79 protein-coding genes and 1 tRNA gene (1 of these 80 cut by a window edge) are annotated in these 84,398 nt (G+C 69.9%); 37 read left to right on the top strand and 43 right to left on the bottom strand.

Annotated elements, in window-relative coordinates; translation table 11 throughout:
• Positions 1 to 1,142, top strand: the 3' portion of a protein-coding gene (locus G406_RS0111730; protein ID WP_028933984.1) for a GuaB1 family IMP dehydrogenase-related protein. It extends 298 nt beyond the left edge of the window; the window shows 1,142 of its 1,440 coding nt (coding positions 299–1,440); its start codon lies beyond the left edge, outside the window; the stop codon is at positions 1,140 to 1,142.
• Between the two features lie 144 nt (positions 1,143 to 1,286).
• On the opposite strand, the gene phoH2 is transcribed toward G406_RS0111730, so the two are convergent.
• Positions 1,287 to 2,657 (bottom strand): RNA 5'-3' helicase PhoH2, encoded by a 1,371-nt coding sequence (phoH2, locus tag G406_RS0111735; protein WP_211241123.1) that lies wholly within the window; start codon positions 2,655 to 2,657, stop codon positions 1,287 to 1,289.
• A 423-nt stretch (positions 2,658 to 3,080) separates the two neighbouring features.
• The gene (locus G406_RS46300) at positions 3,081 to 4,340 is read right to left on the bottom strand and encodes a hypothetical protein (protein WP_051341965.1); all 1,260 of its coding nucleotides are present in this window, start codon (positions 4,338 to 4,340) and stop codon (positions 3,081 to 3,083) included.
• A gap of 349 nt (positions 4,341 to 4,689) precedes the next feature.
• Between G406_RS46300 and G406_RS0111745 the strand changes: the two genes are divergently transcribed.
• From G406_RS0111745 to G406_RS0111755, 3 genes are all read left to right on the top strand, one after another.
• Positions 4,690 to 5,007, top strand: a complete 318-nt coding sequence (locus G406_RS0111745; protein WP_028933986.1) for a hypothetical protein — start codon at positions 4,690 to 4,692, stop codon at positions 5,005 to 5,007.
• A gap of 325 nt (positions 5,008 to 5,332) precedes the next feature.
• A complete protein-coding gene (locus G406_RS46305) occupies positions 5,333 to 5,596 on the top strand; it encodes a hypothetical protein (RefSeq protein ID WP_084215986.1) in 264 nt (87 codons plus the stop codon).
• A 365-nt stretch (positions 5,597 to 5,961) separates the two neighbouring features.
• The gene (locus G406_RS0111755; protein WP_028933987.1) at positions 5,962 to 6,219 is read left to right on the top strand and encodes a hypothetical protein; all 258 of its coding nucleotides are present in this window, start codon (positions 5,962 to 5,964) and stop codon (positions 6,217 to 6,219) included.
• 134 nt (positions 6,220 to 6,353) lie between these two features.
• Here the strand turns inward: G406_RS0111755 and G406_RS0111760 are convergent, their stop codons facing one another.
• The gene (locus G406_RS0111760; protein WP_028933988.1) at positions 6,354 to 7,115 is read right to left on the bottom strand and encodes an isoprenyl transferase; all 762 of its coding nucleotides are present in this window, start codon (positions 7,113 to 7,115) and stop codon (positions 6,354 to 6,356) included.
• Between the two features lie 517 nt (positions 7,116 to 7,632).
• On the opposite strand from G406_RS0111760, the gene trhA reads away from it, so the two are divergent.
• Positions 7,633 to 8,325, top strand: a complete 693-nt coding sequence (gene trhA, locus G406_RS0111765; protein ID WP_245607089.1) for a PAQR family membrane homeostasis protein TrhA — start codon at positions 7,633 to 7,635, stop codon at positions 8,323 to 8,325.
• Between the two features lies 1 nt (position 8,326).
• Here the strand turns inward: trhA and G406_RS0111770 are convergent, their stop codons facing one another.
• The gene (locus G406_RS0111770; protein ID WP_028933990.1) at positions 8,327 to 8,926 is read right to left on the bottom strand and encodes a hypothetical protein; all 600 of its coding nucleotides are present in this window, start codon (positions 8,924 to 8,926) and stop codon (positions 8,327 to 8,329) included.
• Positions 8,927 to 9,105: 179 nt separating this feature from the next.
• Between G406_RS0111770 and G406_RS0111775 the strand changes: the two genes are divergently transcribed.
• Positions 9,106 to 10,509: a cystathionine beta-synthase gene (locus G406_RS0111775; RefSeq protein WP_028933991.1), complete on the top strand. Its 1,404-nt coding sequence runs from the start codon at positions 9,106 to 9,108 to the stop codon at positions 10,507 to 10,509.
• Between the two features lie 103 nt (positions 10,510 to 10,612).
• Complete coding sequence (locus G406_RS0111780) at positions 10,613 to 11,770, top strand: cystathionine gamma-synthase (RefSeq protein ID WP_028933992.1); 1,158 nt, start codon at positions 10,613 to 10,615, stop codon at positions 11,768 to 11,770.
• A 356-nt stretch (positions 11,771 to 12,126) separates the two neighbouring features.
• Here G406_RS0111780 and G406_RS0111785 read toward each other — a convergent pair whose 3' ends face one another.
• Both G406_RS0111785 and greA read right to left on the bottom strand, forming a co-directional pair.
• Positions 12,127 to 12,387, bottom strand: coding sequence for a hypothetical protein (locus tag G406_RS0111785; RefSeq protein WP_064742906.1), 261 nt, complete (start codon positions 12,385 to 12,387; stop codon positions 12,127 to 12,129).
• Positions 12,388 to 12,594: 207 nt separating this feature from the next.
• On the bottom strand, positions 12,595 to 13,089 hold the full coding sequence (gene greA / locus G406_RS0111790; protein WP_028933994.1) for a transcription elongation factor GreA: 495 nt from the start codon (positions 13,087 to 13,089) through the stop codon (positions 12,595 to 12,597).
• Between the two features lie 430 nt (positions 13,090 to 13,519).
• Between greA and mca the strand changes: the two genes are divergently transcribed.
• The 3 genes from mca to G406_RS0111805 are packed head-to-tail and all read left to right on the top strand — an operon-like array spanning position 13,520 to position 16,665.
• Positions 13,520 to 14,401 (top strand): mycothiol conjugate amidase Mca, encoded by an 882-nt coding sequence (mca, locus tag G406_RS0111795; RefSeq protein ID WP_028933995.1) that lies wholly within the window; start codon positions 13,520 to 13,522, stop codon positions 14,399 to 14,401.
• Positions 14,398 to 14,634, top strand: a complete 237-nt coding sequence (locus G406_RS0111800) for a hypothetical protein (protein ID WP_028933996.1) — start codon at positions 14,398 to 14,400, stop codon at positions 14,632 to 14,634. Before mca ends, G406_RS0111800 begins: the two co-directional genes overlap by 4 nt.
• A gap of 18 nt (positions 14,635 to 14,652) precedes the next feature.
• On the top strand, positions 14,653 to 16,665 hold the full coding sequence (locus tag G406_RS0111805; protein ID WP_028933997.1) for a thioredoxin domain-containing protein: 2,013 nt from the start codon (positions 14,653 to 14,655) through the stop codon (positions 16,663 to 16,665).
• A 313-nt stretch (positions 16,666 to 16,978) separates the two neighbouring features.
• Here G406_RS0111805 and G406_RS46310 read toward each other — a convergent pair whose 3' ends face one another.
• A complete protein-coding gene (locus G406_RS46310; protein ID WP_342666213.1) occupies positions 16,979 to 17,695 on the bottom strand; it encodes a formylglycine-generating enzyme family protein in 717 nt (238 codons plus the stop codon).
• Positions 17,696 to 17,841: 146 nt separating this feature from the next.
• On the opposite strand from G406_RS46310, the gene G406_RS0111815 reads away from it, so the two are divergent.
• The gene (locus tag G406_RS0111815) at positions 17,842 to 19,062 is read left to right on the top strand and encodes an acetyl-CoA C-acetyltransferase (protein WP_028933998.1); all 1,221 of its coding nucleotides are present in this window, start codon (positions 17,842 to 17,844) and stop codon (positions 19,060 to 19,062) included.
• Positions 19,063 to 19,296: 234 nt separating this feature from the next.
• Here the strand turns inward: G406_RS0111815 and G406_RS0111820 are convergent, their stop codons facing one another.
• The 3 genes from G406_RS0111820 to G406_RS0111830 form a co-directional block, all read right to left on the bottom strand.
• Positions 19,297 to 19,731 (bottom strand): hypothetical protein, encoded by a 435-nt coding sequence (locus tag G406_RS0111820; RefSeq protein WP_156934798.1) that lies wholly within the window; start codon positions 19,729 to 19,731, stop codon positions 19,297 to 19,299.
• A 291-nt stretch (positions 19,732 to 20,022) separates the two neighbouring features.
• Complete coding sequence (locus G406_RS0111825) at positions 20,023 to 20,862, bottom strand: Bax inhibitor-1/YccA family protein (protein WP_028934000.1); 840 nt, start codon at positions 20,860 to 20,862, stop codon at positions 20,023 to 20,025.
• A gap of 123 nt (positions 20,863 to 20,985) precedes the next feature.
• Positions 20,986 to 21,990 (bottom strand): threonine ammonia-lyase, encoded by a 1,005-nt coding sequence (locus tag G406_RS0111830; RefSeq protein WP_245607090.1) that lies wholly within the window; start codon positions 21,988 to 21,990, stop codon positions 20,986 to 20,988.
• A 75-nt stretch (positions 21,991 to 22,065) separates the two neighbouring features.
• On the opposite strand from G406_RS0111830, the gene G406_RS0111835 reads away from it, so the two are divergent.
• Positions 22,066 to 22,935 carry a LysR family transcriptional regulator gene (locus tag G406_RS0111835; protein WP_028934002.1) on the top strand — a complete coding sequence of 290 codons (870 nt, stop codon included), beginning with the start codon at positions 22,066 to 22,068 and terminating at the stop codon, positions 22,933 to 22,935.
• A gap of 80 nt (positions 22,936 to 23,015) precedes the next feature.
• On the opposite strand, the gene G406_RS0111840 is transcribed toward G406_RS0111835, so the two are convergent.
• Complete coding sequence (locus G406_RS0111840; protein WP_028934003.1) at positions 23,016 to 24,128, bottom strand: NAD(P)/FAD-dependent oxidoreductase; 1,113 nt, start codon at positions 24,126 to 24,128, stop codon at positions 23,016 to 23,018.
• 135 nt (positions 24,129 to 24,263) lie between these two features.
• Here G406_RS0111840 and G406_RS0111845 point away from each other — a divergent pair, with 135 nt between their 5' ends.
• From G406_RS0111845 to G406_RS0111855, 3 genes are all read left to right on the top strand, one after another.
• Positions 24,264 to 24,548 (top strand): hypothetical protein, encoded by a 285-nt coding sequence (locus tag G406_RS0111845; RefSeq protein ID WP_028934004.1) that lies wholly within the window; start codon positions 24,264 to 24,266, stop codon positions 24,546 to 24,548.
• A 108-nt stretch (positions 24,549 to 24,656) separates the two neighbouring features.
• Positions 24,657 to 25,007, top strand: a complete 351-nt coding sequence (locus G406_RS0111850; RefSeq protein WP_028934005.1) for a YciI family protein — start codon at positions 24,657 to 24,659, stop codon at positions 25,005 to 25,007.
• Positions 25,004 to 26,224: an RNA polymerase sigma factor gene (locus tag G406_RS0111855; RefSeq protein ID WP_028934006.1), complete on the top strand. Its 1,221-nt coding sequence runs from the start codon at positions 25,004 to 25,006 to the stop codon at positions 26,222 to 26,224. The genes G406_RS0111850 and G406_RS0111855 overlap by 4 nt, the downstream gene beginning before the upstream one ends.
• Here G406_RS0111855 and G406_RS0111860 read toward each other — a convergent pair.
• Together G406_RS0111860 and G406_RS0111865 are read right to left on the bottom strand one after the other, a co-directional pair.
• Positions 26,221 to 26,859, bottom strand: a complete 639-nt coding sequence (locus G406_RS0111860) for a DedA family protein (RefSeq protein ID WP_028934007.1) — start codon at positions 26,857 to 26,859, stop codon at positions 26,221 to 26,223. The two genes, G406_RS0111855 and G406_RS0111860, sit on opposite strands and share 4 nt — an antisense overlap.
• Before the next feature lie 446 nt (positions 26,860 to 27,305).
• Positions 27,306 to 28,637: a M20/M25/M40 family metallo-hydrolase gene (locus G406_RS0111865; protein WP_156934799.1), complete on the bottom strand. Its 1,332-nt coding sequence runs from the start codon at positions 28,635 to 28,637 to the stop codon at positions 27,306 to 27,308.
• 217 nt (positions 28,638 to 28,854) lie between these two features.
• Here G406_RS0111865 and G406_RS53880 point away from each other — a divergent pair, with 217 nt between their 5' ends.
• Together G406_RS53880 and G406_RS0111880 are read left to right on the top strand one after the other, a co-directional pair.
• Entirely contained in the window at positions 28,855 to 29,775 is a 921-nt protein-coding gene (locus G406_RS53880) for an Abi-alpha family protein (RefSeq protein WP_051341966.1), read from the top strand.
• A gap of 56 nt (positions 29,776 to 29,831) precedes the next feature.
• Positions 29,832 to 31,016 (top strand): DUF445 domain-containing protein, encoded by a 1,185-nt coding sequence (locus G406_RS0111880; protein ID WP_156934808.1) that lies wholly within the window; start codon positions 29,832 to 29,834, stop codon positions 31,014 to 31,016.
• 3 nt (positions 31,017 to 31,019) lie between these two features.
• On the opposite strand, the gene G406_RS46320 is transcribed toward G406_RS0111880, so the two are convergent.
• Positions 31,020 to 32,366 carry an NAD(P)/FAD-dependent oxidoreductase gene (locus G406_RS46320; protein ID WP_051341967.1) on the bottom strand — a complete coding sequence of 449 codons (1,347 nt, stop codon included), beginning with the start codon at positions 32,364 to 32,366 and terminating at the stop codon, positions 31,020 to 31,022.
• A gap of 82 nt (positions 32,367 to 32,448) precedes the next feature.
• Between G406_RS46320 and G406_RS0111890 the strand changes: the two genes are divergently transcribed.
• Both G406_RS0111890 and G406_RS0111895 read left to right on the top strand, forming a co-directional pair.
• Positions 32,449 to 32,718, top strand: a complete 270-nt coding sequence (locus tag G406_RS0111890; protein ID WP_028934010.1) for an AbrB/MazE/SpoVT family DNA-binding domain-containing protein — start codon at positions 32,449 to 32,451, stop codon at positions 32,716 to 32,718.
• On the top strand, positions 32,706 to 33,110 hold the full coding sequence (locus G406_RS0111895) for a type II toxin-antitoxin system VapC family toxin (RefSeq protein ID WP_028934011.1): 405 nt from the start codon (positions 32,706 to 32,708) through the stop codon (positions 33,108 to 33,110). The genes G406_RS0111890 and G406_RS0111895 overlap by 13 nt, the downstream gene beginning before the upstream one ends.
• Here the strand turns inward: G406_RS0111895 and G406_RS0111900 are convergent.
• Positions 33,094 to 33,819, bottom strand: coding sequence for a uracil-DNA glycosylase (locus tag G406_RS0111900; RefSeq protein WP_028934012.1), 726 nt, complete (start codon positions 33,817 to 33,819; stop codon positions 33,094 to 33,096). The two genes, G406_RS0111895 and G406_RS0111900, sit on opposite strands and share 17 nt — an antisense overlap.
• A 50-nt stretch (positions 33,820 to 33,869) precedes the next feature.
• Between G406_RS0111900 and G406_RS0111905 the strand changes: the two genes are divergently transcribed.
• On the top strand, positions 33,870 to 35,309 hold the full coding sequence (locus G406_RS0111905; RefSeq protein WP_037076139.1) for a S10 family peptidase: 1,440 nt from the start codon (positions 33,870 to 33,872) through the stop codon (positions 35,307 to 35,309).
• A 137-nt stretch (positions 35,310 to 35,446) separates the two neighbouring features.
• Here the strand turns inward: G406_RS0111905 and G406_RS0111910 are convergent, their stop codons facing one another.
• Genes G406_RS0111910 through G406_RS53885 form a run of 3 tightly spaced genes read right to left on the bottom strand, consistent with a single transcriptional unit; the run spans position 35,447 to position 38,053 of the window.
• Positions 35,447 to 36,400, bottom strand: coding sequence for a Ppx/GppA phosphatase family protein (locus G406_RS0111910; RefSeq protein ID WP_028934014.1), 954 nt, complete (start codon positions 36,398 to 36,400; stop codon positions 35,447 to 35,449).
• Positions 36,401 to 36,458: 58 nt separating this feature from the next.
• A complete protein-coding gene (locus tag G406_RS0111915) occupies positions 36,459 to 36,803 on the bottom strand; it encodes a hypothetical protein (protein WP_156934800.1) in 345 nt (114 codons plus the stop codon).
• 8 nt (positions 36,804 to 36,811) lie between these two features.
• Positions 36,812 to 38,053, bottom strand: coding sequence for a lytic transglycosylase domain-containing protein (locus G406_RS53885; protein ID WP_156934801.1), 1,242 nt, complete (start codon positions 38,051 to 38,053; stop codon positions 36,812 to 36,814).
• A 60-nt stretch (positions 38,054 to 38,113) separates the two neighbouring features.
• On the opposite strand from G406_RS53885, the gene G406_RS46330 reads away from it, so the two are divergent.
• Complete coding sequence (locus G406_RS46330) at positions 38,114 to 39,799, top strand: acyl-CoA dehydrogenase family protein (RefSeq protein ID WP_084215989.1); 1,686 nt, start codon at positions 38,114 to 38,116, stop codon at positions 39,797 to 39,799.
• Positions 39,800 to 40,229: 430 nt separating this feature from the next.
• On the opposite strand, the gene G406_RS0111930 is transcribed toward G406_RS46330, so the two are convergent.
• Genes G406_RS0111930 through eno form a run of 3 tightly spaced genes read right to left on the bottom strand, consistent with a single transcriptional unit; the run spans position 40,230 to position 42,629 of the window.
• Positions 40,230 to 40,763, bottom strand: coding sequence for a DUF501 domain-containing protein (locus G406_RS0111930; RefSeq protein WP_028934016.1), 534 nt, complete (start codon positions 40,761 to 40,763; stop codon positions 40,230 to 40,232).
• Positions 40,760 to 41,335: an FtsB family cell division protein gene (locus tag G406_RS58815; RefSeq protein WP_084215990.1), complete on the bottom strand. Its 576-nt coding sequence runs from the start codon at positions 41,333 to 41,335 to the stop codon at positions 40,760 to 40,762. The genes G406_RS0111930 and G406_RS58815 overlap by 4 nt, the downstream gene beginning before the upstream one ends.
• A gap of 7 nt (positions 41,336 to 41,342) precedes the next feature.
• Complete coding sequence (gene eno, locus G406_RS0111940) at positions 41,343 to 42,629, bottom strand: phosphopyruvate hydratase (RefSeq protein ID WP_028934018.1); 1,287 nt, start codon at positions 42,627 to 42,629, stop codon at positions 41,343 to 41,345.
• A gap of 109 nt (positions 42,630 to 42,738) precedes the next feature.
• On the opposite strand from eno, the gene G406_RS46335 reads away from it, so the two are divergent.
• From G406_RS46335 to ggt, 5 genes are all read left to right on the top strand, one after another.
• Positions 42,739 to 43,176, top strand: a complete 438-nt coding sequence (locus tag G406_RS46335) for a tetratricopeptide repeat protein (protein ID WP_051341984.1) — start codon at positions 42,739 to 42,741, stop codon at positions 43,174 to 43,176.
• 139 nt (positions 43,177 to 43,315) lie between these two features.
• Positions 43,316 to 44,146, top strand: a complete 831-nt coding sequence (gene efeU, locus G406_RS0111950; RefSeq protein WP_028934019.1) for an iron uptake transporter permease EfeU — start codon at positions 43,316 to 43,318, stop codon at positions 44,144 to 44,146.
• A gap of 37 nt (positions 44,147 to 44,183) precedes the next feature.
• Positions 44,184 to 45,314: an iron uptake system protein EfeO gene (gene efeO, locus G406_RS0111955; protein WP_028934020.1), complete on the top strand. Its 1,131-nt coding sequence runs from the start codon at positions 44,184 to 44,186 to the stop codon at positions 45,312 to 45,314.
• Positions 45,311 to 46,582, top strand: coding sequence for an iron uptake transporter deferrochelatase/peroxidase subunit (efeB, locus tag G406_RS0111960; RefSeq protein WP_051341969.1), 1,272 nt, complete (start codon positions 45,311 to 45,313; stop codon positions 46,580 to 46,582). Before efeO (G406_RS0111955) ends, efeB (G406_RS0111960) begins: the two co-directional genes overlap by 4 nt.
• Positions 46,583 to 46,677: 95 nt before the next feature.
• Positions 46,678 to 48,501: a gamma-glutamyltransferase gene (gene ggt, locus G406_RS0111965; RefSeq protein ID WP_028934022.1), complete on the top strand. Its 1,824-nt coding sequence runs from the start codon at positions 46,678 to 46,680 to the stop codon at positions 48,499 to 48,501.
• 41 nt (positions 48,502 to 48,542) lie between these two features.
• Here the strand turns inward: ggt and efeB (G406_RS0111970) are convergent, their stop codons facing one another.
• The 4 genes from efeB (G406_RS0111970) to G406_RS0111985 form a co-directional block, all read right to left on the bottom strand.
• Positions 48,543 to 49,790, bottom strand: coding sequence for an iron uptake transporter deferrochelatase/peroxidase subunit (efeB, locus tag G406_RS0111970; protein ID WP_028934023.1), 1,248 nt, complete (start codon positions 49,788 to 49,790; stop codon positions 48,543 to 48,545).
• Between the two features lies 1 nt (position 49,791).
• Positions 49,792 to 50,934 (bottom strand): iron uptake system protein EfeO, encoded by a 1,143-nt coding sequence (gene efeO, locus G406_RS0111975; protein WP_028934024.1) that lies wholly within the window; start codon positions 50,932 to 50,934, stop codon positions 49,792 to 49,794.
• Positions 50,931 to 51,794 (bottom strand): iron uptake transporter permease EfeU, encoded by an 864-nt coding sequence (gene efeU / locus G406_RS46340; protein WP_037076142.1) that lies wholly within the window; start codon positions 51,792 to 51,794, stop codon positions 50,931 to 50,933. Before efeU (G406_RS46340) ends, efeO (G406_RS0111975) begins: the two co-directional genes overlap by 4 nt.
• A 326-nt stretch (positions 51,795 to 52,120) precedes the next feature.
• Positions 52,121 to 52,729, bottom strand: coding sequence for a LysE/ArgO family amino acid transporter (locus G406_RS0111985; protein WP_028934025.1), 609 nt, complete (start codon positions 52,727 to 52,729; stop codon positions 52,121 to 52,123).
• A 69-nt stretch (positions 52,730 to 52,798) separates the two neighbouring features.
• On the opposite strand from G406_RS0111985, the gene G406_RS0111990 reads away from it, so the two are divergent.
• A complete protein-coding gene (locus G406_RS0111990) occupies positions 52,799 to 53,701 on the top strand; it encodes a LysR family transcriptional regulator ArgP (protein WP_037076144.1) in 903 nt (300 codons plus the stop codon).
• A gap of 50 nt (positions 53,702 to 53,751) precedes the next feature.
• Here G406_RS0111990 and G406_RS0111995 read toward each other — a convergent pair whose 3' ends face one another.
• The 3 genes from G406_RS0111995 to mfd form a co-directional block, all read right to left on the bottom strand.
• Positions 53,752 to 54,825, bottom strand: a complete 1,074-nt coding sequence (locus G406_RS0111995) for a nucleoside triphosphate pyrophosphohydrolase (protein ID WP_051341970.1) — start codon at positions 54,823 to 54,825, stop codon at positions 53,752 to 53,754.
• The gene (locus G406_RS0112000) at positions 54,825 to 55,718 is read right to left on the bottom strand and encodes a SurA N-terminal domain-containing protein (protein ID WP_028934028.1); all 894 of its coding nucleotides are present in this window, start codon (positions 55,716 to 55,718) and stop codon (positions 54,825 to 54,827) included. Before G406_RS0112000 ends, G406_RS0111995 begins: the two co-directional genes overlap by 1 nt.
• Positions 55,719 to 55,782: 64 nt before the next feature.
• Positions 55,783 to 59,337 carry a transcription-repair coupling factor gene (gene mfd / locus G406_RS0112005; RefSeq protein ID WP_037076228.1) on the bottom strand — a complete coding sequence of 1,185 codons (3,555 nt, stop codon included), beginning with the start codon at positions 59,335 to 59,337 and terminating at the stop codon, positions 55,783 to 55,785.
• A gap of 254 nt (positions 59,338 to 59,591) precedes the next feature.
• Here mfd and G406_RS0112010 point away from each other — a divergent pair, with 254 nt between their 5' ends.
• Positions 59,592 to 60,440 (top strand): AraC family transcriptional regulator, encoded by an 849-nt coding sequence (locus G406_RS0112010; protein WP_028934030.1) that lies wholly within the window; start codon positions 59,592 to 59,594, stop codon positions 60,438 to 60,440.
• A 4-nt stretch (positions 60,441 to 60,444) separates the two neighbouring features.
• Entirely contained in the window at positions 60,445 to 60,834 is a 390-nt protein-coding gene (locus G406_RS0112015) for a VOC family protein (RefSeq protein ID WP_028934031.1), read from the top strand.
• A gap of 133 nt (positions 60,835 to 60,967) precedes the next feature.
• Here G406_RS0112015 and G406_RS0112020 read toward each other — a convergent pair whose 3' ends face one another.
• The 4 genes from G406_RS0112020 to G406_RS0112040 form a co-directional block, all read right to left on the bottom strand.
• Positions 60,968 to 64,255, bottom strand: coding sequence for a S41 family peptidase (locus G406_RS0112020; protein ID WP_028934032.1), 3,288 nt, complete (start codon positions 64,253 to 64,255; stop codon positions 60,968 to 60,970).
• A 50-nt stretch (positions 64,256 to 64,305) separates the two neighbouring features.
• Positions 64,306 to 64,842, bottom strand: coding sequence for a hypothetical protein (locus G406_RS56750; protein ID WP_156934802.1), 537 nt, complete (start codon positions 64,840 to 64,842; stop codon positions 64,306 to 64,308).
• Between the two features lie 263 nt (positions 64,843 to 65,105).
• Entirely contained in the window at positions 65,106 to 65,519 is a 414-nt protein-coding gene (locus G406_RS0112030; RefSeq protein WP_037076145.1) for a hypothetical protein, read from the bottom strand.
• A gap of 159 nt (positions 65,520 to 65,678) precedes the next feature.
• Positions 65,679 to 66,593 carry a hypothetical protein gene (locus G406_RS0112040; protein WP_156934803.1) on the bottom strand — a complete coding sequence of 305 codons (915 nt, stop codon included), beginning with the start codon at positions 66,591 to 66,593 and terminating at the stop codon, positions 65,679 to 65,681.
• 386 nt (positions 66,594 to 66,979) lie between these two features.
• Between G406_RS0112040 and G406_RS0112045 the strand changes: the two genes are divergently transcribed.
• Both G406_RS0112045 and G406_RS0112050 read left to right on the top strand, forming a co-directional pair.
• Positions 66,980 to 67,510, top strand: coding sequence for a hypothetical protein (locus G406_RS0112045; protein ID WP_156934804.1), 531 nt, complete (start codon positions 66,980 to 66,982; stop codon positions 67,508 to 67,510).
• Positions 67,511 to 67,621: 111 nt separating this feature from the next.
• Positions 67,622 to 68,221 (top strand): hypothetical protein, encoded by a 600-nt coding sequence (locus G406_RS0112050; protein WP_028934036.1) that lies wholly within the window; start codon positions 67,622 to 67,624, stop codon positions 68,219 to 68,221.
• Between the two features lie 105 nt (positions 68,222 to 68,326).
• Here G406_RS0112050 and G406_RS0112055 read toward each other — a convergent pair whose 3' ends face one another.
• The gene (locus G406_RS0112055; RefSeq protein WP_028934037.1) at positions 68,327 to 69,001 is read right to left on the bottom strand and encodes a PIG-L deacetylase family protein; all 675 of its coding nucleotides are present in this window, start codon (positions 68,999 to 69,001) and stop codon (positions 68,327 to 68,329) included.
• A gap of 158 nt (positions 69,002 to 69,159) precedes the next feature.
• On the bottom strand, positions 69,160 to 70,098 hold the full coding sequence (locus G406_RS0112060) for an acyl-CoA desaturase (protein WP_028934038.1): 939 nt from the start codon (positions 70,096 to 70,098) through the stop codon (positions 69,160 to 69,162).
• Positions 70,099 to 70,294: 196 nt separating this feature from the next.
• On the opposite strand from G406_RS0112060, the gene G406_RS0112065 reads away from it, so the two are divergent.
• Positions 70,295 to 70,365: transfer RNA gene (locus G406_RS0112065), tRNA-Gln, on the top strand.
• Positions 70,366 to 71,046: 681 nt separating this feature from the next.
• Here G406_RS0112065 and G406_RS46345 read toward each other — a convergent pair.
• The 8 genes from G406_RS46345 to G406_RS0112105 all read right to left on the bottom strand — a co-directional run bounded on the left by G406_RS46345 (position 71,047) and on the right by G406_RS0112105 (position 78,445).
• Positions 71,047 to 71,484: an ATP-binding protein gene (locus tag G406_RS46345; protein WP_169736679.1), complete on the bottom strand. Its 438-nt coding sequence runs from the start codon at positions 71,482 to 71,484 to the stop codon at positions 71,047 to 71,049.
• A gap of 55 nt (positions 71,485 to 71,539) precedes the next feature.
• The gene (locus G406_RS0112075; protein WP_028934039.1) at positions 71,540 to 71,911 is read right to left on the bottom strand and encodes an anti-sigma factor antagonist; all 372 of its coding nucleotides are present in this window, start codon (positions 71,909 to 71,911) and stop codon (positions 71,540 to 71,542) included.
• Positions 71,912 to 71,962: 51 nt separating this feature from the next.
• Positions 71,963 to 72,625 carry a hypothetical protein gene (locus G406_RS53890; RefSeq protein ID WP_156934805.1) on the bottom strand — a complete coding sequence of 221 codons (663 nt, stop codon included), beginning with the start codon at positions 72,623 to 72,625 and terminating at the stop codon, positions 71,963 to 71,965.
• A 202-nt stretch (positions 72,626 to 72,827) separates the two neighbouring features.
• Entirely contained in the window at positions 72,828 to 73,868 is a 1,041-nt protein-coding gene (locus tag G406_RS53895) for a DUF4142 domain-containing protein (protein ID WP_051341972.1), read from the bottom strand.
• A 13-nt stretch (positions 73,869 to 73,881) separates the two neighbouring features.
• Positions 73,882 to 75,222 (bottom strand): ferredoxin reductase family protein, encoded by a 1,341-nt coding sequence (locus G406_RS0112090; RefSeq protein ID WP_028934041.1) that lies wholly within the window; start codon positions 75,220 to 75,222, stop codon positions 73,882 to 73,884.
• Between the two features lie 601 nt (positions 75,223 to 75,823).
• The gene (locus G406_RS0112095) at positions 75,824 to 77,464 is read right to left on the bottom strand and encodes a glutamate--tRNA ligase (RefSeq protein WP_028934042.1); all 1,641 of its coding nucleotides are present in this window, start codon (positions 77,462 to 77,464) and stop codon (positions 75,824 to 75,826) included.
• 10 nt (positions 77,465 to 77,474) lie between these two features.
• Positions 77,475 to 77,960, bottom strand: coding sequence for a GNAT family N-acetyltransferase (locus tag G406_RS46360; RefSeq protein ID WP_051341973.1), 486 nt, complete (start codon positions 77,958 to 77,960; stop codon positions 77,475 to 77,477).
• A complete protein-coding gene (locus G406_RS0112105; protein ID WP_051341974.1) occupies positions 77,957 to 78,445 on the bottom strand; it encodes a PaaI family thioesterase in 489 nt (162 codons plus the stop codon). Before G406_RS0112105 ends, G406_RS46360 begins: the two co-directional genes overlap by 4 nt.
• A gap of 91 nt (positions 78,446 to 78,536) precedes the next feature.
• Here G406_RS0112105 and G406_RS0112110 point away from each other — a divergent pair, with 91 nt between their 5' ends.
• The 3 genes from G406_RS0112110 to G406_RS46365 all read left to right on the top strand — a co-directional run bounded on the left by G406_RS0112110 (position 78,537) and on the right by G406_RS46365 (position 80,870).
• Entirely contained in the window at positions 78,537 to 79,013 is a 477-nt protein-coding gene (locus tag G406_RS0112110; RefSeq protein WP_051341975.1) for a winged helix-turn-helix transcriptional regulator, read from the top strand.
• A gap of 80 nt (positions 79,014 to 79,093) precedes the next feature.
• Entirely contained in the window at positions 79,094 to 79,828 is a 735-nt protein-coding gene (locus tag G406_RS0112115) for an SDR family NAD(P)-dependent oxidoreductase (RefSeq protein WP_028934045.1), read from the top strand.
• A 46-nt stretch (positions 79,829 to 79,874) separates the two neighbouring features.
• Positions 79,875 to 80,870 (top strand): sigma-70 family RNA polymerase sigma factor, encoded by a 996-nt coding sequence (locus tag G406_RS46365; protein WP_037076246.1) that lies wholly within the window; start codon positions 79,875 to 79,877, stop codon positions 80,868 to 80,870.
• A gap of 19 nt (positions 80,871 to 80,889) precedes the next feature.
• Here the strand turns inward: G406_RS46365 and G406_RS46370 are convergent, their stop codons facing one another.
• Positions 80,890 to 81,408 carry a L,D-transpeptidase gene (locus tag G406_RS46370; RefSeq protein WP_051341976.1) on the bottom strand — a complete coding sequence of 173 codons (519 nt, stop codon included), beginning with the start codon at positions 81,406 to 81,408 and terminating at the stop codon, positions 80,890 to 80,892.
• A 307-nt stretch (positions 81,409 to 81,715) separates the two neighbouring features.
• On the opposite strand from G406_RS46370, the gene glmU reads away from it, so the two are divergent.
• Both glmU and G406_RS0112135 read left to right on the top strand, forming a co-directional pair.
• Positions 81,716 to 83,293: a bifunctional UDP-N-acetylglucosamine diphosphorylase/glucosamine-1-phosphate N-acetyltransferase GlmU gene (gene glmU, locus G406_RS46375; RefSeq protein ID WP_084215994.1), complete on the top strand. Its 1,578-nt coding sequence runs from the start codon at positions 81,716 to 81,718 to the stop codon at positions 83,291 to 83,293.
• Between the two features lie 15 nt (positions 83,294 to 83,308).
• Positions 83,309 to 84,289, top strand: coding sequence for a ribose-phosphate diphosphokinase (locus tag G406_RS0112135; protein WP_028934046.1), 981 nt, complete (start codon positions 83,309 to 83,311; stop codon positions 84,287 to 84,289).
• The last annotated feature ends 109 nt before the right edge of the window (positions 84,290 to 84,398 follow it).

The following is an 84,398-nucleotide window of genomic DNA, read 5'->3' on the forward strand; positions in this document are numbered from 1 at the left end:
CGCTCATCCTCACCCCCGACCAGGCGGTCGCCGACGCGCTGAACCTGCTGCCGAAGCGAGCGCACGACGCGGTCGTGGTGGTCGACGAGAACGGGCGTCCGGTCGGCACCGTCGACGAGGCCGCCTGCGCCGGGGTGGACCGGTTCACGCGGCTGAGCGACGTGCTGGTGCCGGGCCCGATCACGCTGCCGCTGGACACCCCGCCGCGCGAGGTGTTCGACGCGCTGCAGCACCGCGCCGAACGCGTTGTCCTCGGGGTGGACGAAGGCGGTCGTCTGGTCGGGATCCTCACCCAGCTCGGCGCGCTGCGCGCGGACATCTACAACCCGGCCTGCGACGACCAGGGCCGGCTGCGGGTCGCGGCGGCGATCGGGGTGAACGGCGACGTGGCGGCCAAGGCCACCGCGCTGCTGAAGGCCGAGGTGGACCTGCTCGTGGTCGACACCGCGCACGGTCACCAGGAGAAGATGCTCAGCGCGCTGGCGTCGGTCGCGGGTGTGGTGGACGGTGCCGTGCCGATCGCGGCCGGCAACGTCGTGACCGCCGAAGGAGTGCGTGACCTGGTCGCGGCGGGCGCGGACATCCTCAAGGTCGGCGTCGGGCCGGGCGCCATGTGCACCACCCGCATGATGACCGGCGTCGGCCGCCCGCAGTTCTCGGCGGTCGCCGAGTGCTCGGCGGCGGCACGCGAACTGGGCAAACACGTGTGGGCCGACGGCGGTGTGCGACACCCCAGGGACGTCGCGCTGGCGCTGGCCGCCGGCGCGAGCGCGGTGATGATCGGCTCCTGGTTCGCCGGCAGCTACGAGTCGCCGGGCGACCTGATGCGGGACGAGTCCGGGCGGCAGTACAAGGAGTCCTTCGGGATGGCTTCGAAGCGGGCCGTCACCGCACGCACCCGGGGCGACGACGCGTTCGGCCGGGCCCGGAAGGCCTTGTTCGAGGAAGGCATCTCCAGTGGCCGCATGATGCTGGACCCGCTGCGCCCCGGCGTCGAGGACCTGCTGGACGAAATCTGCTCCGGCGTCCGCTCGACCTGCACCTACACCGGCGCAACAACTCTGGAGCAGCTGCACGCCGACGCGGTCCTGGGGGTCCAGTCCCCCTCAGGCTTCGCCGAGGGCGCCCCCCGCCCCTCGTGAGTGCTGAGGGCTCTACTACCCGTGAGTGGCAAGTGGTCCTACAGCAACCCTGGGCACTCACGACGAAAAAGCTGTCGTGAGTGCCCAGGGTTGCTACGCCTTCGGCGCCCCTTCGGGGTAGGACCACTTGCCACTCACGGGGGGCTAGGCGATGTCTCCTTCCAGCATTTCCGTGACCAGGGCGGCGATCGCGGAACGTTCGGAACGCGCCAGGGTCACGTGCGCGAACAGCGGGTGGCCCTTCAGCTTCTCGATCACCGCCGCGACGCCATCGTGCCGGCCGACCCGCAGGTTGTCCCGCTGCGCGACGTCGTGGGTGAGCACGACACGCGACCCGGTTCCGAGCCGGGACAGCACGGTCAGCAGCACGTTGCGTTCCAGGGACTGTGCCTCGTCCACGATCACGAACGCGTCGTGCAGCGACCGCCCACGGATGTGGGTCAGCGGCAGCACCTCGAGCATGCCGCGCGCCAGTACCTCCTCCACCACTTCGGAGCTGACCAGCGCGCCCAGCGTGTCGAACACGGCCTGCGCCCAGGGCGCCATCTTCTCGCTCTCGCTACCCGGCAGGTAGCCGAGCTCCTGGCCGCCGACCGCGTACACCGGGCGGAACACCACGACCTTGCGGTGCTGCTGCCGTTCCAGTACCGCCTCGAGCCCGGCGCACAGCGCGAGCGCCGACTTGCCGGTACCGGCGCGCCCGCCGAGCGACACGATGCCGATGTCCGGGTCCAGCAGCAGGTCGAGTGCGATGCGCTGCTCGGCGGAGCGGCCGTGCAGCCCGAACGCCTCCCGATCGCCGCGAACCAGCCGGACCCGCTTGTCCGGTCCGACCCGCCCGAGAGCCGCGCTGCCCGATCCGACGAGCTTCAGCCCGGTGTGGCAGGGCAGCTCACGCACCCATTCCAGCTCGGTGCCCTCCAGCTCGACAGAACCGTCCCGGAACAGTGCATCCACGATCTCCGTCGACGCCACCTCGACGTCCGCGAGCCCCGTCCAGCCCGACGGCACGACGTCCTGGCCCCGGTACTCGTCCGCGACCAACCCGACCGCCGCCGCCTTGACCCTCAGCGGCATGTCCTTGGTGACCAGCACAACGCCCGAATCGGCGGGACCCGCGCCCTCGGGCACCAGCTCCGCCGCGAGGTTCAACGCACAGGCCAGGATCCGGCTGTCGTTGCTGTCGGTGCGGAAACCGGACGGCAGGACCTCCGGATCGGTGTGGTTGAGCTCGACGCGGACCGTGCCACCGCTCTCACCGATCGGCACCGGGGTGTCGAGACGGCCGTAGCGGATCCGCAGGTCGTCGAGCAGCCGCAGGGCCTCCCTGGCGAACCAGCCCAGCTCCGGGTGGTGGCGTTTGCCCTCCAGCTCGGAGATGACCACCAGTGGAAGCACCACGTGGTGCTCGTCGAACCGGGTGATCGCCCAGGGGTCGGACAGCAGCACCGAGGTGTCGAGAACAAAGCTGTGCGGCGCCGCTGTTTCGGCCTTACTGGTCGGAATGGGTGCCACGATCTGGCCGTCGTTCTGGCGGCCGGTCGGGCTGACACCGGCCCCGGTTGCACCGCTGGTGGCGGCGGTCGGGGTGGAACTCGAGGCGGGACGTCGTGCGATCACGGCTTCTCCCTCGCGGGCGCGGCACCGCACCCGCAGTGGTGGCGGCCGGTGCGGCCCTGATCGGACGTGACGTCGGACGCCGGAGCGCCCTTCCTCACGGCCACGAGGGCCGGCTGCCGGCCCCCCCGTGCTCGTGACAGCCACGTTCAGGGCCTCCCGGGCGGGACGCATCCGATACGACCCGCTAGAAGGCACGCTACCTGCGCCCGGCGGGGTGTGGTCAACATTCTTAAAGCCTTTTTAGCGATCAGAGGACCGTGAATACCGGGTCGGGCTACCGTTCGTCGCTCTCCGTCAGCCGTACGACGTATTGATGATCTATGGATCCCCCGCAACGTTCACCGCGAGTTCATCGGTCCCCGAACGGCCCACCGTCAGTTCCCGACGAAGCCCGGACGGTGTCCACTGCTCGTCCGTCAGCCGGAGGAATCGCGCGGCCGCCGGGCTCCCGAGCGGTCTCGCATCGAGCCAGGCGCTGGTCAGCCGGTAGCCCTCCACGTAGGCGGTCGTGTAGCGGCGCCACAGCGGATGCTGGAGGAAGCGCAGCGTCCGCCGGGCGCGCCCCTCACCGACCAGCAGCCAGCGACGCAGGTGGGCCAGTGCCTCGTCCTGACCGGAACCGTCGCGGTGCAGCAGCAGGGCGGCGTCCTGGCGGACCGGGCGCAGCGCGTCCATCGCCCGCTCCACCCGTTCGGCGAGCTCACCGTCCATGCGCACGCCCACCTGCGCGAGCACCGATTCGACCCAGCGACCCCACCCGGGCCCGGGCAGCGCACGCAGTCCCAGATCGGCGAGCCCTTCGGACACCAGGCACTGCGGTGTGTCGACCAGGTGGATGGCACGCTCGGGCGGCAGCAGCCCCTCGGTCCGGGCCAGGTCGAGGCGACACCGCTCGGTGTGGTGGCCCGGATAGGCCTCGTGCGCGACGAGCTGCGCGAGCTGGGTGCCCCGGCCGACCGCGTCCAGGTTGACCACCACGCGCGACCGGCCATGACCGAGGTGATGCGCAAACCCGCTCCACGGCCTGCCGGTGACGAACTCGTAGTACACGGCCTCGCCGTCGGGCAGCTCGGTGATCCGCCGGGTCAGCCCCCGCAGCGCGGAGGACAACGCCTGGGCGGCCGGCGCGATCAGGGCGGGCGGTATCTCTTCCCGCTTGCGGTAGACGGCCATCCTGGCCGCCAGCGGAGCGCCGGCGGCCGGCAACAACCGCTCCAGCTCGGCGTGCGCGGCCCGGTAGTGGTCCTGCTCGCCCGGTTCCACATCGTGCTCGAGGTCGAAACAGGCCCGCAGTTCCGTCCGGAAATCGGGCCGAACGCCATCCATCCGCCGCAGGACGCACCGCAGGGCAGTCAGCTGCGCGGTGAGAAAGTCCGCCCTCGGTCCGGTCGAACCCCCGATCTCGCAGCTCAGCCGGGCCGCGTCGCGGGCGAGCGCGGCGGGGTCGGGCCGGGGTTCGGCCTCCACGCGCCTGCGTAGCGCATCCGGCCCGAGGTACGACTCGACGAGGCCGTCACGCAGCCTTCCGGCGCGCAAGCCGAGGAGTACATACTGTTGCGCGACGGCGGGCAGGTCCACGAATGCCGAAGCGTACTCGCGGCCTCCGCGCAAGGGTCTCTGTTCGACGGTGATCGACGGCTGGGGCGCACCTGAGAGACCGGTACACCGGACTAGCCCGTTCGTGTGAGAGAGAGGTGACGAAGAGTGAGCAAATCGGCGCTTATTCCCCGAAAACCTCCTCTGAAAAGTCACCCGATCGGAGGAATAACCTCCTGAAATCCCGTCAAGTCACACGATAGTGGTACGGGGTTTTGAAGGTCACGGTTTGGCCAGTAGTTTCAGTCCAGTCAGCGCGGGCTCCCCAAAGAACCGCTGGCGTCGAGAAGGGGGCCGCCGCCTTGAACGGCGGCGGTAGACTCAACAGGAGATGAAGACTGTGCTGAAGAAGGCTGGAATCGTTGTGGCGGCCGCTGCTGCCGGTCTGCTCGCCGTGAGCCCGCTGGCTTTCGCCGGTGACTACGAGGGCGACTCGGGCGACCACGGCAGCTCGCACCACCACAAGAGCAAGAAGGTTGCCTGCGAGCAGGACAACAGCGTCGACAACGGCGGCGACAACCGGCAGAAGGGCCTCGTCAACGTTCAGAACACGAACGTTCAGGTTCCGATCCAGGCTTGCAACAACTCCGTTGTTGAGGGCGTCCTGGGCATCCTCGCCAAGGACCAGACCAACAAGGACAAGCACTGATCGCATCCCCTGCGGTAGCGCCCTCCGACACCATCGGATGAGCTAAGCCGTCCAGGAGAGATCAGACCTCAGTCAAGGGCGGGCCCATGTGGCCCGCCCTTGACTGTTTTCATGACAAGCACCGCCAGTTACTGATTCACCCGAAAGTGGCCGTAACCTTTCCGAGATACCCCTCAGGGTCAATATTGGACAAAATCGGCCCCTGAGTTTGATTCTTCGGGAAGCTCGGCTATATTGGTACAAGTCAGCGAGGGCTCCCCAATCACCGCTGACAGCCATGGGCGGTCGTACAAGCGTTACCGCCGATCTGAACAGGAGAGCTACTGTGCTGAAGAAGGCTGGAATCGTTGTGGCGGCCGCCGCTGCCGGTCTGCTTGCCGTGAGCCCGCTGGCGTTCGCGCACGACCACGACAGCGACGGCAACTCGCAGAAGGGCCTCGTGAACCTGCAGAACACCAACGTTCAGGTTCCGGTCCAGGCGTGCAACAACTCGGTCCTCGAGGGCGTCGTCGGCATCCTGGCCAAGGGCCAGGAGAACAAGGACAGCCACAAGGGCAAGTGCAAGCAGGACAACTCGGCCGACAACTGAGCTTGATCCATTCGAGCTAGTCGTACTGCCTGAAAAGGGCGTCAGACCTTCGGTCTGGCGCCCTTTTCGCATGCCCGGGAAAGATCCCCTCGCACGCGGCCGCGGACGCAGGACGCGCGGCGAGGTTACGGAAATGCGCCGGGCGGTCGCCGGACGGTCCAGGTAATGGCCGTCACCTCGCCGTCACCTCAAAGCAACTACTGACCGACAAGATCTGCACACTGACGGCAACATGCTGGCCAACCCGCGGATCTGCCGCGGGTTATCGGCTATGTTTAGTTCTGCCAGCGGGGGCTCCCCAATCACCGCTGGCAACCATGGGCGGACATCGAGCGATGCCGCTGATTTTTAGAGGAGAACTAACTGTGCTGAAGAAGGCTGGAATCGTCGTGGCGGCCTCCGCTGCTGGTCTGCTCGCCGTGGGCGGCTTCGCGTTCGCCAGCGACAAGGGCGGCAACGAGCAGCACGGCCTCGTGAACCTGCAGAACACCAACGCTCAGGTTCCGGTCCAGGCGTGCAACAACTCCGTCGCCGAGGGCACCCTGGGCATCATTGCCAAGGACCAGGAGAACAAGGACAAGCACGACGGCAAGTGCAAGCAGAACAACGAGGCCAACAACTGAGTCTCGACTACTCATGAGCTAGCAATCCCCGATCGCTAGCCAGGTAGTGCGAAAGGCGCCAGACCATCGGTCTGGCGCCTTTTTCGTGTCTTCGCACCGGGTAGGGCACCTACCCTGAGCTGCGGAAACGTCCGTCAGCTACCGAAGCGGCGGTGCCGAATACCGTAATCGCGCAATGCGCGGAGAAAATCGACCCGACGGAACTCCGGCCAGTAGGCCTCGCAGAACCAGAACTCCGAGTGCGCGGACTGCCACAGCAAGAATCCGGACAGCCGTTGTTCACCGGACGTGCGGATCACCAGGTCCGGATCAGGTTGCCCTGAGGTGTACAGGTGCTCGGCGATGTGGTCGACATCGAGCACCTCGGCGAGTTCCTCGATGGACGTCCCGCTCTCCGCATGGCTGAGCAGTAGCTTCCGAACCGCATCGGCGATCTCACGCCGGCCGCCGTACCCGACCGCGATGTTCACCTGCGTGCCGTCACGCCGTTCCGTGCGCCCGGCGGCGCTGACCAGCCGCTCCCGCACGTCACCGGGCAGCAGGTCGAGCGCGCCGACCACTCGCACCCGCCACGGTCGCTCCGGCGCGGACAGCTCGTCGACCACGTCGACGATGATGTTCAACAGTGGCCGCAGCTCGTTGTCCGGGCGGGTCAGGTTGTCCGTCGACAGCAGCCACAACGTGACCACCTCGACATCGGCCTCGCCGCACCACCCGAGAAGGTCGACGATCCTCGACGCACCCGCACGGTGGCCGTCGTTGACGTCCAGAAGCCCGGCGTCACGCGCCCACCTGCGGTTACCGTCCAGGATCACACCCACGTGACGTGGGCGTTGGGCGCCCGCCAGCTGGCGGTGCAGATTACGCTCGTAGACGGAGTACAACACGTTGCGCAAGCCCACGCGAGAAGGGTACGCCTGTCTCTTGGGCCTGTTTCGCGCGGAGTTTTTCCGTGACCACCCCCTCGGCTTCGCCGTCGGGGGTACTCCCGGAAAAACAAACCTCGTTCCTCGGTTGAGCGCGCGCTTGTTGTCGCCCTGGGAGCCGCCGTCCGGCTTGGGAGCCTGGTTGCGGACATTCAGTACGCCGGCCTTCGCCGGAACTCCTTCGGAGACTGGCGGAGCCAACTCTCACCGCACCGCGGTTCCGCACCCCGGTTCCGCACCGCGCACCGTGCGGCGACACCGCGCTATGTGCGGCCACACCGCGCTATGTGCACATTGGGCGGTGTGGACGGAAGGTGCGCGGTGTCACCGAGGTTGATCGCTCGACGGCGGCACCTGGCGCCGCCGACCTCCCCGGCCCCGCGATCGGCTGGCTCCCGAGCCCCTGGGATGCCTACTCCAGATTGGGCGGAGCCGAGTCCGTGACGCACTCCCGGTCGACGGCCCGACACGCGTACCCTGTTGAGGCGTGAGCAGCAGCGGCCCGATCGTCGACACCGTGCCCCCGCTGCCGCCCAAACCACGGTTCCGAGGGCGGCTGCACCAGGGATCCTTCGTTTTCTCCCTCGCCGCGGGCGCCACCATGATCACAGCGGCGGCGGCGGTGAGCCGCACCGCTGTCGCGGTGATCTCGGTCTCGGTCTACGCGGCCACCGTGCTCGGGCTGTTCGGAATCAGTGCGCTGTATCACCGCGGCCGGTGGAAGACCGAGCGCGCGCGGGCGAGAATGCGCCGGCTCGACCATTCCATGATCTTCGTGTTCATCGCGGGCACCTACACCCCGGTCTCGGCGATGGCACTGCCCTCGCCGACGAGCACCGTCGTGCTCGCCGTCGTGTGGATCGGCGCGCTGGGCGGTGTGGCGCTACAGCTGGCCTGGCCGGGGGCGCCGCGCTGGGTCGGAGTGCCCATCTACCTGGCGCTGGGCTGGGTCGCGGTGTTCGTTCTCCCCGACCTGCTCCACCACGTCGGGGTCGCCGCGTTGGTCCTGATCCTGGCCGGCGGCGCGCTCTACACCGCCGGCGCCGTCGTGTACGCGATCAAACGCCCCAACCCGTGGCCCAACACCTTCGGTTTCCACGAGTTCTTCCACGCGGCCACCGTGCTGGCGGCCGTGTGTCACTACGTCGCGATCTGGTTCGTGCTGGTCTCGACCTGGTGAGCTAACCGGTCGGGCCGCGGCCGCGCAGCTCGTCCACCTTGGCCATCGCGGTGCGCAGCTCGTCGAGCCACTCGTCGGCGTGCTCGCCGACCAACCGCACCGCCCAGGCGAGAGCGTCGGACCGGGACCGCGCCACACCCGCGTCGACCAGCGTGTCGAGCACCACCCGTTCCGGCTGCCGCAACCGCGTCATGACCGGCACGGACAGCGTGGTGAACAGCTCCTCGGTGTCGCCGATGCGCGCACCCCAGGCGACCTTGCGCTGGTAGCGGTGCTCGGCCTGGCGGGCGATGTCGATCCGCTCCTCCCGGGTCTGCTCCCGGAACCGCGAGATCCGCCCGGCCTCGGCGGCCGCCCGGTCGGCCCGTCCGGCATCGCTGTCCTCGAAGTCCTCCGTCAACGCGGGCAGCGTCCCGACGATCAGGACCTCCTCGCGGTCGACCGTCACCTCGGGCGCCTCGGTGAACCACTCCTCCGGCAGCCGGCCACGAACCCAGGCCGGTGCGTCGGACGCCGACGGCAGATCGGCGTGCTGCCACCCGCCACGGCCCTGCCCCTTGTTGCCGGGGCCGCGCCCCGGTCCTGGCCATCCTCGATGCATGCGCGCCATGAGTGTCGCCTCCTCAACTTCTTACGTGATTACAGCATTACACATTTAGCTCCATGATCGGTACTATCAGGGACGGCTACCGAGTCCGATCACCCATGACCGCACACCGCGCACCGGTGTCGACGGGAGCTATGAGAGTCCGGTGATCACGGACCAGGCATGATGCGGTCATGCGCTATGCGGAACACGTGTCGGAGCTGGTGGGCAACACACCGCTGGTCAAGCTGAACAAGGTCGCCGAGGGGCTGACGCCTCTGGTCCTGGCGAAGGTCGAGTACTTCAACCCCGGTGGCAGCGTGAAGGACCGGATCGCGCTGCGCATGATCGACGCGGCCGAAGCGAGCGGCGAGCTGCGACCGGGCGGCACGATCGTCGAGCCGACGTCGGGCAACACCGGCATCGGCCTGGCGATGATCGCCCAGCGGCGCGGCTACAAGTGTGTGTTCGTCTGCCCGGACAAGGTCAGCGAGGACAAGCGCAACGTGCTGCGCGCGTACGGCGCGGACGTCGTGGTGTGCCCGACGGCGGTACCGCCGGAGCACCCGGACTCGTACTACAACACGTCCGACCGGCTCGCCCGCGAGCTGCCGAACGCGTGGAAGCCCAACCAGTACGCGAACCAGAACAACCCGGAGAGCCATTACCTGCAGACCGGCCCCGAGCTGTGGGAACAGACCGAGGGACGGATCACCCACTTCGTCGCGGGCATCGGCACCGGCGGCACCATCAGCGGTATCGGGCGCTACCTCAAGGAGGCATCCAACGGCCTTGTGAAGATCATCGGCGCCGATCCGGAGGGCTCCGTGTACAGCGGCGGCACCGGCCGGCCCTACCTGGTCGAGGGCGTCGGCGAGGACTTCTGGCCGACCACCTACGACCGGGAGATCTGCGACGAGATCCTCGCCGTGCGCGACGCCGACTCGTTCGACATGACCCGGCGCCTCGCGCGCGAGGAAGCCCTGCTCGTCGGCGGTTCCTGCGGCATGGCGGCCGCCGCGGCGCTCCGCGTCGCCGCCTCCTTGGATGCCGAGGAGGCCCGCGACGCGGTGATCGTCGTCCTACTTCCGGACGGCGGGCGTGGCTACCTGGCGAAGGTCTTCAACGACGCCTGGATGTCGACCTACGGTTTCCTGTCGCTGGAGTCGAGCGAGGCCACCGTGGGCGACGTGCTGCGCGGCAAGGACGGCCGGCTGCCCGAGCTCGTGCACGGTCACCCCAACGAGACGGTCGCCGACGTGGCCGGCTACCTGCGCGAGTTCGAGGTGTCCCAGCTGCCGATCGTCGCGGCCGAGCCACCCGTCATGGCCGCCGAGGTGGTCGGTGCGGTCAACGAGCGAGACCTGCTGCAGGCGCTGTTCAGCGGCAAGGCGAACCTCGCCGACCGGGTCGAGCAGCACATGTCCGCGCCGCTGCCCACGATCGGCGCGGGCGAGCCCGTCGCCGCCGCGATGTCGGCACTGGCCGGCGCCGACGGCGCGTTGGTGCTGGTCGATGGCAAGCCCGCCGGTGTGCTCACCCGACACGACGTGCTGGCGTTCCTGTCGTCCCAGACGGGCCCGGTCAAGAAGCTGTGACCACCCGCCCGCGAGTCGGGCGCGTCAGCACATCGGGTCCGTGTGCAAGGACACGACCGGCCGCCGCGAGGCGGCCGGTCGGATCGGCGTACCGTCCACGTGTGTGAACGGCTTCTCAACCCGCGCCATCCATGCCGGGCAGGCCCCGGACCCGACGACCGGTTCGGTCATCGTGCCGATCCACGCCACTTCGACGTTCGCCCAGGACGGCGTCGGCGGCACCCGAGGCGGGTACGAATACTCCCGCAGCGGCAACCCGACCCGCGACGCGCTCGCTGAGTGTCTGGCGGCGCTGGAGGGCGGCCGGCACGGTTTCGTGTTCGGTTCCGGCATGTCGGCGACCGACACGCTGCTGCGCGTGGCTCTCAAGCCCGGTGACCACCTGCTCATCCCGCACGACGCCTACGGCGGAACGTTCCGCCTCGTCGACAAGGTGCTCTCGAACTGGGGCATCGACTACACCCCCGCTGACCTGGGCAACCTCGACGCCGTGCGCGCCGCGCTGCGGCCGAGCACCCGGATGATCTGGTCCGAGTCCCCCACCAACCCGCTGCTGGGCATCGCGGACATCGCCGCGCTCGCCGAGGTCGCCCGCGACGCGCACGCCCGGCTCGTCGTCGACAACACGTTCGCCTCGCCCTACCTGCAGACCCCTCTGGGCCTCGGCGCGGACGTCGTCCTGCACTCCACGACGAAGTACTGCGGCGGTCACTCCGACGTCGTCGGCGGCGCGCTGGTCACCAGCGACGAGGAGCTCGCCGAAGGGCTCACGTTCACCCAGAACTCGGTCGGTGCCGTGCCCGGCCCGTTCGACTCCTGGCTGACCCTGCGCGGGCTCAAGACCCTCGCCGTCCGCATGGAACGCCACAGCGACAACGCCGAACGAGTCGTCGCGGCGCTGGTCAGCCACCCGAAGGTGTCGAAGGTCTTCTACCCCGGGCTGCCCGAACACCCCGGCCACGAGGTGGCCGCGAAGCAGATGCGCCGCTTCGGCGGGATGGTGTCGTTCCTCGTGCGCGGAGACTCCGACGGTGCCGCGGACCCGGCGGCCGAGGCGCTGCGGGTCTGCGCGGCGACCCGGCTGTTCACACTCGCCGAGTCCCTCGGTGGCGTCGAGTCGCTGATCGAGCACCCCGGCCGCATGACCCACGCCTCCACCGAGGGCTCCGCGCTGCAGGTCCCCTCCGACCTGGTGCGTCTGTCCGTGGGCATCGAAGACGCCGACGACCTGGTAGAGGACCTCCTAGAGGCCCTGGGCTAACCCCTCGTGAGTGATGAGGGCGTCTACCCCGAAGGGGCCGCGAAGCGGTAGCCGGTCTACGCACTCACGACACGCTTTTCGTCGTGAGTGCGTAGACCGGCTATAGGCGCCCTCAGCACTCACGAGAACCCCGAGACCGCGCACTCGGTGCACGCGGTCGGGACCACAGCCCCCGTACCCGGCCTAGCCCGTGCCCGGCTTCAAGGCATCTCGGCTTCGCCGTCGACTCGTGAGTGGCAAGACCGCCTATAGCTGGACTGGACCCTCACGACGGAAAAGCTGTCGTGAGTGCCCACTCCGGCTACGCCTTCGGCGCCCCTCCGGGGTAGACGGCCTTGCCACTCACGACGAGGGGCTCAGGGGCGGAAGGGGAGGTGGTCGTCTGGGCGCGGTGGGGTTGGTGCGGGGGCCGGCTCGACGTCTGTGCCTATCGTCAGGTCGCCTGGTTCCACGCAGCCGCCGACCAGTTCGTAACCGCTCGCGGTGGGGACGTAGCGCCCGGGGTCCTCGCAGCCGGCACGTTGCACGGTGATCAACGCGATGGTGGCCATCGCGGCCGCGACGACCAGCGAGACAACGACCGACCAACGCTCGGCGTTGATCTTCGGCCCCGCCATGCTTCCTCCCGGGCTGGTACCGACCTCCGACGACATCTGGCCGGGGGCGGACCTGTCCGAGGTTACTCGGTACTCGCTCGGCACAGCCGACTGGCCATCCCGAACACGATCACACCCGTCACTCCGCCCCCAGATTTCGCCCCCGGGCGGACCGAAGGGAGAAGCCCGAGACCAGTGGCCTCGGGCTTCTACGAACCTGTGAACGGATCAGCCGCTGAACGGCTCCGCGCCTTCGAGGGTGACCTTCATCGTGCCGCCGTCGGGCAACGAGTACTGGCGGGTCTCGCCCACCTTGGCGCCCAGGATCGCGGCACCCAGCGGGGAGTTCGGCGAGTAGACCTCCATGCCGCCGGCGCTGCCCTCCTCGCGGGAGCCCAGCAGGAACTGCTCGGTGTCGTCGTCGCCGTCGTAACGCACGGTGAGCACCATGCCGGGCTGCGCGATGTCGCTCTGCGTCGGCGCCTCGCCGACCTTGGCCGTGCGCAGCAGCTCCTGGAGCTGGCGGATACGTGCTTCCTGCTGGCCCTGGTCCTCACGAGCCGCGTGATATCCGCCGTTCTCCTTGAGATCGCCCTCTTCGCGGCGCGCATTGATTTCCGCTGCAATAACCGGCCGGTTCGCGATCAGCTCATCGAGCTCGTGCTTGAGCCGGTCATAGGCATCCTGGGTCAACCAGGTCACCTGGATCTCGGTCACGGTCATCACTCCTCCAGACGTCCAGACCTGCGGGTGCGGGTCGGCCAACGCTGCTGGGCGGCGCGGCCCAGGGCATGTGCCCTGAGATGGAAAAACACGACCCGACGGCGGGCCGTGTGCGGGCAACGGTAACACGGGCCTCACCGCTCAGCGCATTCTTTCGACGAACGGTCGACGGCTCCGAGAAGTTCCCGAAACCGAAATCCACCCCGTTCGTTGATACTCCGTCGCGCTATGAGAGCCTTCTCAGCCGTCTCAGTGACGCCATTCGTAGCCCGTCCGCGCGAACTCCTCCCGCATCGGGAAGATCCTGCGCGACCTCGCGGTTGTACCTAGCGCGCAAGAGTGACCGCGTGGCCGGGACAATGGGTCCGGGGGTCGTTACTGCTCTCAGAACGTCTTGTTCACGCCACTCGAGATGCCCGAGGAAGAGGACATGGTCGGACCGCTACGACTGATGACTGTGCACGCCCACCCCGACGACGAGTCGAGCAAGGGCGCCGCGACCTGTGCACGCTACGTGGCGGACGGACACGAGGTCATGGTCGTCACCTGCACCGGCGGTGAGCGGGGCAGCGTGCTGAACCCGGCGATGGACCGGCCCGAGGTCATCGAGAACATGTCGGAGATCCGGCGCGCCGAGATGGCTCGCGCGGCGGAACTTCTCGGCGTCTCCCACCGTTGGCTCGGGTATGTGGACTCCGGCCTGCCCGAGGGCGACCCGAAGCCGCCGCTGCCGGAAGGCTGTTTCGCGGTGGGCGACCTCGGCGAGCAGACCCAGAAGCTGGTCGCGTTGATCCGCGAGTTCCGTCCGCACGTCCTCGTCACCTACGACGAGAACGGCGGCTACCCGCACCCCGACCACATCCGGTGCCACCAGGTGTCCGTCGCGGCGTTCGACGCCTCGGGCGACCCGGACAAGTACCCGGAGGTCGGCGAGCCGTGGCAGCCGCTGAAGCTGTACTACTCGCACGGCTTCTCCCGTGAGCGCATCCTGAAGTTCCACACCGCGCTCGAGGCAGCCGGCATGGAGTCCCCGTACGCCGAGTGGATCAAGAACTGGTCCACCGACCGGCCCGACCCCGGTAGCCGCGTGACCACCAGGGTGCAGTGCGCCGACTACTTCCCGGTGCGGGACGAGGCGCTGAAGGCGCACGCGACCCAGATCGACCCGACCAGCCGCTGGTTCGCCGTACCGATGGAGATGCAGCGCGAGCTCTGGCCGACGGAGGACTACGAGCTGGTCCGGTCGCTCGTGGACAGCTCGACACCGGAGGACGACCTGTTCGCCGGCCTGCATGAAAGAGTCTCGGCATGAATACGTTGATGACCGGCGCCTGGCTGGCGCAGGACCCGCCGACCGGGCCTCAGGGCCCGGAGTTCGGCGGCTCCTCGCCGCTCGGTCTGCTGGTGACGCTGCTGATGCTGATCGCGGTCGTGCTGCTGGTCCGATCGATGAACCGGCACCTGCGCAAGCTCCCGAAGTCGTTCGACGAGCCGGACGAGGCGAAGGTCGGCGACACCACGTCCGACGCCGAGCAGAAGAAGTAGTCCCGAGGCCACTGTCGTATGTCCAACCGGCTCGCCCAGGCAACCAGTCCCTATCTCCTGCAGCACGCGGAGAACCCGATCGACTGGTGGCAGTGGTCACCAGAGGCATTCGAGCAGGCGCGGGAACGTAACGTCCCGGTCCTGCTGTCGGTCGGTTACGCCGCGTGCCACTGGTGCCATGTGATGGCACACGAGTCCTTCGAAGACGAGGACACGGCGGCCCAGGTCAACGCCGAGTTCGTGGCGATCAAGGTGGACCGTGAGGAGCGCCCGGACATCGACGCCGTGTACATGGCCGCGACCCAGGCGATGACCGGCGCGGGTGGCTGGCCCATGACGTGCTTCCTCACGCCGGACGGTGAACCGTTCCAGTGCGGCACCTACTATCCGTCGCAGCCGCGCCAGGGCATGCCGAGCTTCCGGCAGCTGCTCACCGCCGTGAGCAAGGCGTGGCGGGAGGACGGTGACCGGGTCCGTGAGGCCGCCGGTCAGATCGCGGAGCGTCTCGCGGACAGCTCGACCGCCGCGCTGCCACCGACGAAGCTGGACAAGAAGGCGCTCGCGCACGCCGTCGGCTCGGTCGCGGAGGGATTCGACGCGACGCACGGCGGTTTCGGTGGCGCGCCCAAGTTCCCGCCGTCCATGACGCTGGAGTTCCTGCTGCGCCACCACGAGCGCACCGGTTCGACGCGTGCGTTGCGGATGGTCGAGCTGACCTGCGAGCGGATGGCGCGCGGCGGCATGTACGACCAGCTCGCCGGTGGTTTTGCCCGGTACAGCGTCGACGAGCGCTGGGTCGTTCCGCACTTCGAGAAGATGCTCTACGACAACGCCCTGCTCCTGCGGGTCTACGCGCACCTGGCGCGTCGCACGGACGCCACCGAGCTTCCGGTGCGCATCGCCGACGAGACCGCCGAGTTCCTGCTCCGCGACATGCTCACCCCCGAGGGCGGTTTCGCGTCGGCATTGGACGCCGACACCGAAGGCGTCGAGGGCCTCACCTACGGCTGGACGCCGTCGCAGCTGCGTGCGCTGCTGGGGCCCGAGGACGGCGACTGGGCGGCGGAGCTGCTTCAGGTCACCGAGGACGGCACGTTCGAGGACGGCACCTCCACGTTGCAGCTGCTCACCGACCCCGATGACCTCGAGCGGTGGCAGTGGGTCCGCCCAACGATGCTGGGCTGCCGCAACCGCCGGCCACAGCCCGCGCGCGACGACAAGGTCGTCACCGCCTGGAACGGGCTCGCTATCACCGCACTCGCCGAGGCCGGCGCCGCGTTCGGACGCCCGGACTGGGTGGACGCCGCCGCGCACGCGGCCGCACTGATCCTGCGGCTGCACCTGGTCGACGGCCGGCTGCGTCGTTCGTCGCGCGCCGGTGTCGTAGGCATCGCGGCCGGGGTGCTCGAGGACTACGCGTGCCTCGCCGACGGGCTCCTGGCCCTGCACCAGGCGACCGCGGCGCCGCACTGGCTGGAAGCCGCGCTCGGCCTGCTGGACACCGCACTGGAACGCTTCGCCGCTGACGAGCCGGGCGGCTACTTCGACACCGCCGACGACGCCGAGGCGCTGCTGCACCGGCCTCGGGACCTCACCGACGGCGCCACGCCGTCCGGAGCGGCCGCGCTGGCCGGCGCGCTACTCACCGCGTCCGTGCTCGCCCCGCCGGACCGCGCGGGTAAGTACGGAAAGGCCGCCGAGGAGGCGCTCGCCGCCGTGGGCGCGCTGACCGTCCGGCACCCTCGGTTCGCCGGGCACTGGCTCAGCACCGCCGAAGCCGCGTTGCGCGGGCCGTTGCAGATCGCGGTCGTGGGCAACGACGGGCTGGACGAGATGGAGCTGCGGGCCACCGCGCGCCACGTCGCTCCGGGCGGCAGTGTGGTGGTCATCGGCTCGCCGGACACCCCCGGCGTGCCGCTACTCGCCGGCCGGGCGCTGGTCAAGGGCTCAGCGGCCGCCTACATCTGCCGGGGATTCGTGTGCGAGTACCCGATCACGACGGCGAAAGACCTGGTGTCGGCTGTATTGTAGGGCCTGTTTCGCGCGGAGTTTTTCTGTGACCACCCCCTCGGCTTCGCCGTCGGGGGTACTCCCAGAAAAACAAACCTCGTTCCTCGGTTGGGCGCGCGCTTGTTGTTCCCTTGGGAGCCGCCGTCCGGCTTGGGAGCCTTCTCGCGGACATTCACTACGCCGGCCTTCGCCGGAACTCCTTCGGAGACTCGCGGAGCCGGCTTAGCTGTTACTGGGCCGTGCTGGGCCGGGCTGTGCTGGGCCGGGCTGTTGTTGTGGTGGTCCCGGCCTTGCGGGCGTACTGCTGCTGCGGGGCTTCGTGTGCGAGTACCGATCACGACGGCGGAGGAGCCGGTGTCGGCCCTGTCGAAACCGCCGCCCTTGCCAGACGGAACCCCAGGTCGTCGATCGTGAAGGTGGGATGGCTGCGGCGGCGCACGGTCGCGCCGCAGCCCCGTTCGGACTCGGCCCAGCCGCCGCCCCGGAAGATGCGGTAGGCGCCGTACACCTCTTCGTCGTAGACGTCCCAGCACCATTCCCAGACGTTGCCGAGCATGTCGTGCAGGCCCCACGGGTTCGGTCGCTTGGCGCCGACGTCGTGGACCGTACCGCCCGAGTTGTCCGCGTACCAGGCGATCTCGTCGATGTCGCCGTATCGGTACCCGCTGGTCCCGGCCTTGCAGGCGTACTGCCATTCGGCCTCGGTCGGAAGGCGGTAGCCGTCGGCCGTCCAGTCGCAGCTCACCTCCCCGCCCTGTTCGTCACGCGAGTAGACCTCGGTCAGGCCGGACAGCTCCGAGAGGCGGTTGCACAGGCCGATCGCGTCGAACCAGCTGATGTTCGTGGCGGGCGAGTCGTCGCTCGTGGACCGATCCGCCCGGATTCCGGTGATCGCACGGTGCAAACCCAGCGTGACCGGGTACGTCGCGAGCAGGAACGGCGCGATCTCGACGCTCCATCGGCTGCCCCGACGGTCGTCCCGGAGGTCGACCACACCGCCGGGGACCCGAACCATGGCCGGGACCGCTACGTCGGCGATCGATGAGTTCACGCGGTCAGCCTCTCGTCCGGACAACACCGATACCCACGATACGGGCGTCCTCAGCCAAGAGAACTACTCGGCAGTAGGGTCGAGAACATACGCCGCTGCCTGCGGGCGGGCGATACGTTGATCACCCATCACGAGGAGGCTCCACCATGCCCGAAGCTGTGATCGTCGCGGCGGCCAGGTCCCCCATCGGGAGAGCGTTCAAGGGCTCGTTGAAGGACATCCGGCCGGACGACCTGACCGTGCAGATGGTCAGGGCGGCGCTGGACCAGGTTCCGCAGCTCGACCCGAACCGGCTCGACGACCTGATGCTCGGGTGCGGCCTGCCCGGCGGTGAGCAGGGCTTCAACCTGGGGCGCGTCGTGTCGGTACTGCTCGGCTACGACCAGCTGCCCGGTACGACCATCACCCGGTACTGCTCCTCGTCACTGCAGACCACCCGCATGGCGCTGCACGCCATCAAGGCCGGTGAGGGTCACGCCTTCATCTCCGCCGGTGTGGAGACGGTGTCCCGGTTCGTCAAGGGCAACTCCGACTCGCTGCCGGACACCCACAACCCGCTGTTCGCCGACGCCGAGGCACGCAGCAAGCAACTCGAGCAGGGTGGGGTCGACACCTGGGACGACCCGCGCGCCGACGGCCAGGTGCCGGACGTCTACATCGCGATGGGCCAGACCGCCGAGAACCTGGCGCGCGCCAAGAACGTCAGCCGCGAGGACATGGACCACTTCGGGGTCCGCTCGCAGAACCTGGCCGAGAAGGCCATCGCCAACGGGTTCTTCGCCCGCGAGATCACCCCGGTCACGCTGCCCGACGGCAGCATCGTCGACTCCGACGACGGTCCTCGCGCCGGCGTCACCTACGACGGTGTGGCCGGCCTCAAGCCGGTGTTCCGGCCGGACGGGCTCATCACGGCGGGCAACTGCTGTCCGCTCAACGACGGTGCCGCCGCGCTGGTGATCACCTCCGACACGCTGGCCGCCGAGCTGGGCATCACCCCGCTCGCCAGGGTCATCTCGACCGGCGTCTCCGGCCTGTCGCCGGAGATCATGGGCCTCGGCCCGGTCGAGGCGTCCAAGAAGGCCCTCGCGCTGGCCGGCATGACGATCGACGACATCGATCTCGTGGAGATCAACGAGGCGTTCGCGGCGCAGGTCCTTCCCTCGGCGAGGGAGCTGGGCATCGACGAGGACAAGCTGAACGTCAACGGCGGTGCGATCGCCGTGGGTCACCCGTTCGGCATGACCGGCGCCCGCATCACCACGACGCTCATCAACTCGCTGCGCACGCACGACAAGCAGATCGGTCTGGAGACCATGTGCGTCGGCGGCGGCCAGGGCATGGCCATGGTCATCGAGCGCCTGAGCTGACCCACAAGGTGGGTGGCGCGCTCAGCGCCACCCACCGCGGTGTCAGCACATCTTTACGATTGGGCGGCGCACTGGTTAGCCAGGCACCTTCAACACGAAGCACGGTGGGCGTGGGGTCTATTTTCGCGGCCCTGCGGGCCATGGCTTGGAGGCCCTGACCCGCCCCCAATGGCTCGAATCTCTAGCTCGCCCCTTTTTGCCGGGCGCGCGCTCGATCCGCGAACCCGACCGCCACTAAGAAGACGTGGGAATCACCGTGCAGGCCATTCCCAGTTTCTCTCCGGCCTCATAAAGTGTCGCGCAAACACGGTTGAGCGGAAACTCGAAAGACTTACCAGCACGCGTAACGCTCTCCGAGACACGATCGTTGCCCCACTCCTGCTGAGCAGTCATCACGACCTTGTTATTCACGTCCGAGAGCGTCACTACCAGCTTCGGCCGGACGACCTTCGTTCCACTGAGGAAGCTACCTCCGAACGACTCCACATCCGTATTCGACCGCGATTTGAAATCGACACAAACCGTGCCGGTCCCTGACTGAATCGCGGTACAACCTGCCGGGATACCCGCAGCGTACGCAGTGCCCATGGACATCACGATCGATGCAAGCATCACCAAGCCCACCCCGAACGCCGCCCCCACACCTCGGACAAGACCCGTCGCACTCACGCTTCCTCCACGTTTTTCGGCGACATTTAGTCGAACTCGCCGTTGACCTCGGACGCTCACAAAACCTTGGCGAGACTACCGAGCCACGAGCCGAATGGAGGGCGGAACAAGCACATCTAGGTAGAACTACTCAATTGTGATTGAAAACAATTACAAGACATTTACTAGTCAATGCGAAACACTCCAGACACACAAACGCCGTGGGCTCCTCCGCGACAGAGGAGCCCACGACGTTCATGGCTGGAAGGGGTGCGGGACGGTCCGAACCGGACCGCCCCGCGAGGGAGATGGCTAGTTGGACCGCATGTAGCTGAGCAGCCGCAGAATCTCCAGGTACAGCCAGACCATGGTGGTCATCAGGCCGAACGCGATGTACCAGGAGTACTTCGCGGGCACGCCGTCCTTGATGGCACGGTCGGCCTGGTCGAAGTCCAGCAGCAGCATGAATGCGGCGATGCCGATCACGACGATGCTGAACAGGATCGCCAGCGGGCCGCCGGAACGGATGCCGATGCCTCCGGTGGTGAAGAAGCTCACCACGAAGTTGATCAGCATCAGGCCGACGACACCGAACATGGCGCCGATGACCATCTTGGTCAGTCTCGGAGTGACCTTCACGGCGCCGGTCTTGTACACGACCAACATGCCGATGAACACGCCGATGGTTCCGGCGATCGCCTGGAAACCGATGCCCGCGTAGCCCCCGCCGCTCGCACCCGGCGTGCTGCCGTAGGCCTCCAATGCTCCGGTGATACCACCGAGCGCCACACCTTCGGCGATCGAGTAGGTCAGCACCAGCGGCGCGTTGCTCTTCTGCGCGAAGATGATGATGAGCGAGACGACCAGACCGACGATGAACGCCGGGAGGGCCAGCCAGTACATGCCGCTGAACGCGGTGAGTACACCGGCCAGCAGGGCTACACCGGCGGTGATCGCCGTCTTCTGCACTACGTCATCGACGGTCAGCGGACGGTCGAGCCCGGAACCCTGGGCGCCGCCGAGACCCGCTGGAGCCTGCTGGTATGCCGCCGCGGTACCAGCTGCGGCACCGCCGAACCGGTCGTTGAATCCGGCGTAGCCGCCCTGCCCGGTGGGCAGGTTGCGGAACGCGGGGTTGCTGCTGCTGCGCACCGTGCTCCTCCTCAGGAACCTTCAGACCAGGCCCGTCATCGGCCTTCACTGAATCCAACGCACATAGCAAGCTTTGGGTTCCCGTCCAAATCAAAAACTGAGAATTTGGTGAGATTCCCCTGGTCAGCCCTGTACCGCGAGAACCGTGCCGAGCTCGGACGGGGACGCATTGCCCCCGGTCACGACGACGCCGATCTTCGAACCAGCAGGCAACGACGTGGCGAGCAGACCGGCGAGTGACGCCGCGCCCGCTCCTTCGGCGAGCGTGTGCGCATGGGTCAGCAGCAGGAGCTGCGCCGCGCGCACCTGGTCGTCGTCGACCAGTACGAAGTCGCTCAGGTGGCGGCGCAGCACCGCCTGGGTGGTGGCGAAGCCGGCACCGATGGCGAGACCTTCGATGGCGGTGCGGTTGGGCCTGGCGAGCAGCTCACCGGTGCGCCACGAGTCGTGCGCGGCCGGGGACGCGTGCGTCTGGACGGCGATCACCCGGCAGTTCGGTGCGACCGCGGCGGCGACCAGACAGGCCGCGCTCGCACCGCTGCCGCCGCCGACCGGGACCAGCAGGTAGTCCAGTTCGGGGTGCGCGGTGAGCATCTCCAGGTAGAGGGTGCCGACGCCGGCGATCAGGGCGGACTCGTTGCCGGGGTGCACGAACCGGGCGCCGTCCCGTTCGGCGAGCGCGCAGGCGTGCTCGGCCGCGGCCTCCATCGTGTCGCCGTGCAGCACCAGCTCCGCACCCCACCCGCGCAGCGCCCGGACCTTCGTCGGGTTGGCGGGCTCTGGCATGACGATGCGGCAGCGGGCGCCGAAGCGCCGCGACGCGTACGCGAGCGACTGACCGTGGTTGCCGGTGGACGCCGAGACGACTCCGGCCGCCCGCTGCTCGGGTGTCATGCCGGCCAGCAGGTTCAGCCCGCCGCGGACCTTGAACGCGCCGGTCGGCTGGACCTCCTCGTGCTTGAGCACCACCTGGCAGCCGGTCACCTCGTCCAACGCGGGCGCACCCCAGCACGGCGTCGGTTCCAGGTGCTCGGCGAGCGCCACCGCGGCGGTGCGGACCGCGTCGATGTCCAGGCCGGGGACCGCATGCTCGGTTGCGCGTAGAGCGTCAATCTCGGAGATCGTCACAGGTTCCAGGGTGCCGCCCCTCGATGCATCAATCCAGTGCCAGTATTCGTGGTGACCCATAGATAGACTTGATGAATGCTGAACCTGACCCGGTTGCGGGTGCTGGCGGCCGTCGCCGAGCACGGCTCGGTCACCGCGGCGGCCGCGGCTCTGCACTATGCGCAGCCCTCGGTCAGCCATCATCTGGCCAGGCTGGAGGCGGAGACCGGCGCGGTGCTGGTGCAGCGCGTCGGGCGGGGTGTACGGCTGACCGACGCCGGGCGGCTGCTCGCCGCGAGGGCGAACGAGATCCTGGGGCGGATCGAGGCGGCGAGCGCGGAGCTGGACGAGGTCACCGGACTGCGCGCGGGCCGGGTTCGGCTCGCGGCGTTCCCGTCGGCGCTGGGCACCCTGGTCCCGGTGGCGGCGGCCAGACTGCGTGCCGCGCACCCGGACCTGGCGTTGGAGCTGACCGAGGTGGAACCGCCGGAGGCGCTGGAGCTGCTACGCGCGGGTGAGGTCGACGCCGCGGTGGTGTTCCGGTACCGGCCGGAGGACGACGAACCGGAACCGGACCTGCGCCTCGACCAGCTCGACTCGGAGGCGATCCACCTGGTCGGCCCGGTCGGCGACGACTGGCCGGGCGACCTGGCGGCGCACGCCGGCGCCGACTGGATCGCCGGCTGTGTGCGCTGCCGCAACCATCTGTTGTGGCTGTGTGATCGGGCTGGTTTCACGCCACGAATCCGGTTCACCACCGACGACTACGTCGCGGCGCAGGCGCTGGTCGCGGCCGGTCTGGGCATGACGGTGCTCCCGGACCTGGCACTGCGCGCCTACCGCCGCCCCGGCGTCCGCACCCGCCAGCTGATCGGCACCGGTCGGCGAGTCCTGCTGGCGCGCTACGGCGTCCCGCCCGACCCGCCGGGTGTGCTGGCCCTCGCCGAGGCGCTGACCACCCCGTAGGTGCCGAAACACCCGACTCGCCGTGCCCAGACGCCCGACTCGCCGTGCTGAGGTGCCCGACTCGCCGGAGAGAGGGGGTTCTACACGCCGGTGGGGAGGGTGGGGTGGCGCTGGAACAGGATCGTGGCTCTCACCACCGTCTCCTTGTACAGGGCGGCGAACCGGCCGGTGATCACGCCCTCGCGGGGGCTGTCGTCGGCGTGCACGAACTGGATCAGCCCGTCCCGTCTGCCGAGACTGATGCACTGGTTGACGTAACGGAAGCGCAGTGCCTTCGGCTCCTTGCCCTCCCGCCGGGCGGCGAGCGCGCGCACCGCCTGCTGCGCCATCGGGATGCTGGTCGCGCACGCCATGCGCAGCTCCTGCCCGTCCGGGAGGTGCGCCGATGCCGCGTCGCCGACCACGGTCACGTCCGGGTGGGACAGCGAGCGCAGCAGCTCGTCGACGATCACCCGGCCGCTGTCGTCGACCGTCAGACCCGCCTCACGGGCCAGTGGCGACACCTCGAACCCGGCCGTCCAGACGACGGTGTCCGCCGCGACGTGGTCGCCGTCGTCCAGCAGCACACCGTCCCTTCGGACCTCGGCGACCCTCGCGTTCTCCCGCACCTCCACGCCGAGGCGCGCGAACGTCTGACGCAGATGGTTCTGTCCCTTGGCCGACAGACCCGCACCCAGCATCCCCGCACCGACCAGCCGGACCTTGAGCCGCGGATGGCATTCTGCCAGCTCGGCGGCGACCTCGAGACCGGTGAGGCCGGCGCCGACGACCGCGACGGTCTCGCTGTCCGGCAGCCGCCGCTCCAGGTTCCGCGCCTGCTCCTCGCCGGCGACGGTGTAGGCATGCTCGGCCGCGCCCGGGAACGCGTCGAGGTTCACCCGGCTGCCCAACGCGTAGATCAGCTGGTCGTAGTGCAGCGGCTCGTCCGAACCGGCGAGTGTGACGATGTGCGCAACCGGGTCGATCGCGGTCACCCGGTCGACGACGAGCCGCACACCGCTGCCCTGGAGGAGCCCGGCGATCGGCAGGTCCGACAGTTGCTGCCCCGCGGCGAGCTGGTGCAACCGGACCCGCTCGACGAACCGGTCGCTCGCGTTGACCAACGTGACCTGGGCATCAGTCCATCTGGCCGCGAGCTTGGCCGCCGGCAGTCCGGCGTAACCCGCGCCGAGAACGACGATCTTTCCCCTCATCTGAACTGCTCCTTTCCGCTCCATGTCGATGAGACGGCACGGCGCTCGCGGATGTGACAGCTCCGTGTACCTGCCGGTCGGTACGACCCGGGGCGCTACTCTGAGTGGCCAGGTACCCGAGGAGGACTTCGCGTTATGACCGTGCAGGTGGCCCGCCGGGGCGGCTGGGTGGAACTGCGGGACGACAAGACCGAGTTCGGTTCCCTCGAGGACCAGCGTCTGGTGTTGACCGACGCCGAGTTCGCGGAGTTCCTCGCGGGCAACACCGAGGGCCCGCATCTGACCTTGACCCGTCACCCGAGCGGCGACTATCTGCTCACCGCGCACGGCGCCGAGCTGCGGTTCGACGAGGAGGAGATCGCGGCGTTCCAGGACGGGATCGAGAACGGCGAGTTCTCCGAGGGCGCGTTCAGCATCTGATCCGCCGGAAACTGTCTGTCCTTCGGTGTAGATCTGGGCATCGGCCGTTCGTATAGAGGACGAGCGGTCGGCACGAGGCCGGCGCTCAGGTCCCGTGAGGAGAGCCCGATGACCACGTATCTGCTCAGCGTCTACCAGCCCACCGGTGCAGAGATGCCGCCGCCGGAGTTCCTGGAGAAGGTGGCACACGATCTCGAGGAGCTCAACCAGGAGATGAAGGACGCCGGCGTCTGGGTGTTCAGCGGAGGGCTGCACGCGCCGAGCACCGCGACGGTCCTGCGGCCCGAGTCCGGCGAGGTGCTCGTCACCGACGGGCCGTTCGTCGAGGGCAAGGAGTACCTGGGCGGCTTCACGATCCTGGACGCACCGGACCTGGACGCGGCGCTGGCCTGGGGGCGCAGGCTGGCCGAGGTCGTTCCGCTGCCGATCGAGGTGCGGCCGTTCCACCAGGTCAGATGACCACTCCGACCGCGGAGCTGATCGAGCGGGTGTTCCGGGCGGAGCACGGGCGCGCGGTCGCCGTGCTCGCCCGGGTCTTCGGCGATCTCGACATCGCCCACGACGCGGTGCAGGACGCGTTTGTCGTCGCCGTCGCACGCTGGCCGGACACCGGGCTGCCCGCCGCGCCGGCCGGCTGGATCATCACGACGGCGCGCAACCGGGCGATCGACCGGCTGCGCCGGGAGGCGTCGCGGCAGGACCGGTACGCCGAGGCCGCCCTGCTGCACGCCCGGGACGAGCCACCGGAGGTGGTCGCGGTGCACGACGACCGGCTGCGGCTGATCTTCACCTGCTGCCATCCCGCGCTGTCGCCCGGCGCGCGGGTCGCGTTGACGCTGCGGCTGCTCGGCGGGCTGAGCACCGCCGAGATCGCGCGCGCCTTCCTGGTGTCGGAGGCGACGATGGCGCAGCGGTTGGCGCGGGCGAAGGGCAAGATCAGGGATGCGCGGATTCCGTACCGGGTCCCGGAGGATGCGGAGCTCCCCGACCGGTTGCGGTCGGTACTCGCGGTCGTCTACCTGATCTTCAACGAGGGCTACACGGCCAGCGGGGGCGAGCTGCCGATCCGGGACGAGCTGTGCGCGGAGGCCATCCGGCTCGGACGGCTGCTCGCCGAGCTGATGCCCGATGAGCCCGAGGTGATCGGCCTGTTGGCGTTGATGCTGCTCGTCGGGTCACGTCGGCGCGCCCGCATCGACGCGAACGGCGAGCTGGTGCTGCTCGCCGACCAGGACCGCACGCTGTGGGACCGTTTGCTGATCGACGAGGGCCAGACCTTGCTGCGCTGCTGTCTGCGCCGCGACGACCCCGGCCGGTACCAGGTCCAGGCCGCGATCAACGCGGTGCACAGCGACGCCGTGAGCGTGGCGGACACACAGTGGTGGCAGGTCGTCGCGCTGTACGACCAGCTACTGGCGATCGCTCCGTCGCCGGTCGTCGAGCTGCACCGGGCGGTGGCGGTCGCCGAGGTCGACGGTCCGGCGGCGGCGCTGGCGATCATCGAGACACTTGCGTTGTCCCGGCATCATCTGTGGCACGCGGTCCGCGCCGACCTGCTGCACCGCGTGGGCCGCGACAGCGACGCGGCCGAGGCGTACCGGGAGGCGATCAGCCGCACCGAGAACGCCGCCGAACGTGCACTGCTGCGCCGCAAGCTGGCGGCGCTGAGCCGTTAGCCCTGGTCGACGCTGGAGGCAACAGGTTCCGAGGCGTGGCGTTTGGTCGTCCGGCGCTTCACGTACAGCGCGGACCCGATCCCGAACAGCACCGCGGCCAGCAGCCCGACCCAGGAGAAGCGGGACAGCCACTTCTCCGCGACGACACCGAGGTAGTAGATCACCGCGACGGTGCCGCCCGCCCACACGATGCCCCCGAGCGCGTTGGCGATCAGGAACTTGGGGTAGCGCATCCGCAATGCCCCCGCGAGCGGACCGGCGAAGATGCGCAGCAACGCGATGAACCGTCCGAAGAACACCGCCCACATGCCCCACCGCTCGAACGACCGCTCGGCCGACGCCAGATGCGCGGGCCCGAAGTGCTTCGGGAACCGTCGCCCCAGCCGCTCGAACAACGGTCGCCCGCCCCGACGTCCGATCGAGTAGCCGATCGAGTCGCCGATGATCGCCCCGGCGGCAGCGCACGCCGCGACCCACACCGGGTCGACGACATGCTGCGCCGCCAGCAGGGACGCACTGACCAGCACGATCTCCCCCGGCAACGGCACCCCGAGGCTCTCGATCCCGATGACCAACCCGACGGTCACCAGGATCGCCACCGGCGGGATCAGCTGCAGCCATTGGTTGATGTGCACCCCTCCATGGTGCCCGGAGATCGACAAGCGGCTGTGGTCGCCCCCACTCCGCGCACCCCGCCCCCACTTCGCAGACCCTGACGTCGCGTCGCAGACACTGCAGCGTCTGCGACGCGACACGAAGCTCTGCGAGGTGTGGCGACTGTGATAGGTGTGACACCAGGGGTGCCGCACCGGGCACCGCCACACCGGGCACCACCGCACGAGGCGCCGCAGACTCCTCCGTTCCCCGCGATCCTGGCCCGCACTTGGCGTGGGCGGGCGGTGTCAACCCTGAAACCTCGCCCCCGAACCCGTGCAACCAGGAACGAGCGCGAGGCCGGCGAAGCCGGGGGTTGATACCGCCCGCCCACGCCAAGACACTGAATGGCCAGCGGGGACAGCCCCCACCGCCGCGGAATCTAGCGACTCGCGGGACGAAACCCCCGCTCGCGGTGGGCGGGAGGTCAGGGGCGGTGCTGCGGCAGGAGGGGGTCCAGGCCGGGGGCGCCGGTCAGCGCGAGGGCCGTCAGGAAGACCCGTTGCGGTCCCAGGTGTGAGTCCTTCGGGTCGAACCACTCGGGGTCGGTGAACGAGTGGGTGTTCCCGTCGTCGCCCCCGCCGCCGAGCCGGACAGCCGGAATCCCCTTGTTGATCGGCAGGTTCGCGTCGGTGCTCGACGCCTCGCCGAGCGAAGCGGCCAACCCGAGCGCCGTGGAGGCGGCGAAGGAGGCTTCGACGATGGGCGACTGCGCGGGCTGGTCGCCGGCAGGACGGTCGCCGATCAGTTCCTTCTTGACCGTGATCCCCTTACCGGCGGCGGCGTTCCACCGGGCGTTCTCGTCGTCGGCGCCGGCCTGCGCCATGGGCACCAGCTGCCGCTCCAGTCCGTCCAGCTCGGCGGGCCCGTTGGACCGCATGTCCACCTGCATCGAGGCGGTCCCGGAGATCGCGTTCACCGAGGTCCCGCCGTCGACCACGCCGACGGTGAACGTCGTCTTCGGCTGGGCGGGCGGCCGGAGCTCGTCGATGCGGGCGATCGCCCGGCCCATGGCTCCGATCGCGCTGGGCCTGCCGAAGTCACCGAAGCTGTGCCCACCGGGCCCGGTGAACGAGAACTTGTAGCGTCGGCTGCCGGTTGCCTGGTAGACGACCTTCTTGACGTCGCCCGGTTCGATCGTGATGAACCCGTCGACGTCCGGGTTCTCCGCGAAGAAGGCCTTGACGCCGCGCAGGTCGCCGAGGCCCTCCTCGCCGACGGTGCCGCCGAAGATGATGTCGCCCTTGGTCTGGATGCCGCTGTCGCGCAGCGCCCGTACGACCGACAGCACAGCGGACAGCCCGTTGGCGTCGTCGGCGATTCCCGGGCCGTACAGCTTGCCGTCCCGCTGGGTGACCTTCACGTCGGTGCCTTCGGGGAACACGGTGTCCAGGTGCGCGGAGACGAACAACGTCGGTCCGCCCCCGGTGCCGCGCCGCACGCCGTACACGTTGCCGGTCGCGTCCCGGCGCACGTTCTCCAGACCCAGCTCGGTCAGCCGACGCTGGTAGTCGGCCGCGCGCCGGTCCTCCTTGAACGGCGGCGACGGGATCTCGCTCAGCGCGATCTGCTCGGTGATCGTGTTCTGGTGGTCCTGTTCGAGGAACCGCAGCGCGCTGGCCACCGAAGGCATCGTCTTCAGCGTGTCCATGGTCCGGCTCACCTGGTCGGACACCGCGAACGGCTTCGGTGCGGCCGCCCTCGGTGTCTCCTCGGCGGCCGAGCACCCCGCCGACGCCAGAATTCCGGTGATCGCCATCACCGTGAACCTCGATCGCAACCGTGTGGTTCTCATCTCGTCGCATCCTGACGCTCGGGGACCTCCGAACCCTGCCACTGATCGATCTCCCCCGTCGAGCACGGCTGGTCGGAGCCCTGGGAGTGGCGGTCGCCACCGTAGAGTGCACACAGCTTGCATCTGAAGACACCGCACATCACCATCACCTGATCCACCCACGGCCTAAGGGGTTTGACCGGTGCGAACCGACTGGGACGACGACGAGCGCGACACCACACCAGGGCAGGGTGTGGTCGCGTCCTGGGGCGCTGTGCTGCGTGATGTGCGGTCATTGGCCGTCGACCTGACGGTCGTCGGCACCGAGGTCGCGCGGCAGATGCCGAAACCGCCGGTGCAGGAGTTCCTCGCCGGCTGGACCCGGGTCGAGGACGTGGTGCTGCGCGAGATCAAGACCCGGCTGGACGCGGTGGACACCGACCCCTCCCAGCGGCGCCGTATCGGCAACGACCCGACCCGTACACCGGCGCAGCTGCTCGACGACCTGCTCGGCGCCTCGATCGACGCGGACAGCGCGCGCAGCCGTGACGAGCTGTACCGGTCGCTGCTGCTGCGTCTGGTTCCGGACGAGGCACGGATCCTCGCCGCGCTGGCCGACGGCACGCCGTATCCGCTGATCCACGTCCAGACCAGGTCCAGCGGCGGACGGACGATCCTGTCCAACGCCTCCACCGTCGGACGCTCGGCCGGCGTCCAGGTCCCGGACGCGGTGGGCACCTACGTCAGCCACCTGCGCGCGCTCGGTCTCGCCGAGGAAGGGCCCGCCGACGACTCGTTGTCGGTGCACTACGACATCCTGCTCGGTGAGCCAGGGGTCCGGGACGCCGAGGAGGAGGCGCGGCACGCCAGCAGGCTCGGTGCGAAGGTCGTGCGTCGCACGCTGCGCATCTCGACGCTGGGCAGCGAGCTGTGGCGGGCCTGCCGGCCGGACGACGTGCCGGAGCCCGGTCCCGCGTTGCTTCCCGGTGAGGACCCGGTCGCCGAGCTGGTCCCCGAGTCGGTCGAGCCCGACCTCGACACGCCGATGCCCGGGCCGCGCTTCAATCCCGACACCGTCTACCGTCCGTCTACCAGCACCAACGGTGTGGGCGGAGTGCGGTGATCGGTCTGTCGGAGATCCTCTCCGACGTACAGACCAACTGGCCGGTCTACGCCTCGATGCCGTTCATCGCGGCCGCGATCGGCTATGTGACCAAGCTGGTCGCGATCGAGATGATGTTCCGGCCGCTCGAGTTCGTCGGCCGCAAGCCGTGGCTCGGCTGGCAGGGTGTCGTGCCCCGGCGCGCTGCCAAGATGGCCGGCATCGCGTGCGACACGATGACCAGCCAGCTCATCACCCCGGCGGAGATCTTCGGTCGGCTCGACCCACAGCGGGTGGCTGAGGAGATCGAGAAACCGCTACTCGCCTCGATCGAGGACATCACCCGCGAGGTCGCCGCGGCCACCCAGCCCGACCTGTGGGAAGCGCTGCCGGACCGCATCAAGCACATGATCGTCGACCGGGTCCGGCGTCAGTCGCCGCAGATGGTCGAGAAGGTCATGCTGCAGATCCAGACCGACATCGACTCGGTGTTCGACCTGAAGGAAATGGTCGTCACGCACCTGGTGCGGGACAAGGCGCTGCTCAACCGCATCTTCCGCGAGGCGGGCTACAAGGAGTTCCGGTTCATCGCGCGCGTCGGCGCCCCGTTCGGTTTTGTCATCGGACTGCTGCAGACGGTGACCTGGGCGGTGTTCCGCGAGCCGCTGCTGCTGCCCGCGTTCGGCCTGATCACCGGGTGGGCGACCGACTGGCTCGCGTTGAAGATGGTCTTCTTCCCGATCGAGCCGCGCCGGTTCTTCGGGCTGTTCACCTGGCAGGGGCTGTTCCTGCGGCGCCGTTCCGAGGTCGCGCGCGACTACGGCGACCTGATCGCCAAGGAGATCATCACCCCGCGCAACGTCGTCGAGGCGGTGCTCAAGGGTCCACTGTCGGACCGGCTGTTCGCGCTGGTCCAGCGCGAGGTGCACCGCCTGGTCGACTCGCAGGCCGGGCTGGCCCGCCCGCTGGTCGTGATGGCCGTCGGTGGGCGGCGCTACCAGCGGGTCAAGCAGCTGGTCACGATGAAGGTCATGGAACGGCTACCGGAGACCATGGCGGCGGTCGAGGAGTACGCGACCGACGCCATGGACATCCGCAACACCCTGACGTCCAAGATGAAGCTGCTCAGCCCGACCCAGTTCGAACGCCTGCTGCGGCCGGCGTTCGAACAGGACGAGTGGATGCTCATCGCGGTCGGTGCGATGCTCGGGTTCGGTGTGGGTGAGCTTCAGATCCTCATCGTGGAGTTCCTGACCCACTAAGGCTCAGGCCTGCTTCTTGTCCACCGGCGGGTCGAGCCTCGGGGTCGGGCCGATGACCCGGGAGAACTCCTTCTTCGGCTCGTGGATCTGCTCCAGCGAGACCACCTCGCGGCGGAACAGCAGCGCCTGCGTCCAGTCCGACACGATGCGGAACTTGCGGTTGAACGTGGGCATCCGGCTCAGGTGGTACGTGCGGTGCATGAACCACGCCAACGGGCCCTTGAGCTTGATGCCGTAGACCTCGGCGGCACCCTTGTACAGACCGAGGCTGGCCACCGAGCCGACGTGCTTGTGCTTGTACGGCGTGACCGGCTTGCTGCGCAGGTGGGCGATGACGTTGTCGGCCAGCTGCGCGGCCTGGCGCACCGCGTGCTGCGCGGACGGGCTGGTCTTGGCGTCCGGGTCGTCCTTCGTGAGGTCCGGCACCGATGCGCAGTCGCCCGCGCTGAAGATCTCCGGGCTGCCGTCGACCTGCAGCGACGCCGAGCAGATCACCCGCCCCTTGTCGTCGAGCGGCAGGTCGGTCTCGGCCAGCATCGGGTTCGGCTTGACGCCCGCGGTCCAGACGATCGTGTCGGTGTCGAACTCGGTGCCGTCGTCCAGCACCACGTGACCACCGGTCATGCTCTTGACCCGGGTGTCGAGGTAAACCTCGATACGGGCCTTGAGCAGCTGCTTCACCGTGTACTTACCCATCGGCGGGCTGACCTCGGGCATGATCCGCCCGGACGCCTCGACCAGCACCCAGCGCAGGTCGGTCTCGTCGATGTTCTCGTAGTAGCGGCTCGCGTAGCGGGACATGTCGGCCAGCTCGGCCAGCGCCTCGACACCCGCGTAGCCGCCGCCGACCACCAGGAACGTGAGCAGCTTGCGCCGCAGCTCCGGGTTGATCGTGCTGGCCGCCTCGTCCATGTGCGACAGCACGTGGTTGCGCAGGTAGATGGCCTCGGCGACGTTCTTGAACGCGATGCCCTGCTCGGCGAGACCGGGGATGGGCAGCGTGCGCGCGACCGAACCGGGCGCCACCACGAGCACGTCGTAGCCGATCTGGCTGACGTGCCCGGCGGCCGCCTCGACGGTCACCTCGCGGCGCTCCCGGCTGATGCCGGTGACCCGCCCGGTCAGCACGTGGCACTTGCGCAGGACCTTGCGCAGCGGCACCACGACGTGGCGCGGCTCGATGGAGCCGGCGGCCGCTTCGGGCAGGAACGGCTGGTAGGTCATGTTCGCCTGCGGATCGATGACCGTCACGGATGCTTCGTTGGCGGCGAGTTTGCGCTGCAGGCGCAGCGCTGTGTACATACCGACGTAGCCGCCGCCGACGATCACGATGCGAGTGTCACGAGCCATGCCCCTATGGTGCCATCAGGTGTATCGATTCACCTTACGCAAACGGGGTGAGCCTCATCGCCCTTTCGAGTACGCTTTACCTATGACCGCTGCGGTAAAGCACGAGGACCAACCGGTGCGGACCACGAAGGTGAGCCGCAAGAACCAGGTGACGCTGCCGGTCGCCGCGCTGCGCGAAGCAGGCGTGGCGGCGGGTGACGTCCTGCGGGTCGAGGTGGAGGCTCCCGGAGTCTTCCGGCTGGTACGGGCCCACGACCCGTGGTGGGAGTTGTTCCAGAAGTTTCAGGGCTCCAACCTCGGGATCACCACCCGTGAAGAACTCGAAGAGATGCGGGACGAATGGGATCGGTAGTTCTCGACTCCAGCATCGTGATCGGGTTCTTCGACGCCGGAGATGCCCACCATGCCGCGTCCAGCGCGGCGCTCATCGCCATGCACACTCATGGCGACACATCCGTGCTACCGGCGACAGTGCTCCTCGAGTCATTGGTCGGGAGCTACCGGAGGAACGAGAACGACGCCGTCGAGCTGCGTCGGCGGATACTCGCGCTGTTCGGGCCTATTCGCATCGTCGACGAAGACATCGTCGACGCGGCTGCGCGGCTACGCGCTGCGCATCGGTGGCTACGGACGCCCGACTCGTTGGTTCTGGCTACCGGAGTCGTCGAGGACGCAACTGTGCTCACCTGCGACCAGCAGCTCGCCAAGGTGGACCCCAGGGTCGAGGTCATCGGCTCGGGCTGAGGCCCGCCAGGTCCGCGGCATGCCGGAGCACCTGGCGCAGCATCGGCTGGGTGAGTCGGCCGGTGAAGGTGTTCTGCTGGCTGACGTGATAGCTGCCGAACAAGTGCAGCGGATACCCGTCCGGCTGGCTCGGAGCGAGCTCGACGTGCGCGCCGTGGCCGAAGACCGGCCGAGGTTTCGGGACCGTCCAGCCTCCATCGGCGAGGACCGGCAGCAGCGCCTGCCAGCCGAACCCACCGAGCACCACGACCGCTCGGACCGTCGATGCGAGCAGCCCCAGCTCACTGACCAGCCACTGCCGGCAGTTGTCCCGCTCGGCCGGGGTCGGTTTGTTGGCCGGCGGCGCGCAGTGGACAGGGGAGGTGATGCGCGCCCCTAGCAGCTGGAGGCCGTCACCGGCGTGAACCGCCGTCGGCTGGTTGGCCAGGCCCTCCGCGTGCATCGCCGCGTACAGGAAGTCCCCGGAACGGTCGCCGGTGAACATCCGTCCGGTCCGGTTCGCGCCGTGCGCCGCCGGAGCCAGCCCGAGGATCAGCAACCGGGCGTCCGACGGCCCGAAACCCGGCACCGGCCGACCCCAGTAATGCTGCTCGGCGTAGGAGGCACGCTTCTCCCGCGCCACCCGCTCGCGCCATTCGACCAGCCTCGGGCACACGCGGCACTCACTGACCAGCAGGTCCAGCTCGTCGACGGTTCCCGGCGCACTCACCCGGCCGATGATAGGCGGCCACCCGGCGGCAGATCGTAGAGTCACCGATCATGAGCGACGCCGAGGCCACGACACCCGAGCCGGAACCGACCGACGACCTGGTCGAGACCAGGCACACGCTGATCACCTCGACCGGCGAGCTCGCCTACACCGCAACCGCCGGGCGGATCGTGCTGCGTACCGAGCAGCACACCGACGGCGCGTTCGACGGGCTCACGCCGACGGCCGAGGTCTTCGTGGTCGCGTACACGGCCGATTCGGACACCGACCGTCCACTCACGATCGCGTTCAACGGCGGGCCCGGGTCGGCGAGTGTCTGGCTGCACCTGGGTCTGCTCGGCCCACGACGGGTCCTCTCCGGCGACGCGGGTGCGCCGGCGGCGCCGCCGTACCGGCTGGTCGACAACGCGGAGTCGCTGCTCGCGCACTCCGACCTGCTGTTCATCGACCCGGTCTCGACCGGCTACTCCCGCGCGGTACGCGGCGGCAAGCCGTCCGACTTCCACGGTTTCACCGCCGACCTCGAAGCGGTCGCCGAGGTCATCCGGTTGTGGGTGAGCCGCAACCAGCGCTGGTTGTCGCCGAAGTACCTGGTCGGCGAGTCGTACGGCACGCTGCGCGCCGCCGCGCTCGCCGGGCGTCTGCAGGAGCGGTACGGCATGTACCTCAACGGGCTGGCGCTCATCTCCACCGTGCTGGACATGGGGTGCCTGCGCTTCACCGAGGGCAACCTGCTGCCCTATCCGCTGTTCCTGCCGACCTATGCGGCGATCGCGCACTACCACGGTCTGCACGGTGACCGTCCGCTGCGCGAGGTGCTCGACGAGGCCGAGCAGCTCGCCGAGCGCGACTACCCGTGGGCGCTCGCCAGAGGCGCGCGCCTGTCCTCCGCCGACCGGGACGACATCGTGGCCCGGCTGGCCTCGGTGACCGGCCTCTCTCCGGACTACCTGCGCAGGGTGCGGCTACGGATCGAACACCAGGGTTTCTACCGCGAGCTGCTGCGCTCGCGGGGCCTCGTCGTCGGCAGGCTGGACGGCCGGTTCACCGGCTGGGAAGCCGACGACGCGGGCTCGACACCCGAGCACGACCCGTCGTACACCACGATCCTCGGCCCGTACGCCGCCGCGCTGAACGCGCACCTGCGCGGCGCGCTCGAGTACCGCAGCGACCTGCCCTACGAGACGTTGACCGACCAGGTGCAGCCATGGTCCTACCGCGAGTTCGAGGGTCGCGCGGTCTCGGTCAGCGGGACACTCGCCTCGGCGATGCGGGCCAACCCGCACCTGCGGATCCAGGTCGGCTGCGGCTACCACGACGGCGCGACGCCCTATTACGGCGCCGAGCACATGATCGCCTCACTGGCCATCCCGGACGAGCTGCGGCCCAACATCGAGTTCCGCTACTACGAGGCTGGCCACATGACGTACGTGCACGAGCCGTCCCGCATCGCCCAGTCGGCCGACCTGGCCGCCTTCATCACCGGCTGACCCGTTGCACCCGAAGGCTTCCTGAGGCGACTTCGCAGAGGGTCATGTCGCGTCGCAGATACTGCAGTGTCTGCGACGCAACGTGAAGCTCTGCGAGGCGGTGCCGATGTGACCAGTGAAGCCGACGAGCTTCCGGATCAGAGCAGCGACAGTGCGATGCCGTCCAGGATGTCGTGTTCGCTGACCACCAGCTCGGTGATGCCGGCGCGCGCGGCGAGCTCCTCGGCCAGCACCGAGACGATGAGTGCGCCACCGCCGATGACGTCGACGCGGCCGGGGTGCATCGAGCCGAACTCCATGCGCTGGTCCTTCGTGCGGGACAGCAGCTCGTCGGCCACGCGGTGCAGCTCGGGCAGCGCGAGACGGGACAGGTGAATCTTGTCCGCGTCGTACTCCGGCAGGTCCATCGCCACGGCGGACAGGGTGGTCACCGTGCCGGCGACGCCGACCCAGGTGCGCGCGGACTCGACCGGGACGTGCTCGAAGGCCTCGGCGAGCACCTGCTTCGCCAGCGCGTACGCCTCCTCGCGTTCGGCGGCGGTCGGCGGGTCGGAGCGCAGGCACCGCTCGGTGATGCGCACGCAGCCGATGTCCACCGAACGAGCGGCCTGCACGTCGACCGAGCCGTCGGTCCGGGTGCCGATGACCACCTCGGTGGAACCGCCACCGACGTCGACCACGACGAACGGCCCGTCCTGCGCGGGCAGGTCACCGACCGCGCCGGTGAACGACAGCCGAGCCTCGGTGTCCCCGCTGATCACCTCGGCGTCGGTGCCGAGCGTCGTGCGCACCATGCCGAAGAAGTCGTCCCGGTTCGCCGCGTCCCTGGTCGCGGAGGTGGCGACCATCCTGACCCGCTCCGCGCCGTCGCCGCGCAGCAGCTCGGTGTACTCGGCCAGCGCGACCCTGGTGCGCTCGATCGCATCCGGGGCCAGCACGCCGGTAGCGTCGACGCCCTTACCGAGCCGCACGATGCGGTTCTCCCGGCGCACGTCGGTCAGCCGTGGCCGTCCGTCCGGCCCCGGACCCGCGTCGGCGACCAGCAGGCGGATCGAGTTGGTCCCGCAGTCGATCGCGGCGACTCTAGGCATGCGCACTCCCCGGTGATCTGTTGTCACCACCGTACCGACCGGCCGGGCCGGGCCGGGGCTAACGAGTGATCGCGCGCCGAATCCCTCGGCACATCGCGGCCAGTCCGTACGTCAGCGCGGCGAAGAATGCGGCGACCAGCACCATGCCGACCCAGTCACCGAGCCCGCTGCCGACGACGATGTCGACGACGGAGCCGTCCGGAAACCGGTAGATGCACCGTGTTCCCGGCGGCAACCACGAGGGACCCCATGAGCCACTCCCGCCTTCCGGCAGCTCCATGCCGATCGGATTGCCGAACGAGCATCGCGCCTCTGCGATGAATCCGAAGTACACACTGAACACGATCTCCAATCCGAGGACGACGAATCCGACCACCAGACTCGCTCTTGTCGCTCTACTCATGGGTCGGGCTACTTCGCGGTCGTCGACCTCGGGGCCGAGTCGGTGGGTGGCAGGACGATGATCGGGATCGGCTTCTGGCTGGTCGAGACACCTGGGGCCGGTGCGGCCGGGGACGGTTGGGCTGGTGGCGCGGACACGGTGGTCGTCACCGTGGTCACCGTCGGGCTCGCGGCCTGCTGGGTGACCGGGGTGCCCGCATCCGGTGCGCCGGCCGTCGTCGGCGCGATCGAGGTGGGCGGCAGGATCCGGTTGGGCCGCCCCGGCGCCTTCGACGTGCTGGTGGAGGCTGTCGTGGTGGTCGGGGTCGTGCTGGTCGTCGGAGTCGTGCGCTTGACCGGCGTGGTCGTCGGCGTCGAGCGGTGCGACGGCGCCATGCGGTGAACCGGTTTCGGCGGTGACACGGGCGGTGACACGGGCGGCGGTACCGGAGCGGGAGGCGGAGCGGCGAGCGGTTGTGGGACGGTGTCGCGGGCGTAGTCGGTCGCGAAGGTCCGCACGGCCGCCACGTAGCTGTCGGACCGGTTGACCCGGTGGAACGCCGCCGTCTGCTGCTCGGGCACGGCGAGGTCGACGTTGCCTGCGCACAGGTAGCGGCCGGCGGTGAGCGCCGCGTCGGACATGTCGTTCGGGTCGGCCTGACCGTCCCCGTCTCCGTCCGCCGCGTAGCGCCGCCAGGTGGACGGGATGATCTGCATCGGACCGACCGCGCGGTCCCATTGTGGATCGCCGTCGAGCTGACCGTGATCCGTGTCCGGGATGCGGGGCAGGCCCGGCGAGCCGTCCAGCCGGGGACCGAGGAACCTGCCCAGGGTGCGGCCGTGCCCGTCGAGCTGGCCGCCCCTGGCATGGCCGGACGCCGCCCTGCCCAGCGCCGCGAGAGTCGTCCAGCTGAGCCGGCAGCCGGGTGTCGACGTGGCGAGAGTGCGTTCGGCACGTTGGTAGGCGGCCATCGCCGCACCCGGTATCCCGCCCGGGCCGGCCGGCACCTGCGCGGCCACGACGCCGGGCGGCGGGTCGACGACCGACAACTCGCCGGACGGGGTGCCGCCGGTCGCCGACTCGTCCGGCAACGGTGCGGGCAACGCCTCCAGGGAGATCGCGCCGGGCAGCGGCACCGGACGGGCCGGCGCGGCCGCCGGTTCTTCGGGCGGCGCGGACTGCGAGTGCAGGACCGCGACGGTGCCGAGCAACGCCAGCGCGGCGACCAGCAGCCACACCGCCGACCGTGCACCACCGTTCCCGGACGCCACGGCCAACACCCTGCCTCAGTTGAGGACGCAATGAGGGCCGAACGCGAATATTCTGTCCGCATGACGGATCTCCTGGACCAGCGTGGCGCCCAGGCCGCGAGCTTCGCCCAGCCGGACGGCGACCGGTTCGAAACCCACCGGGTCACCAACCAGGCACCGCCGCTGGACGGCTACGACCCGCTGGCCTGCGATCCGGCGCTGACCCACGCCGTCGCTCTCGAAGGCGCCGAGGCCGCGTTGCCGCGCATCGCGGAGATCGGGCGGGTCGTCGGGTCCGGTGAAGGCCGCGAGCACGCGCGGCTGGCGAACGAGAACAAGCCCGTCCTGCACAACTACGACCGCTACGGCAACCGGATCGACGAGGTCGAGTTCCATCCGTCCTGGCACTGGCTGATGAACTCCTCGGTGCACGCCGGGACGCACGCCGCACCGTGGGCACCGGACGCCGGGCCTGCCGCGCACGTCGCGCGCGCCGCCGGGTTCTACCTGATGAGCCAGCTGGAACAGGGCCATTGCTGCCCGATCTCGATGACCTACGCGTCGATCCCGGCGCTGCGCCACAACCCGGAGCTGGCCGCTCGTTACGAGGCGGGCCTGCGGTCCACCAGCTACTCGCCCGGGATTGCGGAGCCTTCGACCAAGGCAGGTCTGCTGGCCGGCATGTCGATGACCGAGAAGCAGGGCGGCTCGGACGTCCGCTCCGGGACGACGGTGGCCAAGCCGATGGGTGACGGCAGGTATCGGCTGGTCGGGCACAAGTGGTTCACCTCGGCACCGATGAACGACCTGTTCCTGACATTGGCCCAGGCACCCGACGGTCTGACCTGCTTCGTGCTGCCCAGGGTGCTGCCGGACGGCAGCCGCAACCCGATCCGGTTCCAGCGGCTCAAGGACAAGCTGGGTAACCACTCCAACGCCTCGTCCGAGGTCGAGTACCAGGACGCGGTCGGGTGGCGGCTCGGTGACGAGGGCCGAGGGGTCCGGACGATCATCGAGATGGTCACCATGACCCGGGTCGACTGTGTGCTCGGTTCGGCGGCGCTCATGCGGATCGCGCTGTCCGAGGCCGCGCACCACGCGGCGCACCGCTCGGCGTTCGGCACCCGGCTCGCCGACGCACCGCTCATGCAGGCGGTGCTCGCCGAGCTCGCGGTGGAGGCCGAGGCGTCCATTCGGGTCGCATTGCGGCTGGCCGGCGCGGTCGACCGGGGTGAGACCGGGCTGCTACGGCTCGCGCTGCCGGTGACGAAGTACCAGGTGTGCAAGCGGACGGCCGCTGTGGTCGCCGAGGCGCAGGAGACGCTGGGCGGCAACGGGTACGTCGAGGAGTCCGGGCTGCCCCGGCTCTACCGCGAGGCCCCGTTGAACTCGATCTGGGAGGGCTCCGGCAACGTCACCGCGCTGGACGCGCTGCGTGCCATCAGCCGCTCCCCGGACAGCGTGCACGCGGTGCTCGCCGAGATCGACCTTGCGGCGGGCGAGTCGGCCGCGTTCGACGCGGCCGTGCGTGACCTGCGTACCGAGCTGTCCTCGGTGGACGAGCGCAGGGCCCGGCGGCTGTCCGAGCTGATGGCGACCTGTCTACAGGCCTCACTGCTGCTGCGGCACGCTCCGAGCGAGGTCAACGAAGTGTTCCTGTCCTCCCGCTTCGGCGAGGCAGGCCCCTACCGCACGGCCGGAACCCACACGGCGTCGAACAGCGCGATCGCCTCAGTCCTCTCCCGCGTCACGCCGGTTCTTTCGTAGCGAGGTCGCAGGGTTAGCTGTGGCTGGGTTAGCTGTGGCTGGGTTAGCTGTGGCTGGGTTAGCTGTGGCTGGGTTGGGTAGCTCGGGCGGTGGGGCTCTAGCGCTGGGTGGAGGTGCAGGCTGTATTGGTTGGCCTGTTTCGCGCGCCATCGTTCCCGGAAGGCCCTTCGGGCCGACCGGGAACGATCCAGGCGGCTCGCCTAACGGCTCGCTGCCTGGGGTTTTTCCTCGCGGCCCCCCATACCCTTCGGGCATGGGGGACCACTCGGAAAAATGTCGCCTTCGGCGACGCGCGCGCTTGGTGCCCCGGCTTGGGAGCCGCCACTCGTGCACTACCCGCCTTCGGCGGAACCCCTTCGGGTGCCTTGCGGGGCCGGACTCCAGCGCGAGTCGCTGGATTTTGCTGTGCTAGTCGCTGGGTTTTGCTGCGCTAGTCGCTGGGTCTTGTTGTGCTAGCGGGGGATTTGTCCTTGGGGACGCAGGGGCCGGCTCGCCACCAGTCGCCCAGTTCGGCTAGGGCCTCGTCACCGAAGGGGTTCACGCCAGGGCCCGCCGCCAGTGCGTGGCCGACGTGGACGTGCAGGCACTTCACCCGTGTCGGCATGCCGCCCGCGCTGACCTGGGTACCGAGCGACTCGATCGCGTCGCGTTCGGCCAGGTACTCGTCGTGCGCACGCTGGTAGGCGGCCGCCAGCTGCTCGTCGGTCTCCAGCCGGTCGGTCATCTCCTGCATCCGGCCGTCCGCTTCCAGGCCGCCGATGCGTGAGCACAGCCGGGAGCACGTGAGGTAGTACAGCGTGGGGAACGGCGTGCCGTCCTCCAGCCGGGGAGCGGTCTGCACCGTCGAGGGAAGCCCGCACGGGCAGCGGTGCGCCACCGCGCGCAGACCTCGCGGCGCGCGGCCCAGCTGGGCCTCGACCGCCGCGCGATCCGCCTCGGCGACCGCATCCGTATCGGGGCTCATTTCGGCGCTCCTCGCACGTCACTCCACAATCGTTCGAACCAGGGCAGGGTGGGCGCCACACGAGTGCTGCCCGTCGGCGCGCCCACGTCTCCGGGCAACTGCACGATGAACGGCACGTCGCCCGGTCTCACGTAGTTCAGCCGCTCGCGGGCCTCGGCCTGCACGTGCGCCGGATCGCGCAGCTCGGCGCGCCGCCTTTCCTGCTGCTCGACCTCTCGGGTGAGCTGTTCCTGGCGGGTCTGCAGCGCGCCGAGTTCCTGACGCTGGGTCAGGAAGTTCCGCAGCGGCACCGCCACGGTCAGCGCCAGCGCGCACACGACCAGCGCGAGCACCGCGGCCCGCCGGGTCGAGGAGACCCCGAGCATGCCGGAGGTGGCCACCGCGACGCGGTGCGCGCGCCCGCCCCGGATGGCTTCTCCGCTGGTACTGCTCCTGACCCTGCCACCGGGCGGACGCTCGGCCGCGCGGGTGGTACTCGACGTACGGCCCGACCCGCCGGCGGCACCCGAGCGCGGGCCACGGGCCGGACGGTTACGTCCGGCCCGGGCCCGTGAGGTGTCGCCTGCAGGCATCGGCCGATCAGTCCGCCGGGTTGTAGCGCGGGAACGCGAGGTCACCGGCGTAACGGGCCGCGTCGCCGAGGGTCTCCTCGATACGCAGCAGCTGGTTGTACTTCGCCACCCGCTCGGAACGAGCCGGCGCGCCGGTCTTGATCTGGCCGCAACCGGTGGCCACCGCGAGGTCGGCGATGGTGGTGTCCTCGGTCTCGCCGGAACGGTGGCTCATCATGCAGCGGTAGCCGCAGGAATGCGCCAGCGTGACCGCGTCCAGTGTCTCCGACAGCGTGCCGATCTGGTTGACCTTGACCAGCAGCGCGTTGGCGATCTGCCGCGAGATGCCCTCTTCGAGCCGCTCCGGGTTGGTCACGAACAGGTCGTCGCCGACCAGCTGGACCTTGCTGCCGATCGCGGTGGTCAGGCCCTGCCAGCCGTCCCAGTCGTCCTCGGACAGCGGGTCCTCGATCGACACCAGCGGGTAGCCGTCGACCAGCTCGGCGTAGAAGCTGGACATCTCCTCGGCGGTCCGCTTGGCGCCTTCGAAGGCGTAGCTGCCGTCGGAGAAGAACTCGGTGGCGGCCACGTCCAGCGCGAGCACCACGTCGCGGCCGAGGACCAGCCCGGTCTTCTCGATCGCGGTGCCGATCAGGTCGAGCGCGGCCTTGGTGCCGGGCAGGTCCGGAGCGAAACCACCCTCGTCACCGAGCCCGGTGCTCAGCCCCTGGGACTTCAGTACCGACTTCAGCGCGTGGTAGGTCTCCGCACCCCAGCGCAGCGCCTCGCGGAACGACTCGGCGCCGATCGGGGCGATCATGAACTCCTGCACGTCGACCGACGAGTCGGCGTGCGCGCCACCGTTGATGATGTTCATCATCGGCACCGGCAGCACGTGCGCGTTCGGCCCGCCGACGTAGCGGAACAGCTCGAGACCCGAGGACTCGGCGGCGGCCTTGGCCACCGCCAGCGACACCCCGAGCAGCGCGTTCGCGCCGAGGCGGGACTTGTCGGGGGTGCCGTCGAGGTCGACCAGCTTCTGGTCGACGACCCGCTGGTCGACGGCTTCGACGCCGATCAGCTCCGGGCCGATCTCGTCCAGTACCCCGGCCACCGCGCGCTCGACACCCTTGCCGCCGTAGCGCTTGGCGTCACCGTCGCGCAGCTCGACGGCTTCGTGCTCACCGGTGGATGCGCCCGACGGCACGGCCGCCCGTGCGAGCGTCCCGTCGTCGAGTGCGACCTCAACCTCGACGGTGGGGTTGCCTCGGGAGTCGAGGATCTCGCGAGCACCGACCTGCTCGATGACGGCCACATCAGCTCCTTGTTCTGAATCGGTACTGAACAGCTTGACTTGTCGCCTTAAGCCTAACTGTCCGCAGATCTCGCGGTTCGGCGCCGCGCCACCTAACGTAGGAGTGACCATGACGAGCGCTCCTTCTCCGGACCCCGACAGAGGTGTCGAGCACGCCACTGAGCAGCCCGATGCCGAACAGACCTTCGCCTCGTTCCGGCGCGCCGAGACGCTGATGGCGCAGCGCAGGCCCCTGGACGCGGTGGCCGCGCTGCTGCCGGTCCTGGCGACCCAGCCCGACGACGCGTCGGTGCAGCTGCTCGCCGGGCGGGCGTTCCTGGACTCGGCACAGCTCAAGCGCGCCGAGTCGGCGTTCATCCGGGTACTGGAGCTCGACCCGGCCGACCACTATGCGCGGTTCGCACTGGGTAAGGCACTGCAACGGCAGGGCAGGCTGACCGAGGCGCTCGCCCAGCTCAAGATGGCCTGGGCGATGGACCCGCGACCGGAGTACCAGGACGCGATCGGGGCGGTCAGCGCGCGCATCGCGATCGGCAAGCAGGAGTAGCACCGGCCGCTTCGGCAAACTGTTGGTAAGGCGACGATCACGAATCTGGCGTCTCAGCCAGCTGTCAGGTTAGGCTCCGCGCCATGAGGTTAGCCTGGCCTTTTGCGGCTGTGACGCGTGGTGCCCGAGGCGACGCGCGGTGCTGAGCAATGCGTTGATCGGGCTGCGCGAGGGGCTCGAGGCGGCCCTGGTCGTGAGCATCCTCGTGGCGTTCCTGGTACGCAGTGACCGGCGCAAGGCGCTGCCGCTGGTGTGGGCGGGCGTCGCGGTCGCGGTGGCGATCAGTGTCGCGGTCGGCGCGCTGTTGACCTTCACCTCGAACTCGATGTCCTTCGAGGCGCAGGAGGCGTTCGGCGGCGGCATGTCCATCGTCGCGGTCGGCTTCGTCACCTGGATGATCTTCTGGATGCGGCGTACGGCCCGTGCACTGTCCGGTGAGCTGCGCGGCAAGCTGGAGCAGGCGCTGCAGATCGGCTCCTGGGCCGTCGTGCTGATGGCCTTCCTCGCCGTCGGGCGCGAAGGTCTGGAGACCGCCGTGTTCTTCTGGTCCGCGGCGCAGGCCGCCGGCGAGACCACCATGCCGCTGGTCGGGTTCCTGATCGGGATCGCGATCGCCGTGGTGCTGGCGTACCTGATCTACCGGGGCGCGGTCCAGATCAACATGGCCAAGTTCTTCAAGGTCACCGGCATCCTGCTGATCTTCGTCGCGGCCGGCATCCTGGCCTACGGCATGCACGACCTGCAGGAGGCGGCGATCCTGCCCGGCCTGCACACGCTCGCCTTCGACATCAGCGACGTCGTCCCGGCCGACTCCTGGTACGGGACGTTGCTCAAGGGCATCTTCAACCTGTCGCCCCAGACCACGGTGCTCGAAGCGTCCGTCTGGGTGTTGTACGTGGTCGTGGTGCTCACGCTGTTCCTGCTCCCGGGCCGAACCCGCCGCTCGTCCACCACCGCGGCAGCGGTCTGATCCCAGACCGTTCTCGCACCATCAAGGAGAAACCCCCGTGTCCCGCTCTCTCCCTGTCTGCGCCGCCTCGGTCGGCGCACTCGCCCTGCTCGCCGGTTGTGGTGGCGGGGGCGCGCCCGCCCAGTCGGACGGGTCCATCGCGGTCAACGCCTCGGACAGCGCCTGCGAGGTGACCAAACAGGATGCACCCGCCGGGAAGATCACCTTCCAGGTCGCCAACAAGGGCAGCAAGGTCACCGAGTTCTACCTGCTCGGTGTCGGTGACCGGATCATGGGCGAGGTCGAGAACATCGGCCCCGGCCTGACCCGCAGGCTGATCGTCGAGGTGCCCGACGGCGGCACCTACACCACGGCGTGCAAGCCCGGCATGGTCGGCGACGGCATCCGCGCGCCGTTCACCGTCACCGGGCAGGCCACCCGCTCGGTCGACGACAACGCCCGCCTCGCCGAGGCGACCGCCGGGTACAAGCGCTACGTGACCTCGCAGATCGAGGCGCTGGTTCCGAAGACCGAGGAGTTCGTCAACACCGTCAAGGCGGGCAACGTCGACGCGGCCAAGGCCCAGTTCCCGATCGCGCGCACCTACTGGGAGCGGATCGAGCCGGTCGCCGAGTCGTTCGGTGATCTCGACCCGAAGATGGACGGCCGCGAGGACGACGAGCGCGAGCCCGGGGTGGGCTTCACCGGCTACCACCGCCTGGAGAAGGACCTGTGGGTCGACGGGCTGAAGGCCGACTCCGGCGCGATCGCCGACCAGCTGCTCGCCGACATGAAGGACCTGCAGAACCGGGTCGCGACGATCGAGCTCACCCCGGTCCAGCTGGCGAACGGCGCGAAGGAGCTGCTCGACGAGGTCGCCACCGGCAAGATCACCGGTGAGGAGGACCGCTACTCGCACACCGACCTGTGGGACTTCAAGGCCAACGTCGAGGGCTCGCAGGCGGCCATCGCGGCGCTGCGTCCGGTGATCGACGAGCGGGACAAGAACCTCGGGCCGACGCTGGACCAGCGCTTCGCCGACGTGGAGAAGCTCCTGGAGGGCTACCGCGACGGTGACGGGTTCAAGTTGTACACGCAGCTGACCCCGGAGGACACGAAGAAGATGTCCACCGCCGTCGACGCGCTCGGCGAGCCGGTCAGCCAGGTCGCGGCGGTCGTCACCAAGTGACCGAACAGCACGACGTTCGTCCGGCGCCGGGAGCACTGTCCCGGCGCCGGGTGTTCGGTCTCACCGGAGCCGGCGTCGCACTGGCCGGCGCGGCAACCCTGTCCGGTTGCGCACCGGAAGGGGCGCCGGCCGCGGTCGCCGATGTGGTCCCGTTCCGAGGACCTCGACAGGCCGGCATCGTCACGCCCGCCCAGGATCGTCTGCACTTCGTCGCGTTGGACGTCATCACCTCCGACCGGCATGCGCTGCGCGACCTGCTGATGCGCTGGACCCTCGCGGCGGAACGGATGACCACGGGCCGGGAGACCGCGCCGAACGGCGCGACCGGGCTCGGTCCGCTCGCGCCGCCCTCGGACACCGGCGAAGCACTCGGGCTGCCGGCCAGCCAGCTCACCCTGACGTTCGGCGTCGGACGCGGCCTGTTCGAGAAGGACGGCGTGGACCGGTTCGGTCTGCGCGACAAGATGCCGCCCGGACTGGCGCCGCTGCCCGGTTTCCAGCAGGACAACCTGGACCCGACCCGTTCCGACGGGGACCTGTGCATCCAGGCGTGCTCGAACGACCCGCAGGTGGCGGTGCACGCGATCCGCAACCTGGTGCGGATGGGTTTCGGTACGACCGAGGTGCGCTGGTCACAGCTCGGGTTCGGCCGCACGTCGTCGACCTCGACCTCGCAGGCGACGCCGCGCAACCTGTTCGGGTTCAAGGACGGCACGAACAACCTGAAGGCCGAACAGGGCCCTGAACTCGACACACACGTGTGGGTAGCCGCCGGTGACGGGCCGGACTGGCTGACCGGCGGCAGCTACCTGGTGGCGCGCCGCATCTCGATGCACATCGAGGTGTGGGACCGGACCTCGCTCGCCGAGCAGGAGGACCTCATCGGCCGCACCAAGGGCGAGGGCGCGCCGCTGTCCGGCAAGGCCGAGTTCGACCTGGCTGACCTCGCCGCGAAGGGGCCGGACGGGAAGCCGCTGATCGCGCCGGACGCGCATATCCGGCTGGCGTCCGCCGAGGCGCTGGGCGGGGTCAGGATCCTGCGGCGCGGCTACAACTTCGTGGACGGCAGCGACGGGCGCGGGCACCTGAACGCCGGACTGTTCTTCATCGCCTTCGTCCGCGACCCGCACAAGCAGTTCGTCCCGATGCAGCGTGCCCTCTCGGGCCAGGACCGGATGATGGAGTACGTCCAGCACACCGGTTCCGCTCTCTTCGCCTGTCCACCGGGGCTCGCGCCCGATGGTCACTGGGCGACGAACCTGCTCTAGTACCCGTGAGTGAGGTGGGTTGCCAGGGCAGCCCACATCACTCACGGGTTGTATGTTCGATCTTTCGTGTGGCGTAAGTCTCCTTGGGGGCCGTGATGCGGGTTGCCGGAACACTGTTCGCCGTCGCGTGTTGCGCGACGCTCGTCGCGGCGTGTGGCGGGCCGCCGACGCCTCAGCCACCCCCTGGGCAGCCGTTCCCGGCGAGGACCGCGGTCGCCGTCGGGTCCGGTGGCGCCGTGTCCAGCGTCAACCCGTACTCCACGCAGGCCGGCATCGACGTCCTGCGCAACGGAGGGAACGCGGTCGACGCCGCCGTCGCGACGGCGGCCGCGCTGGGCGTCGTCGAGCCGTACTCGGCGGGCATCGGCGGTGGCGGGTACTTCGTCTACTACGACGCGCGCAGCGGCCAGGTCCGTACGATCGACGGCCGCGAGACCGCACCGGCGACCATGAAGGAGGACTCGTTCCTCGACCCGGCGACCGGCAAGCCGATCCCGTTCGACGAAGCGGTCAACTCGGGCCTGTCGGTCGGTGTCCCCGGAACGCTCGCCACCTGGGACAAGGCGCTGCACAGCTGGGGCACGGTGTCGCTGGGCACCGCGCTGGGACCCGCGACGAAGCTCGCCGACGACGGTGTCGTGGTCAGCCAGCAGTTCCGCGACGAGACCGCGATGAACGAGAAGCGGTTCCGGGCCATCGCGCCGACGACCGAGCTGTACCTGCCCGGCGGGCAGCTCCCGGCGCCCGGCACGATCCTGCGCAACCCGGACCTGGCGAACACCTACCGGCTGCTGGCCAAGGACGGCCCGAACGCCTTCTACCAGGGCGAGATCGGCGCCGACATCGTCAAAGCCGTTGGTCAGCCGCCGATGGCCTCCGGCGCGACGATGAACTTCCGCCCCGGGTTCATGCAGGCCTCCGACCTGGCCGGCTACTCCGTCATCGAGCAGGATCCGACGCACTCGACCTACCGGGGCATCGACCTGTACGGCATGGCCCCGTCCAGCTCGGGTGGAACCACCGTCGGCGAGGCTCTGAACATCCTGGGCAACTACACGCTGTCCTCGGGCGACCGGGTGCAGGCGATGCACCACTACCTGGAGGCCAGCCGGATCGCGTTCGCCGACCGGGGCCGCTGGGTGGGCGACCCGAAGTTCTCGTCCGTGCCGACCGGGCCGCTGCTCGCGCCGGAGTTCGGCAAGGACCGGGCCTGCCTGATCGGCCCGACCGGCACGCTGACCAGCCCGCTCGCCCCCGGCGACCCGAACGTTCCGGCGTCGGGCTGTGTGCCGGGGACCGGTTCTCCGCAGACGCACGAAGGCCCGTCGACGACGCATCTGGTGACGGCGGACCGCTGGGGCAACGTCGTGTCCTACACACTCACGATCGAGCAGACCGGCGGATCCGCGATCGCCGTCCCGCACCGGGGTTTCCTGCTCAACAACGAGCTGACCGACTTCAACTTCGCCCCGGTCACCGCCGGTGTCCCGGACCCGAACCTGCCGGCGGCCGGTAAGCGGCCGCGCAGCAGCATGTCGCCGTTCATCCTGCTGCGCGACGGCAAGCCGTTCATCGCGCTCGGGTCACCGGGTGGCGCGACGATCATCACGACCGTGCTGCAGACCCTGGTCAACCGCATCGACCTGGGCATGACGCTGCCGGACGCGATCGCCGCGCCGAGGGCGTCGCAGCGCAACTCGGCCAACACCGAGGCCGAGCCCGCGTTCCTGGACTCGCCGGAGCGCGCCGGGTTGGAGAAGCTCGGGCAGAGGTTCGTGACCGCGCCCGGCATGTTCACCCCGGCGCCCGAGATCGGCGCGCTCGAAGCCCTGGAGTTCCTGCCCGACGGTGCGCTGCAGGCCGCCGCCGAGCCGAAACGCCGCTCCGGCGGCAGCGCGATGGTCGTCACCCCCAGGTAAACCCCGTGAGTGATTTGGGCTGCGGGAGCAGCCCAAATCACTCACGGCTCGAAGAGCTGCTGGCCCCAGTAGTGGTTGGCGTCGGGGACTCCGCCGGGGCAGGCGAACAGGCCGGAGCCGACGTGGCGGATGTACTCGTTCAGCGCGTCGTGCACACCGAGCTTGCGCTGCAACGTGACGAACTGGTCCGGGTCGCGCTGGAACGAGATGAAGAACAGGCCCGCGTCCAGGTCGCCGGTGCGTGAGTCGATGCCGTCGGTGAAGGAGTAGCCGCGACGTAGGATGCGCAGCCCGCCGTTGTTCTCGAACGCGGCGAGCCGCACGTGGGCGGTGTCGTCGATGACCGGCTGCCCGTCCGGGCCCTTCGCCGCGAAGTCCGGGGTGTCGAACTCGTCGCGGCCGGTCAGCGGGGCACCGGTGTACTTCTCCCTGCCGATGACCTGTTCCTGGTCACTGAGCCGGTCACGGTCCCAGGCCTCGACGAACATGCGGATGCGGCGCGCCACCAGGTAGCTGCCGCCCGCCATCCACGGCTGCGCGGCCTCGTCACCGACCCACACGTACTTGTCGAGTGCCTGCTGGTCGTCGCTCTTGATGTTGCGGGTGCCGTCCTTGAAGCCGAGCAGGTTCCGTTCGGTCTGCTGGTCGGTCCCGGTGGACGCGGTGCGCCCGAAACCGAGCTGGGTCCACCTGGTCACGGCCGTGCCCTTGCCGAGGCGCGCCAGGTTGCGTACCGCGTGGAAGGCGACCGCCGGATCGTTGGCGCAGGCCTGGACTCCGATGTCACCGCCGGTACGCGTCGGGTCCAGGAGCGCGCCGGGAAGCGGCGGCAGCTCGGCGAACTGCGCCGGTTTGCGGGCCGCGAGGCCGAACCGCTGGTCGAACAGTCCCGGGCCGAAGCCGATCGTGACGGTGAGCTGGGACGGCGGCAGACCGATCGTCTCGCCGGTGTCGGCGGGCGGGACCTCCTGGGCGTGCGACTCACCGGGCACCATGACGCCCCTGGTCATCGCCTCGGCGGCGGCGGTCCAGGTGCGCAGCATGTCCACCAGGTCCTGGCGGCTCGCGGTCGGGCTGACGTCGAACGCGGCAAACGCCAGCCGGTCCTGGGTGTCGGTACTGATGCCGGCCTGGTGGGTGCCGTAGAACGGCACCACCTGCTGCTGCTCGGTCGAGCTGCCGCAGCCGGCCAGTCCGGCACCGACGACGGTCGCCACGCCCAGGCCGGCGGCACCGCCGAGCAGACCTCGGCGGCTGAGCCTGGGTCCGCCCGGTACGGAGTCCGCCAACTCAGACCACCTGTCCGGAGACCTTCGACAGCGGCTCGGCCAGCGCGTTCACCGAGTTGGCGAGCACGCGGCGCTGGTCCGGGTTCACCGTGCTGTAGTCGACGTAGCCGTCGCCCTGCTTGAACTGGCCGAGCTTGGTCACGACATCGGTGAACCGCGCCTCCAGCTGCTGGGCGAGGTCCGGGTTCTTCGCGGCGAGCGCCGGCTTGAGCAGCTCGAAGCACTCGCGGGCGCCGCCGATGTTCGCGGCGAAGTCGAACAGGTCGGTGTGCGAGTAGCGATCCTCCTCACCGGTCACCTTCGTGGTGGACACCTCGGTGAGCAGGTCGCTCGCGCCGTTGGCCAGCTGGGCGGGCTGGTAGGTCGCGTCGGCGACGTTCTTCTTGAGCGTCGCGACGTCCGCGTCCAGCTTGTCCGCGAGCGGGGCCATCCCGGCCAGGGTGTTGTCCTGCCAGATCGCCTTCTCGATGCGGTGGAAACCGGTCCACTGGGTGGGGTCCGGGGCGTCGTCGATACGGGCGTCGATGTTCGGGTCGAGGTCGCCGAAGCTCTCCGCGACCGGCTCGATGCTCTCGTAGTTCATCCGAGCCGGGCCGAACACGGCTTTCGCCTTGGCCATGTCACCGGCGCGCACGGCGTCGGTGAACGTCTTGGTGCTGGTCGTGAGCTTGTCGACCTCGGCGACCACGTAGTCGTGGTAGGCCTTGGTCGCATCAGCCAGCGACGTGTCGGCGGCCTTCGTGCTCGGTGCGGTGCCGCCGGTGACGGTGAACGTCCAGGTGTCCTTGGCGCCGCCCGGGCAGTAGATGCTGTACTGCCCGCCGTCCAGACGCAGCGAGAAGTTGCCGGACAGGCCGGGGGTGAGGCTCTCCTTCTCACCCAGGATGCGGCCGTCGCGCTGCACCTCGGCCTCGGTGACCTTGGCCGAGCCGGAGTTGGTGATGGAGAACTTCACCGGGCCGGCCGGCACACTCGCGGGCTGCGGTTCGCACCCGGCATCGGACAGGGTGATCTTGACATCGGTCGCGGGCTGGGAGCCGGACTGGCCACCAGCGCCGCCGGAGCCACCACAGCCGGCGAGCAGGCTCGCGGTACAGAGCAGAGCCGCGGCGCCGACGAGCGTGTTCGCTCGAGACATGATCATGACGTGTGGTGCCTCTCGTGCTTGGTTGAGGACAGGCCCCGGGGGCCTTGTTCGTGGGGTCGGCGCTGGGGCCAGAGCAGGTAGGCCAGCAGCGGAACCAGGTACACGAGCCACGCGACGACCTCGACGGTCACCGGGTAGGGCTGGATACCGAGCATTCCGGTGAGCAGCGAGGAGATCGGGGTCCCCGGTTGCACCAGCCAGGACAGGTCGGCCACCCGGTCCTGGCCGAAGTTCACCCAGCCCGCCTCGTGGGCGGTGTGGGCGGCGGTCATCACCAGTCCTGCGGCAACCAGGACGAGCACGATGCCGGTGATCCGGAAGAACCGCGCCATGTTGATCTTGACGCCGCCCCGGTAGATGCCGTAGCCGAGCGCGATGGCGAGCAGGATGCCGATCAGTGCACCCGAACCGGCCAGGATCGGCGAAGTGCTGGCCTGGAACGCGGCGAGCAGGAAGACGGCGGTCTCGAAGCCCTCCCGCAGCACGGCGAGAAAGGCCATCGCGACGAGTGCGAACGCCGAGCCCCGGGCCAACGCGGCGCTCGCGGCGCCTTCGAGCTCACCCTTGAGGTCCCGGGAATGCTGCCGCATCCACACGACCATGTAGGTCACCATGGCGACGGCGAACAGCCCGATGACCGTCTCCAGGCCTTCCTGCTGAGCCTGCGGCAGGTCGGCCGAGACGATCTCCAGTGCGACGCCGACGGCGATGCAGATGAGCACGGCGACGATCACGCCGATCCAGACCTGACGCAGCGCGTCGCGTCGTCCCTGGCGACCGAGGAAGCCGGCGACGATGCCCACGATCAGCGAGGCTTCGAGTCCTTCGCGGAGCCCGATCACAAACGTGGGCAGCATGGTTAGGGCAACCTCCTCCAGAGCCGGCTCAGGTTAGGCATCGCTAATCAGGAGCGTCAATCGACGACTGAGGCCAGCCTCAGCTTGCTTTTCTCACCCGCAACAGGCCCCTCACGCCCCTGCAGAAACGCCGGCCCCATGTGTCCTGCGCCCCACCTCGCGGTGCCCACACCCCCGACTCGCGGTGCTCAGACGCCCGACTCGCGGGGTGTGCGCGGACACCCTCCGCGAGTCGGGCTTCCTGGCACCGCGAGTCGGGCGTCTCGGCACCGCGAGTCGGGAATTTCAGCACCGCGAGTCGGGAGGTTTGGCGAGTCGGGGCTCGGTCAGGCGCTTGCCAGGAGGCCTGTGCCCAGGATGAGCATCGTCGTCGCCACCAGGCCGTCGAGGACCCGCCAGGAGGACGGGCGGGTGAAGAAGCCGCTGAGCAGGCGGGCGCCGAAGCCCAGCGCGACGAACCAGCACACGCTGGCGAGGGTCGCCCCGAGCGCGAAGTACCAGCGCAGCGAGCCATGGCCGGCGGCGACCGAGCCGAGCAGCAGGACCGTGTCCAGGTAGACGTGCGGGTTCAGCCAGGTCAGCGCGAGCGCGGTACCCAGCGCACGGCGCCGCGAGCCTGCGACCTCGCCGGTGAGCTGCATCGCGGACGGCCGGAACGCCCGCCGCGCGGCCAGCGCCCCGTAACAGAGCAGGAACAGCCCACCGGCCACCGCGACCGCGGTGAACACCCAGGGCCACGCACCGATCGCGGCGCCGACACCGCCGACGCCCAGCACGATGAGCACCGCATCGGACACGATGCACACCAGCACCACGAGCAGAACCGCATCGCGTCGGATGCCCTGGCGGAGCACGAACGCGTTCTGGGAGCCGATGGCGACGATGAGCGAGAGGCCGGTGCCGAATCCGGCTGCAAGGGCGAGTACGTCAGGCACGACACCGAACGTAGGAACAGAACTGTCAACAGTACAGCTCAAGATTCTTACGTAACATTAGCGCTCGTGATGACTGAGCTGCCCCTGGACCAGGTCCGCACGCTGCTGACCGTCGTCGACGAAGGCACGTTCGACGCCGCCGCCGCCGCGCTGCACCTGACTCCGTCGGCGATCAGCCAGCGCGTCAAGGCGCTCGAACAACGCACCGGACGGGTGCTGCTGATCCGCTCGAAGCCGGTCCGGCTGACCGAGTCCGGCCAGGTGGTGGCGCGGTTCGCCCGCCAGGTCGCGAGACTCGAACGGGACGCTCTCGGCGAGCTGGGCATGAGCGGCGCCGACGAGCCGTCCCGGTTGTCGATCGCGGTCAACGCCGACTCGCTCGCCACCTGGTTCCTACCGGCGCTCACCCGGGTCCCCGAGCACCTGCGGGTCTGTTTCGAGCTGCACCGGGAGGACCAGGATCACACCGCCGCGCTGCTGCGCGAGGGACTCGTCGCGGCAGCGGTCACCTCGGCACCGGACCCGGTCCAGGGCTGCTCGGTGCGCGCGCTGGGCAACATGCGCTACCGGGCGGTGGCCAGCCCCGCGTTCATCGCACGACACCTGCGCGACTGGCCGGACACGTCACTGCGCACCCTGCTGCCGACCGCACCGGTGGTGATCTTCAACGACCACGACGACCTGCAGGACCGCTTCGCGCGCTCACTCGGACACAGAAACGGCGTCGGTCCGCTGCGCCACTACGTGCCCTCCTCGGAGGGGTTCGTCGACGCGGTCAGCGCCGGCATGGGCTGGGGCATGCTGCCGATGGCGCAGGCGGGCACGCATCTGAGCGCCGGCACCCTGATCGACCTCGCCCCGGAGACCCCGATCGACGTCCCGCTCTACTGGCAGCAGTGGAAGCTCGACTCCCCCGCACTCGCCGCCACTGCCGACGCGGTCAGCTCAGCCGCGCGGGAAGCCCTCACCTGAGCCGTGAGTGTTCTGGGTTGCCAGAGCAACCGAAAGCACTCACGGCCTGCTCAGGGGAGGTCGTCCGGGTCGTCGGGCCAGAAGTGACGCCAGTCGTCCGAGGTGAGCGTGTGTGACGCACGGCCGGCCGCCTTGGCCGCCTTCTCCGCCGCCCGCACCGCCGCGACGAACTGCCGTGCCGAAGTGCGCAGGTCCTGCTCGGGGTCGTCGCCACCGAGCTTCATCTCGACGACGGCTTCCCACAGTGACTCGTACGGCCTGCTGCCCTCGATGAGGTCCTGGGGGATACCGGCCTTGTACCCGCGGGAGATCACCTTCGCGGCGAGCGCGGCGGCGGGCTGTCCCAGTGCCACCCCGTCCATCGCGGACTCGCGCTGCTTCTCCTGCTGCTTGAGCTGGTCCCAGTGGCCTTCCTGCCGCTGCGCCGCGGCGCGCCGCTCCATCATCTGGCGGGACAGCTCGGCCACCGTGACCCTCGGCTTCTCCTGCTGTGGCTTCGCCTTGACCGCCTGGTACTCCTGCTCCCAGCCCGGAGCGAACACCTGCGGGTGGCGGCTCACCAGCTTCTGGATCAGGCCCTCGGCGACGTCGTCAAGACTGAACGGTGTCGTTCCGCGGCGGAACGGGGCGACGTACCCCTCCTCGGCCATCCGGGAGTGGAAGAGCACCTGGAGCAGGACGTCGCCGAGCTCCTCGCGCATCGCGTCCCGGTCGGCCTGCTCGATGGCCTCGTGCAGCTCGTAGGTCTCCTCGATCAGGTACTGCAGCAACGTCGTGTGGGTCTGCTCGGCGTCCCACGGACAGCCGCCCTCGGAGCGCAGCCGGTCCATGACCAGCGCCGCGTGCGGAACCATCGCGCCGGGAAGCTCCGGGACGATCAGGACCTCGTCGGCCGACGCGGCCAGCGCCTGCACCGTCGCCTCGTCACGCGCGATCGTCAGCAGCACGCTGTCGACGGGCCAGCTCGCAACGTCCGACAACCGCGTCGCACCAACGGTCTCGAGCATGAACGCCGAGACCGTGTCGTCCGCATAGATCCCGGACGCCGCGCGCAGTGCCGGTAGTGCCGACAAGGGCAGCACCGAGCCGACCCTGGTGGACAGTACGACCAGCGTCCGGGCCATCAGGTCAGGGTGGCCGGCATGATCACACTGGGCGACTGCCCGGGCTGCAGGATCGACAGCACGACCGGGTCCCAGCGACCGAAGCGCGGGTTGACCCGCACGCCGAGCTGCTCGGCCAACGGCTGCGTGAGCCGCCCGCCGACCATGTACACGGCGGCGTCACCGAGCGAGGCCGCCGCGTCGGCCGGACCGACCGGCGGTGCGGTGGTGCTGCGCTGGCTGACCCGCCACACGGTCCACGAGGTCGGCCCGGTCTGCAGCGCGACCACCTGGCCGGCCTGGGTGCCGAGCACCAGGTTGAGGTCCTGCTGGGCGACCAGCGCCCCGCGCAACGCGAGCCCGCCGGCGCCGTTCTGGCCGGCTGCCTTGATCGCGGCCGCCGCCTGCGCGGGACCGGCGGCCAGCTGCCTGGCCACGGCGATCGCCTGTTCCTTGGAGTCGGCGTTCACCAGGTCGACCGTCGCGGACAGCCGGTTGAGGTACTTGTTGACCAGCGCTTCGCAGATCAGCTGGTCACGAGCCGAGTCGCGCTGGCTGGCCGGGTCGAGCGCGAGCTGACCGGCGTAGCTCTGCGCGACGCCCGGCTTCGCCAGCTCCGCGTTCACCTGGTCCTCGGTGACCGTGATTCCTTCACGCTCGGCCGATTCCAGCAGCAACAGGTGCTGCACCTCGCGGCTGACGATCACCTGCGCCACCAGCGATGCGGGCGCGCCCTGCAGCGCGAGGCTCTGCTTGATCTTCGGGTTGGCGAGTGCGGTGTCGACCTGCTTCTGCAGCTGCGAGACCGACACCTCGCGGTCACCGACGATCGCGGCCGCCCCGGCCTGGTTGGGCCCGCTGCCGCACCCGGTCAGCAACGCACCGCTCACCCCGATCGCGGCTGCGACGACCACGGACCTACGCCGGAAAACACCTAAAGCAGCGTTGAGCACCGTCGTACCTTCTCACGGCCGGTGATCAGGCCGATCCCGACCCCGGTGCGGCCAGCGTCGGTCCGACGATGTCGGCGAGCAGCTTCGCGCACCAGTCGAGCAGCTCGGTGTCGCGCATCGGCGCGGCACCCATGCGCTGACCACCACCGGACGACCCCGCGGCGGGACGCGGGACCACGATGGTCCCGGCGACCGCCTTGTAGGTGGACCGGGGGTGCAGCCTGCGCAGCCGCAGCTGCGCGGACTCCGGCAGCTCCACCGAGGAGAACCGGATCGAGCTGCCCGCCATCGCGACCTCGGCGATGCCGAAGCGGCGGCAGGTCTGGCGGAAGGCCGCCACCGAGATCAGGTTGCGCACCGGCTCCGGCGGCGTGCCGTACCGGTCGGTCAGCTCCGCGACGATCGCGTCGAGGGCCTCGCCGTCCCCGGCCTCGGCGATCTTGCGGTACACCTCGAGACGCAGCCGTTCGCCGGTCACGTAGTCGTGCGCGACGTGCGCGTCGACCGGGAGTTCGACCCGCACCTCGGCGAGCGTCTCCTCCTCGCCGGCCGCGCCCGCGCCCCCTGCCTGCCGGAACGCCGCGACGGCCTCGCCGACGAGCCGGACGTACAGGTCGAAGCCGACGCCGGCGATGTGCCCGGACTGCTCGGCACCCAGGATGTTGCCCGCGCCGCGGATCTCCAGGTCCTTCATCGCCACGGCGGTACCCGAGCCCAGCTCGGAGTGCTGCGCGATCGTAGCGAGCCGGTCGTGCGCGGTCTCGGTCAGCGGCGTCTCCCCGGGGTACAGGAAGTAGGCGTAGCCACGTTCCCGGCCACGTCCGACGCGACCGCGCAGCTGGTGCAGCTGGGACAGGCCGAGGTTCTCCGAACGCTCCACGATGAGCGTGTTCGCGTTGGAGATGTCCAGGCCGTTCTCCACGATCGTCGTGCAGACCAGCACGTCGAACTCGTTCTGCCAGAAGCCCGCCACCGTGCGTTCCAGCAGCTCCTCGTTCATCTGGCCGTGCGCGACCGCGACCCGCGCCTCGGGCACCATCTCGCGCACCGTCGCGGCGGCCCGGTCGATCGAGGACACCCGGTTGTGCACGTAGAACACCTGGCCGTCGCGCAGCAGCTCGCGCCGGATCGCGGCACCGACCTGCTTGCGGTCGTAGGCGCCCACGTAGGTGAGCACCGGGTGTCGTTCCTCCGGCGGGGTGGCGATGGTGGACAGCTCGCGGATGCCGGCGAGGCTCATCTCCAGGGTGCGCGGGATGGGCGTCGCGGACATGGACAGCATGTCGACGTGCGCGCGCAGCGCCGTGATGTGTTCCTTGTGCTCGACGCCGAAGCGCTGCTCCTCGTCGATGATGACCAGACCGAGGTCCTTCCAGCGCACGCTGTTCTGCAGCAACCGGTGCGTGCCGACGACGACGTCGACGGTGCCCTCGGCGAGACCCTTGATCGTCTCGGTCGCCTCGTGGCCGTCGGTGAACCGGGACAGGCCCTTGACGTTCACCGGGAACGACCGCATCCGGTCCTGGAACGTCTGCAGGTGCTGGCTGGCCAGCAGCGTCGTCGGCACGAGCACCGCGACCTGCTTGCCGTCCTGCACGGCCTTGAACGCGGCGCGCACCGCGATCTCGGTCTTGCCGAAGCCGACGTCACCGGAGACCACCCGGTCCATCGGGACCGGCTGCTCCATGTCGGCCTTGACCTCGTTGATCGCGGACAGCTGGTCGGGGGTCTCGGTGTGCGGGAACGCGTCCTCCATCTCCCGCTGCCACGGCGTGTCCGGCGCGAACGCGTGCCCCGGGCTGGCTTTGCGGGCCGCGTAGAGCTGCACGAGCTGCGCCGCGATCTGGCGGACCGCGCGCCGCGCCTTGCTCTTCGTCTTGGCCCAGTCACCGCCGCCCATCTTGTTGAGCACCGGCTGCTCGCCGCCGACGTAGCGGCTGATCTCGTCGAGCTGGTCGGTCGGCACGAACAGCCGGTCGGCTGGCTGGCCGCGCTTGCTGGAGGCGTACTCCAGCACCAGGTACTCGCGCTTCGCACCGCTGACGGTGCGTTCGCGCATCTCGACGAACCGGCCGATGCCGTGCTGGGAGTGCACGACGAAGTCGCCCGGCTGCAGGGTCTCCAGCTGGACCGCGTTGCGCCGGCGGGGCGCCAGCTTGCGCACCTCGCCGGTCGCCACGCGGTTGCCGGTGAGGTCGGCCTCGGTGAGCACCAGCAGACCCAGCGCGGGCGCGTAGAACCCGTCGGTCAGTACACCCTGGGCGACGGTGACGACGCCCTTCTCCGGCTCGAAGTCGGAGCCCTGGGCGCGCTTGGCCGGCACCTCGGCCTCGGCGAGCTGCTCCATCGCGCGCTGCGCGGTGCCCGCGCCGGCCAGCAGCAGCACGGCCGATCCACCCTCGGACGTGTGCTTACGCAGGTCGTCGAGGGCCTTCGAGATGTCGCCGCGATAGGACTCGGCGGCGAGGAACCCCGGCCGGACGGTGTAGTCGTCGGTGTCTGCCTGCTCGTCGCTGTTGAACGGGCTGAGCGTCCACCAGTGGCGACCGGTGGCCAGCGCGTGCTCGGAGATCTCGGCCAGGTCGCGGTAGGCCGAGGAGCCGAGGTCGATCGGGGCCTTGGCCGCCGGTCCGGTCGCGGCGGCGAGCCAGGACGCCTCCAGGAACTCGATGCCGGTACGGACCAGGTCACGCGCGCGCGTGCGGATCCGCTCCGGGTCGACCACCAGGACGTGCGAACCGGCCGGCATGAGGTCGGTCAACAGGTCGAGGCTGCCCTCGCACAGCACCGGGATGAGCGATTCCATGCCCTCGGCCGGGATGCCCTCGGCGAGCCTGCCGAGCAGCTCGGACAGCGCCTGGTTGCTCTCGTGCTGCTCGGCGAGCTGCGCGGCGCGCGCCCGGACCGGTTCGGTGAGCAGCAGCTCACGGCACGGCGGCGCGTCCAGCTGGTCGGCGGGCCCGATGGAGCGCTGGTCGGCGACCGCGAACTGGCGCAGCTCGGAGACCTCGTCGCCCCACATCTCGACCCGGACCGGGTGTTCGGCGGTCGGCGCGAACACGTCCACGATGCCGCCGCGCACGGCGAACTCCCCGCGTCCGGTGACCATGTCGACGCGGGTGTAGGCGAGCTCGACGAGCCGGTGCAGCAGCTCGTCGAAGTCGTGTGTGTCACCGACCCGCAGCGCGATCGGTTCGAGACGACCGAGCCCCGGCGCGATGGGCTGGATGAGGCTGCGCACCGCCGCGACGACCACGCGCAACGAGTCGTCACCGCTCGCCAGCCGGTGGAACAGCGCGATGCGCTTGCCGACCGTGTCCGAACGCGGTGACAACCGCTCGTGCGGCAACGTCTCCCAGGACGGCAGGATCGCCACCGCGTCCTCGCCGACGAGCTCGCGCAGCGTCGAGGCCAGCTCCTCGCACTCCCGCTCGGTCGCGCAGACCGCGAGGGTGGCCGGCACGTCGGTCGCTCTCGCGAGCGCACCGGTGACCAGCGGGCGCAGCGCGGCCGGGCCTTCGATGCGCAGGCTGGGCACGCTGAGCGAATCGACCAGTGAGCCCAGGCCCGGATCGGCCATGGCGGCGGTGAGCAGTCCGGGCGAGAGGGCGGGAGGTGCGGCGACCGGAGACAATTGCGAACCTTCCGAGCAGGGCTGGTTGAGCGCACGCGGGCAGACCCCTGCCCGGGACTGGTACCCCGGCGGAGTCTCCGTCACCAGCGTACGTGCCCCACCTCGTGAGTGCTGAGGCCGTCTACCGCGAAGCGGCGCCGGCCTCAGCACTCACGAGGAAACCCGACCACAGCCGTTCCGGGACCTCCTACAGTGGTGGCATGGACACCGCCGAGGTGAGCTGGGCGCTACGCCGCCCGCACCCGGCGCTGCATGCGCTGGTCAGCCGCTACATCGGCTACCGGCAGCGTGATGTGTCGCTGGCGGTGCACCGGGGTCTGCCCGGCCGCCACCTCACGTTGATCATCAGTCTCGAGGAGCCGATCCGGCTCGTCGACATGCCCGGCAGCCCGCAGCGACCGGACCACTGGCAGGGTCTCGTCAGCGGTCTGCACGCGGGCCCGGCGCTCATCGGGCAGGACCGCAACCAGTCCGGCATCCACGTCGAGCTGAACCCGCTCGGCGTCCGCACACTGCTCGGGGTGTCGGCCGCCGAGCTGTCCGGCTGGATCGTCGACCTCGCGCAGCTACCCCGCCCCGACCTGGCGTCGCTGCCGGACCAGCTTCGCGCGGCCCCGGACTGGGCCACCCGGTTCGATCTGCTGGATCGCGCGCTGATCGACTCCGCGAGCAGGTCGTCCCGGACCGGTCCGGCGGACGAGATCGGCTGGGCGTGGCGGCGGCTGGTGACCGAGGGTGGCGCTGTCCCGATCGCGCGGCTGGCCGAGGACATCGGCTGGAGCCGGCGGCACTTCTCCGAACGGTTCAGCCGTGAGGTCGGGCTGAGCCCGAAGCAGGCGGCCAGGGTCGTGCGGTTCGGACGCGCCACCGAGATGCTGCGGCGGCTACCCCCCGGCGGACTGGCCGAGGTCGCGTCGACCTGCGGTTATTTCGACCAGGCGCACCTGAGCAACGAGTTCCGCTCCATGGCCGGGTGCACGCCGCGCACCTGGCTGGTCGAGGAGCTCCCTTTTCTCCAAGACCCGGAGGCGTTCGGCGAGCAAAGCTGACGCCATGACCACACCAGCACCCACCGTCTGGCCGTCCGTGCGGTACGACGACGCCCCCGCCGGTCTCCGTTTCCTCGTCGACGTCCTCGGGTTCCACGAGGTGTTCGTGGTCCCGGACGACGCAGGCGACATCACCCATTCGCAGCTGCGCTGGCCCGAGGGCGGCGGAGTCATGCTCGGCTCCGTCAAGCACTGCGCTGGCGCCTCGAGCGGGGTCGCGGCGGCCTACGTCGTCACCGACCGCGTCGACGACATCCACCGGCGGTGCGTCGCGGCCGGAGCCGACATCACCACCCCGCTCGAGGACACCGACTACGGCTCCCACACCTTCACCGTGAACGACCCGGAGGGCAACGTGTGGACCTTCGGCACCTACCGGGGCGAGCCGGGCTGACGCTCGCCGGCGAGTCGGGCACCTCAGCACCCTGAGTCGGGAACTCGGCGAGGGCGGTGTGCCGACGTCCCGGACTCGCTGAGCTCACGTCCCCGACTCGCTGAGCTCACGTCCCCGACTCGCGGCGCGGGTGTCAGCGGGGCGGCAGTGGGGGGCGTGCCCGGGACGGGCGGCTCGACAGGTCGGGCGGCTGCACCGCGGGGCGCTGCGCCAGCGCGGCCAGCGCGAGCTCCACGGCCTTCTCCAGCTGTGGGTCCCGCCCCGCGACGTGGTCGGCGGGCGTCATGACCACCTCGTGGTCGGGTGTCACGCCGACGTTCTCGACCTCCCAGCCGAGGTTGTCCATCCAGAACGAGTAGCGGGGCTGCGTCACCGCCGTTCCGTCGACCAGGCGGTAGCGGCTGTCGATCCCGATGACGCCACCCCAGGTCCGCACCCCGACCACCGGGCCGATCCCGACCCGTTGGAACGCGGCGGTCACGATGTCGCCGTCCGAACCGGAGAACTCGTTGGCCACCGCCACCACCGGTCCGCGCGGCGCATCCAGCGGGTACGTCGTGGGCTGGCCGTGCCGGATCAGGTCCCAGCCGATGACCCGCCGCGCGAGTTTCTCGATCACCAGCTGGGACAGGTGGCCGCCCCGGTTCTCCCGGACGTCGACGATGAGGCCCTCGCGGGTGGTCTCCCTGCCCAGGTCACGGTGCAGCTGCGCCCAGCCGCTCGCCACCATGTCGGGCAGGTGCAGATAGCCGAGGCGCCCTTCGGATCGGTCCGCGACGAACGCCCGCCGTCCCGCCACCCAGTCCTGGTAGCGCAGCTGCTCCTCGTTGCCCAGCGGCGACACCACCACGCGGCGCACCCCGGTCTCCGGGGACTCGACGGTCAGCTCGGTCGGCTGGCCGGCTGTGCCCAGCAACAGCGGGGCGGGCCCGGTCGTCGGGTCGACCGGACGGCCCCCGACGGCCAGCAGCACGTCACCGGCGCGCACGTCGACGCCGGGCGCGGTCAGCGGGCTGCGGGCACGCGGGTCGGACGACTCACCGGGCAGCACCTTCGCCACCCGCCACCGGCCTTCGGCGTCCCGTTCCAGGTCCGCGCCGAGCAGACCGGGCCACAGCGCCGACCCGCCTCGGCCGGTCGGCGACACGTACGCATGCGATGTACCGAGCTCACCCTGCAGCTCCCACAGCAGGTCGACCAGGTCGTCGTGACTACCCACGAGGTCCACCAGTGGCCGGTACCTCGCCTGCTCGGCGGCCCAGTCGACGCCCGCCATGTCGGCGACCCAGAAGTGGTCGCGCATCAGCCGGCCGGCTTCGTCGAACATCTGGCGCCACTCGGCGGTCGGGTCGACGGTGACCGTGACCCGGCTCAGATCGACGTCGAACTCGTCCGAGCTGTCGTCGCTCGGCTTGTCCGAGCCGGACCGGTCGGTCCGCAGCACGCGCAACGAACGCCGGTCCCGCACCACCAGCCGAGAGCCGTCGCCACTGACCTCGTAACCGTCCACCGGGTCGGCGACCCGATCGTGCCTGCACCGCACCAGGTCGTAGCGTTCGAGCACCGGACGCGGGCCCTCGGCACCTTCCGCGAGCCCGTCACCGAGCACACCGCTGGGTGTGTTGCGCAGCCACAACAGACAGTCCTTGCCCGCGCGCAGCCGGAAGTAGCGCGCCTCACCGACGGGCAACGGCACCAGGCGCTCGGCGAGCCCGTCGGCGTCCACCACGACGGTCGGCACCGGGTCGGAGTCGTCCGTGTCGGTGTCCTCGGCCTCGTCGGTCTCCTCCTGGTCGAGCGCTGCGCCACGATCGGAGCCGTTGGCCGGCCGTCCGTCCGGCGACGGCCCGAACGGGGACGGCGTCCGCGCGGCCAGCGGCACGAGGTACGGCCGGCATCCGTTGGGGAAGGACAGGTCGAACGAGTGCGCGTCGTACACCGGGTCGAAGCTGCGGTAGGACAGGAACGCCAGGTACTTGCCATCGGTGGTGAACACCGGTGAGGTGTCGACGAACCGGGTCGCGGTCACCGCGATCGGCGTCGGTGTCTCGTCGTCGATCTTCGCCAGCAGGATGCGCCGGATGCCGGCCTCCACCGGGTCCGACCAGGCAAGCCAGGCACCGTCGGGTGCGAACGCCAGCCCGGTGACCTCACCGTCGGCGCCCCGCGCCAGCTCGGTGAGCGCGCCGGTCTCGGTGTTCATCAGCAGCAGGCGACCGTCGTGGCAGGCCAGAGCGATGGTCGAGCCGTCGGGCGCGCAGCTCAGTTCCAGCACGCGACCTATCTCGCCGGCGCCGTATCGGACGGTGTCCTCGTCACCACCGGACAGCGGGCCGATCTCGACGGCGTCCTCGCCGGTCACATCGGTGATCCAGACCGCCCGGTCGGTGCCGAGCGGCCGGGCCAGCCGGGCACGGACACCGTCCGCGGCGGCGAGCGTCCTCGAGGGACCGTCCCGGTGCACCAACCGGTGCACGGTGCCCCGGACACCGACGACGCTGAGCCGGCCGGTGTGATCGGGTACCGCCGAGCTCAGGTGCCGCTCGGCGCCCACCTGATACGGCGCTCTGGCGCTGCGCGGACCGCCGAGGCGGATGTCCAGCCTGCGAGCCGATGCGTCCAATGAGTCCAGGACCCAGAGCTCACCGGCGCACTCGTAGACGATGCTGCTGCCGTCGGTCGTGGCGTGCCTGGCGTAGAACGCCGGCCCCGGACCGTCGTCGGCGCCGTGATCGGTGTGCCGGCGCAGGTCCGAGCTGCCGTCAGCCGCGACCGAGTAGATGTTGCCCCAGCCCTCGTGGTCGGACAGGAACGCCAGCCGGTCACCGACCAGCATCGGGGCGACCAGGTGCCCGTCGAGGTCGGCGAGCAACCGGGTGAACTCGCCGTCACCGGCCGGGTTCCACCACAGCTTGCCGGCGGTCCCACCCCGGTAGCGTTTCCACCAGGCGGGTTCGAGCGAGATCACCGAGTTCAGCAGCGCCCGGCCGTCCGCGCCGAGCGCGAGATCCGACACCGGACCGTAGGGCAGCGACCGAGGTGCACCACCGTCCGAGGGCACCGCGTGCGCCCAGCTGCTCCGGGTCGACGGGCGCCCGGCCGAGGTCACGGCCAGCACGTCGTCGCCCGTCCACCCGAGCGTGCGGGTCTTGATGTCGCCCCAGTAGGTGAGCCGCGAGGCGAGACCGCCCTCGACGTCCGCGACGAACACTTCCGGCGGCCCGTCGCGCCGGGAGGTCCACGCCACGCGGCTTCCGTCGGGGTGCAACCGAGGATTCGCCACCGGCGCCTGGTCGGCGGTCAGCCGGTAGGCCCGCCCGCCGTCCAGCGACGCCAGCCAGACGTCGTTCTCGGCGACGAAGACCAACTCGGAGCCGCGCACATGAGGGAATCGAAGATATCCGGACGACCGCGAACTCATGTCCGCACTGTAGAACGCCACTCCGGTGAGGGGTGCGATCAGGGATCGAGCTACTGGTCGCGGCCCTGCCTGGCCGCGGTCGGCTCGTTCTCGTCCTCCGGCTCAGACCCGTCGTCCGGCTCGGTCGAGTCCTCGGTGTCCTTCGACTGCTCGAACTCCGGCCAGCCGAACTCCTCGTCACCGTCCTCCCGCTCGGCGTCCGCGTCTTCGGGTTCCTGCTCGTCCACCGGGACGGCAGGCTGAGCCGGCGCCGGCTGGTCGTCGGGCTCGCCTGTCCCCTGCCGCGACTCGCTCCTCGGCGTCCCCTCGTCCGGTGACGAGGGGCGCTCGGACCCCGCCGCGGCGGCCGGTAACCATTTGTCCGGTCCGTCCGATGCAGGGGTGACCGGGGCCCACAGTTCCGACGACGCGAACGTGGCGGGGTCCGGCCCGCCGAACCGGTTGACCGGACGTGAGGCACCGGAGTCCGAGGTGGACTTGGGCTCAGCGGGCGCAGACGCAACGGACGTCTGCTCAGCAGGTGTCGGCTCAGCAGGTTTCGGCTCAGCTGGCGGCGTGCCGCTCGACTGTGCGGGAGAAGACGTCACCGGTGACGGTCCAGGTTGCGGCCGCACCGGTGGTGTGGTGTTCGGCCGTTCCCCCGGCGGTGGCTGTCCGCTGGCGGGAGCCGAGGGCCGATCGCCGCTTCCCCTCGGCCCCATCTCCGTCGCCCCGTTTCCGGCGGGCGGCCGCTGACCACTCGGCGGAGCCGGCGGCCGCTGTCCTGGGCCGCGCCCCATCCCCGGCCGCGAGGACCCCGGTCCCGGGACACCCGGCCCGGGACGGGGCCCGTTGGGCGGCCCCGGCTGCCTCATCCGCTCCGGCTGACCCGGCCGGCCACCTGGGCCCGGCCGATCCGATGCAGGGCGATCCGGTCCCGGCCGGTCCCGACCAGCGCGATCCGGCGCGGTCCGCTCGGGGCCCGGTCGAACCGGGCCACCACGGCCCGCGCCAGGCCCATCGGGACCAGCACGGTCGGGGCCAGGACGGTCCCCGCTCGGACGGCTCGGGCCACCACGACCTTGACCAGCCCCATCCGGACCACCGCGATCAGGCCCTGGGCGGTCCACACCCGGACGGCTCGGGCTACCACGGCCCGGACCAACACGGTCGGCGCCAACCCCATCCAGACCTGCACGATCAGACCCACCACGATCCGGGCGATCCGGCCCGGGCCGATCGACCCTCGCACGATCCGGCCCCGGCCGATCCAACCCAGCACCATCGGGCCCACCACGATCCGGCCCAGGGCGGGTCAGGTCGCCGCGTTCGGGTCCCGGACCATCCGGTGCAGGCCGATCGGGCCGCGCACGATCCGGCCCACCACCGTCAGGCCCAGCACGACCAGGCCCGGCACGATCCGGGCGACCCGGCCCAGGGCGGGTCAGACCGCCGCGATCCGGTCCCACTCCATCCGGTGCAATCCGATCGGGCCGCGCACGATCCGGCCCCGGCCGATCCAGCCCAGCACCATCGGGCCCGGCACGATCAAGCCCGGCCCGATCCGAGCGATCCAGCCCAGAGCGAGCCAGACCGCCGCGATCCGGTCCCACACCATCCGGCGCAACCCGATCGGGCCGCGCACGATCCGGCCCCGACCGATCCGACCCAGCACCATCGGGCCCGGCACGATCAAGCCCACCACGATCAAGCCCGGCACGATCAAGCCCGGCACGATCCGAGCGATCCGGCCCAGAGCGAGCCAGACCGCCGCGATCCGGTCCCACACCATCCGGCCCGGGCCGATCGGGCCGCGCACGATCCGGCCCCGACCGATCTGACCCACCACCATCGGGCCCACCACGACCGGACACACCACGACCAGAACCGACCGGCTCCGCACCAGACCGATCCGACCGAACCCGATCGGCACCGGCCCGGTCCGGTCCCGCGCTGTCCGACGTGGTCCGGCCCCGCGCGGCCTGATCTGATCCAGCCGCGGCTCGGTCCAGCTCGAGCGGGTCCGAACCGGCCCGGTCTTGTCCCGCTCGATCCGGCCCGGGCCGATCGGCCCCGGCACGGTCCGTCGCGGGCCGATGAGGTGCATCTCTGTCCAGCCCGGGCCGGGAGAACCCGGGTCGATCGGGTTGGTTCGGTTTCGGGCGGTCCGGTCGCGACGGCCCTGGCCGGTCCGGCCTCGGTCCGGGAGGCGGCCCCTGAGGGGGAGGGCCTCCGGCGCCGGGACGCGCCGGAGGGCGACCCGGGCGAGCTCCCGTCCTGGGGGCGTCGGGGCGCGCCTGCCGCGGTTCCGGCTGGCCGGACGCGGCGACCGGCGGGCGTTCGGGCTGGCCGAGCTCATCGGACTTCGGTCGCGCGGGAGGCTCCGGCAGGGCAGGTGCCTTCGGCCGCGCGGGAAGCGCCGTCGTCGGCTGCTCCGGCATCGGCCGGTCCGACACGAGCTCGTCGGGCTCCGTCCGGCGCTCATCCTCGGACGCCACGGCCGGGGTGCGCGGCGGTTCGACCAGGTTCGGCCGGTCGTTCGGTGGTGTCTCCGGCCGTTCCCGCTGGCCCGAGGGCTCGGCGTCGACGGACCGTTTCCGCTGCTCGGACTCAGGCCGACCGAGCGGGTCCGACGGTGCCACCTTCGGCGTGTCCGCGAGTACGTGCCGGGATGGCCGTTGTACCGGCGGGGGTGGCGGCGACAGAGGCGAGTTCGCGTCGGCGAACCGTTCCTTCGGAACGCCGTTGCCCACGGGTTCGGGCCGGGTCGAGGACGGTCGGGCAGGCATGGCGGCCGGTCGCGGTCCCGAAGGGCGCTGCTCCGGGCTCACCGGCAATGAGGCGGCGGGAGGGCTCCCGTTCGCGCGGCCCGCCGGCCCGCCCCTGACGACCTGCCTCGGCGTGCCGGCGAGACCACCGACCGACCGCGCGGGTCCCTCGACGGCGCTGGCCCGCACCGGTACCGGCGGCCGGTCACGCTTGGCGCCGTCCAGAGAGCGGGTGATGCCACCCTCGGCACGTTCCCGGATCGGTGCGATCGCCCCGATCTGCGTCGGCGCCTCCTCGGCGCCGAACGCCGACGCCGCGGCGGAGACCGACGCCGCGGAGGCCACGACCCCCGGCTTGCCGATCGGGGGGAATGCCGCGATCTGGGTCGGGGCGTCCTCGGCGTCGGGCTCCGCGACGGGCTCATGGGCGACGGGCTCGTCGGTGACCGCCGGGATCGCCCCCACCTGGGTGGCTTCATCGGTGACCGCCGGGATCGCCCCGACCTGAGTGGGTGCCTCGGCATCGGCCGACCCGACGGCCTGTTCGGTCGCGGGGCTCTCGTCCTCGCTGTAGTCGTCGTCGCTGTCGCTGTCGTACAGCGCACGCCGACGCCGCGCGGTGCGTTCCACCGCGGCGGCCACCACGACCGACAGGCCCAAGCCGAAGATCAGCGTGGCGATGAACACCCGGATGCCGGTCGTCCGGACCGGCGGCGCCACCGTCGGCGAACCGGACGCCTCCAGGCGCATCTGCGCGCTAGACGACACCCGGCTGTCGCGCTGCAGCTCGGCGAGCCGGTCGGTCAGCCTGATGCCGACCGCGTTGACCGAGGCCAACGCCTTCTGCTCGCTGTCGGCGGAGGCCTGCACGGTGATCGTCGACCCCGAGGCCGTGATGGTGAACGGTGGCGGTTTGTTCTTGCCCCGCCCCGCCGAGGGGGGCCGGACGTCACCGGCCAGCTTCGCGGCGGTCGCCGTCGGGTCGGAGAACGGATTCCTGGAGCTGCTCGAGCTGGAGCTGCCGCTCGACGCGGGTGGGTTCACCTGCTGCACCACGCTCGCCGAGTACACGGCCGGCATCTGGAGGTACGCGTACCAGGAGATACCGACGGACACGAGCACCAGCGGTATCAGGATGTACCACCGCTTCGCCGCCATCCCGAAGGCCCTGAACACGCCCACCCGTCCACCTACTTTCGGGTCGACTACGAACGCGTAGAGTACCCAGACGGCCACGGTCAGTAGCAACTGCCCTGGTCAACGAGTACATCGGTCAATCGGCTGGCAAACCCCACTTTAACCAAGGGCTCATGCGCCCCACGGGTCAGCCCTGATGCGGCGCGACGCCCGGCAGTGCCGCCCAGCCGAGCACCAACCGCGACACGTGGAAGGCCTCCGCGTAGCGGGCATAACACTGCACACCACGCAACCGGGCCAGCCCGGCGAACGACTCCTCGTCGAAGGACGGCCGGTCGCGCTGCGAGCCGTAACACTCCAGCATCTTCTCGATCTTCTCCCGGAGCACCGGCTCGGCCAATGGGGAGAACAGGCCGGGCTGCTCCAGGTTCCCTTCGCGGCCGGCGATCTCGTAACCGAGCACCAGGTGGTCCGGGAAGGCCACCGGGATCAGCTCGGCCACCATCCCCCGGTCCTGGTTGCCGTCCTTCGGGCTCGGCCCGAAGATCACGCCGGGATCGACCCGCGCGCGCAAATCTTCCAGCGCGCGCTTGATCCGGTCCCAGCGGGTCGGCAACTGGCCGTGCGGCAGATCCAGCACCGCGACCCGGAGCTGCGCCCCCGGACAGAAGGCCTCCAACGCGGCTCGTTCCTCCGCCTCCCGCAGGCTGCCGCCACCGGTGAAGGTCAGCGCAGTGACCTCGATCCCCGGATGTGCGCGGCACAGTTCGAGCAGTGTCCCCCCGCAACCGACCACGATGTCGTCGCAGTGCGCGCCGACCAGCATCACATGGTCAAGTCGTTCCGGAAGCAGGGCCAACACGTCGTGAACCACCTCGTCGGGGCATGTCCGACGGGCCTTCCGTCGAGTCCACCGGGGAGTATCTCACTCCCTCGGGGGAACTTTGACACCGACGGGCGACGAAAGTAGTAATCAATACCGCACCCTTGCCCTGAACAGGGGTCACCCGTACGGGAAGGTCAAGATTTGGCGGTGCGAAGCTTGGCGAGACGAGTCGTCGTCGGCCAACGGACATCACTGGCCCAGCCGAACTTCTCGAAGATCCAGATGAGCCGAGCCGACACGTCGATCTGACCGCGCAGCACACCGTGGCGGGCACACGTCGGGTCCGCGTGATGCAGGTTGTGCCAGGACTCGCCCATGCTCAGGATCGCCAGCGGCCAGAAGTTGCGCGACTTGTCCCGCGACGCGAACGGACGCTTGCCGATCATGTGACAGATCGAGTTGATCGACCAGGTCACGTGGTGCAGGATGCCCATCCGGACCAGACCGCCCCAGAAGAAACCGGTCAGCGCACCCCACCACGACCAGGTGAGCAAACCGCCGATGACGGCCGGCAGCACCAGGCTCGCCACCACCAACCAGGCGAAACTATTGCTCACCCGCATGATCGCGCGGTCCGCCAGCAGGTCCGGCACGAAGCGACGCTCGTTGGTCTCGCTCTTCTCGAACAGCCAGCCGAAGTGCGCGTGCACGAAACCCTTCGCCACCGCGAGCGGCGAGGTCCCGAAGGCCCACGGCGAATGCGGGTCGCCGTCCTTGTCCGAATACGCATGGTGGCGGCGATGATCAGCGACCCACCGCACCACCGAACCCTGCACCGCGAGCGAACCCGCGATCCCCAGCACGACCCGCAACCAGGTCTGAGCCTTGAACGACTTGTGCGTGAAGTGCCGGTGATAGCCGACCGTGATACCCAGGCAGCCGATCGTGTAGAACGCGACCATCATGCCCAGATCGTGGAGATGAACACCCCAGCCCCAGGCCAGTGGCACCGCGGCGAAGAACGCGACCATCGGCACGATCACGAACACGTAGATCAGCACGTGCTGCCAGCCGGCGCGTTCGCCTGCCATCATCGGTTCGGGGCCCGCCAGGGCCTCGGCGGTGCTGGTCATCGATAAGTCACCTCAGAGGTCGGGTGCGCATCGGTCGAACGGACGGTTCCGCGACCGTAACCTACGCAAGCGTAGGTTAGGTGGAGCCAACCCTCCACCCCCAGCACGTGAAGTTTCGGCGTGTCTTGAGATGTCCGGTGTGTCGCCCGCCCCCGAACAGACCCCGAGCGGCCCATGGGAACATGGGTGAGCACGATCCGCCGTGGTGTAATGGCAGCACCTCAGATTTTGGTTCTGATGGTTCAGGTTCGAATCCTGGCGGCGGAGCTGGCTTTCCGGCGGGCCTTCGCGCGTCGAAAGTTTCCGGTCGGGACCCCTCATCGGCTTCGCCTCGAGGGGCCCGCGACCGGAAACTTGGGCGGCTACGCCGTTCGCTTCGCTCCGGCTTCGCTGCCCTCGCTTGACGCGCGCTTGTCTGGTCGCGTTCTGCTTCGCCTGTTGCGTTCTTTGCAGTGCTTCGCACTGAACCCCCTGCGGGGAGACTCGCGGAGCGCGACCCTCGCCCACCTCGCCCACGTCGCGCACTTCGCAGAGGTTCTGGCGCACCTCGCAGAGGCTCGTGTCGTGTCGCAGATGTTGGAACATCTGCGACACGACACGAAGCTCTGCGAAGTCACCCGAACCCCTGCCCCTCCCGGGGCGCACTGCAGCCGGTGGGACGCGGCGCAGCCGTGGCCGCCTGTGGGCGCGCACAGCTCCCCCGTCCCCGCGATCCTGGCCCGCACTTGGCGTGGTCGGGCGGTGTCAACCCTGAAACCTCGCCCCCGAACTACGTGCAACCAGGAGCGAGTGCGAGGCCGGCGAAGCCGGGGGTTGATACCGCCCGCCCACGCCAAGACACTGGATGGCCAGCGGGGACACCCCAGTGCACCCAGACCTGACCGCGGCGACACCCCAAGCCAGCGGGGACACCCCAGACACCCGCGAGACACCCCGGGAACCCGCGAGTCACATATCCAGAAGCCGCGAAGGTTCCGCCACCTGGGCAGGCACCGGGCGGCTGGTCATCCGGATCTGCGTCCCGGTCGCGGTGCCCTGGACCTCCATCGACTCGGTGCAGGCGCGCATCAGCGGCAGACCCCTGCGGCGGTTCTCGTGCCACGCGGGCGGCGGGCGCCACGAACCGTGGTCGTCGACCGTCACCACCACCCGGCGGCCGCCATCTCCGTCGGTCACGCATTCGGCGCCGACGATCACCTCACCGACGCTGCCGGGCGGATAGGCGTGGTCGGTCACGTTGGACACCGCCTCGCTCACCGCCAACAACAGGTCGTCCGTCTCCTCCGAAGGCCAGTCCAGCTCGCCGAGCCAGCCACGGAACAAGCGGCGCACGATCGAGGGCGCGACGGCATCCGCCGTCAGCACCTCGTGCACAGCCTCAGTCATCATGCGCAGCCTTCCCCCGCGGACACAGGGGGATACCCGTTCGGGCCGCGTTCAGTCACGCGGGAAGCGCATCGTCGAGTGAGTCGTACAGATCGAGCTCACGGTCCAGCCCGGACAGCATGATCGGGCGGACGACCGGCCGCTGCGAGTCGACCACGACACGCAGACCTTTGTCGTTCGCCTCGGCCTCGGCGGCGATCTCGACCAGGGCACGCAGGCCCAGAGAGCCGAGGAACTCGACGTCGGTCAGGTCGAGTACAAGGGTGTCCGCCTCGGGGCTGCGCACGGATTCGGCCAGCGTCTCACGCAGCCTCGGCACGGTGAGCACGTCCAGCTCACCGGTCGCGACCACCACGATGGCGCCCGCGCGCACGCTGCACCCCAAGGTGAGCAGCTGCTCGGACGGCCGGGACGTTCCGTCGGACACGCCGAAACGGTACAACGTCGCGGCACCCGGCCGCCCGAGAGCAGGTACCTACTACTGGGGCCGGGTCAGGAACAGCACCTCGGTGCAGATCGGCTGGAACCCGCTGGCGATCGCGATGCGGGTCACCCGGTGATCGTGCAGCGGGGTCGAACCGAACAACGTGGCGCCGGTCGGGATGACCGTCTTCGCCGCGGCGAGCAGCTCACGACCGACCCGGCCACCAGGGCCCTCGTCGACCCGGAAGAACACATCCCAGCGCCCACCGGGCCCACGGCCGACCGCGAACGCCCCCGCTGCACCGGGGCTGGAGTACTGGAAGCAGCGAATGTCGGTGCGATAAGCCGCCCAGCCGGAATCCGGCTCGCCATTCTCCTCGATCTTCCCGTTCAGATAGGCGGACCTCGGCGGCGCCGCACAAGTCATGCTGGCATAGACGGCCGGGTTACCCAGGCGCTCGGTCACCGCACCGATCAACTTACCGAGACCGGTCGACGGGTCACTACCGCCTAGCCCGACCCGGTCGACGTACTGCTCGTCCAGCCAGTTCTGCTCGACGTCGGCGGCAACGATCACGTGGTGGGCGAAGAAGGCCATCATGTCGCACGGGCCGTCCAACGCACCCACCGCCACGGCCCTGCCGTCCGCCGGCGGAAACACACCCCGTGCCGCGTCGGACAGCGCCGTGTTCAAAGCATGGTCAGTTGCTGTTGTCATCGGAACTCATACCTCCTTGCTCAACGGCGCCTGACCCGAAACGGGTCAGGCGCCGGTCCTCCCCGGAGCACTGCACTGAAGCTATGAATCTTGTCACACTCGAACGACTCAAGGTGGACCGTTCGGCGTTTTTCTCTGTCTATCCCCCGCAAGTATGAGTTATATAGCTTGACAGGTTACTGTTTGTCATTCCTGTGACGAATTACCACCCTCGGCCGCCCCGGGCCTTCCCGAGCTTCGGCGGACGGCGGTCCCTGCTGGTCCGTTTCGGTGTGCTCCGCCTCGGCGCGGGCGCCGGTGCCGCCGGGGAGCCCGAGCGCTGCGCGGGCACCTTCGGCCGGGCCTGCTCCTCCTCGGGGGAGCTCAGCACGGCGATGAGCTCGGCGGTCGTCACCATCCGTTCCTTGAACTCCCGCCGTTCCCGCGCGGACCGCAGCGCACGGTCCTTCGCCGCGCTCGCCGCTCCCACCGCCCCGGACGCCATCCGCACCCACCAGCCGCGCCGTGCCGCACCGGCCTTGGTCCGGCCGAGCGCACGCAGCAGAGCCGCTCCGACCACGACCGCGACCAGGAACAACACCAGCGTGATCGGCACGTTGTAGCCACCGATCGAGGTCAGTCGCGCGGCGGGAGCGGTGGACGGCGGGAACAGGGCGTAGTCGACGAGCCCGGTGCTCTCCAGATAGTCCATGTGCCTGCCGATGAACTGGTTCCCCTCGATGGCGAACTGGCGGACCAGCTCGTTCTGGGTCCCCGAACGCACCCCCTCGACCAGCGGCATGACCTCGCCGTGGGCGGACCGCACCAGGTTCACGAACAGCTTGTCGTAGTCGGCAGGCGCGGCGTCGGAGATCTCCGTCATCCAGATCTTCTGCTGGTCACTGGGCTGGCTGGGCAGCACGACGTTCAGCTTCGCGGCGACCGTGCGCAGCGCCGCATCCAGCTGAGCGTGCTCCACGCCGAGCTTGCGGCCCACCTCGCGGACGGCGGGGCTGGTCGCGCGTTGCGCCGCCTGCTCACCCGCCGGGCCCTCCCACAGGTTCGCCTGCCGAACCTTGATCAGCATGTCCCGGTCGGACGGCCCGAGCGGTCCCCACCGGGTGTCCGAGGTTCCGCCGCCGAACAGCGCGGAGAACGACTGCGGTGAGGACGGAGACCGGCCGGCCAGCACGACCGACACGATGACCGCGAGCAGGACCGAACCGGGCACCGTCCACCGGATGAACCGAAGAGCGGCATTCATGTGGACACTTCCCCTAAGCCATGTCGAACAACTCGGTGTGCACCCTGGACGGATCGATGTTGCGGTCGGCCAGGGCTTCGACCACGCCGTTGACCATCCCGGGCGGCCCGCAGACGAAGTACTCGATCTTGCGGCGACCGGTGCGTTCCGGGAGCAGCTCACCGAGCAGGTCTCGGTCGATCCGCCCCGTCCGACCGCTCCAGTCCGAGGACGGGCGGCTGACCACCTCGACGACGGTCAGGTTGAGCTTCTCGGTCAGCTCGGCCAGCTCGTCACGGAACAGCAGCTCGGTCTCGGTGCCGGCGCCGGAGATCAGCATCACCGGGGTGTCGTCGCCCCGGTGCGCCAGTGTGCGCAGCATGCTCATCATCGGCGTGATCCCGACGCCGGCCGCGATCAGCACCAGTGCCCGGCTGTAGACGGTGTCGTCCCAGGTGAACGAGCCGTGCGGGCCATCGATCCACACCGGGTCACCGACTTTCAACCTCCCGACCGAGGAGGTGAAGTCACCGACGTCGCGGATGGTGAACTCGATCGAGCCGCCCGCCTCCGACGTCGGGCACGAGGTGATCGTGAACGGGTGCTCCTCGGCGGTGATCGAGCGCCGCACCCGAATCCAGGCGAACTGGCCCGGCTCGAAGGCCAGCGTGGACACGTCGAACCCGTGCCGGGGCCGTCTCGGGCCGATGACCAACGTGTGTACGTCCTCGGTCTCGGCGCGGATCTCCCGCACCTGGTAGGCGGAGCGCTTGTCCAGGCTCGGCCGCCACAGCCAGCGGTAGCTGAGGACACCCAGCAGCGCGGCGGCCAGCAGGCCGAACGCCACCCGCAGCACCGGGTCGTTGACCAGGTGCTGCAACCGCCAGATGTGCAGCGCGGAGAACACCACGGACGCGGCCGCCAGCACGATGTGCGTCCAACGCCAGAGCGCGTACCGGCGACCCACCCGACCGCGCAGGCCGGCGAGACCGACGAGCAGGATGAGCGCGACGGTCGCGGCGATCGCGGCCTTGGACGGCTGCGACCACTGCCGCGGGTCGAACAGCGTCACCGAGTTCGGGTTGGCCGCGAGCACCAGGATCACGTGCACCAGGACCATGAGGGTGACCAGCAGCCCGAGGCTGCGATGCACGCCGTACACGGCTTCGATGCCGACCGCCCTGGTCAACGACCGCAACCGGGACGGCACCACGGCGGCGCCCACGAGAAGCCCGGTGGCGAGCAGACCGGACTGCACCGCCAGCTGCGAGGCGATCGGGTTGTCGCTGCCGTTGACCAGGCTCAGCAGGGTAGGGCCGAACAGGACCGCCAGGAAGGTGGCAGCCCACATCAGCCGTGCCTGACCTGGTCGCATGCCAGCGACTGTATGGAGCGCCCGGAACCTGTCCTCGACAGATGAGAGCGGGGGTCACGCCCGGTCGACCACTTACCCCGGCAGCGCGCCGAGCGCGCCCCCGAACACCCGTTCGGCCGCACCAGCTGGGCCGAACGGCCCCACCCACCACTCAGGTGTGCGCCCGCTCACCCCCACTGAACTACTCACCGCACCCCTCCCCTCGTGAGTGGCAAGGGCGTCTACCCCGAAGCGGCGCCGAAGGCGTAGGCGCCATCGTGAGTGGCAAGGGCGTCTACCCCGGAGGGGCGCCGAAGGCGTAGGCGCTCGGAGCACTCACGACACGCTTTTCGTCGTGAGTGATCCGGGCGCCTATAGGCGCCCTTGCCACTCACGAGTCGACGGCGAAGCCGAGATGCCTTGAAGCCGGGCACGGGCTAAGCCGGGGACGGGGCCGTGGTCCCGACCGCGTGCCAAGAGTGCGCTGCCTCGGGGTCCCTCGTGAGTGATGAGGGCGCCTATAGCCGGACTGGACCCTCACGACGGAAAAGCTGTCGTGAGTGCCCACTCCGGCTACGCCTTCGGCGCCCCTTCGGGGTAGACGCCCTCATCACTCACGAGGTCAGGGGGTTAGGGCTCGGAGGCGGCGGAGGACCTCTTCGGTGCCGAGGGCGCCGCAGACGGCGTGCAGGTCGGGGCTGCGGGTGGCGCCGGTGATGGCCACCCGGATCGCGTTGGCCGCGTCGCGCAGCACGCCGGGGTAGGAGTCCGGGTCCGCCTTGTACGTCTTCGGGTTGGGCGCGAAGCCGTGCCGGGCGGCGAGCTCACGGATCTGGGCGAACCAGGTCGGCTGGTCGTCGGCCCACGCGTAGTTGTCGGCGAAGTCGGCGGCGAGCTTGCGCACCAGGCTCGCGTCGAGGCCGCCGAACCGCTCGTCGGAGGCGTCGGTGACCTCGGTGAACAGCGGCGGGAAGAAGAAGCCGTAGATCGACCGGAAGTCCGACCAGCGCACCAGGTCCTTGCGCGGGTTGTCCACTCCGACCCGCTCGACGTCGATCGCCCGCTCGGCCAGCTCGCGGTGCTCGGTCAGGACCGTCACCAGCTCGGGGTCGCGCTCGGCTGCCCACTCGGCGACGGCGTCGAGCACAGTCGGGCCGGACAGGGTGGCGATGTGGTCGCCGCTGATGTCGGCCAGCTTGACCATGTCGACCAGGGGACCGGCCACGCCGCACTCCTCGAGGCGGATCGGCTCGGTCAGCGCCTGGTCAAGGGGGGTCTCGGCGAGGCGCCCGTTGGCCAGCCCACGCAGGTAGTAGAGGACCGCCTCGGACGGGTAGCCGGCGTCGACGTAGAAGTCGACCGAGGCCTCCGGGTCCTTGCGCTTGGACAGTTTCCGCTTCGAGCCACCGTCCTGCTTCATCAGCGGCGCGACGTGCGCGTAGCGGGGCGCGGGGAACCCGAGCGCCTCGAACAGCTGCAGGTGCAGCGGCACCGAGGAGATCCATTCCTCGCCGCGGATCACCAGCGTGACGCCCATCAGGTGCTCGTCGACGGCGTGCGCGAAGTGGTAGGTGGGCAGCCGGGGGCTGGTCGCGGAGCTCTTCAGGATGACGACGTCGTTGCGGTTGGCCTCGTGTTCGAGACGGCCCCGGATCGCGTCGGAGAACGAGACGCGGCCGGCCTGCACGCCGGGCGAGCGGAAGCGGACCACGTAGTCGTCGCCCGCGGACAGCTTCGCGGCGACCTCGTCCGGGTCGGCGTCGCGCCACACCGCCCACGAGCCGTAATAGCCGGTCGGCACCTTCGTGGCCTGCTGCCGTTTGGTCATCTCGGCGAGCTCGTCGCGGGTGGCGAAGCACGGGTAGGCCTTGCCTTCGCGCATCAGCTCACGCACGTAGCTGAGGTAGATCTGCTCGCGCGCGGACTGCAGGTACGGCCCGTACGGCCCGTCGACCGGCTCCTCCGAGGCGATCCCGAAGTACTCGAAGGCGCGGTCGAACTGCGCCGCGACCCCCTCGACCTCACGGCTCTGGTCGGTGTCCTCGATGCGGACGAAGTAGCTGCCGCCGCTGTGGTCGGCGACGTCCTTGGCGATCGTCGCGGTGTACACGCCGCCGATGTGCACGAACCCGGTCGGGCTCGGCGCGAAGCGGGTCACCTCGGCGCCGTCGGCCAGCTCACGCGCCGGGTAGCGCTGCTCCCAGTGCGACGGGTCGGGCAGGTCGGAGGGGAAGAGGCCGTCAACGAGGGCGCGGTCGAGCATGCGGAAGAGACTATCCGGCCACCCGCAGCTGCTCCGGGACCGGATGCAGCTCGAAGTAGTACTCCCCCGGCGCGGTGTCGGCCAGGCGCATCGGCCAGTGCAGCGAACGCAGCAGCCGGATCACCCGCCTGTTGTCCGTCTGCACGGCCGCCACCAGCGGCATGCCCGCCCAGCGCGGGTCCTGGGCCGCGAACCGCATCAGGTCCCTGCCGATGCCTCTGCGCTGCCACCGGTCGGCCACCAGCAACCCGACCTCGATCTGTTCCGCGCCCGGACCCGGCGCGATGTTGACGAGGCCGACCGGTCGGTTCTCGTCCATCGCCAGGTAGACGCCCCCGTTCTCCGGGCCGGCGAGCAGGTCGACGAGGTTCGCCGGAAGGGCGCGCTGCTCGGGAACGAACAGCCGCGCCCGCAGGGCGCCGGGGCCGGTACGGAACACCAGCCGCGTGATGAGTGCCCGGGCCTCGCAGCCCTCGGCGCGGATGAGCCTGATCATGACGGGTCCGGCCGCAGGATGAGCAGACTGCTGATCGCCTCCGCGTAGAGCTTCCCGGTCGCGTCACGTAGCTCGGCCTTCGCCAGCCCGGTCCGTCCGCCGAGGTGCGTCACGGTCCCCTCGCAGCGCAGCGGCCCGGTGTGCACGGTGATCGCGCGCAGGAACTTCACGGTCAGGTCCAGACTCGTGTATCCGACGCCCTGGGGCAGCAGTGACTGCGCGGCGCAGCCGGCCGCAGAGTCGAGGATCGTCGCGTACATGCCGCCGTGGACGCTGCCGATCGGGTTGTAGTGCTGCTCGGTGGGGGTGAACTCGAAGACCACGCGCCCCGGGTCGGCCTCGGTCATCCGGAGGCCGAGGAGCTGGGCGAGGGGCGGGGCGGGCAGCTCCCCGGCGATGACCGCCCGCAGGAAGTCCAGTCCGTCGCGCTGCCCGGCCTCCCGTGCGAGCTGACCGGCCGCCGTCTCGGTCATCAGATCCGTCATCACAGCACCTCTGAGTTTCATTTCGAGATTCAGGTGGAGCATGCTCGTTCTGAGTTTCAGAAAGCAACCCACTAGGCGTATGATTCATGTCATGTCCACCCTCACCGATCCCCGCGAGCTGGACAGCCGAACCTGCTCGATCGCCCGGACCATGGAGCTGATCGGCCATCCGTGGACCATGGTCGTGCTGCGTGACCTGTTCAACGGGGTACGTCGTTTCGACGAGCTGACCGACCACCTCAACATCGCGCGCAACGTTCTGGCCCGGCGTCTCGCCGGGCTGGTCGACGCCGGACTGGTCGAGAAGGTCTCCTACCGCGAGCCCGGCCAGCGCGCCCGCCACGAGTACCGGCTGACGCCGGCCGGACGCGACCTGCGGCCGGTACTGCTCGCCGTGACCGCGTTCGGCGACGCCCACCTGTCCGAGGGCCACGGCCCGCCGATGCTGGTCGAGCACGCCGAGTGCGGCGGCGCGGTCGAGGTCCAGCTGCGCTGCGCCCACGGGCACGACATCGCTTCGCGGGACCGGTTGCGCGTGCGGCCCGGCCCCGGGGCACACGCGAAGTAGTTTCGCCGCTCGCGACGGTTTTCCGGCGCCCGGCCGGTCTTGATGCGGACACGTTCCGCACCAACCCCCGGGAGCACCCCATGACCACCCGAACCGCCGTCGTCACCGGAGCCAGCCGAGGGTTCGGCCGCGCGATCGCCACCGCACTCGTCGCGGAGGGGATGGCGGTCCTCGGCATCGCACGCGGCAAGCAGGACCTCGGTGCCGTCCGCGCCGAGCTCGGCGGGGCGTTCACACCGCTGACCGGTGACGCCACCGACGAGACGCTCGCGCGGAACGTGATCCACGAGCACCGGCCCGACCTGCTGGTGCTCAACGCCGGCGCCGTGCCGCACATGGCGCCGGTACATCAGCAGACCTGGGAGACCTTCAGCCTCAACTGGCACACCGACACCCGGCACGTCTTCCACTGGACGCGGGCGGCGCTGCTGGAGCCGATGGCGCCGGGTGGGGTGGTCGTCAGCATGTCGAGCGGTGCGGCCATCGGCGGTTCCCCGCTCAGCGGTGGGTACGCCAGCGCGAATGCCGCGATCCGCTACCTGCGCAGCTACGCCACCGACGAGGCGGCGCGGGCCGCGCTGGACCTCCGGTTCGTGACGGTGCTGCCGCAGCTGACCCCGACCGCGGGGGTCGGGGCCGCCGGCGTGGCCGGGTACGCCGCGCGCCAGGGTGTCGACCTCGACACGTTCGTCGCGAACATGCCCTCCGTGCTCACTCCGGAACAGGTCGCCAAGGCCGTCGTCCAGCTCGCCGGCGACCCGGACAGCGCATCGGAGTACCAGGTCAGCGGCGCGGGGCTCACACCGCTCGGCTGATCGGCGCCCTACTGTGAACCGCACCGTGACCTCGGGAGAGACCGCCATGTCGAGCACGCCGCCGGACACCGAGTTCGCCCTGGTGACCGAGCCGTTCCGGCCGGAGCTGCTCGCCCACTGCTACCGGCTCCTCGGCTCGATCCACGACGCGGAGGACCTGGTGCAGGAGACGTACCTGCGTGCCTGGCGTGGCATCGACCGGTTCGAGGGCCGGTCCACGGTGCGTCGCTGGCTGTACAAGATCGCCACGATGGCCTGCCTGACCGCGTTGGAGACCCGGTCGAGGAGACCACTGCCGTCGGGCCTGGGAGCTCCGGCCGACGATCACCGGGTGGCGGTGGCCGACCGCGAGCCATCGGTGCCCTGGCTCCAGCCCGCGCCGGACGCACTGTTCGGCGCGGGCGACCCGGCCGCGATCGTGGCCGGCCGGACCGGGGTGCGGCTGGCCTTCATCGCCGCACTCCAGCTGCTGTCGGCCCGCCAGCGTGCGGTGCTCACGCTGCGCGACGTCCTGGCGTTCCGGACAGCCGAGGTGGCCGAGATGCTGGACACGACCGTGGCCGCCGTGGACAGCACCCTGCGCCGGGCCCGCGCGAACCTGGCGCAGGCGGGCCCGGTCGCGGACGACCTCGCGGAACCGGACGCCCTGGTCAGACGCGCCCTGCTCGACTCATACGTGGACGCGTTCACCAACGCCGACCTGGATGCGCTGGTCGGGCTGCTGCGCGCGGACGTCGAGCTGGAGATGCCTCCGACCCCGACCTGGTTCACCGGCAGACCGGCGGTCGTCGGGTTCCTCGGCAGTCGCGTCCTGCGTCGCGCGGGCCAGTGGCGGTTGACGCCCACCCTGGCGAACGGTCAGCCGGCGCTGGTCATCCACGCGAGGACCGACGAGGGCGGCTACCGGCCGTACGGCATCCAGGTGCTGACCCTGATCGGGGCCAGGATCGCGCGCATCACCGCGTTCAACGACCCGGCCCTGGTCCCCACCTTCGTCCCGCTCCCGGTGCTCGACCGTCCCACCGGCGAGTCGGGCGCCTGAGCACACCGAGTCGGGCGGATCAGGCGACGACCTCGACCTTGTCACCGAGCTTGAGGAAGTCGTAGAACTCCTGAGCGTCCTTCATCCGCAGCCGGACACACCCGGAGGACTGCCGAGCGAGCTTGCCCTCGTGGAAGGCGATCCCGCCCTCGGCGAAGAAGACCGCGTACGGCATCGGGGACGGCTGCCCGTCCGGCGTCTTGAACTCACCCGACTTGTGGTTCTTGTTCTTCCACTGCACCACGTGGCTACCCAGCGGGGTCTCCTTGCCCGGACCACCGGTCGAAATCTTGACCGGCCCGTGAACGACCTCGCCTTCCTTGATCAACCAGGCGAGGCTGTCCTTGACGGCCACACAGGCGATGGTGTCCAGGGCGCACGGGGTGCCCTCGACCAGCTCCTTCTTCTCCGCCGCCGCCGGTGTGTCGGCCTCATCGGCGAACGCGGCCCCGGCGAACGCGAGGACCGCGAGCAGAGCGGCGATCACACCGCACACCACGAGTCGAACCGAGCGGGTCAACGCAGGACGGGAGGACATTCGGGGGTCCCTTCACGGCCGTGTGAGAGCTGGGGACTCTCAGCTGGAGGTCGCTGGCCACCGCCGCGCAACTGACAGAACGCTGAGACGACGAGCCGAACCAGACCTTATCGGGTGAGAGAACGTCACCCTCAGCTACCCATGCGGTACCGGCGGTCGCTCACCGGGGTCGAGGGGAACCTGCATCGAGGCACCGCCCTACCATGCACCGGACCAGATGACGCGCTGTCCGCATCGGACAGCCATGTACTCCGTGTACGCCGTGTGTCCGCACAGCGCGCGCGGCCCAGGCAGGGGGGAGCCAGCGATGCTGGAAACCAGCCCGGATGCACCCAACCCCGCCGCCGTTGTGGTGCTCGCGGCGGGCGAGGGCCGAAGGATGCGCTCGAGCAAGCTCAAGGTGCTGCACGAGATCGGCGGCCGACCGCTGCTCGGCCACGCCGTGCACGCCGCCGCCGCGCTCGCGCCGGAACACCTCGTCGTCGTGGCCGGGCACGGCCGCGAGACCGTCCGCGACTACCTGAGCGGCCTGGCCACCGAGCTGAGCCGGTCCACACTGCTGGCCATCCAGGAGCAGCAGCTGGGCACCGGGCACGCCGTCGCCTGCGCGATGGACTCGCTGCCCGCGCTGACCGGCCCGGTCATGGTCACCTACGGCGACGTGCCGCTGCTGGACTCCGGCACGCTGCGCGGTCTGCTGACCGAGCACGCCGTGGCGGGCAACGCGGTCACCGTGCTCACCGCCGAGCTGCCCGACGCGACCGGCTACGGCCGGATCCTGCGCGACCAGGACGGTGCGGTCACCGCGATCGTCGAACAGCGTGACGCGACCCCGGAACAGCTGGCCATCCGCGAGTTCAACTCCGGTGTGTACGTGTTCGAGGCCGACGTGCTGCGTGACGGGCTGACCCGGCTCGCCGACGCCGCGCCCAGCAACGCACAGGGCGAGCTGTACCTGACCGACGTGCTCGGCATGGCCCACCAGGACGGTCGCAGGGTCGGCGCGCTGCGCTGCCCCGACCCGTGGCTGGTCGCCGGGGTGAACGACCAGCTGCAGCTGTCCCAGATCCGCGCCGAGCTGAACCGCAGGCTGCTCGGCGCCTGGATGCGCGCCGGCGTGACCGTCGTCGACCCGTCGAACACCTGGGTGGACGTCGGCGTCCGGCTCGCGCCCGACGTACTGCTGCACCCCGGCACCCAGCTGCACGGCGCGACGACCGTGTCCGAGGGCGCCCAGATCGGCCCGGACACCACGCTGACCGACTGCTGGATCGGCCAGGGCGCGACGGTCGTGCGCACACACGGGACCGGCGCGGAGATCGGCGCGGGAGCCAACGTCGGGCCGTTCGCGTACCTGCGTCCCGGAGCCAGGCTCGGTGACCACGGCAAGATCGGCACGTTCGTCGAGGTCAAGAACGCCGAGATCGGCCGGGGCACCAAGGTCCCGCACCTGACCTACGTCGGCGACGCGACGATCGGCGAGGGCAGCAACATCGGCGCCTCCTCGGTGTTCGTCAACTACGACGGTGTGACGAAGAACCGAACGACCATCGGCTCCTATGTAAAAACCGGGTCCGACAACACGTTTGTGGCTCCGGTCACCATCGGCGACGGCGCCTACAGTGGCGCCGGAACCGTCGTCCGCAACGACGTCCCGCCCGGCGCGCTCGCCGTTTCCGCAGGTGAACAGCGCAATATCGAGGGTTGGGTGATGCGGCGCCGCGCCGGGACCCCGTCGGCCCTCGCCGCCGAACAGGCGATCGAAAAAGCCAACACGGAGCAGTCGTCAAGCACCGCCGGGGCACCCGAACAGGTGCTCTCAGACGGTCCGAGCGACACTGTAGGTGCCCCGACCGCTCCGCGCGGGGGAAACGATCTCGGCTAGGAGGCGCGAGCCACGATGAGCGCGATGTCGGCAACACCCAAGAAGAGCCTGATGTTCTTCGCGGGTCGATCGCACCCGGAGCTCGCCGAACAGGTCGCCAAGCACCTGGACGTCTCGATCACCCCGCAGACCGCGCACGACTTCGCGAACGGCGAGATCTTCGTCCGCTTCGACGAGTCGGTACGCGGCTGCGACGCCTTCGTGATCCAGAGCCACACCAGCCCGATCAACAACTGGCTGATGGAACAGCTGATCATGGTGGACGCGCTCAAGCGCGCCTCCGCCAAGCGGATCACCGCGGTCATGCCGTTCTACCCGTACGCCCGTCAGGACAAGAAGCACCGAGGCCGTGAGCCCATCTCGGCGCGCCTCGTCGCCGACATGTTCAAGACCGCGGGCGCCGACCGCATCATGACCGTCGACCTGCACACCGCCCAGATCCAGGGCTTCTTCGACGGCCCGGTCGACCACCTGTGGGCCATGCCGCTGCTCGCCGAGTACGTGAAGGACTCGTACGCCGACAACAGGCTCGCGGTCGTCTCCCCCGACTCCGGCCGGGTGCGCCTCGCGGAGAAGTGGTCCGAACTGCTCGGCGGCACACCGCTGGCGTTCATCCACAAGACCCGCGACCCGCTCAAGCCGAACCAGGCCGTGGCCAACCGGGTGGTCGGCGACATCGCCGGCCGCACCTGCGTGGTCATCGACGACATGATCGACACCGGCGGCACGATCGCCGGCGCGGTCAAGGCACTGCTGGCCGACGGCGCGGCCGAAGTCATCATCGCCACGACCCACGGCGTGCTGTCCGGCCCCGCGCGCGAACGTCTGTCGACCTGCGGCGCCAAAGAGGTCATCGTGACCAACACGCTGCCCATCCCCGAAGAGAAGCGCTTCCCGCAGCTCACCGTCCTCTCCATCGCGCCCCTGCTGGCCCGAGCGATCCACGAGGTCTTCGACGACGGCTCGGTAACAAGCCTCTTCAACGGGAACGCTTGATTTCCGGCTGGCCCTCGCGCGTCGAAAGTTTCCGGTCGGGACCCCTCATCGGCTTCGCCTCGAGGGGCCCGCGACCGGAAACTTGGGCGGCTACGCCGTTCGCTTCGCT

Origin of the sequence: Actinospineispora spinosispora DSM 44797 (assembly GCF_000429025.1) — a bacterium.
GTDB lineage: Bacteria > Actinomycetota > Actinomycetes > Mycobacteriales > Pseudonocardiaceae > Pseudonocardia > Pseudonocardia spinosispora.

Coding starts and splice junctions, on each gene's coding strand:
- G406_RS0111745 (WP_028933986.1), top strand. CDS start 4,690: ATGAAGACTGTGCTGAAGAAGGCTGGAATCGTTGTGGCGGCCGCTGCT.
- G406_RS0111770 (WP_028933990.1), bottom strand. CDS start 8,926: ATGCATCGAGGATGGCCAGGACCGGGGCGCGGCCCCGGCAACAAGGGG.
- G406_RS0111775 (WP_028933991.1), top strand. CDS start 9,106: ATGCGCTATGCGGAACACGTGTCGGAGCTGGTGGGCAACACACCGCTG.
- G406_RS0111785 (WP_064742906.1), bottom strand. CDS start 12,387: ATGGCGGGGCCGAAGATCAACGCCGAGCGTTGGTCGGTCGTTGTCTCG.
- greA (WP_028933994.1), bottom strand. CDS start 13,089: ATGACCGTGACCGAGATCCAGGTGACCTGGTTGACCCAGGATGCCTAT.
- mca (WP_028933995.1), top strand. CDS start 13,520: ATGGTCGGACCGCTACGACTGATGACTGTGCACGCCCACCCCGACGAC.
- G406_RS0111800 (WP_028933996.1), top strand. CDS start 14,398: ATGAATACGTTGATGACCGGCGCCTGGCTGGCGCAGGACCCGCCGACC.
- G406_RS0111805 (WP_028933997.1), top strand. CDS start 14,653: ATGTCCAACCGGCTCGCCCAGGCAACCAGTCCCTATCTCCTGCAGCAC.
- G406_RS0111815 (WP_028933998.1), top strand. CDS start 17,842: ATGCCCGAAGCTGTGATCGTCGCGGCGGCCAGGTCCCCCATCGGGAGA.
- G406_RS0111835 (WP_028934002.1), top strand. CDS start 22,066: ATGCTGAACCTGACCCGGTTGCGGGTGCTGGCGGCCGTCGCCGAGCAC.
- G406_RS0111840 (WP_028934003.1), bottom strand. CDS start 24,128: ATGAGGGGAAAGATCGTCGTTCTCGGCGCGGGTTACGCCGGACTGCCG.
- G406_RS0111845 (WP_028934004.1), top strand. CDS start 24,264: ATGACCGTGCAGGTGGCCCGCCGGGGCGGCTGGGTGGAACTGCGGGAC.
- G406_RS0111850 (WP_028934005.1), top strand. CDS start 24,657: ATGACCACGTATCTGCTCAGCGTCTACCAGCCCACCGGTGCAGAGATG.
- G406_RS0111855 (WP_028934006.1), top strand. CDS start 25,004: ATGACCACTCCGACCGCGGAGCTGATCGAGCGGGTGTTCCGGGCGGAG.
- G406_RS0111865 (WP_156934799.1), bottom strand. CDS start 28,637: ATGGCGATCACCGGAATTCTGGCGTCGGCGGGGTGCTCGGCCGCCGAG.
- G406_RS0111880 (WP_156934808.1), top strand. CDS start 29,832: ATGCCGTTCATCGCGGCCGCGATCGGCTATGTGACCAAGCTGGTCGCG.
- G406_RS46320 (WP_051341967.1), bottom strand. CDS start 32,366: ATGGCTCGTGACACTCGCATCGTGATCGTCGGCGGCGGCTACGTCGGT.
- G406_RS0111890 (WP_028934010.1), top strand. CDS start 32,449: ATGACCGCTGCGGTAAAGCACGAGGACCAACCGGTGCGGACCACGAAG.
- G406_RS0111895 (WP_028934011.1), top strand. CDS start 32,706: ATGGGATCGGTAGTTCTCGACTCCAGCATCGTGATCGGGTTCTTCGAC.
- G406_RS0111905 (WP_037076139.1), top strand. CDS start 33,870: ATGAGCGACGCCGAGGCCACGACACCCGAGCCGGAACCGACCGACGAC.
- G406_RS0111910 (WP_028934014.1), bottom strand. CDS start 36,400: ATGCCTAGAGTCGCCGCGATCGACTGCGGGACCAACTCGATCCGCCTG.
- G406_RS0111915 (WP_156934800.1), bottom strand. CDS start 36,803: ATGAGTAGAGCGACAAGAGCGAGTCTGGTGGTCGGATTCGTCGTCCTC.
- G406_RS46330 (WP_084215989.1), top strand. CDS start 38,114: ATGACGGATCTCCTGGACCAGCGTGGCGCCCAGGCCGCGAGCTTCGCC.
- G406_RS0111930 (WP_028934016.1), bottom strand. CDS start 40,763: ATGAGCCCCGATACGGATGCGGTCGCCGAGGCGGATCGCGCGGCGGTC.
- G406_RS58815 (WP_084215990.1), bottom strand. CDS start 41,335: ATGCCTGCAGGCGACACCTCACGGGCCCGGGCCGGACGTAACCGTCCG.
- G406_RS46335 (WP_051341984.1), top strand. CDS start 42,739: ATGACGAGCGCTCCTTCTCCGGACCCCGACAGAGGTGTCGAGCACGCC.
- ggt (WP_028934022.1), top strand. CDS start 46,678: ATGCGGGTTGCCGGAACACTGTTCGCCGTCGCGTGTTGCGCGACGCTC.
- efeO (WP_028934024.1), bottom strand. CDS start 50,934: ATGATCATGTCTCGAGCGAACACGCTCGTCGGCGCCGCGGCTCTGCTC.
- efeU (WP_037076142.1), bottom strand. CDS start 51,794: ATGCTGCCCACGTTTGTGATCGGGCTCCGCGAAGGACTCGAAGCCTCG.
- G406_RS0111990 (WP_037076144.1), top strand. CDS start 52,799: ATGACTGAGCTGCCCCTGGACCAGGTCCGCACGCTGCTGACCGTCGTC.
- G406_RS0111995 (WP_051341970.1), bottom strand. CDS start 54,825: ATGGCCCGGACGCTGGTCGTACTGTCCACCAGGGTCGGCTCGGTGCTG.
- mfd (WP_037076228.1), bottom strand. CDS start 59,337: ATGGCCGATCCGGGCCTGGGCTCACTGGTCGATTCGCTCAGCGTGCCC.
- G406_RS0112010 (WP_028934030.1), top strand. CDS start 59,592: ATGGACACCGCCGAGGTGAGCTGGGCGCTACGCCGCCCGCACCCGGCG.
- G406_RS0112015 (WP_028934031.1), top strand. CDS start 60,445: ATGACCACACCAGCACCCACCGTCTGGCCGTCCGTGCGGTACGACGAC.
- G406_RS0112020 (WP_028934032.1), bottom strand. CDS start 64,255: ATGAGTTCGCGGTCGTCCGGATATCTTCGATTCCCTCATGTGCGCGGC.
- G406_RS0112030 (WP_037076145.1), bottom strand. CDS start 65,519: ATGGTGCTGGGTTGGATCGGCCGGGGCCGGATCGTGCGAGGGTCGATC.
- G406_RS0112040 (WP_156934803.1), bottom strand. CDS start 66,593: ATGAGCTCGGCCAGCCCGAACGCCCGCCGGTCGCCGCGTCCGGCCAGC.
- G406_RS0112060 (WP_028934038.1), bottom strand. CDS start 70,098: ATGACCAGCACCGCCGAGGCCCTGGCGGGCCCCGAACCGATGATGGCA.
- G406_RS46345 (WP_169736679.1), bottom strand. CDS start 71,484: ATGACTGAGGCTGTGCACGAGGTGCTGACGGCGGATGCCGTCGCGCCC.
- G406_RS53890 (WP_156934805.1), bottom strand. CDS start 72,625: ATGACAACAGCAACTGACCATGCTTTGAACACGGCGCTGTCCGACGCG.
- G406_RS53895 (WP_051341972.1), bottom strand. CDS start 73,868: ATGAATGCCGCTCTTCGGTTCATCCGGTGGACGGTGCCCGGTTCGGTC.
- G406_RS0112090 (WP_028934041.1), bottom strand. CDS start 75,222: ATGCGACCAGGTCAGGCACGGCTGATGTGGGCTGCCACCTTCCTGGCG.
- G406_RS0112095 (WP_028934042.1), bottom strand. CDS start 77,464: ATGCTCGACCGCGCCCTCGTTGACGGCCTCTTCCCCTCCGACCTGCCC.
- G406_RS46360 (WP_051341973.1), bottom strand. CDS start 77,960: ATGATCAGGCTCATCCGCGCCGAGGGCTGCGAGGCCCGGGCACTCATC.
- G406_RS0112105 (WP_051341974.1), bottom strand. CDS start 78,445: ATGACGGATCTGATGACCGAGACGGCGGCCGGTCAGCTCGCACGGGAG.
- G406_RS0112110 (WP_051341975.1), top strand. CDS start 78,537: ATGTCCACCCTCACCGATCCCCGCGAGCTGGACAGCCGAACCTGCTCG.
- G406_RS0112115 (WP_028934045.1), top strand. CDS start 79,094: ATGACCACCCGAACCGCCGTCGTCACCGGAGCCAGCCGAGGGTTCGGC.
- G406_RS46365 (WP_037076246.1), top strand. CDS start 79,875: ATGTCGAGCACGCCGCCGGACACCGAGTTCGCCCTGGTGACCGAGCCG.
- G406_RS46370 (WP_051341976.1), bottom strand. CDS start 81,408: ATGTCCTCCCGTCCTGCGTTGACCCGCTCGGTTCGACTCGTGGTGTGC.
- glmU (WP_084215994.1), top strand. CDS start 81,716: ATGCTGGAAACCAGCCCGGATGCACCCAACCCCGCCGCCGTTGTGGTG.
- G406_RS0112135 (WP_028934046.1), top strand. CDS start 83,309: ATGAGCGCGATGTCGGCAACACCCAAGAAGAGCCTGATGTTCTTCGCG.